Source organism: Agrobacterium larrymoorei (assembly GCF_005145045.1).
GTDB classification, from domain to species: domain Bacteria; phylum Pseudomonadota; class Alphaproteobacteria; order Rhizobiales; family Rhizobiaceae; genus Agrobacterium; species Agrobacterium larrymoorei.
This window is the reverse complement of sequence record NZ_CP039691.1, coordinates 1,311,158-1,423,523: the sequence shown is the minus strand read 5'-3', so window position 1 is coordinate 1,423,523 and position 112,366 is coordinate 1,311,158. Positions and strand designations below refer to the sequence as shown.

Here is a 112,366-nt window from a genome sequence, read left to right as displayed (position 1 = left end):
CATTGCCGGTGCCCTCACCGCAATCATGACCGGCGTTTCCTACGCAACGTCCGCTGAAATGGCTGGCGAACTCGGCCCCTTCCCGGGCTTTGCGCCGAACCGTGACAACATGCTGCGCGTCATCCGCAACCACCGCCGCGCCGCGCAAGGTCTGGCCTATGGTTACGAAGGCCTGTCGGTAAACCCGGTTCCGCTCATCCATGCAGATTGCACGGATCAGGACCTCATCACCCACGCCGTTGCCGCATGGGACAAGGCTCTGGAGCTTGGCGAACAGCACGGCTACCGCAACGCCCAGACCACCGTTATCGCGCCGACAGGCACGATCGGCCTCGTCATGGATTGCGACACCACCGGCATCGAGCCTGACTTCGCTCTGGTGAAGTTCAAGAAGCTCGCTGGCGGCGGCTACTTCAAGATCATCAACCGCGCAGTACCAGAATCGCTCCGCTCGCTCGGTTACTCCGAAAGCCAGATCGCCGAAATCGAAGCTTACGCAGTCGGCCACGGCAATCTCAACCAGGCACCCGGCATCAACCCTGGCTCGCTGAAGGCCAAGGGCTTTACGGATGAGAAGATCGAAGCCGTCAACGGCGCGCTGAAATCCGCCTTCGACATCAAGTTCGTCTTCAACCAGTGGACACTCGGCGCGGACTTCCTGAAGGACACGCTGAAGGTTTCCAACGAGCAGCTCTCCGACATGAGCTTCAATCTGCTGGAGCATCTCGGCTTCGGCAAGAAGGACATCGAAGCGGCGAACGTTCACGTCTGCGGCGCGATGACGCTGGAAGGCGCACCGTTCCTGAAGGAAGAGCATCTGCCAGTCTTCGATTGCGCCAACCCATGCGGCAAGATCGGCAAGCGTTACCTCTCGGTCGAATCCCACATCCGCATGATGGCGGCTGCCCAGCCTTTCATCTCGGGTGCGATTTCCAAGACCATCAACATGCCGAACGATGCGACGGTGGAAGATTGCGGCGCAGCCTACATGCTGTCGTGGAAGCTGGCTCTGAAGGCCAACGCTCTCTACCGCGATGGCTCCAAGCTGTCCCAGCCGCTCAACGCATCGCTGGTGGAAGACGAGGATGACGAAGACGCAATCGAAGAGCTGATCGCTCAGCCACAGGCCGCACAGGCCGTTACGCTGACCGAAAAGATCATCGAGCGTGTGGTCGAACGCGTCAGCCGCGAGCGCGAAAAGCTGCCGAACCGCCGTCAGGGCTACACCCAGAAGGCTGCTGTCGGTGGACACAAGGTCTACCTTCGCACCGGTGAATTCGGTGATGGCCGCCTCGGCGAAATCTTCATCGATATGCACAAGGAAGGCGCTGCTTTCCGTGCGATGATGAACAACTTCGCCATCGCCATCTCGCTCGGCCTGCAATATGGCGTGCCGCTGGAAGAATATGTGGAGGCCTTCACCTTCACCAAGTTCGAGCCTGCCGGCATGGTCATCGGCAACGATGCGATCAAGAATGCCACGTCGATCCTCGACTACGTGTTCCGCGAACTCGCCGTCTCCTACCTCGGCCGTCACGATCTGGCGCATGTCGATACGTCGGATTTCTCCAACACGGCACTCGGCAAGGGCATTCAGGAAGGCAAAACCAACCTGCTCTCCACCGGCTGGACCCGCGGTTACAAGCCAACGCTCGTTTCCAGCACCGCTGGCGAACGCTCCGGCTCCGAGCCAAAAGGTTCCGCAACCGCCGCCCCCGCCCGCGCCTCCGGCAACGTAACCTCGATCTCCGGCAACGCCGCCCGCAAGCTGGAACCGGCCATCGCCGCCTCCACCTCGGAAGTCGTCGCCTTCAAGCGTGACTACGAGGAGCGCGCCAAGGAACTGGCCGAGGAAATCGCAGAAGAGGCCCTCGCCACCGAATCCGAACAGGCCGCGACAGCTCTCTTCTCCGACAAGGCAGCAGCAGACGCCGCCTCTGCCAAGACGGAAGCCAAAAAGGTAGAAAACGAACGCCGCATGCGCTCCATTGCGCAGGGTTACACGGGCAACATGTGCTCCGAGTGCCAGAACTTCACGATGGTTCGGAATGGGACTTGCGAGAAGTGCGATACTTGTGGTGCGACGAGTGGTTGCAGCTGAGTGTAGGCTAAGCGAGTGATGGATCTGTTGCCCTAAGAAAAGAAGCCCGAGGAGAAAAACCTCGGGCTTTTTCGTGCGGGGGAATAGCTGTTGGTTTCCTTGAAGGCAATCCGAAAACACTAAGCAGTGTCTTACACACTCCTCAGTGCAAGAAGCCCACCCCTCACCTGAAAAATCTAAGACTTAGCTGAAGCTAAGATCATGATTTTTCTTCCTCTCCCACAAGGGGAGAGGTAACCCAGTCGTACCGCCGAAATTTTCTTCTACAAAGTTCGCTGGAGATGCACAAACAGCGAGGCTCGCGCCTTATCTCTCCCCTTGTGGGAGAGAAAGCAATTTCAACATCTTAGCTTCAGCTAAGTGTTAGAAATTGCAAGTGAGGGGTCCCGCCCCACGCTCTGACGCCCCCGCAAATAATCCAGAACACAAAGACAAACGAAATCCAGATTTCTCTCGATCTCGTCGTTCCAGAACCGTAGCGTCACAAAACCCTCGCCGCGAAAATATGCATCGCGCCGCGCATCCGCATCGCTGTCCGCATGCTGCGCGCCATCCACCTCGATAATCACCTTCGCATCGAAGCAGACGAAATCGAGAACGTAATTGTGCATCGGCACCTGCCGCCGAAACTTGAATCCTTCCAGCTTCCCACCGCGCAGCACCTGCCACAAAAGATTCTCTGCGCGGGTCGAATCCTTGCGCATCGCTCGTGCACGTGTCCGGTTGATTGGCGGCGGCTCGTGGTTATGGGGCATGGGCGGTTGCCTCAAGTTGTGGTCAGCGCCAGAATGCACCCCTCACCTGAAAAATCTATGACTTAGCTGAAGCTAAGATCATGATTTTTCTTCCTCTCCCACAGGGGGAGAAGTAACCTAGCCCCTCCATTTTCACTCCCTGTTGAACGCTGAGAGGGGCGAGAACGGTGCCGCCCTTTCCTCTCCCCTTGTGGGAGAGGATAGAAAACCTCGACTTCGCAAAGCGAAGTCCTAGGTTTTCTTGGTGAGGGGTCACTGTCTCTCCTCAGTCAAAAAAAATAAAAAAATCCCCTCAACATTTTTCCCCACCCCCAAAACCACCCGTACACTCCCCCTCATCCCGCCCTCGGATACACCGCAAGGCGTTGTGGCGAGGCGGGGTAGGTGCTGGGGGTGAGGAGGTTACGCGGCCTCTCCATCCTCAGGGTCGAGCAGCAATCCCCCCGGCGGCAACGGGTGAGAGGACATGGCGTCGGTTTCGGACCGGCTGGCGCAGTTCTCCCGATGCCCGACCTGGCCGGATCGACAAGCGGCGGTGCGAACAACGGCTGCCGGGTTTCGATCCATCCGTCAGGATTTCGCCGCCGGGCGTACCGACAGCTCATCGTCTCATGGTCGAACGCGATCATGAAGATAGAAGCGAAAGTCAGGCGGTACACAGGAAGACGCTGCATCTGCCCCGTTCATCCTAAAAAGGTGAACGGACGGATCGTAAGGTAACCATCTGGCCAGCACTCGAAACGTGCTGTCGGGTGAGAGCCTTGCGGAGAACGGATCGGGACTGCGGGCTGTACGAGATGTTCGGCTCCCTCACTCCCGAAGGCAGATGTGGCTGAACTGGCAGGGCGATGGCGGGCAACCATCATCGCACCCGGATGGAAAGGGTTGGGCCTTGATCAAGTCCGACCGGTTCTCCGGCAAGGTTTTTAACCCTTGCCATCCGGGTTCTGCCAGCCGTGGCAAGAGGATTGCGGCTCTGCCGAAAGAGCCGAACGGGGCGCTGAGAGGTGCCACATACTAAACTACCCAACGAGGCAGCTTTCTGCGCCCCGTCCGAAATGCCATGGCCTCGCCCTCAAAGGTGAAGCGATGGAGAGAATGAGAAGTTCAAGCCACGGGCAGATACTGCCGCGTGAACGGCGAAGCTTGGCGTAAAGGCTGGCCGGGATTTTTGACAATGATAGGATTTGAAGAACGAGGCTTCGAGCCACAACACAGCAGCCCTCCATCATCATCCTGAGCTTGTCGAAGGAGAGGCGCGCAGGCGAAGCCGGAGCCTCGAAAGGCGGGGGTTGCGGGCGGCAAGCTAAAGTATGCAGTGTGATGCTTTGAGGCCCCTGTGAGGCGCTTGGAGGCCTTATGATAACCCGAAAACATTGACTGGTCCCAAAACCCACGATGTGAAGCAACAGGCGTCCGCCTCGCCTCTGCAACCTTTTCGTCCGCCAGAATCAAAAAAGCCGCCGGATCACTCCGACGGCTTGTGAAGCTCTGCTAAAAAAGATCAGGCGTTGGCCACAGCCAGACGCTTTTCATCGCGGCCGCTCTTCATGCGCTCGGACAGGAGGAAGGCCAGTTCCAGAGCCTGATCGGCGTTGAGGCGTGGGTCGCAATGGGTGTGGTAGCGGTCGGACAGCGAATCCGCCGTCACGGCGCGGGCGCCGCCGGTGCATTCTGTCACGTCCTTGCCGGTCATCTCGATGTGGATGCCGCCTGGATGCGTGCCTTCGGCGCGGTGGATCTGGAAGAAGCTTTCGACTTCCGACAGAATGCGGTCGAACGGACGCGTCTTGTAATGGTTGAGCGTGATCGTGTTGCCATGCATCGGATCGCAGGACCAGACCACCTTGCGGCCTTCCTTCTGAACGGCGCGGATCAGCTTCGGCAGGCTTTCGGCAACCTTATCGTGGCCGAAACGGCAGATCAGCGTCAGGCGACCGGCCTCGTTGGTCGGGTTCAGCGCATCGATCAGCTCGATGAGGTTATCCGGCTGCAGGGACGGACCGCACTTCAGGCCGATCGGGTTCTTGATGCCGCGGAAATATTCCACATGCGCATGGTCCAGCTGGCGGGTACGGTCGCCGATCCACAGCATGTGGCCGGACGTGGCGTACCAATCGCCCGAGGTGGAGTCGACGCGCGTCAGCGCCTCTTCATAACCCAGAAGCAGCGCTTCGTGGCTGGTGAAGAAATCCGTTTCGCGCAGGCTCGGATTGTTTTCCGCAGTGATGCCGATGGCCTTCATGAAGTCCATGGTTTCGGAAATGCGGCTGGCAAGCTTGCGGTAACGATCCGCCTGCGGGCTATCCTTGACGAAGCCGAGCATCCACTGATGCACGTTTTCCAGGTTGGCATAACCACCCATGGCGAAAGCGCGCAGCAGGTTCAGCGTGGCAGCGGACTGACGGTAAGCATCCAGCTGGCGCTCCGGGCTTGGAATGCGCGAGCCTTCGTTGAACTCGATGCCGTTGATGATGTCACCACGGTAGGACGGCAGCTCGACGCCATCCTGCGTTTCGAAATTCGAAGATCGAGGCTTGGCGAACTGACCGGCAATGCGGCCAACCTTGACGACAGGAAGCTGCGCGCCATAGGTCAGAACGACCGCCATCTGCAGGAAGGCGCGGAAGAAGTCGCGGATATTGTCCGCGCCATGCTCGAGGAAGCTCTCGGCGCAATCGCCACCCTGAAGAAGGAAAGCTTCGCCTTCGGCCACGCTTGCCAGCTGCTTTTTCAAACGGCGTGCCTCACCAGCAAAAACCAGCGGTGGGTAGCTCGCAAGCTGAGCTTCCGTCGCTGCCAGCGCAGCGGCGTTAGGGTACTGCGGAACCTGCTGGATCGGCTTGTGTCTCCAGCTACCGGGCGTCCAATTCTGTGCCATTTTACTCACCTGGTTTTCACGCCAACTATATTGGAAGGCGGCGATCTCGAAATTTGCGCGGCTTATACCCCCAAGGATAGGCTTTGCAAAGTCGATCTTAAAGGGGCGCTGGCGTTTAGGCCTATTTTGTCGGTCAAACGCAAAGAAAAACGAATCTAAACGATTTAAAAAGCCACCGCCTCTTTATGGAGAGACGGTGGCTCACTCTGTTCGCTAGCGAGAGGCGTTAGACACGCTCGCCGTTCTTGATGCGATAGCTCGGCGAATACATCGTCACCAGCTCTTCGGCGGCGGTCGGGTGAACGGCCATGGTGGCGTCGAAATCATCCTTGGTGCAGCCAGCCTTCAGCGTGATGCCGAGAAGCTGGGCCATCTCGCCCGCCTCGTGGCCGAGAATATGCGCGCCGACGACCTTGCGGTCTGCCGCATTGACGAGCAGCTTCATGATCGTCTTCTCGCTGCGGCCCGAAAGCGTCGCCTTCATTGGGCGGAACTGTGCGCGGTAGACTTCGACTTCCTCGAACTTCGCCGCCGCCTGCTCTTCGGAAAGACCGACGGTGCCGATTTCCGGCTGGGAGAAGACAGCCGTGGCGATCAGGTGATGATCCGGCTTCGTCGGATTGTTCTTGAACTCGGTTTCGATGAAGCACATCGCCTCGTGGATGGCGACGGGCGTCAACTGTACCCGGTCGGTGACGTCGCCCAGAGCGTAGATATTCGGGACGTTGGTGCGCGAATATTCATCGACGATGATAGCGCCCTTGGCATTGGTCTTTACGCCTGCATTCTCCAACCCGAGACCCTTGGTGTTGGGATCGCGACCGAGTGCGAGCATGACCAGACCGACATGAACGGACGCGCCCTGCTTGGTGCGCGCCATGAAACCGCCAGCGCCGTCTTTGCTGACCTCTTCGATCACATCCTCAAGAATGATGCGGATGCCCTTGGCTTCCATCGCCTCATGCAGACCCTTGCGCATATCACCATCGAAACCGTTGAGGATTTCCTTGCCGCGATAGATCAGGGTCGTCTCGACACCCAGGCCATGAAAGATATTTGCGAACTCGACCGCGATGTAACCACCGCCCGCAATCAGGATAGACTTCGGCAGTTCATCCAGATGGAAGGCTTCATTGGAGGAGATCGTCAGCTCATGGCCCGGCAGCGACGCATGCTCGTTCGGCGTGCCGCCAACGGCAATCACGATGCGCTCGGCAGTCACGGTCTGGCCGGTCTTCACCAGCTTCACGGTATGCGAGTCGATCAACTCCGCACGGCTGTCGAAAATATCGGCCTTCGCGTTTTCCAGACCCTTGCGGTAAAGGCCCTCGAGACGCTCGATTTCCTTGTCCTTGGCAGAAATCAGCTTCTTCCAGTTGAAGGTGCTCGCACCGACATTCCAGCCGAAGCCAGCGGCATCTTCGAAGTGTTCGGGATATTGCGATGCGTAGACGAAAAGCTTCTTCGGCACGCAGCCACGAATGACGCAGGTTCCACCGTAGCGATACTCTTCGGCAATGCCGACGCGCTTGCCGAGCGATGCCGCAACGCGCGCGCTGCGCACGCCGCCGGAGCCGCCACCGATAACGAAAAGATCACAGTCGAAAGATGCCATCGTAAACCCCTGTCCTACGCCGCTGCACATGGGCGTGTTCGCCGTGTGGATTGCGTAAAATCAATATGTTAAGCGCCGAATTGCGTTTCATGCGGCGCGCGGTGCAGATGCACCGTGTTGATGCTCATATAGGTGTCGCAGCGCACAAAAGAAAAGCCCGGAATTGCTTCCGGGCTTTGAAAAAAACTGAACGTCAACAGCCAATCAGGGCTTCGGCGCCGGAGCGGCAGGAGCGCCGCCAACACCGGACTCGTTTGCAGGCAGCGGCTGAAGATCAGCGCCGGCAACCTTCTGAAGTTCCGTCATGCTGGAAGCGTTCAGATCGCGGTTGATGCCAGCGGCCCAGATATCGGCGGCCTTCATCAGTTCGCGCGTGGCAATCGGGCCGTCCTTCAGAAGCTTCTTGCCGGTTTCGCTGCCGTAGAACGCAGAAATGGCCTTCAGCTCTTCCACCGAGAAAGCGCGTGCATAGGTGAGAGCCGCTTCACGCTCCAGATCGGCACGGCGTGGTGCGAGTTCCAGCGCCTTGGCATCGACCGTTGCGGTGATGGCATCCTGAACGTTCGGCGATGCCTGGATGAGCTCGCCCTTCAGACGCTCTGCCAGACCCGGCAGAATATTGTCGAAACGATCAGTCACACCGAGCGCCGCGATTGCCTGCTTTGCAGCAGCAATGTGCTCCGCCGAAATTTCCTGCGCGCGCGCGGCTGTGCCGAACACGAAACCGGAAATAAGGATCGAAGCAGCGGCAGCTTTGCCCAGTCCCGCTAGTTTGATCATGAAATCTCTCGCTCCTGTTATATTTACGCCTGCATTACGCGGGCGCCATCCGGCCCGGCGATAATGGCAAGCGATGCCAAATTGATGAAAAGTCCGTGCTCTACGACGCCCGGAATCGTGTTCAGCTCACGTGCCAGCGCTTCTGCATCAGGAATACGGCCAAATGATGCGTCGAAAATCAGGTGTCCGCCATCCGTTTTGAACGGCCCGTCCTCGGAAGAACGCAGCTTCAATTCGCCGGAAAGACCCATTCTGGACGCCAGCTTTTCGATGGCGATGCGCGTGGCCGAAAGGCCGAAGGCATTGATCTCGATGGGCAGCGGAAACGCGCCAAGGACCTCGACAACCTTGGTCTGATCCGCAATCACGATCATGCGCGACGATGCGGCAGCGACGATTTTCTCGCGCAGCAGCGCGCCGCCACCACCCTTGACCAGCCGCAACGCATGATCCACTTCATCCGCACCATCGATGGTGAGATCGAGCTCAGGCAATTCGTCCAGAGACTTCAGCGGAACGCCGAGTTCCACGCAAAGCCGCGCGGTGCGCTCGGAAGTCGGAACGCCCTGAACTCTCAAACCGTTCGATACTTTTTCAGCCAGCAGGCGAACGAATTCTTCCGCCGTGGAGCCGGTTCCGATGCCCAACCGCATGCCATCTTCGACGTAGGACAACGCCGCCTCGGCAGCCTTGATCTTCATTTGTCGGGCATCCATGCGCCTGCAACTCCACTCAAACTCACGCCCGGCAATGCAGCCACGCGAAGAACGCTTCTACTGGTCAATTGCACTATAGGCATCGAAATAACAACGCCATCCGTGCGACAGGCCTCGTGTTTACACGGGTCGAAACCCAAACGAAAGCCTTTTTGCTGATCCAAAATGAGCCATTCAGGGGTTTCGTTCGAAATGGCGATCTGCCTTACGAATGATATGCGGATTCCGTCGCTCCACTCACTTGCCGAAGCGAAGGATACGAAAATCGATTTCGATTTTCCGCCCGATGCGCTAGCTTTGTTGGATACCCGCACTGACAGACGAGGTTTCCTCTTTGACTTCTCCCCTAGTGATATTCGATCTTGACGGCACGCTCATCGATACCGCACCGGATCTGATCGACAGCCTGAATTACACCATCGCCACTGCCGATCTAGAACCGGTGACGTTCAACGACCTGACCCACCTCGTCGGACAGGGTGCCCGCGTCATGATCAAGCGCGCTTTTGCCCTGAGAAACAGGGAGTTGCCGGAGGCAGAGATCGAGCCGCTCTACGAGCGCTTCATCGCCCATTACATCGAGCACATGCCCGGCGAAAGCACCCCTTACCCCGGCCTAACCGAAGCACTGGACCGCCTGGACGCCGCAGGCTTCACGTTGGCCGTGTGCACCAACAAGACGACGGTGCTGGCAATTCCCCTGCTTGAAAAGCTTGGCTTGAAGGACCGTTTCAAGGCAATCACCTGCGGCGACACCTTCGAATGGCGCAAACCCGATGGCCGTCACATTCTCGGCACTATCGAGAAGGCCGGAGGCGATGCCAGCCGCAGTGTAATGGTGGGCGATAGCGTGAACGATATTCTGGCAGCCAAAAACGCCAACGTCCCATCGATTGGCGTGACATTCGGTTACACGGATGTTCCGATGGCAGAGCTTGAGCCCAGCGTGGTGATAGACAGTTTCGATGCGCTGGATGCGGCGCTGGTGGAGCGGCTTTTGGCGCAACGCGCGGCGGCAGCTTGATATTCTGCTAAGCCACCTCCGCCAGCCATCCCCGCCGCCATTGCTTCGGCCACGGCGTCATCCTCGGGCTTGACCCGAGGATCCACAACCCTTTGATTTCTCTGACGTTTATGGATCCTCGGTCAAGCCCGAGGATGACGCCGTGGGTGTTACTTCTGTCTAGTCTAAATCTTGCGAAGCCAGAAACGTCGGTCCCTCGCCCGCTGAAGCTCAGGGCCGAAATGACAGGAATGCAGCGGCAACGACACCCAAAAACAAAAAAGCCGCCTCGAAGGGCGGCTTTTTCTATTGAAGCTAAACGCAGATTAACGCGAGTAGAATTCGACGACCAGATGCGGTTCCATGATGACGGCGTAAGGAACGTCAGACAGAGCCGGTACGCGAGCGAAGGTCGCAACCATCTTGTTGTGATCGACTTCGATGTAGTCAGGAACGTCACGCTCAGCCAGAGCAACTGCTTCGAGAACGATTGCGAGCTGCTTGGACTTCTGGCGAACTTCGATAACGTCGCCAACCTTGCAACGGTAGGAACCGATGTTGACGCGAACGCCGTTAACCGTGACGTGGCCATGGTTGATGAACTGGCGAGCAGCGAAAACGGTCGGAACGAACTTTGCGCGGTAGACGATTGCGTCCAGACGCGACTCAAGCAGGCCGATCAGGTTTTCGGAGGTGTCACCCTTGCGACGGTTAGCTTCGTCGTAGGTTGCGCGGAACTGCTTTTCACGGATTTCGCCGTAATAGCCCTTCAGCTTCTGCTTGGCGCGCAGCTGCGTACCGAAGTCGGAAAGCTTGCCCTTGCGGCGCTGGCCGTGCTGGCCCGGGCCGTATTCGCGGCGGTTTACTGGAGACTTAGGACGGCCCCAGATGTTTTCGCCCATGCGGCGGTCAATTTTGTACTTGGACGATTCGCGCTTGCTCATCGCATTTCCTTTCAGAACGTTACACCAGCCTGTTGCCAAGCCGGTTTAAGGAAACACGCCCTCCTCTGAAGTCCGATTTAGGACCTCTGACAGGTTTCTCACATTTGCGAATGGAGAAGCCACGGGACATGTCGGTTAAAGTCGATTGCCGAACGACAGTTCAAGCTGCAGGGCAACCAACGAAACACACCGGACATTGCTGCCCGGCGTTGATGGGGCTTCTATGTGCCCTTCATAAAATTGTCAACGAGAAAAAAACTTCTTAGCGGCTCTTGAAACGCCTTTTAGCCACATTATTTCCCCGTTGTGATCAGGACTCGGGCCCCTCTGGCGTATTACCGGACAATACGCGATGTCGAGTCTCTTAAGGTTGGGGCCACGTCTATGTCTATCACGCGTTCCCCAACCATAAAGCCAACCTCGTCCGGACAAGGGTTGACTGATGGACTTCCTGTTTACGGATTTTCTCGGCACGGCTACATGGATGTGGGCCGTCTTCATTATTCTCGTTTTAGGCCTTCTCGCGCTCGATCTGGGCGTGCTTCATAAGAACTCCAAGGAAATCGGCATACGCGAAAGTCTGCTGATGTCCGCCTTCTACATCGTCATCGGTTTGGCCTTCGGCGGCTGGATTTGGTACCAGTCCGGCCAGCAGCCTGCCATGGAATACGTCACCGGCTTCGTGGTGGAAAAAAGCCTGGCGATGGACAATATCTTCATCATCGCCATGATTTTCTCCTACTTCGCGATCCCGCGCCAGTACCAGCACCGCGTGCTGCTCTGGGGTATTCTCGGCGTAATCGTTCTGCGCGGCATCATGATTGCGGCTGGCGCTGCCATTGTCGAAAACTTCGAATGGGTGCTCTACCTCTTTGCGGCCTTCCTCGTGTTCACCGGCGTAAAGATGCTCTTCTCAGCCGACCATGAAGAGCAGGATATCGGCAAAAACCCGATCCTGAAGTTCCTCCGCACCCGCCTGCCCGTTACCGACAGGCTTTATGAGGAACGCTTCTTCATCAAGAAGCACGACGAAAAGACCGGCAAACTGAAGACTTTCGTGACGCCGCTGTTTCTCGCGCTCATCATGGTCGAAATCGCCGACCTGATCTTTGCGGTCGATTCTATCCCGGCGATCTTCGCGATCACCACCGATCCGTTTATCGTCTACACCTCGAACATCTTCGCGATCCTTGGCCTGCGCGCTCTCTACTTTGCGCTCGCCGCCCTAATCCACCGCTTCGCATATCTCAAATATGCTCTGGCTGCGGTTCTGGTATTTGTCGGCTCGAAAATCTTCCTTGCGGACATGCTGGGCATCGCAAAAATCCCTCCGTCCATCTCGCTCGGCATCACGCTGGCGATCCTTGTGACGGGTGTCGTCGGCTCGCTGTTTGCGACGCGCAACGAGAAGAAGGTGATCGACGAGGTTTGATCGGCTTTGCTTTGGCACGGAAAAGGCGGGGAAACCCGCCTTTTTTTTTGTAGATAAGCTCTCGACGTCATCCTCGGCCTTGTGCCACTACTGTCCGGTTTAAATTTCAGTCCCACATCAGCACCATCTGGTTTGGGGATTTGGACGGTTGTGTGGGTGGTTTAAGGAGTTGGTCGGATCGCCTTTTGTGCATGAGGTTGAGGCGTACGAGGGGGGTGAAGGTGAGCGGTTGCGTGATGGCGCTCTGGCAGGCCTGCGCCATGCGCAGCACAAGATAGGCGATGAGGGCGACATAGGTCTGGATGCGCACGGCGTTTTCGGATGCTCCGAAGAAATGGCGTATCCTGAGGTTCTGCTTGACCCATTTAAAGAACAGTTCGATCTGCCAGCGCTGTTTGTAAAGCTCGGCAATCTCTTCGGCTGGCGCATCCAGATCGTTGGTGACGAGCCGGATGGTCCTGCCCGTGTCGATCCGCACCGCGATCTCGCGCAACGGTTCGGAAAAGGGATTGCGTCTCGAGCGCGCCATGCGTTGTGCCAACAGCCCGATCCTGTCGCACAGGATGTGATCGCTCTCGCTTGGAGGCTGTTCGGTGGCGGCCTGAAGATGCGTGTTGGTCTTAAGCCGTGTGACGAAGCGGCAGCCTGCCCGGTCCAGCGCTGCCCACCACGCGAAATCATAGTAAGCCAGATCAAAGACATAGGTCATGCCGGGTTCGATCGGCATGGCCTTTGCGGGCACGATGTCGTTGGTTCTCTGGCCTGTCATGGTCATCGCCATGGGGATGTCGCCATTCGGATCGTAGGCGACATGCAGCTTGGCGGCTCTGCGCCCGCTGACCATATCGGCCCAACCATTGCTCATGGAGGAGACGGCGACGCGGGTGGCGTCGAGCAGGCGCACCGCATCGCGGATATGGCGACGGGTTCTTCGGCTGGCGGCAGCCGCCATATGGGAAAACAGATCGGCAAAGACGTCCGCAGGCCTTGTGGCATTGGCATCGGCAAGGGTGGAGCGCGCCACGCCGTGGGCACCCAGATGATAAAGCTGGTTGCGGTGGCTCGACAGCCCTGCCTCGATCTCGCGCAGGCTTTGCGCGCCGGAAAGTTGAGCAAACAGAAGCGCCAGCAACTGGTCCTTCATCGAAAACCGCCGAACCCTGTGATCGCCCTTGTACTTATCCACAAGCCCTTCGAAGACCTGCCAGGGAACATGCTTCTGTATTTGATGAAAAACGCTATTCTGGTGGCGCATGACGTTGATCTCCTGTTCGTGTCCAGATCGCCGCGAAACGTCTGAAACCGAGTAGAATCAATGTCATGCGCCTTGTCCAGAAATTTAAACCGGACAGCAGTGGCCTTGTGCCGAGGATCCAACCACGTCGAGCGAATTTTAACGTTGCAGATGCTCGGGACAAGCCCACTGCTGTCCGGTTTAAATGTACGGATGCGAGACAAGGCTTTGAATGCATTGCAATTCCATCCTTCAAATCCGGTTGAGACACGCTTTAACCGCGTTCGCTGTATGGTGGCGACGGTGCAACCCCACTTCCGTCATACCGGGCTTGACCCGGTATCCAGTCAGACCAAGTCCTTGGTCTGAAAGACTCTTTCGCCGCGCAGACGCGCGTCTGCTGGACCCCGCATCAAGTGCGGGGTGACGGGTGGGGGAGCTGTTCTCGCCCCAAACTACCCACCCAGTTTAACCGGACAGAAGGGGGACAAGCCCGAGCATGACGGAGAACATAGAGACGCCTTCGCCTCACTCAGCCGCCAGGCTCACATCCCCATCCGCCGCATCCGCATCACCCGGTGCGGTCTTGGCATCGAGGTCCGGGAAGGCAACGATGCGTTTGCCGGAGAAATCGGCATGCACTACCACCAGTTCCTTCTCTTCGAAGTAACCCAGCAAGCGCCTTGCGCGGCGGGCGGAGTGGGTGCCGTAGGCGCGGGCGATACGGGCGTCCGACGGGCATGGTTCTTCTGCCAAAGCGGCTTTGACCAGCAGCAGGAAGACGCCCTGAAGGTCGTCCGAAACGTTTTTTGAAAGCTCCAGCGCCTTCTCCCAGTTTTCGCTGGCAGCCATCTCCACATCCACGCCGGAGCGGGTAATCGCGATCTGGCGGCGGAAATCGGATAGCGACATGGGCGTGCCGGGAATGCGGCGCATACGCGCGCGGACAAGGAAGTCCTGATAGAGCACGGCATCGGTGCGATAGGCAGATTGCGGGTCATCCAGAATTTCGGACAGAACCGTGGCGATCTTTTCCTCGCGCTCTTCCGGCGTCATATCCTGCTGGCTGCTACGCTGCGGCTGGTCGGAAGCAGGCGACACCGCGGCAGGCGTGGAGCGGGAAAGCTCTGCCAGAATATCCGTCGTCGGGCGTGGCGCGGGCGGCGTGCGGCGCACCATTGGACGGTTGAACTCTTCCGGGTCGGGCGTGAAGATCAGATCTTCCACATCCTGCGGGGCATCCGGCAGCGGCATGAGTTTCGGCGAAGACGAGCGGGCGGATGTCTCCACCTTGCCGATGACAATCGGCAGGGGGCGGCGCGATAGAGCCGGGCCGAGGGCGACGAAATTGCCGCGCTGAAGATCACGGAACATTTCCGCCTGACGGCGATCCATGCCGAGAAGATCGGCAGCGCGCGCCATATCGATATCGAGAAAGGTGCGGCCCATCAGGAAGTTGGAGGCTTCCGCCGCCACGTTCTTGGCAAGCTTTGCCAGACGCTGCGTAGCAATCACACCTGCAAGCCCGCGCTTACGGCCACGACACATGAGGTTGGTCATGGCGCCGAGAGAAGCCTTGCGCGCATCTTCGGTCACTTCACCTCCGACGGAAGGCGCAAACATCTGCGCCTCGTCCACCACCACGAGAACCGGATACCAATATTCGCGATCCGCATCGAACATTCCATTGAGGAAAGCGGCAGCGGCGCGCATCTGCTGCTCGATATCGAGTCCCTCCAGCGTCAGAACGCAGGAAACGCGGTGCTGGCGAATGCGGTTGGCAATGCCCGCAAGCTCCGCTTCCGTGCGTTCGCCATCCACCACGATATGCCCGAACTTATCCGCCAGCGTGACGAAATCACCCTCGGGATCGATGATGACCTGCTGCACCCATTGGGCGGATTGTTCCAGCAGGCGGCGCAGAAGATGCGACTTGCCGGAACCGGAATTTCCCTGCACCAGCAGACGCGTGGCGAGCAATTCCTCAATATCGAGCTTGGCAGCCTGCCCGCCCGAAAGCGTTCCCATGTCGATGCCGACCTGCACTTTACACGTCCCTGCGAATTGAATTGGATGATGCGCCGACTCTAAGAGTCTGTTTGGCCAGCGAACACCCTCTTTACCAAAATTTTAAGCAAATGCCCCTGCGCATCGCAACAATGCACAGGGAATTGCTTGCGCCTCATGCCGCGCTGGACCGCTTGCGACCGAAAGACAGGCGGCGGCCAAACACATTGAGCGCCAGACCGGCTACGACCAGCGCGCTGCCGATGATTTCCAGCAGCGTAATATGTTCTGCAAAAGCGAAATAGGCACCGAGGAAGCCGACAATCGGCACCAGCAGCGAGAATGGCGCGACAGTTCCTGCCGGATAACGCAGCAGAAGGAAGCTCCATATCCCTGCCCCGAAGATTGTCGCGCCATAGGCCATGTAGATGACCACCATTGCCGTCAGCATGTTGGCGTTGGCAAGGCCATCGCTGATGGCCTGCGGGCCTTCAAGCACCAGAGACAGGAGAACCAGCGGAAGCACCGGCACGAGGCTCGTCCACGCAACGAAGGAAATGGCGTTGACGCGACCGACCTTGCGATTGACGATATTGCCGATGGCCCAGCTGAAAGCGGCACCGATGCACATCAGCAAAGGCACCAGCGCCGTTATATCGAGGCGCTCCAGACCGATGACCGCAAGGCCGCCAAAAGCCACGGCGGCACCGGCAATGTGGGATTTCAGCGGAATTTCACCTAAGAGCGTAACCGCAAGCGCCATGGTGAAAAAGGCCTGAGACTGCATGACCAGCGAGGCGAGCCCTGCGGGCAGACCCCATTTGATGGCCGTGTAAAGCAGGCCGAACTGCGCGCAGCCCATGACCATGCCGTAAACGATCATATGCTTCCACGGCACCTGCGGCTTTTTCAGAAAGAAGATCAGCGGCACGGCGGCGAAGAGATAACGCAGCGCGGTCAGGAAAAGCGGCGGCATATCCATGACGCCGACTTTGATCACCACGAAATTGAAGCCCCACAAAAACACGGTGATGAGGGCAAGAAGAATGTGCGGCACTGACATGTATTCGATCCAGACTTGCGCCGCACGATTTCGGTAGCGCTCCTTGCTTGGAGCGCCCGTGCAGCTCTTTTATGTGGCGGCTTTTCTCCAGCCCGCAGCCAGCAGACCGGCGCCGATCAGCAGGCTGCCGCCGGTGCGATTGACGAGAAGCTGGACGTTTGGCTTGCGGATGGTGTTGCGCGCAGCACTTGCCAGCAATCCATAAAGAGCCGCATTGCAGGTGGCAAGCACAAGAAAAGTAACTTCGAAAATAACGACCTGCGGCCAGAAGGGCAGCGTTGGCACCAGAAACTGCGGCAGGAAGGCCACGAAGAAGACGATGCTCTTCGGGTTCAGCGCCGTCACAATATAAGTGTGGAGGAATATCTTGAGCGGACGCTCGCGTGCCGTCACATCACCCTCGCCCGCAGCCGCGCTTGCAACGGGCGCGCGCCACAGCTTGATGCCGAGGTAGATCAGATAGGCCGCGCCAACCCATTTCAGCACGGTGAAGAGCGAAGCCGAGGCCGCAAGTAAGGCACCGAGGCCCAGCATGGAAGCGGTCATCGCGGTAAAATCGCCAAGCGCGACGCCCGCAACAGTCGCACTGCTCGCCTTGCGCCCATGGCCCAGCGCATAGGAAATCACCAGAAGGATGGTCGGGCCAGGAATGGCCAGCATGATGGCGGATGCGGCAACGAAAGCCAACCAGTTTTCAATCGGCATTTCAGTATCCCCCTCAAATCAGATTTGAAAAGGAAGTCATTCTTGCGGGCGGATTTCAAGCGGATATTTGAAACGTTGAAACAATAAAAAAGCCGCGCCTCAAAAATGGAGGTACGGCCCTTCGATGGCTTCGTCTCTAAAGATCAGGCGGAGCCGTAAGGCGTTGCAGCGGGAACGCCACGGTCGTTACGACCGCTGGCAGACCAGTAGACCGCAATCGTAGCCAACAAACCGCAGAGACCGGCAAAGGCCATCCACATGCCGGGTGCCGCGTGATTGCCGGTTACCTCGATCAGCCATGTCGAGACCAGCGGCGTGAAGCCGCCGAACAGAGCCGTTGCCAGCGCATAGGCCAGCGAAAAGCCCGTCGTGCGTACATCCTTCGGCACGATCTCGGTCAGGGCCACGACCATCGCGCCGTTGTAGCTGCCATAAAGGAAGGACAACCACAGCAGCGCGGCCAGCATTTTACCGAAAGTCGGTGCTGCGACGAGCCATGCCAGAACTGGATAGGCGGTCAGAAGCGTAAGGCCTGAGAAGAATGCGAGAATCCCGCGCCGCCCAATTCTATCCGACAGCGCACCCATGACCGGCAGCCAGAACAGGTTGGCAAGTGCAACACAGAAGGTGACAATGAGGCTATCGGTTTCAGACAGCTTGAGCACAGTCTTGCCGAAGGTCGGCGTATAGACGGTGATGGTGTAGAAGGACACGGTGGTCATCACAACCATCATCATGCCGAGCAGCACGATCTTCCAGTTTTTGACGACCGTTCTGAATATCTCGTTCGAGGTCGGGCGGTGTGGCCTTTCGATGAATTCCTTCGTTTCCTCCAGCGAACGCCGGATGTAAAACAGGAAAGGCACGATGGCACAGCCGATGAAGAACGGCACGCGCCAGCCCCAGGCCGCGAGTTGCTCTGCCGTGAGCGCGTGGTTGAGATAGTAGCCGAGAACCGCCGCGACCATGACGGCGACCTGCTGACTTCCAGACTGCCAGGAGACATAGAAACCCTTATTTCCGGGCGTTGCCATCTCAGCCAGATAAACGGACACGCCACCCAGTTCCACACCGGCGGAAAAGCCTTGAAGCAGACGCCCGATGAGGACCAGAGCCGGAGCAAGAAGCCCTATGGAAGCGTAACCGGGCACGAAGGCAATCAGGATCGTACCGAAGGCCATGATGCCGAGCGTAACGAGCAGACCCCGACGGCGACCCAGCCGATCCACATAGGCGCCAAGGAAAATCGCACCGAGTGGGCGCATCAGAAAGCCTGCGCCGAAGGTCATGAATGTCAGCATCAGCGATGCGAAATCATCGCCTGCCGGAAAGAACGCTTTTGCAATATAGCTCGCGTAGAATCCGAAGAGAAAGAAGTCGAACATCTCCATGAAATTGCCGCTGGTGACCCGAAGGACCGTGGCAACTTTCGAACTCGATGACGGCTGATAGACGCCAGACATGGTCGTCCCTCCTAGACAAAAGTTGAATAAGCTCCGAATCCCATACGCCTCGCTTTCGCGCCTTGCAATCCATCGATGCTGCACCGCAAAAGGAGGAGAGCGGGCGGATGGCCGAACCTATTCACACCCAGCCTCATGCCGGCACAGAACATTCTGGAGACGCTTGCTGACGTCGAAGTGAATTTCGCTTTGAAAAACAAAGGAAAAGCACCTCAAGCTGTTTTACCAGCCGGAGGTGCTCAATCAGAAACGCGGGAACCATGGAGGCAGCAGTGGCTGGCCCGGCAACGGTTCATTCACCGGAAGCCCCACATCGCGGCGCATACGGTCCGACAGGTGCGAAACGTTGTTCTTCGTTCCCTGACGTCGCAAGAGGCCAAGCAGCATTGCCTTGTAGGTTGCCCAGACACCAAAGCTGCGAAACAGTTCGTCAACGACTTTGGGGAGATCATTTACACGCAAAGATAGTTCTTTAGACATGACTTGTCCCTTCCCGGCGCGGTGAAGCGACCAGGTCCTTTCGTGATGGAAAAGGCGTGCGGGAACGATGAGGCGCAGCAACAAGCTACGACGACGACAAGACTACCGGCACGCTGTGATGTATGTTGAAAAAGCCTGCAAAGGCCCGGAAAAGCTTAGACTGCTGTTCCGCGTCGGATGGATGGCATAATAATTCCGGACATGACCGGAGCCATAAATCGAACCACGCCAGAGAGGCTCAAATGCTGAAATTTATTCATTTTACGCCTCCTGTTGCTTGAGTTGCGGGCCTGATTTTTGTGACACAGCTTCGATTCGTTTTCAAGAGGGTTCAATCTCGAATTGCATCAAACTGTCGCACCCAGTGCAAAAATGTCACAGGCCGTGTAGGTAACGGCAAAAGCCGCTCATCGAGACTCGATCTTTAGGCCAAAGCCCTGCATCAGTCTGCGCGTGGTGAAATCCGGCTGGCCGGAGGTGAAGATGGCAAAATCGAAGCCATCGGGATGCTCCGCGCCATGCACCAACTCCACCTTACGACGGGCCTGCCGGGCGATAGCCTCTGCCGGGTCCAGCCAGTCCACGGGCCATGGAGCGAGCCTGCGGAACACATTGACCATGAAGGGATAATGCGTGCAGGCAAGGACAACGATATCCGTGCGCCTGCCCTGCTCCTCGATGAAGCATGGAGAAATCTCGGCCAAAACCGCCTCATCGGAAATGGGCTCGCCCCTGATCCAGCTTTCCGCCATGCGCGCCAGATTTTCCGAACCCACGAGCCGGACATGGCATTGCGAGGCGAATGACTGGATAAGATCGCGCGTATAGGCACGCTTCACCGTGCCGGGTGTGGCAAGCACCGAAACGAGGCCGGAGCTTGTGCGCTCCGCCGCAGGCTTGATCGCCGGAACGGTGCCGACGAAGGTCATGCCCGGAAACTTCTCCCGCAGATCGGCACCCGCAAGCGTGAATGCGGTGTTGCATGCAATGATGCAGATTTCCGGATCGTACTGGTTCAGTAGCTGTTCGAAGAGCGAAAGGATGCGCTGGCGCAAACCATCCTCTTCCCAGCCACCATAGGGAAAACCGGCATCGTCAGCAACATAGATGAAACCGCGTTCGGGCATCAGCACGCGGGCCTCGCGAAGAACGGTCAGTCCGCCAATCCCGGAATCGAAGACGAGAACAGGCTTCAGTTCTGCGGCATCAGCCTCAATCGCCAGAGCCATTCTCCGGTGTCCCCTCGCCCTCTACGCTCTTTTCCACCTTCTTCGGCCAGCGGCGCGGGAAAACGTCGAGCGACTTGATCACGCCGCGAAACACGCTGATTTCCTGCTCCGTAAAGCCCCGCCGGGAAAGCACTGCGCGCAGATTGTCGACCATTTTGGGCTTTTTTTCAGCCGGATGAAAATATCCGCGCGCATCCAGCGCTTCCTCGATGTGATCGAAGAGACCGAAGACCTGCTCCTTGGTAGAAGGTCGTTGCTGAACGGATTCGAATGCGGTCTCGGACAGGTCTTCCATGCCCGACTTCATCCACTCATAGGACATCAGCAGAACCGCTTGCGCAATATTCAACGATGCAAATGCCGGATTGACCGGAAACGTCACGATCTCATCCGCCAGCGCCACTTCCTCATTGGTCAGGCCCCAACGCTCGCGACCGAACAGAATGCCAGTCTTTTCACCGGCCTTGAATTTGGCGCGCAGAGTTTCGGTTGCGGTGACAGGCGCAAGGACCGGCTTGAAGCCGTAGCGCTCGCGCGCCGTCGTGGCGTAAACGAAGTTCAGATCGCGGATCGCATCTTCCAGCGTCTCGTAAACCTTGGTGGCATCGATAACATGATCGGCCTTGGAAGCGGCAGCACGCGCCTTTTCGCTCGGCCAGCCATCCCGTGGATTGACGAGACGCAGTTCCGCCAAACCGAAGTTCGCCATGGCGCGCGCCACCATGCCGATATTCTCGCCAAGCTGAGGCTCGACCAGAATAATGGCCGGGCCTTCGGCAATGAGTTCGAGCTCGCTATTTGTACCTGCCATAGTCGCCTTCCAATTTTTGGCGCTTCACTGGCATAGATTGGCGGGAAAATCAAAGGAGACGTGGTTTGCGATGGAATAATACAGGGTGCTGATTTTATGCTTATTCTGTCATTTGCATGAGTTTTGGCCCAAGCGGAGGATATGTGGGTACACCGTCGCCACACCCACTGCCGTCATCCTCGGCCTTGAGCCGAGGATCCATCGCTATCAACGAAATCAAACGGTTGTGGATCCTCGGGTCGAGCCCGAGGATGACGCCGAATATGTGGCTGGCTCACCACAGACTCGACGCACAAGTCATCATCACTCACCCTTGATAATATTCGCCATCTCCACAAGCAGAGAATCCCGGCCATCGTCACCCACGCGATGAATGTCGTTGATGACCGGTTTGCCATCCTCCTGGATGACATCGAAATTCACCTGATCGACGGTCGCCTTCATCTCGGCTTCGTCCATGCAGGCCCAGAGCTTGAACTTGACGGTCACATCGCTGACGCCATCCTTGGGCGGTGCGGCGGTGATGTTGATATCCTGCAACGGGCAGCCGTCCTGCGAGTTGGTCACGACGTCATAGCCGAAGGGATCACCCTTCTCGCCCGCTTCGGCCTCATAGGCGGGCTTCTTGGATGCTTCGCGATATTTCGCGGCAAATTCCTTGCTGAACAGCGTCGTCAGCAAATCCTCATCGAAAATGTATTTCCAGTCTTCCGACTCGCCAGACCAGTTCTTAACCGTGATATCCATCACCTTCTTGACCGGCTCCGTCGGCTCGGCAGCGAAAGCGTTGCAGGAGAAGAGAATTGCGGCAGTGGCGAGCAGAATTTTCTGCATGATGACGTCCCGAAACTTCGAGCTTACCCAACGTAAGCGATTCGGCTTAAATCTAATCGGCATTCATGTTTTGGCAATGCGCCACGGGTTGTTTTAGAAACTCCAAAAAAGCGCGCGCATGGCTTTGCGTTCAACGCCTGCGATGCTATAGCGCCACGGGATATTTCCGCATAGGGCGCTTCCCAAGGCGCCATTGTTTATCGAAGGTGAGGAATTCATGACAAAGATCAAGGTAGCCAATCCGGTCGTCGATCTCGACGGCGACGAAATGACCCGTATCATCTGGCAGCTCATCAAGGACAAGCTGATCCTGCCTTACCTCGATCTCGACATCGAGTATTACGATCTTTCGGTTGAAAACCGCGACGCTACCAACGACCAGGTCACGGTCGATGCTGCTCACGCCATCAAGAAGCACGGCGTCGGCATCAAGTGCGCGACGATTACGCCGGACGAAGCCCGCGTCGAGGAATTCAACCTCAAGCAGATGTGGAAGAGCCCGAACGGCACGATCCGCAACATTCTGGGCGGCGTCATCTTCCGCGAGCCGATCATCTGCAAGAACGTCCCGCGCCTCGTTCCGGGCTGGACACAGCCGATCGTTGTCGGCCGTCACGCTTTCGGCGACCAGTACAAGGCAACCGACTTCAAGTTCCCCGGCAAGGGCAAGCTGACGATCAAGTTCGTCGGTGAAGACGGCCAGGTTATCGAGAAGGACGTTTTCGACGCGCCGAGCGCTGGCGTGGCTCTGGCCATGTACAACCTCGACGAATCCATCCGCGAATTCGCCCGCGCATCCATGAACTACGGCTTGATGCGCAAGTGGCCGGTGTACCTGTCCACCAAGAACACCATCCTCAAGGCTTACGACGGTCGCTTCAAGGACATCTTCGAAGAAGTCTACCAGAACGAGTTCAAGGCTCAGTTCGATGAAGCCGGTATCACCTATGAGCACCGCCTGATCGACGACATGGTCGCTTCCGCGCTGAAGTGGTCCGGCGGCTACATCTGGGCGTGCAAGAACTACGACGGCGACGTTCAGTCCGACACGGTTGCGCAGGGCTTCGGCTCGCTCGGCCTGATGACCTCCGTTCTTCTGTCTCCGGATGGCCGCACGGTTGAAGCTGAAGCGGCACACGGCACGGTTACGCGCCACTACCGCCAGCACCAGAAGGGCCAGGAAACCTCCACCAACTCCATCGCGTCTATTTTCGCATGGACCCGTGGCCTCGCACACCGCGCCAAGCTGGACGACAACGCCGAACTGGCGAAGTTCGCCACGACGCTCGAAACAGTCTGCGTCGACACCGTCGAAGCCGGTTACATGACCAAGGACCTCGCGCTCCTCATCGGCCCGGATCAGCCTTGGCTCTCCACAACGGCTTTCCTCGACAAGATCGACGAAAACCTCAAGGCTGCAATGGCTGCCTGATTGGCGACCTGCTTTTTAGACTATCGGGAACCCGGCCTTTGCGCCGGGTTTTCTTTTGGGCGAAAGTCAGTCCTCGGCTTTACGGATTGCCCGTGACAAGAATTTTCTAAAATGATAATGTAGCCTCAATTGAAAGTACCCGCATAAGAATAAACGCTCTTTCCTCGGAGTGATCTCATGGGACTTTTGGATGGCATTGGAAACATCATCAGCGATGCAATGAGCGGCAAGCCGATCAATCTGGCAGCCGTGGCCGGTCAACTGTTTCAGGATGCTGGCGGCCTGCAGGGCATTGTCGATCAACTGAACCGTGCGGGCCTTGGCGAACAGGTCTCATCCTGGATCGGCACTGGCTCCAACCTCCCCGTTTCGGCAGACCAGATCAAAGCCGCACTCTCTTCCGAACAATTGCGAAGCCTGGCCCAGTCTCTGGGCGTCGATATCGACCAGCTTCCCGAAATCCTTGCCGAGCATCTGCCGAAGGCAATCGACAAGGCCAGTCCTCAGGGCGTTCTACCGTCCTGAGTGGCGATTACCCCCGCATGCAGCAACCCCATAGAGGCAATTCACAAGAGAGGCAGTCCAATGTCTACAAAGCTTCTACTCGCAGCCGCTGGTACCCTGATGGCAAGTTTCGCGCTGTCATCCCCGGCCTCTGCGCTGACCATGAAGGAATGCAGCACGAAATATCAGGCCGCCAAAGCAGATGGCAGCGCCAAGGACATGAAGTGGAATGATTTCCGCGCCAAAAACTGCGGCGCTGAAGCGGCTGCGGCAGATGCAGCGGACGAAAAGGACATAGCAGCCACCCCGGCGAAAGAACCGGATAAGCCGATGATGGCAGCACCCAAAGGCGTAACCTTCCCAAAGGCCGTGGATAAGAAATATGCCTCTGAAACGCCCGGCAAAGCCCGCATGAAGACATGCGTGGATTCCTATCACGCCAATAAGGACGCTGGTACGCTGAACGATCTGAAATGGATCCAGAAAGGCGGCGGTTACTGGAGCCTGTGCAGCTCGGCACTCAAGGCTGCCAAGGGTTGAGAGTACGGCGCCTGTTCCAGATCGAACCGATAAACCCGGCCAGAGTGCCGGGTTTTGCTTGGAGCGTCTTGAAACCGTCACCGCCAAAGCGCAGTTTCTGAGGTGGGGCATCGATAAAAAAGGCGCGCGCTGAAACCGGAGGAGAATACCATGAGCGAACTGACGTTTTACACCAACCCGATGTCACGCGGGCGCATCGTTCGGTGGATGCTGGAGGAAGTGGGCGTTCCCTACAAGACGGAGATTCTCGGCTTCGGAAACATGAAGTCAGCCACTTACAAGGCTGTTAACCCCATGGGCAAGGTACCGGCCATCAAGCACGGCGAGATCGTCGTCACCGAATGCGCGGCTATCTGCGCCTATCTGGCGGACGCCTTCCCCGGCGCCAATCTGGCCCCGCCCACCAAGAATCGCGGGCTCTATTACCGCTGGCTCTTTTTTGCGGCGGGCCCACTGGAAATGGGCGTTTCCACCCGCTCCATGGGGCTGGAAATTCCGGCGGACAAGATGCGCATGGCAGGCTGCGGCAGTTATGCCGATGTGATGAACACACTGGAATATGCCGTAAGCGAGAACCGCTTCGTGGCGGGCGATCAGTTTACCGCAGCCGATGTCTATGTCGGCTCACACATCGCCTGGGGTCTGCAATTCGGCTCCATAGAAAAGCGCCAGCACTTCGTGGACTACCTCGCTCATCTCAGCGAACGGCCCGCCTATCAACGCGCCCAGCAGCTCGATGATGCGGCTGCAAAGGAATTGCAGCCAACTGGGTGACGGCTCAAATCTCGGCGCGATGATCCCCGCTTACGCGGCGGGTCATCGCTCTCGACAGAGCGCCTCGCCCGCTTCGTTCTTCGTCTCGCCGAAAATCTCTTCGAAGGATTCGCGCAAGAAAACGTCCACGTCGTTCATCATCACCAGCAGGCCGAGATGGACAAGGCTCGTGACACCGAATTGCGTGATGCCGCAGGGTACGATGCCGGTGAAGTGCGTGAGGTCTGGGTCCACATTGATCGACAGACCGTGAAAGCTAACCCACTTGCGCAGACGGATACCGAGCGCGGCAATCTTGTCCTCGGACACCTCACCATCCGGCAGCAGCGGCTTTTCCGGGCGGCGCACCCAGACGCCGACGCGATCTTCCCGTCGCTCGCCCTTCACATTCATCTTGTCCAGCGTGCGAATGATAACCTCTTCCAGTGCCGCCACGTAGGCGCGCACATCCTGCCGCCTGCGCTTCAGATCCAGCATCACATAGACCACGCGCTGGCCGGGGCCGTGATAGGTATATTCCCCGCCTCGACCCGTGGCAAAAACCGGAAACCGGTTCGGCTCGATCAGGTCTGCAGAATCGGCGCTGGTGCCCGCAGTATAAAGCGGTGGATGCTCCAGAAGCCACACAAGCTCGTCCGCCTCGCCCGCCGCAATTGCCGCAACCTCACGCTCCATCTCCTCAATGGCCTGCTCATACGGCACCAAACCGTCAGAGATTCGCCAGCGCATGGGCGCAGAACCGGCTACGGCATGCATTTTTGTGGTGAGATCGGTACGTGTGAGCATGAAATTGTCCTTTCCACAGCCTTCTCGCAGAATGACCTCAAGGCCGCAACCCCCGCATTTCCGGGCTTCTTTGATATAGGTGTGGGGACAATAATTTTTAATTTCAAAAAACTGTCACGACGCTCTTGTGCACCGAAAATCCTTTTGCTACATGCACCCCCGTCGGCGCAAGTCGACCCTACCACGATGCGGTCGTGGCGGAATTGGTAGACGCGCAGCGTTGAGGTCGCTGTGGGGCAACCCGTGGAAGTTCGAGTCTTCTCGACCGCACCAAAAGATAACCCGCTTCGGCGGGTTTTTCTTTTTCTGCCAATGCAATGGCGGCATTTCTTAAAGCGAAAGCAAAACTCGCAATCTGCCTGTTAGTGAATTGGCAGGTTCTGCTTATCCGCTTCTTCCTTGATGATATCTTCCACTACCTGCCTCTTTAGCGACGGATCACCGAGCAGATAATCATCCGCGATCTCGAAGATGGATTTCGGGCTCTCAGCGCGGCTCAGCGTCTCCAGATCCTGCGCGATCTGCTGGCGAAGTTCTGCATATTGTTCCATGGAAGCCTCCTTTGCAGACTTGAAATATTCTCGGGGAATGCGCTTAGGCCAATGCCGGTTCCGGCTGACAAAAAGAAACCCTCCTGTTCAAGGAGGGTTAGGTGGGGAAGACGGCACGGTGCGGGTAGCACGTTAGCCGTTGCGCTCCTCCAACCACGGTTTGGCAAAGCGGTTCCCGTTTTAAAGGCCACAGGAACGGATTGCTTCGCAAGTGCCGGTATAAAGGTTCACCAGACCTTCCGCGTGACTGCTGCGGCTTCTGTCGCGGAAAATAATGGGGTTGATTTCAGGTATCGGGCTGCATGCAATCTCCTTCGGCAGGCTCCATGCTCATCCGCCGTTACTCCACCCGAAATGTCGCCGCTCTCAATCTCCGAAATATGGACGACGACAGAGCCTACCCCACCTAAGCTGCAAATAAAAAAGCCGCCGAAATGATCGGCGGCTTTGGGACGTTTAGTGTCTAGCCTGTCAGCCAGCAAGGGATGCTGCGACGGCTTCGATGGCCTCGTTGGCCTTGGAGCCATCCGGGCCACCGGCCTGGGCCATATCCGGGCGCCCGCCGCCGCCCTTGCCGCCGAGTGCGGCGGAGGCTGTGCGGACGAGATCGACTGCGCTGAAGCGTGCTGTCAGGTCTTCGGTAACGGCTGCGACAGCGCTCGCCTTACCATCTTCGGAGACGGCGATGAGCAGGACCACGCCGGAGCCGAGGCTGCCCTTGGCGTCGTCCGCAAGGCCCTTCAGGTCCTTGGCATCGATGCCAGCGAGGGACTTGGCCAGGAATTTCACGCCGCCGATGTCCTTGACGTCAACGGCAGAACCTTCCGCCGAATTGCCGCCCATGGCGAGCTTGCGGCGGGCGTCAGCCAATTCACGTTCCAGCTTCTTGCGTTCTTCCAGCAGGCCTTCGACGCGCGACAGGACCTCGCCCGGCTGAACCCTAAGCGAAGAAGCGAGCGACTTCACGCGCTCATCCTGCTCGGCAAGATAGGCCAAGGCGCCCTGCCCGGTCACGGCCTCGACGCGGCGAACGCCAGCGCCGACGGCGCTTTCGCCAAGAACGCGGACAAGGCCGATCTGGCCCGTGGCGGAAACATGCGTGCCGCCGCAAAGCTCGACCGAGTAAGGACGGTTGGCCTTCGAGCCATGGATGCCGGTGCCCATGGAGACCACGCGCACTTCATCACCGTATTTCTCACCGAACAGCGCCATTGCACCTTCGGCAATCGCATCGTCCACGCTCATCAGGCGGGTAACGACCGGCGAATTCTGCAGAATGATTTCATTCGCCATGTCTTCGACGATCTTCAGCTCTTCCGCGCTCATAGGCTTCGGATGCGAAACGTCGAAGCGCAGACGCTCAGGCGCAACCAGCGAGCCCTTCTGAGCAACGTGGGTGCCGAGAACTTCGCGCAGCGCTTCATGCAGCAGGTGCGTGGCGGAGTGGTTGGCGCGCAAACGCGCGCGGCGATCGTGATCGACCGTCAGCTGCACCGCATCGCCAAGCTTTACACCGCCCTCGGCCACGGTGCCGATATGCACGAACAGGCCCTCGCCCTTCTTCTGCGTATCGGTAACCGTGAAGGTGCCATTGTCGGAAGAGATGACGCCAGTATCGCCCATCTGGCCACCGGATTCGCCGTAAAACGGCGTCTGGTTGACGACGAGCTGAACGCTTTCGCCCTCTGCGGCGGAATCGACGGACTTGCCGTCCTTGACGATAGCTTGGATCACGCCTTCGGCGGTCTCTGTGTCGTAGCCGAGGAATTCGGTCGCGCCGTGCTTTTCCTTCAGCTCGAACCAGACGGTTTCGGTTGCCTTATCGCCGGAGCCAGCCCAGTGCGAGCGGGCTTCCGCCTTCTGGCGCTCCATCGCGTCGGTGAAGCCGGCAATATCCACGCCGATTTCGCGGGCGCGCAGAGCATCCTGCGTCAGATCAAGCGGGAAGCCGTAGGTATCGTAAAGCTTGAAAGCAGTCTCGCCATCTAGCATGCCGCCCTTGGAAAGATCGGACGTTGCGTCGGAAAGCAGCGAAAGACCACGCTCCAGCGTCTTGCGGAAACGGGTTTCCTCAAGCTTCAGCGTCTCGGAAATCAGTGCCTCTGCACGGACGAGTTCAGGATAGGCGCGGCCCATCTGCTGAACGAGCGTCGGCAGCAGCTTCCAGATCAGCGGTTCGCGCGAACCGAGAAGCTCGGCATGACGCATGGCGCGGCGCATGATGCGGCGAAGAACGTAACCGCGACCTTCATTCGAAGGCAGCACGCCATCGGCAATGAGGAAGGCGGAGGAGCGCAGGTGGTCCGCGATGACGCGGTGGCTTGCGCGCTTCTCACCTTCAGCCGGAACGCCGGTCGCTTCGACGGATGCGGAAATCAGCGCACGGAACAGGTCGGTATCGTAATTGTCATGCTTGCCCTGAAGCAGTGCGGAGATGCGCTCAAGGCCCATGCCGGTATCGATGGACGGGCGCGGCAGGTCGATGCGCTCTTCCTTCGTCAGCTGCTCATACTGCATGAAGACGAGGTTCCAGATTTCGATGAAACGGTCGCCATCCTCATCCGGCGAGCCGGGAGGGCCGCCCCAGATGTGATCGCCGTGGTCATAGAAGATTTCCGAGCACGGACCGCAAGGACCGGTATCGCCCATCGCCCAGAAATTATCGCTGGTTGGAATGCGAATGATGCGATCGTCGGAGAAACCGGCAATCTTCTTCCAGAGATTAAACGCCTCGTCATCGGTGTGATAAACCGTCACGAGAAGACGGTTCTTGTCGATGCCGAATTCCCCGGTGATCAGGTTCCAGGCGTGCGTGATCGCCTCTTCCTTAAAGTAATCGCCAAAGGAGAAGTTGCCGAGCATTTCGAAGAAAGTGTGATGGCGTGCGGTGTAACCGACATTGTCCAGATCGTTATGCTTGCCACCGGCGCGAACGCATTTCTGCGAGGACGCGGCTGTGGAATATGGGCGGCTTTCAAGACCGGTGAAGACGTTCTTGAACTGAACCATCCCGGCATTGGTGAACATCAGCGTCGGATCGTTGCGCGGCACCAGCGGGCTGGAGGGCACGATTTCGTGGCCGTTTTTCTTGAAGTAGTCGAGAAAGGTCGACCGGATTTCATTCACACCGCTCATACGAAGTCCTTCATTGCCACGCGCTCACGCGGCCATAACATAAAAATCAATGGCTTTTATCGTCCGTCACACTTGCTGTCCAGCCAAAGAGAGCCGAGCTTCGCCACAATTCCGCCCGCGCAGCACAGTGGATGCAATTCAACCACAGAAATGAACAAGGCCGCGAGACATGAGGTCACGCGGCCTTGATGAAAGACAAGACAAGACTAATCCGGCAGGCCGATCAAGCGTCTGGCTCTACGCCATCCGCATCTGCCTCAGGCCCGCCATTTTCAAGGAAGCGATCTGCAATGAGACCTGCATTCTGGCGAAGCGCCATTTCGATCTCGTTGGCAACCGCAGGATTGTCACGCAGGAAGCCCTTGGCGTTTTCACGTCCCTGCCCCAGCCTCTGGCTGTTATAGGAGAACCATGCGCCGGACTTCTCGACGATGCCAGCCTTCACGCCCAGATCGACAAGTTCACCCGTCTTGGAAACGCCTTCGCCATACATGATGTCGAATTCGACCTGCTTGAAGGGAGGCGCCATCTTGTTCTTGACGACCTTGACGCGGGTCTGGTTGCCCACGACCTCTTCACGCTCCTTGACCGAGCCGATGCGGCGAATATCGAGACGCACCGACGCATAGAACTTCAGCGCGTTACCGCCTGTCGTCGTTTCCGGCGAACCGAACATCACACCGATCTTCATACGGATCTGGTTGATGAAGATCACCATCGTCTTCGACTTGGAGATGGAAGCCGTGAGCTTGCGCAGCGCCTGACTCATCAGGCGAGCCTGAAGACCCGGAAGGCTGTCGCCCATCTCGCCTTCGATTTCCGCACGCGGTGTAAGCGCTGCAACGGAGTCAACGACGAGAACATCGACCGCACCCGAACGCACCAGCGTATCGGTGATTTCCAGCGCCTGTTCGCCTGTATCCGGCTGCGAAATCAGCAGGTTCTGCAGATCGACGCCGAGCTTGCGGGCATAGACAGGATCGAGCGCATGCTCGGCATCCACGAAGGCGCAGATACCGCCCTTCTTCTGCGCTTCCGCAATGGTTTGCAGCGCAAGCGTGGTCTTGCCCGAGCTTTCCGGCCCGTAAATTTCAATAATACGCCCCTTCGGCAAACCGCCGATACCGAGCGCGATATCGAGACTGAGAGACCCTGTGGAAACGGTCTCAACCTCGATTACGTTTTCATTGGAACCGAGCTTCATGATCGATCCCTTGCCGAACGAACGTTCGATCTGGGAGAGCGCCGCTTCCAGTGCCTTGCTTTTATCCACCGAATTATCCTCTACAAGACGCAAAGAATTTTGTGCCATCCGAACCACCTTTAGGTTATTGAAGCCGCACAGGCAACGAAGCAGTATTGAAAGTGTATGTACTCTTTTTGTTCTCGTTTCGCAACAGCCCGTCAGCCCGTTGAAAACAAATAGCGTTAAGTCGTTCGTTCTGCTTTTGTTTTTCTTGTGTGCATATTTTTCCACAGGCTGTGGATGAAGAAGATAAAGGCCGTAAATCACCGAATCGGACAGAAAAATCCGCCTCGGAAACAAGGATGGACCAGCGTGAAAAAGATACTCGTTCTGGGCGGCGCGCATATAGACCGGCGCGGCATGATCGAGACGGAAACGGCGCATGGCGCGAGCAATCCCGGCTCATGGATGGAAGAGGCTGGCGGCGGGGGCTTCAACGCGGCGCGCAATCTCTCACGTCTCGGTTTTCAGGTTCGGCTGATTGCGCCGCGCGGCGGCGACGCCAACGGTGAAACGGTCGCGCTCGCTGCAAAAGAGGCAGGCGTCGAGGACACGCCTTTCACCTTTCTGGACCGCTCCACGCCCAGCTATACGGCCATATTGGAGCGCGACGGCGACCTCGTCATCGCCATTGCCGATATGGATCTCTACAAGCTTTTCACGCCGCGCCGCCTGCGCGTTCGCGCCGTTCGTGAAGCGATCATGGCGAGCGACATTATTCTATGCGATGCCAACCTGCCTGAAGACACGCTGAGCGCCATCGGCCTTGCCGCCAGCGTCTGCGAAAAGCAATCGGCGGCCATCGCGATCTCGCCTGCAAAGGTCATCAGGCTGAAACCGGCGCTGGCGGATATCGACGTGCTTTTCATGAACGAAGCCGAAGCCCGCGCTTTGACCGGTGAAGACGTGGCGGATGTGCGCGAGTGGCCGCAGAAGCTGAGAAACGCGGGACTCCGCGGCGGCGTCATCACCAGTGGCGCGCGGCAGGTCGTGGCTTTCGATGCACGCAACGTTGCGATCCTGAAGCCGCCTTTTATCGAGCAGGTGAAAGATGTCACCGGCGCGGGAGATGCCATGGCGTCCGGCTATCTGGCTGCAATTGCTAACGGAAAATCGATTGGCGAGGCGCTGCGCCATGGTGCGGCGGCAGGGGCAATTACGGTCCAGTCACCCTTTGCAACGGCACCGGATATGAGCGCGGAAAGCCTTGCAGAAATGCTGGCGCTTGTGCCGAACGCTGAAATCGTGTGAAGAACTCTAAGAGCCTGTTTGAAAACTCGGACGGGTCGATCCGGCGATGCTTTTCGCGTCCTGCTGCGTCGAAGGATATCGCCTATGATCTTCTCCTTGCAGGACACAAAAATCATTCTTCGGCTCTCCGCCGCCGAGTTTCCAAACAGTCTCTAAAATAAACCCGGAAGAAACAATGACCAAAACCATCCCCCCGCTCCTGCCGATCGCCTATTCGAACGAAGTTGCCGCCGCAAAGCAGCGTGGCGCACCGATTGTCGCGCTGGAATCCACCATCATCACCCATGGCATGCCCTACCCCGGCAACATCCGCATGGCGGAAGGCGTGGAACAGCTGATCCGCGATCAGGGCGCCGTTCCGGCAACCATCGCCGTCATCCACGGCACGCTGCATATCGGTCTTGAGAAGGAACAGCTCGAAGCGCTGGCCCAGACCAAGGATGCAATGAAGGTTTCGCGCGCGGATATCGCATTCGCAATCGCCGAGCGCCGCACGGGCGCCACCACGGTCGCCGCAACCATGATCGCCGCCGAACATGCGGGCATCAAGGTTTTCGCCACCGGCGGCATTGGCGGCGTGCATCGCGGCGCTGAAGAAAGCTTCGACATTTCCGCCGACCTGACCGAACTTGCACGCACCGGCGTAATCGTCGTCTGCGCAGGCGCAAAGGCCATTCTCGATGTTCCGAAAACGCTTGAAGTGCTGGAAACGCAGGGCGTTCCGGTCGTGACCTACGGCTCGACGGAATTCCCGGCCTTCTGGTCGCGCGCCTCCGGCATCACCAGCCCGCTGACGCTGAACAGCCCGGCAGCGATTGCGAATTTCCAGAACACGCGCGAGCAGTTCGGCCTTGAAGGCGGCATGCTGATTGCCAATCCCGTGCCGGAAGAAGACGAAATCTCCCGCGAGGAAATGGAAATCTATATCCAGCGCGCGCTTTCCCACGCCGAGGAGGACGAAATCAGCGGCAAGGCGGTAACGCCCTATCTGCTGGCAAAAATCTTCGAAATCACCGAAGGCCGCAGCCTCGAGACGAACATTGCGCTCGTGCGCAACAATGCGAGGCTTGCTGCTGAGATTGCGGTGGCGTTGGTCTGATCGGCGGGCGGTCAGCAAACAGGCTGGCCGCGTCGACTTCGACGACGTAGTATATAAAGACCAACCTCTGACATTCGCCTCGCACAGGAGACCTTCAGATGGCACCATTCTACGCCGCGCTTGTCGTATTTTTCGCATTGTGGACCATTCAGGTCGCGCTGAAAAAGCTGTTCAACATCAGCTTGAACACGCTGGCATTCGCGCTACTCGCAGGCGCAGTCAGCTTTATAGCTTTCAGCTTCGTGTAAAAAAGGCCCGGAAGCATATACTTCCGGGCCTTTCTTCAAGCAAAGGGTCAAGCCTTAGTTCTGTGCAACCGGGCGCACCAGCGGTGTGATGCGGCGGATGGTGACGCGGCGGTTTTCCTGGTTCGGGCCGAGCGTCTGGACCTTCAGGTAGCGTTCGCCATAGCCCTGCGTCGTGAGGTTTTCCGGCGGGATGCCGTAGACATCGGTCAGCACGTTGGCAACGGAAGCGGCACGCTGGTCGGACAGGACAAGGTTGCTTTCATCGGAACCGACGGCATCCGTGTGGCCTTCGATGAGGAAGGTTTCGGCCGGGTTGTTCTTCAGCACCTTGTTCATTGCGTCTGCGACCTTGCGCAGCGAGGCTGCCTGGCTCATCGGAACTTCCGCGCTGCCGGTTGCGAAGGTGATCGTATCAAGGTCGATACGACGCACCATGTCGCGCACGCGGGCGGAGTAGCGAACTTCATCGAGCGTATAAACGCGCTGGACGGGTTCGACCGGCGGCTGTTCGAGGAAGCGGTAGTAATCGCGATCCTCATCCGAAGACGTGTCGATGATGTACTCATTGACCGGGATGCGCAGACGCAGCGGCGGCAGATCGAGGCCCGGATCGCGGTAGACATATTCGCGATCTGGCTGATCGACCAGTTCCGGTGCGTAGAACAGAACATATTCACGGCCACGCGCATCGATACGCGAACGCTGGATCACGTCGCCGTAACGGTTGCGGATGGTGACGATCTGTGTGCGGTCGGGGCGCTCGATGGTTTCGCGATAGCGGTCATCGGGCAGACGCTCGTAGTAAGGCTTCGCACCGTCGGTGATGAAGCGGTCGTCATCGTTACCGCGAACGACGACGCGGTCGCCGAACTGCAGGAACACGCGGTCGCCCATGTCGCGGTCACGCGGCATGTCACGCGGACGCCATTCACGCACACCATCGGGACGGTCGAAGTCCGGACGGCGGTCGATGCGCTCACCCTGAACATTGGTGATGTTCTGGATGTTGATGGTGGTGTTGCCACCATCGCGGCGGGCCGCAGCCTGTGCTTCCGCATCCGAGGTCGGAACCTTGAAGTCCTGAACCTGCTCGCGTTCACGGCGACGCTGTTCGCGTAGCTGCTCGTTGCCGCTGCGATAGGCTTCCTTGTCGCTATCGAGAACGGCAGCACCCTTGTCTACAGGCAGAACGACGGTATCGGCAGACTTGGATGGATCCTGCGCAATGGCGCGGGCCTTGTCCAGCTGTTCCTTCGTCATCGGCTTTGCTTCGGTCTGCGGTGCGGCTACCTGTGCCGGTACGGGTTCGCCAGCGGGTGCCTGACCCGTGGTTGCGCCATCAGCCGGTGCAGGCGGTGCGCCCGGAACCGGAGCCGGTGCAGGCTCGCCATTCTGGCCGCGTGGCGGACGGGGCTGTTCGGAAGGCTGCTGGCCGGGAGCCGGGTTAGGCTGCTCGGCTGGTGCGGGAGCCTTGCCGGGGGTCGGTGGCTCTGCTGGAACGGGTGCCTTGCCAGCTTCCGGCTCCGGTGCTGCCGGACGCTTTGCAGGCGTTGCGGGCTTTTCTGGAGCGGCGGGCTTTTCCGGCTGCGCTTCATTGGCGGCAGGCTGATTTTCCTGCGTGCGGCGCGGTGTTTCGCCCTGACGCTGCTGCTGTTCGGTGCCTTCAGCGGCTGGCTGCTGGCGACGCGGACGCTCCTGCTGCTGTGGCTGACCTTCAGTTGGTGCCGCATCCGGCTGAGCATCGCGGCGCGGACGTTCCGGGTGCTGCTGGCCTTCGGCATCCGGCTGCTGCTGCTCGCGCTGCGGACGGCGTGGACGCTCCTGCTGTTGTTGCTGTTCAGGCTGAGCCTGCGGCGCGGCCTCAGGTGCGGCTTCGCGGCGCGGGCGCTCCTGCTGAGGTTCTGCCTTGGGTTCGGGCGCGGCTTCACGGCGCGGACGTTCCTGCTGCTGTTGCGGCTGGGCCTCTGGTGCCGCCTCGCGACGAGGGCGCGGCTGCTCTGGCTCACGCTGCGGAGCCTGCTCACGCTGTTGCGGCTCTGCCTGCTGCTGTTCGCGGCGGGGACGTGGGGCCTCTTCCTGACGCTGCTGCTGCTCAGGCTCGGCCTTCGGCTTGCCTTCTTCAGCCTGCTGGCGGCGCTTGCGCAGTTCTTCTTCCGGGTTCGGCGCTTCGGCCTGTGCCAGAATAATGGCACCATTCGCCAATTGGGCAGGCTGCTGCTGTATCGTCTGAGATGGGGCTGCATGGGCTACGGTAGCTGCGAGAACCGGCTCTACCGCAATGGCAATCGACATGAGCGGAAAGACCACCCCCGTCAGCAGTTTGTTTTTATTCAGCATGGCGCTTCCTCATCTGCCGTCCATTATAAATCCGTTGGACCCGCGGCATTCGGGCTCATTCTGCACATATCGGCGCTGAACAACGCAGAGATCACAGTCTTGTTCCAATCATGGACAGGCTGATCTGTACCGGGAATGAACGGAAAGAGGCATTTTCGTGGAGGAATTACGGTGCCTCATCGCTGTGCAAAACATTCAGGTTGCATTTTTTAGGCAACGGTAAGACTATCCGCCAAGCGCAGCTCCAGGCCACTGGCTGAAAAGAGCTCCGCGAAACATTCCCCGCGCGGAAAACATAAACAAACCGTGCGGTCGACTCGCCAAAAGAGAGGATCGAAATGCTTAATCCCACCCGTCTGCTTGCAGCTGCGTCCCTTGCTGCCATGTCGCTTTTTGCCGGCGCCACCATGGCGGCCGACAAGATCGTCATCGGTACCGAAGGCGCCTACCCGCCCTTCAACGTTCTGGAAGCCGACGGAACACTGACCGGCTTCGACGTGGATATCGCCAAGGCTCTCTGCACCGAAATGAAGGCAGAATGCACCTTCGTCACCAATGACTGGGACGGCATGATCCCTGCCCTTCAGGCAAAGAAGTTCGACGCGATCATCGCGTCCATGTCGATCACGCCTGAGCGTCTCGAGAAGGTCGACTTCTCCAAGAAGTACTACAACACGCCGCCAGCAATTGCCGTGCCGAAGGATTCTCCGATCAAGTCGGTGGAAGAACTGAAGGGCAAGACCATCGGCGCGCAGGGCTCCACCACCCACGCCAACTATGCCGAAAAGCATCTCGCCGGCTCCGAGCTGAAGCTCTACCCGACAGCTGACGAGTACAAGCTCGACATTTCCAACGGTCGTATCGATGGCGTCATCGACGATATCGTCGTGCTGACGCAGTGGGTAAAGTCGGATGCTGGCGCCTGCTGCAAGATCCTGGCTGCACTGCCGGTTGATGAACAGATCAACGGTCAGGGCGCAGGTATTGCCGTTCGCAAGGGCGATCCGCTTGCCGAGAAGTTCACGGCTGCCATCGCGGCAATCCGCGCCAATGGCGAGTACAAGAAGATCAACGACAAGTACTTTGACTTCGACGCTTACGGCAAATAAGGCTTTTCCCTGTTAAATATGATGGCGGGAGGGTTGCCCTTCCGCCATTTTTGTTTGAGAACACGATAATAAAACCAGACGCAAGGCGCGGCAAAGACCGCAGGGGAAAATTGGCATGAGCGGAGTGTTTTCCGCCATAGGCTCGTTCTGGGCCTATATTACGAATCTGTTCGACCCCTTTTGCGGACCGGTCGGCATCTTCTCACTCTTCGGCAACGGAACCCTGCTGACCTGCGGCGATGGCTGGGGAGACGAGATTGCGTTCGGCGTGAAGGTGACGGTTTCCGTGGCGCTCGCCACTTTGCCGGTCGGCCTGATCATCGGCTTCCTGATCGCACTCGCCGCCCAGTCTGAAGAAAAATCGCTGCGGCTCGCCGCCGGTATCTACACCACCATCTTTCGCGGACTTCCCGAACTGCTGACGCTGTTCATCGTCTATTACGGCTTGCAGATCCTGCTTCAGACCGTTGGCGGCTATCTTGGTTTCAGCGGTCCAATCGAGATCAATGCCTTCGTCGCTGGCATGATTGCGCTCTCCGTCGTCTTTTCGTCCTATGCTTCGGAAGTGCTGCTCTCCGCATTCCGCGCCATCCCGAAGGGACAATATGAGGCTGGCGATGCGCTCGGTCTTTCGCGCAGCCGCACCATGGTTCTCATTATCATACCGCAGCTCGTGCGCATCGCCCTGCCCGGCATGACCAATTTGTGGATCATTCTCCTGAAGGACACGTCCTATGTCTCGGTCATCGGCCTTGCAGACATCGTGCGCCAGACCGGCATCGCGGCCCGCGTGACCAAGGACGCCTTCCTGTTTTATGGCATCGCCTGTCTGCTGTACCTCATTCTTGCACTCATCTCTTCCGTAGGCATCGGATACATCGACCGTTGGGCGAAACGCTCGGAGGTGCAGAGATGAGCCATATCGACCAGCTTATCGAAGCACGCCCCGCTCCGCCCCCGCAGCCGAAGCCGGTTTCCGCAACAAGAGTGTTCGGTTATGCCGTTGTGGCGCTGTGGGCGTTGCTCGCAATCGGCCTTGTTCTCTCCCTGTTTTTCGACTGGGACCCCGACAAGATCGAGCGCTACGGCTGGCGCTATCTTGATGGCCTCAAAACCACGATAACGCTCGTCGGACTGGCCATCATTCTCGGTGCCGTCCTTTCGCTGCCACTGGCCTTCGCCCGCATGTCTACGAACAGGGTCATCAGCGCATTAGCTTACACCTACGTCTATGTCTTCCGCAGCACGCCGCTTCTGGCGCAGCTCTTTCTCATCTATTACGGACTTGGTAGCTTCCGCCCTCAGTTGGAGGCCGTCGGTCTCTGGTGGTTCTTCCGCGAGGCGTGGTACTGCGGCCTGTTCTCACTGACCCTCAACACCGCCGCTTATCAGGCCGAAATTCTGCGCGGCGCTATCCAGAGCGTGCCGAAAGGCCAGCATGAAGGCGCTGCCTCCCTCGGCCTTTCGAAGCCCGTCACCTTCTGGAAGATCATTCTGCCGCAGGCGCTTATCGTGGCCTTGCGCCCCTATGGCAATGAAATCATCCTGATGATCAAGGGTTCTGCGGTCGTATCCATCGTCACCGTCTTCGACCTGATGGGCCAGACCCGCTACGCTTATTCCCGCACCTTCGATTTCCAGGCCTATCTCTGGGCGGCAATCTTCTATCTCTCCATCGTGGAAATCCTGCGCCACGTCTGGGCAGCGCTCGAAGCACGCCTGACACGGCACCTGAAGCGATAGGCATCCGCTGGCAGCACTCGGCCTATTCGGATGCTAACACATTGAGAAATATAAATATTTTGTGAAAACGACCTATCTTGGCAAGGTTCGCTTAACCATGTCATGCTCCCATTGTCACTGATACCCAAGCGGTATCGGCGACCAACAAGAACGGGAGCAGCCGCAATGAACAAGGACATGGAAATGATGCTGAAGGGCTATGGCATGACCACAGCCGAAATCCTCTACCACATGCCGGATCATCCGGTCGTTCTTCAGACCTATGTCTGGCAGAACTACGATCTTGCGCCGGACTTTCCCGAAATGCGCAGCTTCCTGAAATTCTGGGAAGAGACACTGGATGGCCCGCTGCATTCGGTCCGTTATATCCACCGCAAGCTGATCTCGGCACAAGAATGGCGATCCCTGAAGGGCGAGTTTATTCTTCACTGAGCATTGCACCGACAGGCGTTGCGGCTTAATCAGGCTTCAAATGAAGCAAAGCTGCGGATCCTAAGCAATGAACCAGAAAAACAAGATCGATGAAGAGGCTCTTGCCGAAGCCTATAACCGCGCGCTTGCGCTGGAAAAGGCGGGCGATATCGACGCTGCGGTGAAGGCTTACGAAGAGGTTCTCGCCATCGATCCCGAAGATCACGGCGGCGCGGCAGTGCGCATCGCCTCCATGGGTCGCGGCGAAACGCCGCCCAAGGCACCGGATGCCTATGTGGAAACCCTGTTCGACCAGCACGCGGAAGCCTTCGAGGATATTCTTGTCGAGCAGCTTGGCTATGCCGTTCCGATGATGGTGCGCCAGCGTTTGCAGGCTCTGGAGCTCGGCCCCTTCAAGCGAATGCTCGATCTCGGCTGCGGCAGCGGCCTTACCGGCGAAGCCCTGCGTGATATGGTCGAGGACATCACGGGCATCGACATTTCCGAAAACATGGTCGAAATCGCCCATGAGAAGGATATGTACGAGACGCTCTACGTTGCCGAAGTCGAGGACTTCCTCGAAGACAATGACGACGAGCCCTTCGATCTCATCACCGCAACCGACGTGCTGCCCTATCTCGGCGCTCTGGAACCGCTCTTCTTCGGCGCTGCTGAAAACATGGTAGAAGGCGGCCTCTTCATCTTCTCGTCGGAGACTTTGACCGAAGACGCGCTGGCCGGTCGCCCCTACATCGTCGGCAGGCACCAGCGCTTCGCGCATGCGGAAAGCTATGTGCGCGAACGCCTGACGGCAACGGGCTTCGAGGTAATCGAGGTATCGGACATCAACGTTCGTATGCAGGATGGCGAACCGACGCCGGGGCATTTGGTGATTGCGAAGTTCAAGGGGTAACCTCCCCTACTTCGTCATGCTCGGGCTTGTCCCGGGCATCTGCTACGACGCAGACTACGGAGACGTGGTTGGATCCTCGGGACAAGCCCGAGGATGACGTGGAGGACGGGAGAAAGCCTTCGACAAGCGACCAAGGCCCTCGGCTCACTCTTCCCCAGACTTCGGATTATCCAAAATCATGTAATCAAGCGGAAGCTCGGTCGTGTATTTGATCTGCTCCATGGCGAAGGCAGACGATACGTCGCGGATTTCGATCTTGGCGATCATGCGCTTGTAGAAGGCGTCATAGGCGGCGATATCCGGTACGACGACGCGCAGCAGGTAATCGACATCACCGCTCATGCGGTAGAATTCAACCACTTCCGGGAATTCCGAAACGACTTCGGAGAAGCGCTTCAGCCACTCGATGGAGTGGGAGGCCGTGCGGATGGAGACGAAGACCGTGACTTTGGTGTTGACCTTGGTCGCGTCCAGAATGGCGACGCGGCGGCGGATGACGCCGTCTTCTTCCATCTTCTGGATACGGCGCCAGCAGGGCGTCGTGGAAAGCCCGACCTTCTTTGCAAGGTCGGCAACAGCCAAGGTGGAATCTTCTTGCAGAATGCGCAGGATTTTACGGTCGAGACGGTCCAATCTTCTCTCCTCCGGAATTATTTTCCTCTCTTTACACGAAATAATTCAGAAAAAAAGAAATTTGTTTCATTTCGCCAGCATTTCCACATTCTGGCGCAGAACCGGCAATAATTCCCCCTCAAACCAGGGGTTTTTCTTCAGCCATGCCGTGTTTCGCCAGCTTGGGTGCGGCAACGGCAGCACGGGACGATCAGCATTGGCGTAAAGATAGCTTCGCCAGTTCTGCACCGTTTCCGTCATGGTCTTCCTGCGGCGGGCACCCAGATGCCAGCTTTGAGCATATTGGCCGATGGCAAGTACAAGCTCTATCTGCGGCATCGCCATCATCACCCGGTCTCGCCACTGCGGCGCGCATTCCCGGCGAGGCGGAAGATCGCTGCCGCGTTCATCATAGCCGGGAAAGCAGAACCCCATGGGCACGATGGCAAAGCGATCCGGGTCGTAGAAGGTCTCTCGATCCACATTCAGCCACGCCCGCAGCCTGTCTCCCGAAGCGTCGTTGAACGGCAGTCCGCTCTCATGCACCCTAAGCCCCGGCGCCTGTCCGGCAATCAAAATTCTGGCCGTCTTGGAGATGACGGCGACCGGCCTCGGCTCATGCGGCAGACGATCCGCCTCCCCTTTCAGCCGCGCATCTCGACAGATGCGACAGAGCGCAATGCTGCGGCGCAAATCCTCAATCTCGGCTTCGTCTGTCTTCACATGTCCCTGCAATATAATGTCACCACCCAAGGATATGACGGATAACGGTCAATAGACCAGCCAGCGGCACGTCCATTTCGGCTGCCTTATGTTCCCGGCGCCAATCGCGCGGCTGCTCGAAAGCACCGCTCCACAAGCCTATCTTCTGCTCCCGCGCACGGTCCAGTTCTTCAGCATAGAGAAAATACTCCGTAGTGACGGCCAGTCCTGCCGCAACGACGAGCCCGGCCACATCCTCACCATCCACGGTGCAACGGGAAAGATAACGGGCATATTTATCCTTCTTGTTAGACACACATTTAACCGTGCCGCGCTTCAGCGTATCGCCCAGAAAAGCGCGGGCCGCCTGCCCGCAGGCCCATTCGCCTTCGCTGCCGCCGCATGTCTGGCGAAGCTCCGGCGCATCGATGCCAAGCAGGCGATAACGCATGCGGTCGCTTGCCAGCGTATCGCCATCCACGGCCCTAAAGGTGCTGCTGAACGTCTCCTCGTTCAGCCCATCCAGCTTGGCGGTAATCAGCGTGCCCAGAAACATCAGCAGCAGAAGGATGAAACCATCCTTCAAATAGCGGAATTTTCTGCCCGACTTCGGTCTCATATGACAACAAACCCTTTTCAGAAATGGCAAACAAATCCTTTCGCGGCAGCATCTTCTTAAGATTTTGGCTGTAGTCTGCAAGCCTTCCGTATTGGTTTCGTTGTGTAAATGAGTAAGAGCGCCAGTATCATTGCCGACAAGAATATCGTCGACCGGTCTCGCACGCGGCGCAACAAAGCCGTGTTCGATACCGTCAAGTCGACGCGCGAGCGGCTGCAATACGGTCCGGTCGGCACGACGGCATTCGAGCGGGACATGCTGCAGATGCACGTCGCAGAGACGTTGCAGGGCGCAACCATCATGCCGCTCTTCATCATTCTTGCCACCGGCATCGGCATCTATATCAGCCGCGATGTGCAGATCATCGGCTGGACATTTCTGGCTCTTAGCGCCCATGCGCTCGCCATTTTCTTCGCCCGCAAGGCAAATCGCCAGGAAATGAGCGCCGCCAGCGCGCCTCGCTGGCACAATACCTTTCTAGCCGTGCAGATCATCGTCGGTCTCGTCTGGTCCATATTCGCCGTGCAGCGAATGCCGACGGGCGATCCCTCGCTTCTGATGTTCTACAAGGGCGCGACGCTGCTGATCGCCCTTTCGATCACCGCCATGTCGAACTTCATGCTGCGTCGTGCGACGCTGATGACGTTTCTGCCGGTGCTGGTCGCGCTCAGCGTGACCGCAGCCCTTTCGCACAGCCCTATGGATATCGGCCTTGCGCTGATGTTCTCCATGGCCATGATGTTCTGCCATCATGTCACCAAGCGGCTACATAACTCCAGCATCAAGCTCCTTTCCTACCAGTCCGAAAAGGACGACCTGATCGCCGAGCTGGAAGTAGCGAAGTCCATGTCGGATGAAGCAAGGCGGCGCGCTGAGGAAGCAAACCTCGCCAAGTCCCGCTTTCTGGCCTCCATGTCGCATGAGCTTCGCACGCCGCTAAACGCCATTCTCGGCTTCTCCGAGGTCATGGCATCGGAAGTTCTGGGACCGCTGAACAACCCCTTATATAAAGAGTATTCCGGCGATATTCATCGCTCCGGCCAGCACCTGCTCGATCTGATCAACGAAATCCTCGATCTCTCCCGCATCGAAGCCGGTCGCTATGAGTTGCAGGAGGAGTCGGTCTCGCTGCTCGAGATCGCAGAGGATTGCATCGGCATGATCCAGCTGCGCGCACGCGGCAAGAATATCCGCATTTCGCAGCAGTTCGAAAACAGCCTGCCGCAGGTCTGGGCAGATGAGAAAGCCTTGCGTCAGGTCATTTTGAACCTGCTGTCCAATGCCGTGAAATTCACCCCGCAAGGCGGCGAGATTTCGGTGAAGGCTGGCTGGACCGCACGCGGCGGCCAATATGTGTCGATCAAGGATAACGGTCCGGGCATTCCCGAAGAGGAAATCCCGATCGTGCTGTCCGCCTTCGGTCAGGGCTCCATTGCCATCAAGAGCGCGGAACAGGGCACGGGCCTCGGCCTTCCAATCGTGCAGGCAATTCTTGCCAAGCATGACGGCCAGTTCGTGCTGAAATCAAAACTGCGCGAAGGCACGGAAGTCATCGCCATCCTGCCCGCAAAGCGCATCCTGCAAAGCATTCCCGCCGTGGAAGACGTTCAGCTGGTGCAGCCGCGCAAGCGGTCCTTCGCTTGATTGCTTAGATAGCGGGCGCTGCGAAAAACAGCGTCGAGACCAGCGAATAGAGAACGAAGCCGCCATTGGCCAAAAGCAGACAGAAAACCGCAAAGGAGCCGAGATCCTTTGCGTTGCGCGCCGCACTGGAAAACTCCGGCGATACTCGGTCGACGATTTCTTCGATGGCCGTGTTCAGCGCTTCGATGGAAAACAGAAGCAGCATCAGCAGCGTGAAGATCAGGTAGTGCGCAAGCGGCGCACCCGTCACGCCCAGCAGAGCCATTCCCGCGCCATAGGCCAGAACCTCATGCCGGAAGGCTGCTTCCTTCCACAGTCGCAGCAATCCCTGGAAAGAATAGCGGGCAGCGGCAAAAAGATGCCGCAAGCCGGTTTCCTTGCGAAAGACCGGCTCAGGCGATGGCGTGTTCTGAAGGTTGTCCATGGTTCCCTCAGTGATCGGTGCGGGTCGTGACGCCCGCCTGCTCGAACGTGGCCATGCCGGAGTGGCAGGCAGCAGCAGCCTTGACGATGCCCGCTGCAAGTGCCGCACCGGTGCCCTCGCCCAGCCGCATGCCAAGCGCCAGAAGCGGCGTCTTGCCAAGCTTTTCCACCGCCGCCAAATGCCCCGGCTCACCGGAAACATGACCGATCAGGCAGTGGTCGAGAGCCGCAGGATTGGCAGCTTTCAGAAGTGCGGCGGCAGCGGTTGCCACATAACCGTCGATTAGAACAGGGATTTTCTCCACGCGCGCGGCAAGAATAGCGCCGGCCATCGCCGCAATCTCGCGACCGCCAAGGCGGCGCATGATTTCCAACGGATCGGAAAGATGATCCTTGTGGAATTCGACGGCGGCTTTCACGGCAGCAATCTTGCGCGCCATCACTTCGCCTTCCGAGCCCGTGCCGGGGCCAGTCCAGTCTTCCGCAGAACCGCCGTAAAGCGCCAGATTGATGGCGGCAGCGACCGTGGTGTTGCCAATGCCCATCTCGCCGACGCATAGAAGGTCCGTGCCGCCCGCAATCGCTTCCATGCCGAAGGCCATGGTGGCTGCGCAATCGCGCTCGGAAAGCGCGTCTTCGCAGGTGATATCGCCTGTTGGATAATCCAGCGCCAAGTCGAAAATCTTGAGGCCCAGATCGTGCGTGACGCAAATCTGGTTGATGGCAGCACCACCGGCAGCGAAGTTTTCCACCATCTGCTGGGTGACGGAGGATGGGTATGGCGTAACGCCATTGCGCGTAACGCCATGGTTTCCGGCAAAGATGGCCACCAGCGGACGGTTGACCGCAGGCGCGCGCCCGGACCATGCAGCCAGCCACATGGCGATTTCTTCCAGACGACCCAGCGAACCGGCAGGCTTGGTCAGCTGCGCATTGCGCTCCTTGGCCGCGACAAGCGCGTGCGTGTCCGGTCCCGGCAGGTCGCGCAACAGCGTGCGAAAATCGTCAAAGGGCAAACCGCTCATGCTCATGATATCGATCTTTCTCATCCTGCCGGACGCTTGTGTTTTCCGGCAAATCGGTCTTTGTTGCGCTTCTCATAATGGGCGTTGCGCAAAGCGACAACCTTTAAAGCAATGCGCCTGCGGCTGTGCTGATGTTTTGCTGCTGCAAAGCCCCTGAATTGATGCCGATAAACGAGAAGGACAGAGGATGCAGCCGGATGGTTTCGTGACGAAAGTCATGCGGGCGCTAAGCTTTCTCAGCCGCATTCCTGTGCACGATATCTTCTTCGAAAACCAGCACGGCGACATGGTCAAAACTGTGCGCGTTTTTCCTCTGGCCGGTCTCATCATCGCGCTCGCCCCCGCCTGCCTTGCCGCGATCCTCACCCATTTCCACGCAGATGCGCTTCTTTCTGCCGCCATTATACTTGCCCTTGCCACCGCTATTACCGGCGCTCTGCATGAGGATGGCCTTGCCGATACCGCCGATGGCTTCGGCGGGGGCGCGACCAGAGAAAGAGCGCTGGAGATCATGAAGGATAGCCGCATCGGCAGCTACGGCGTCATCGCGCTCATCCTCTCCTTCCTCATCCGCGCAGCGGCCATCGCCGCTCTAATCCATGCCCTACCGCCGCTCGGCGTCGCAGCATCGCTCTTGGGCACAGCCTGTATCAGCCGCGGGTTGATGGTGTGGCACTGGTCGGCACTTCCCGCAGCAAGAGAAGGCGGTGTCGCGGCCTCCATCGGCCAACCCGGAACATATGAGCGCAACGGCGCGCTGTGTTATGGGGGCGGTATCGCAATCCTTATTGCCCTGCCCTTCTATTGGCCCTCTCTGCTTGTGCTGGCCGCAGGTGCCGCATTCGCCGCCACATATCTCTTCAACCGGAAATGCGAGCGCAAGATACAAGGACATACCGGCGACACTATCGGCGCAACCCAGCAGATCACAGAGATCGTGATGCTCGCGGCACTTGCTCTTGTCGCCTGAAATGCAGATATGAAACCAATGGAAACACCCTGTATCAACGTCTGCTCGCTCAACCCGGAAGGGCTTTGCATCGGCTGCTATCGTACCATCGATGAAATCATCGGCTGGAGTGGCTTCACCGCGGGTGAACGGCGGCGGATCATGGATGAATTGCAGGGGCGTGAAAGCGCCGGAACAACGGCGCAGACATCGGAATCGGAGATTGCGAACGCATGAACAGGCTGACCTTCGTTTTGCTGATCCTGGGCGTCGGCCTCGTATTCCTCATCATCAATAATGACAGCGGCCAGACCTTCGGGATCAATAATGATCAGTTTGCCAATGCGCTTTACCTGATGCCGATTGCCGCACTCCTGTCGGCTGGCATTCTGGCGGGCAGTCGTGGCAGCATGCCCACGGTGCTTCGGCAACTCGCCATCTGGCTCGTCATCATCCTCGGCCTCGTCTCGGTTTATCTTTACCGATATGATCTGCAACGCTTCGGAGACCGCCTGCTGGCCGGTCTGTTGCCGGGACGCGCAGTCGTCGTCACCACGCAGGATGGCGCTCAGGAAGTCATTCTCAACAAATCCATGAGCGGCCATTTCGAAACCAATGCGCTGATCAACGGCGCGCAGGTGCATATGCTGGTGGATACGGGCGCGAGCTCCGTCGTCCTTTCCCATGCGGATGCGCAGGCCGTGGGCATCAATCCTGAAAATTTGAGCTATACAGTTTCGGTGATGACCGCCAATGGGCGAACATCCACGGCGCCCACGCGCCTATCGGAAATCGCCATCGGTCCCATCGTGCGGCGCAACGTGTCCGCTCTGGTGGCGCAGGAGGGCCAGCTCGATCAGAGCCTTCTCGGCATGACCTTCCTGTCCACGCTCGGTTCGCTGCAAATGCAAACGGATGAGCTTAAGCTTCGCGATCGATAAGAGGCGACCGATCAGATTTCGTTGAATTGCTTGGCGCGAGGCCCGGCCAGTACCACTTCCCAGGCAGACTTGTTGTCATAGCGCTGGCGGGCGAGGAAAGTGTAGCCCGTCTTTTCCCATGACTTGATGGAGTTGGTCAGATTGTCCAGCACATAGTCGCCGTCCGCTATGCGGACCAGCAGAACCGCGTGGTTATTTCCTGCACGATCCAGAACCACGGAGATCGACATGCGATTGCCGGGGAAACCGGCATCCAGCAGCGCCCGCGTCTTCGCAATCGCATAATCCTCGCAATCGCCACGACCGTCCTTCGGTAGCGCCCAGTAATTGGCACGGCCATAAACGACCCGGTCTTCAACGGGCTTGATGGTTGCATTGACCTTCTTGTTCACCTTGTCGATCACGGCGAGCGCATCGGCATCGGCCATCTTGCCGCCGGACGCCGTGCACAGCCATGCGTAACGCTGACAGGCAGATGCGAAACCTTCAGGCGCCGTAATGGCGCGCGTGGCATGCAAAGGCGCAGCCGAAACCGTTGCGCCAAAAGACGCCGCGCCCAAAAGCGCGCATGCCAAAAATGATATCTTCATGAATACGTCAGTTCCTTCAAGGAGCCGCAAGACCTGTTGTCTCCGGCTGGTTCACCCTGCCCACTTCATCATTCACACAGGCATCCACAGGTGACCGACTGAACGTCGTACTCGGACTAAACGCACCCAAAACCGCGCCCGGGGCTCACCTAATTGCATGATTAGCCCTAAATATCAAAAAAAAATTAAACTACCCCGTCGGGATGTGTTTCATTTTGGGAAAATGCAGACACGCAATAAACATGTTGCGCAGAGCGAAGCGGACACCACAATCCAATATTCAAGGAGAAAAATAGAAAATAATTCTATTGAAGGATTAATCCCCCGTAGCGAATCGGATTAATCCATAACCAAAACTAAGTATTGTCAATGCACTAATCCGAAATAATCACAGTATATCACGATATTGTGGATAACTATTCATTAAGTTAGCCTCTCCGATGCGGTGTTTAACTGCCAATAAGGGAGGAAACCGATGAGCAGTAAGATAACAACTGTGTGTTCGTGTATTGCAATCTTGCTCTCCACCACGACACTGGCATCCGCGCAGATGCGTCCCGAGCGCTGCGAGCGGATGAGACCAGGTACTCTGGAGTATACGTTGGTCTGCCGTCCCACCGCCTCAATTCCGACGGTGAGCGACGATCAAGGCGATAATGATAGAAACAATGGACCGGTCAGCGACAATCCGGGCGGCGGAACCAATCCCGGTGGTGGCACCAACCCTGGTGGCGGCGGTAATCCCGGCGGCGGCGATCATGGCGGCGGTGGACACCACGGCGGCGGCGGACATCATGGAGGTGGCGGTCACCACGGCGGCGGAGGTCATCACGGTGGCGGCGGCGACTATGGCGGTGGCGGACATCACGGCGGCGGCGGCAACCATGGCGGTGGTGGCGACCACGGCGGTGGCGGTGACCACGGCGGCGGTGGCGGCTGGGGCGGTGGTGGTAACCACGGCGGCGGCGGAAATCACGGCGGCGGTGGCAACCATGGCGGTGGCGGAGACCACGGCGGCGGCGGCAACCATGGCGGTGGCGGTGACCACGGCGGCGGTGGCGGCTGGGGCGGTGGTGGTAACCACGGCGGCGGCAGAGATCACGGCGGCGGCGGCAACCACAGCGGTGGCGGAGACCACGGCGGCGGTGGCGGCTGGGGCGGTGGTGGTAACCACGGCGGCGGCGGAGATCACGGCGGCGGCGGCAACCATGGCGGTGGCGGAGACCACGGCGGTGGTGGTGGCTGGGGCGGTGGTGGTAACCACGGCGGCGGCGGAGATCACGGCGGCGGCGGCAACCATGGCGGTGGCGGTGACCACGGCGGCGGTGGCGGCTATGGCGGTGGTGGTAACCAAGGCGGTGGTGGAGATCACGGCAGCGGCGGTAACCATGGTGGTGGCGGTGACCACGGCGGCGGTGGCGGCTATGGCGGTGGTGGTAACCAAGGCGGTGGTGGAGATCACGGCAGCGGCGGGAACCATGGTGGTGGCGGCAACCAGGGTGGCGGTAATGACCATGCCGGTGGATATGGTGGTGGGAACCACGATGGCGGCAATGGCAACCACGACGGCGGTAACGGCAATCATGAAGGTGGCAATGGCAACCATGGTGGTGGCCACGGAACCTTCGATAACGCCGCCTGATTCATCTCAGTCCCAAAAACAAAACTGGCAGCCCGCGGGCTGCCAGTTTCATTTCTGCTTTCGGTGGCGTGAGCGCTCAGTTTCTCAGCTTGTAGCCGGTCTTGAACATCCAGCCCACCACAGCAAGACACGTCGCAAGAAACACCGTGATCATCACGAGACTGATCAGCGGGTTCACGTCTGCTATCTCATAGAAGCTCCAGCGGAAACCGCTGATGAGATACAGAACCGGATTGAAGTGGCTGACGGTTTGCCAGAACGGCGGCAGCATGTTGATCGAGTAGAAGCTTCCGCCAAGGAATGTCAAAGGCGGAACGACCAGCATCGGAATGAGGTTCAACTGCTCGAAATTCGTTGCCCATATGCCGATGATGAAGCCGAAGAGGCTGAAGCTGACCGCCGTCAGCACGAAGAACAGGATCATCATGAAGGGATGTGCAATCGAGATATCGACGAAGAAGGATGCAGTGATCAGAATGATCGTTCCAATCATCAACCCTTTCGTCGCTGCAGCCCCCACATATCCCGCCAGAATTTCCGTCATAGCCACCGGCGCCGACAGAATTTCATAGACGGTGCCGGTGAACTTCGGGAAGTAGATACCAAAGGAGCCGTTGCCGATGCACTGCGTCAGCAAGGTCAGCATGATCAGGCCGGGCGTTATGAAGGCGCCATAGGAAACGCCTTCCACTTCCTGTATCCGGGAGCCGATGGCCGTGCCGAAGACGATGAAATAAAGCGATGTGGAGATGACCGGCGAAATCACGCTCTGCAAAAGCGTCCGGCGCGTGCGGGCCATTTCGAACAGGTAGATGGACTTGACCGCTTCGAAATTCATTTTTGTCCTCCCACCAGTGCCACGAAAATATCCTCGAGCGAACTCTGGCGCGTCGAAATATCCTTGAAATGGATCCCGGCTGCGGAAAGCGCCGAGAGCAGATCCGCAATGCGGCCCTGCTCGCCATTGCCGTCATATTCATAAGTCACCTCCGCACCGTCCTCGGAAAGTTGCAGGTTGAAGGGCGCCAGGCTTTCCGGAAGTGTGCTGACGGGCGCGGTCAGTTCCAGCGAAAGCTGCTTGCGACCAAGCTTGCGCATCAGCGCCGTCTTTTCTTCCACCAGCAAAAGCTCTCCGCCATTGATGACGCCAACGCGGTCGGCAATCTCTTCGGCCTCTTCGATATAGTGCGTGGTGAGGATGATAGTGACGCCGGTTGCGCGTAACTCCTCAACCACCTTCCACATATCGCGGCGAAGCGCGACATCGACACCGGCGGTCGGCTCATCGAGAAACAGCACCTTCGGCTCATGCGCCAGAGCCTTCGCAATCAACACGCGCCGCTTCATGCCACCGGAAAGCTCGCGCAGCATGTTGTCCTTCTTGCTCCACAGCGAAAGCGATTTCAGCACGCGCTCGATGAGTTCCGGGTTCTTCTTGTAGCCATGCAGGCCACGGGAGAAGGACACGGTGTTCCACACCGTCTCGAACTGGTCTGTCGTCAACTCCTGTGGCACGAGGCCGATCAGGGCGCGCGTCTTGCGAAAGTCCTTCACCACATCGCTGCCGCCGACCAGGACGACACCATCGCCCGGATTCACAAGACCGCAGATGATGGAGATGAGGGTGGTCTTACCGGCACCGTTCGGCCCGAGAAGAGCGAGTATCTCACCCTCATGAATATCGAGCGTGATACCTTTCAGAGCCTGAAAGCCATTGGCATAGGATTTCGTCAGATTGCGAATGGAAACAATCGTTTTTGCTGGGGAATTCATGACTGATCTTTCAACACGATCCTTTGGGAAAGCGATATACGTTTTAGCCTTTCGAAAAACCACCCTTGCAGGGCGAATACTGCGTTCCGTCTGAGTGAACGATCCGCTACCACGCTGTGAAAGAACGGCTTTTCGGCAACGATCATGAGAACGCCCAAGGCCCTTTCCAGTTGCGTCCGCTTTGTGGAATGCATTGATCCGCAAGCTTGACGAACCAGGATCGCGCATATGTGCAACTGTCATGAAGATGTGATGCTGTGAGCGTAAAACGTGCACCATCAAGCCAACGAGTTGCAGATCAAAGTACGGCTTGTTCGGTTTTCAGCACCGACTGACATTTGAAGTCATACGGCAGTCACACTCAAAGAAATTTCATTCGGGCAGAGGCTTCCCCGCGTTCTCTGCCCTTTGTTTTTCACCGGCCTTCAGGCCGGTTCTTTTTTGGAGCATCTTCAATCGCAGTGGCGATAGCCGGATTTGCGGGTGCGCAGATCGAAGTGGAAGTGGTTCCAGTGGTTGGGATCGCTGCCGGGGCCAAGGACGGTAGAGAAATATTTGCAGCTATCGGACCGCACGGCCTTCAGCAGACCCTTTTCGCGGAAAGCGAAGAAGCTTTTCTTGCGAACGTCGATTTCCTTGCCGTTCTTCAGCGTGATCGTGCCAATATCGATGGCGTTGCCGCGTGCATGTTCGGACCACGGGTTGCTCGATCTGGAATTCATCTTGCGGCAGGAATAGCCGCCCATCGGCGTGATACGGCCAACGCCGGAGAGGTATCTGAAGCGTGAGGATGGGACGAGTTCGAACTTCACCCATTTCGCAAAAGCAAGCGTTACCTGGCAGTTCAGCTTGACGGCAGGGCGGATTGCGACGCCGCTATCCAATCCGCTGAGCTCGATGGGGTAATCGATACCGCAGGTCGGGCCGTCGGCGATGCGCGCCACATCGCGGAAGGAAACGCCGAGGCGGCGCAGTTCCGAGCGGCAGGCGATTTCGGATTGCGGCATCATGCCCGGCGGGCGAGACATGCGGTTTTCCTGCATGGGGTTCTGCGGCATCAACATTGCCACTTCTTCCACCGGCTGGCCCTGCCGCTGCTGCCCGGCACCGGGTGGAGGGATGAGACGGGATTGCCCCATCTCCCTGCGCGGCGGCTGCGCCGCAGGCGCCATCACCGAACCGTTCGACGCTGGCGTACCGTAAGAAACATGGCCGGGAGGAGAGGAAATTTCCATATCCTGCTCTTCCGCAAGGCTGCGCCCTTGAGAAACGCCGAGACCCTCATCCATATTAACGCCGCCCTCTCCTTCGGCCATATCGGAAGGCATTTGCTGCGTGCCGGAAAGACGGCTGCGCTGCCCATCCAGCGTAGAATATTGCTGGCCCGGCGCATTCAATAGCGGATCACGCGATGGCGCATCCGGCATGGGCTGGGAAAGCGGGGAATAGTCGTTGAACTGCGTGCTCTGGCTAATCGCCGCAGGCGGCGCGTTATAGTTTTGCTGGCTGGAAGACCGGATGGACGCAACCCGCGCCGTACCATCGACCTCGGCGGGAGGGACAAGCCCCTCCGCCGAGCACGACACGATCACAGTAGAAATTGCCAGCAACGTCGCCAGACGACGCGGAAGGGAGACATACGCCATACCAGAACCCGTACCTTCAGCGGCCGCGACGTGCGGCAATTGAGGTAAATCTTAAAGAAATTTGGTAAACGAACCCTTGTCACCACCGCATGGAATATCATCGGCCAGAGCTTATAAATGAGGAAAGCCAGACAATGCGGAATTGTCTGGCTCCTGAATCGCACCGCTGCGGCTGCCTGTAAAAAGTTTACGGCAGCTCGAATGTAAAGGTCAGCATATATTCGTTCCCCGTCACGCGGTCGCGCGTGCGGGTCACCTTCAGAACCACGCCTTCGAACTTGTGCTGCACGCCTTCGGTGATCCGCCCTCCGGTCGTGGCTTCTCTGGAGATGGACGTTGCCCCATAGCCGAGTTCGTATTTGTCGGTTCTGGCACCTTCCATATAAGTCTTTGCGATAGTGCCGCTCCAGTCGTTGCGGCTGCCCGATAATTCGAAGCCACGCGCATTTAAATCCTGAAACACCGAACCCCTGAACGCCGAATTATCGCGGCGCCAGCTCGTGTTGGCGCTCACCTTGGAAAGCTCATGGCCATTATGCTCCAGCGACAGGCCGCTAGATCTCTCGTAACGCGGCTTCCCGTTGGCACCGTAGTCTCCGGCAATGCTGTTGGTATAATTGAAGATATAGAGATCGCTTTGCGCATTGTATTTGAAGCCGTAGGTGGAGTTGGCGTTGCGCAATTGTACGCCCAGTGCCGGTTCGCTGCCCAGAATGGGAGAAACGTTGCTGGGGTTGGATAGTGGCAGTGTGAGCTTTTCGAACTGGCTCTTGGTCAGTTCGACCGGCTTGCCGCTCTTGTCGAAACCGCCAACCGCAAGGCACGGACGCTGGTCGATCACGCTTTTCAGCGCAAAGATGGTGCACCCATCCGGCGTCGTCGCAGCAATTGCGGCGTGAACGGAATTGCGCAGCGTGTAATTGCCGCAGCAGGAAAATGCGTCGTTATCGATGGCGGCGTCTTTGGTATAGCCAGTGAAGACCACACCACTTGCGCCGCGTGACAGGCTGGCATCGCCAAAGCGCGGTCCGCTTTTCAAGGGAAACAGCTTGAAATCATCGCTATTCGCCATTGCTTTGGGGGTGGATAGCTCAGATAGCGGACTACCAGACATTCCAAATCTCCTCATTACAAAAATCGTGCCGAACGGAAAGACGTAACTATTGCGAGTGAGAATGGGGCAAAATTAAAGCCACAGGGTGAAATTTGGACACAAAAAACGGACGCTGCAAAACAGCGTCCGTGATGCTATCGGGCTAAGGCTGATCAGGCGGCGCGCGAAAAGCCTTGCGCACCCGCAGTGTGACCAAGCTGGAAGCGTGACAGCAGCGCACGCAACTGGCGGCTTTCCTCCGCCAATGTCTGGCTTGCAGCCGTGGTTTCTTCCACCATTGCCGCATTCTGCTGCGTCATTTGGTCCATGTGGTTGACGGAGGTATTGATCTCCTGCAGGCCCGTCGCCTGCTCCCGCGCGGTGGTTGCAATCGTGTTGACGTGGCCATCGACACGGTTGACCAGCGAGACGATCTCTTCCAGCGCATCACCCGTCGAACGAACGAGCGAAACGCCGCCATTGACCTGCTCCGCAGAGCTGTTGATCAGCGCCTTGATCTCTTTTGCAGCATTTGCGGAACGCTGTGCGAGTTCGCGCACCTCCTGCGCAACGACGGCAAAACCACGACCGGCCTCGCCTGCCCGCGCGGCTTCGACACCGGCATTGAGAGCAAGGAGATTGGTCTGGAACGCGATCTCGTCGATCACGCCGATGATCTGGCCGATCTTCTGCGAGGATTCCTCGATGCGGCTCATAGCCTCAACCGCGTTGCGAACGATATCGCCGGAACGTCCGGCGCTGTCCTTCGTCTCCGTCACCATTTGCCGCGCCTCGTTTGCGCGCTCGGAAGCGGTGCGAACGGTTGCGGTGATTTCATCCAGCGCGGCAGCGGTTTCTTCCAAAGCTGCTGCCTGTTGTTCGGTGCGGCGAGACAGGTTGCCGGTTGCCTCGCTGATGTCCGACGCGCTGTCGTTCACCACATGGCTGGTGCGGGCAATGCCTTCGATGACATCGTGAAGAGCGCTGATCGCACTGTTGAAGTCCATGCGCAGCTTTTCATATTCCGAGCCGATCTGACCGATCTGCACCGTGAGGTCTCCATCGGCCAGCTTTTCAAGCGCCCGGCCAAGCTCTCCCATGGCATGCGCCTGCCGGTCAGATGCGGAACGCAGCGCTTCCTCGCCCTCGCGACGTGAATCCTCGAATGCACGCTGCTGTTCGGCTTCACGCCGCTGCAACTGGCTGCGCTCATTGACGGAATCGCGAAGCACGAGCAGCGTCTTCGCCATCGCGCCAATTTCATTGCGACGGTCGGCAAAGGGTACGTCTACATTCGCATCACCGTCTGCAATGCTGATCATGCTGTTCTTCAGGCGACCGATTGGCCGCGTAACGCTTCCAACAACAGCGGCAGCGGCACCCAGAACGACGACTGCGCAAGCCAGACAAAGACCGGCATAAATCATGGCCTCCTTCCAGAAGGCGGCCTTCAGGTCATCCACGTAAACACCGGTGCCGACGATCCAGCCCCAGGGCGCAAAACCTTCCACGAAGGAAAACTTCTCGACCGGATCCGGCGCGCCGGGCTTCGGCCAATAGTAGTCCACGAAGCCCTTGCCGCCAGCCTTGACGGTGTTGACGAACTCTACGAAAAGCTGCTTGCCATTCGTGTCTTTGTTGTTGGTAAGGTCCGTGCCGTTCAGTTCCGGCTTGATTGGGTGCATGACCATTTTCGGGACCATATCGTTGATCCAGAAATAACCGCTGCCCTTGTCATAACGCATTGCCGCAAGCGAGGCCTTGGCCTGCTGCTGCGCCGCCTCCCGCGTCAGAGCGCCGCTCTGCTCCATGCGATAATACTGGTCCAGAATAGCGACAGCCGTATTGGTCATCGCTTCTAGTCCTGCTTTACGTTCCCGCTCCATCCCCCGGTAACTGCCAAACAGACTGGATGTAAGAGCGGCCGCCAATATCGCAAGAAACAACACAACAAGCGTGTAGAGACGCTTGGAAATCGTGAGATGTTTCATATGGTGACCACTTCTATTGTTGTTAAACACAACCATAAATATTCCTGAAGTATTGACGATAGATAAATCAGCAAGGAAATTCGGGCTTAGACTAAAGTTTAATGTTCTGATTTTACTACCAAATACAACCTATGGTTATTCGTGTAGTTTGGCCATCCTCGCTCGTCTCATATGCAACAAAGCGTTAATTGCCGGGGCGTATCATAATGGGCCAGAACCAAAAACGACGAGACGGATGATGAGCAGGCCCAATTTCCGCTACACCCACTATGATCTGAAGGAATTGCGTGCCGGAACGATCATCGAAGTCACGCTGAGCGCGGTCAATAATGTGCGGCTTATGAATGCCGGCAACTTTCAGCGCTTCACCGAAATGCTGGATTTCAAGTATCACGGCGGCATCGCTAAAAAGTCACCGATCCGCATTCCGATCCCGGAATCAGGCCTCTGGCATCTCATCGTGGATGAGGAAGGGCATAATGGCCTGGCGGAATCTTCGGTCAAGATGCTGCCTGCGCATACCGCCCCCGGCACGCTACGCAAGGCATCCTAATAGTAGGTTTTAGCGGCTGCTACGCTCACGCCTCAGCTTCGCCCACCAGTCCAGACGCTTGCGAATATCCCGCTCGAAGCCGCGATCCGGTGGATCGTAAAAGGTCGTGCGGCCCATTTTCTCCGGAAAGTAATCCTGCCCAGAAAAGGCATCGGGCTCGTCATGGTCATAGCGATAGCCATCGCCATACCCCTCGCCCTTCATCAGCTTGGTCGGTGCGTTGAGAATATGCTTCGGTGGCAGCAGCGAGCCGTTTTCCTTGGCCGCGCGCATCGCGCTTTTGTAAGCCGTATAGACGGCATTGGATTTCGGTGCGGTGGCGAGATAAACGCAGGCCTGCGCCAATGCCAGTTCCCCTTCCGGCGAACCAAGATAATCATAGGCATCCTTGGCCGCATTGCAGATGACAAGCGCCTGCGGATCGGCAAGGCCGATATCCTCTACCGCCATGCGCACCAGCCGACGCCCGAGATAGAGCGGGTCTTCACCCGCATCCAGCATGCGCGCCAGATAATATAGCGCCGCATCCGGGTCCGAGCCGCGCACGGACTTATGCAGCGCGGAGATCAGATTGTAATGCCCGTCCTGGCTCTTGTCATAGACCGGCGCACGACGTTGGACGATGCGCGTCAGGCCTTCGGTATCGAACACCTCACCCTCTCGGGCCGCGCGCCACACCTCTTCGGCCAACGTCAGCACCGCACGCCCATCGCCATCCGCCATGCGCAACATGGAAAGCCGCGCACCTTCATCGAGCGGCAGCGGCTTTCCTTCCGTTTCCTCTGCACGCTTCAGAAGCTCCGAAAGGCTTTCCTCGTCATGCGATTTGAAGGTCAGCACGCGCGCGCGAGATAAAAGAGCGGCGTTGAGTTCGAAGGAAGGATTTTCGGTGGTCGCGCCAACGAGAATGATCGTGCCGTCTTCCATGACGGGCAGGAAACTATCCTGCTGGGCGCGGTTGAAGCGATGAATCTCGTCCACGAAAAGCAGCGTCTGCCGCCCGTTCATGCGCCGCGTGCGCGCCGCTTCGAACACCTTCTTGAGATCGGCCACGCCGGAAAAAATTGCTGAAATCTGCTCGAAAGCCAGCCCCGCCTCGCCGGAAAGCAGGCGGGCAACCGTCGTCTTTCCCGTGCCCGGAGGCCCCCAGAATATCATTGAGCCCAGCGAACCGCTCTCGATCATGCGGCGCAGGACGCCCTCTTCACCCGTCAGATGCGATTGGCCGGTAACCTGCGCAAGCGTGGTTGGCCGCAGCCGGTCGGCCAAAGGCCGCCGGTTGGCGACCTCTGCTGGAATCTGCGGTGCGAAAAGGTCTCCGCTCATCGCAGGAATTGCCGGATGCGCTGACCGTCACGAACGATTTCCAGACGCCAGAAGCCTGGATCGTCATGCAGTGCATCCTCCATCTGGGCGCTGGTGGTGATGTCGGCACCGTTCAGCGAAACGATGATATCCTTCGGCTGGAAGCCGACGCGAGACGCGGGCGAACCGCGCTTGACATCGACGATCACAACGCCGGTCGTTGCGGTGGACATGCGAAGCTCATCCGCAAGCTTTGGCGAAAGATTGGCAACCGTTGCACCGGCAAACGGGTTGCGGCCTTCCAGCAAACGCTCGTCACGCGGTGCCGTTTCCGGCGCGGTATCGAGCGAGATGGTGACGGTCTTTTCCGCGCCCTTCTCGATCAGCGTGATCTTGGCAGACTTGCCGATACCCGCCGTCGTCAGGCGGTAGCCCAGCGCATCCGGGTGTTCCACCTCTATGCCATTGACGGCAGTGATGACCTGCCCCGGCTCGATGCCCGCCTTTTCCGCAGGTCCGCCCTTCACCACGCTGACGACGAGCGCGCCGCGGGCGCGCTTGAGGCCCAAGGCTTCCGCCACTTCCGATGTAACCGGGTCGAACGTCGCGCCGACATAGGGACGCTGGAAGCTCTTGTCGCCCTTTTCGGCAGCGGCAAGGAACACTTTCACCAGATTGGCGGGAATGGCAAAGCCGATACCGTTGGACCCGCCGCCGCGCGAGAAGATCGCCGTATTGATGCCGATCAGCTCACCCGCCATATTCATCAGTGCGCCGCCGGAGTTGCCGGGGTTGATCGATGCATCCGTCTGGATGAAGAAGCCGAAATCGCCCTGCGTGACCTGATTGCGTGCCAAAGCGGATACGATACCGCTCGTCACCGTCTGCCCCACGCCGAAGGGGTTGCCGATGGCAAGCACGAGATCACCGACTTCCGCCTTATCTGAATCGCCCAAGGCCAGAACCGGAAACTGTTCCTTCGCATCGATCTGCAGAACCGCGAGATCGAGACGGTCGTCTTTCAGCAGCACCTTGGACGAGAATTCGCGGCCATCTGCGAGCGCGACCTTGATATCGTCGGCGCCTTCGATGACGTGGTTATTTGTAACGACCAGCCCGCTGGCCGTCGCAATGACGCCGGAGCCCAGAGATGACTGCTTTTCCGTGCGGTTGGGCGATTGCTGCCCGAAAAACTGTTCGAAGAAGGGATCACCGGCGAAGGGAGATGCCCGGCGCTGAACGATGCGTTCCGCATAGACATTCACGACAGCGCCGGAAGTGCGCTTGACTAGCGGCGCAAAGGAAAGCTGCATTTCCGCACTGCTGGCGGGCACAGTCTTGGTGTCCTGCGCATGCGCTCCGACGGGCGCGAGAAGCAAAGCCGCAAGAAAGCCGTGGACCGTGAATTTCAACAAGCGCTGCATGTGATTCCTCATCTCCATCAATAGGATGCAGTTATAACGTCTCAGCCTATAAATCAAAGGGCGGCAATATCATGACGCGGCAGTTACGTGGCGCTCGCTTTACTTTCTTTGGAACAAGTTTTGATGGTTCAGAATTTATCACCCAAGAAAATTGATGAAACGAGAAACAAAATGCAGTTCCGAAAGCATGTACTCGCACTTCTGATCGTCTGCGCTTCCTATTCCCACGGCTCGCCTGTAGGTGCCGCCAGCTTCGATTGCGCAAAGACGGACTTGGCAGCCGATGAAAAGGCCATCTGTGAAAACCGCGCCCTGAACGATCAGGACGTGCGCATGGCCACCACCTTCGATATTCTGACCCAGCTGATGGCAATGGGCGCACGCGATACGCTCAAGACCGAGCAGAGCGAGTGGCTGAAACACCGCCAGACCTGCGCCGCAGACGTCGCATGCCTGACCAAAGCCTATGACGAGCGCATGACCAAGCTCGGCGAAGCCTTCCAGAACATAAACCGTCCGCTCTAAACGACGGAGATGATACTGCTCATCAGTCCATGCAACTCGTCTCTGTAACCGGTACGCGCCGATGGCGCGTCCTCACGGGATGTCATCACGACCGATAGTTTCTTCGACGGCACGATATAAAGCATCTGCCCGCCATAGCCCCAGGCATAGAAAACCTTCTCACCCGCCATATCCTTGATGAACCAGCAATAGCCATAACCGTCTCCATTGAAGACGGAATTTGTTCGTCGCATCCACGACTGGTCTATCCAGCTTTGCGAAATCAGCCGCGCGCCATCAGCCGTCACACCGCCACGTCTATACAGCTCCCCGAAGGCCAACAGCGAACGCGCCGTCATGGCCATCTGGTTTCCGCCGAGATAAATGCCCTGCGGATCGCGTTCCCAACTGCCAATGGAAAAGCCATCGAGCGGCTTGAACCAATCCCGCGCCAGCGCCAGCGTCGAGCGGCCCGAGGCTTTCGTCAGTATGGCCGAGAGCAGATGCGTGGAGCCAGTGGAATAAAGCATCCCTCCGCCCGGCTCTCCCGCAAAGCCGGAGCCCAAAGCCGTGCGGACCCAATTGCGGCTCGAAACCCAGCGTCCGTAATTCGGCCCGGACATGCGCTCCAGCCCGGACTGCATGGAAAGCAGGTTGCCGATGGTGACACGCTCCAGCCTCGGATCAGGGTTGGAAGGAAAATCCGCCCGCAAGACGGAAGCAATAGGCTGATCCGCCCCTTCCAAAATCTTGCGATCAATCGCTATGCCGACCAGCGCGGAAATGATGGATTTCGAGGCAGACTTGATGTTGGTGGAGCCGTTCAGTGTAGAGCCATTATAGGCGCGTGAGCCCGCCTCATTTCCATCGACACTGACGATGACGGCCTTCAAACTACCCAGCGATCCGGCCTTCTCAAGAATTGGGCCCAACCGTACATTCGCGGAAGGAGACTGCGCGCGGACAACCGTTGCAAGAGGAAGGGAAGCGATGAGGGCAAGTGCGGTACGACGTTTCATGCTCATCTATTTAAGCAGCTATAGCTCCGGAAAAAGCGCTATCACCGCCTTGTTACCTCCGGTCGCGGACGACAAAAACGAATCCCGAAACAATCTCTTCTCGCTTTTTCCTGAATCGAAATCTCAGCAAGCTGAATCATTTTGTTAAGTCGGGCACGCCTTATTCCTCATAAATCATCTTCTTCGTCATGCCGCCGTCCAGCACCATTACCTGCCCCGTCATGAAACCGGCACCGCTGAGGTAAAGAACCGCATCCGCAATATCCTCCGGCCTTCCGACGCGTCCAACCGGATGTTGGGTCTTGTCTTTCTCCCGCAGATTCGTTTCATTCGTAATCCAGCCAGGCGCTATCGCATTCACGCGGATTTTCGGCCCAAGGCTCACGGCCAACGCGTGCGTCAGCGCCACAAGCCCGCCTTTGGAAGCCGCATAGGCCTCCGTTTCCGGCTCCGACATGAAGGCGCGCGTGGAGGCCATATTGACGATGCTCGCCCCCTCACCCATCAGCGGCACGGCGGATCGCGTCATCAAAAACGCACCCGTCAAATGGCTATCCGTCACTTTGCGCCAATCGGAAAGCGACAGTTTATGGATCGGCCCGTTGACCGGCCCGGCAATGCCCGCATTGTTGACGAGAAGCTCCAGCCCCTTCCAGCCGAGCTGATCGAAGGCGGCAGCGACGGAGGTTTCGTTGCCGACATCGCACAGAATATGCCGCGCCTTCGTGGTGGTTTCCTTTATGTCGAAAGAGGCAACCGTCCACCCGTCATTAAGAAGAGCTTCGATAATCCCCGTCCCGATCAACCCGCCACCGCCGGTAACGATTGCACGCTTCATGATATTGCCTCCTTGCATGTCGTCCGCCAACGCTCTCGCACAGATGCTTGTTCCGGCACAAAAACACGGTTGCAATGAGTGTCCGCACACGCATGATCAGGCACATGAAGAACCCCAGCCAGCGCCCAGCATTCCTGCATTCTAACCGCCTCTGCCTCAGACCGTTCGAAATGAGGGATGCCGAAAGGCTCGCCCGCATCACCAACGACCCACTCGTCACCCGCAATCTTCTAAAAACGACAACACCTTTTACCATTGACGATGCACGGCAACGCATCCTCCGCCTTCGCAAGCGGAACAGCCCCGTCTGGGCCATCGATAACGGCCAACTCATCGGCCTGATCGGCATCGCAGGCGAATTCGGCTACTGGCTCGCCCGTTCGGCGTGGGGAAAAGGCTACGCTACAGAGGCTGCGCGGCTCGTCATCGATCACGCGTTTGAAGGCCTCGGCTTTGAGACACTTCACGCCAACCCCATCGCCGACAATAAGCCATCACGTCGCTTGCTGGAAAAGCTGGGTTTCAAGCAATATGGCCGGGCAATCGCTTTTTGCAGGGAGAGAAGAAAAACGGTCACCCTCGTCAGATACAGATGCGAGGGAAACCAGCATTCAGATGACGAGCACTAAAAATGCTCGCCACTCGGTATTTATGTGCGCGCTTCCTCGCTAGCTGGAAGCGCTTTCGGATCAAAAGAACGCCAGATAAGCCTGTTCATTCAATGTCTCGATTGCCTCTTCGAAGTATGGGTAGAAAATCGGCCCATTGATCCGTATCGTGGCATCGAGAAAATTGTCGCCCCAGAATTCAGGGTTTTCCAAGCTCCACTTGACGGCAAAAAAAGCTCGGCTTTGCCGGTGGTAACGCATGGAGGCCATATGGGACAGATCGCGCCTGTCAAATCCACGCTCCGTTGCCACGATAACATTATCGACGGTCTCAAGCGGATTGTATGACCGCCCATGATAGTGCCCGTCATTTATAGACACTCGGGGACCGTGAAACTTCGCCGCCCTCAGAAAGTAATCCGCTTCCTGAAATCCGATATTACAGAAACGCTCATCCCACAAACCAATGCGCTTGACGGCTTGGGCGTTATAACTGACGCAATTGTCACCAGCACCGTAGGTTACGAGATCATATTTCTCGTGGTTAGAAATAATACCCTCAAGATAATTGGGAGCGAAAATACAGTCGTTCTGGCTAAGTATCAGCAAATCGGCAGCGGGATTTCTCAGGTCGACAAAGCCTGCGATAATTGCCTGATTCCAGTTACGCGAAAGATGACCGGTAGAAAAGTCAGGTCTCGCCTCGTTTCGGATAAAGAAAACCGGATGAGGTCCGTCATATCTATCTTCTGAATGATTTGCGATTACGAATACCTGCCTGTCATGCTCGGTCTCGGTCGCGAATATGCTATCGATTGCCTTATTAAGCATTGGAGTATTTTTATACGTAACAATGTAGTGTTTTATTATCATATTCGACCTCAAGATGTATCTGCCACCATTAACCAACGTAATCTTGTGCAGGACTTGCGTCTGATTACACGCTCTTGAAGTGACTATTCCCGATAATAGCCTCGGCTTATCTGGGAAGATAAAAGACCCTCATGTAACGATCGGGATCACCCTCGTTCTCTTTTTGCCCTAGGCCCGACTGGTGAGCGGCAACGCCGAATTATAAGGTCATGATCGCGGAACCCGCCAGGGTGGATTGAGACGGTTGTCACCCGCATGATAGAGCGTGAGCCGATTGCCCGCCGGATCGAGCAATTCCGCCTGCCGCCACAGCCATCGTTCATCCCGAGGCGGATGCAGGAACTCTATGCCAGCAGCCATCAGCCTTTCGAAAACCGAATCCAGATCATCGCATTCGAAGTAGATCGTCGTACCGTTGCTGACGGTCTCACCCTTGTACAGCGAGAAAGTGCTTCCGCCATCGGGGCAGAGAAATCGAACGTAGTTGGGGCGGGAGTCGACAATCGGCTCAAGGCCAAGCGCACAATAGAAATCCCAACCCTTATCAAGATCGGGCATGGCAACGGAGACTTGATTCAAATTCATGAGAAACTCCGGTAAACTGCTTATTTGAAAACAAAAGCCGTGATTATGCACGGCTTCAGGACATAAAAATTCCACCGTCGTACCGGACTTGATCCGGTATCCAGTCAGCCCAAGTCCTTGGGCTGAAAGAACCTCTTTTCGCCTTGCAGACGCAAGGCGACTGGACCCCGGCTCAAGGCCGGGGTGACGGAGGTAATGGTTCTCCGCGTACCAAATCTCATCCATCAGGATGACGTTGGCGTGTGTGTTTGCCTTACTCCGGCAAAATCCGCACAGCACCCTTATCCGCGCTCGACGCAAACGCCGCATAGGCCTTCAGCGCCGTCGTCACATTACGCTTGCGGAACTCCGCAGGCTTCCAACCGAGCTGGTCCTGTTCGGCGCGGCGGGCGGCGAGTTCGGCGTCGGAAACCTTGAGGTTGATCGTGCGGTTGGGGATATCGATCTCGATAGGATCACCCTGACGCACGAGGCCGATGGCGCCGCCCTGTGCTGCCTCTGGCGAGGCGTGGCCGATGGAAAGGCCGGATGTGCCGCCGGAGAATCGACCGTCGGTGATCAAGGCGCAGGCTTTACCGAGGCCCTTCGACTTCAGATAGCTGGTCGGGTAAAGCATTTCCTGCATGCCCGGGCCACCCTTCGGTCCCTCGTAACGGATGACGACGACGTCGCCTTCCTTGACCTCGTTGGAAAGAATGCCCTTCACGGCAGCGTCCTGGCTTTCGTAAACGACAGCCGTGCCGTTGAATTTCAGAATGGATTCATCCACGCCAGCCGTCTTCACAATGCAGCCATCCAGCGCGATATTGCCGTAAAGCACGGCCAGACCGCCATCCTTGGAGAAAGGCTTTTCGACGGAGCGGATAACGCCATTTTCGCTATCGGTATCCAGATCATCCCAGCGCGAGGACTGGCTGAAGGCCACCTGCGTCGGCACGCCGCCGGGGGCCGCCTTGAAGAATTCGCGCACGGTTTCTGAGTTGGTGCGGGTGATATCCCAGCGGTCGATGGCATCGCCCAGCGTCGTTGCGTGCACCGTCGGGCAATCGCGGTTGATGAGACCGCCGCGATCCAGTTCGCCCAGAATACGCATGATGCCGCCTGCGCGGTGAACGTCTTCCATGTGCACGTCCTGCTTGGCAGGCGCGACCTTGGAGAGGCACGGAACCTTACGAGAAAGGCGGTCGATGTCTTCCATGGTGAAATCAACGCCGCCTTCGTGAGCAGCCGCCAGAATATGCAGAACCGTGTTGGTGGAACCGCCCATGGCAATATCCAGCGACATGGCGTTTTCAAATGCGGCCTTGCTGGCAATGGTGCGCGGCAGAACGGTTTCGTCGTCCTGCTCGTAATAGCGGCGCGCCAGATCGACGATCAGGTGGCCAGCTTCCACGAACAGGCGCTTGCGATCCGAATGCGTGGCCAGCGTGGAGCCGTTGCCGGGCAGCGAAAGCCCCAGCGCTTCGGTCAGACAGTTCATGGAGTTGGCCGTGAACATGCCCGAGCAGGAACCACAGGTCGGGCAAGCCGAACGCTCGATGATCTTCACGTCCTCATCGGAAACCTTGTCATCGGCAGCAGCAACCATGGCATCGACCAGATCGAGCGCAACGGTCTTGCCATGCAGCACGACCTTACCCGCTTCCATCGGCCCACCGGAAACGAAAACGGCGGGAATGTTAAGGCGCATCGCAGCGCTCAGCATGCCGGGCGTGATCTTGTCGCAGTTGGAAATGCAGACCATCGCATCGGCGCAGTGCGCGTTGACCATGTATTCGACGCTATCGGATATGATTTCACGCGAAGGCAGCGAATAGAGCATGCCATCGTGCCCCATGGCGATACCGTCATCAACGGCAATCGTATTGAATTCCTTGGCAACACCGCCCGCCGCCTCAATCTCGCGCGCCACGAGCTGGCCGAGATCTTTCAGGTGAACGTGACCCGGCACGAACTGCGTGAACGAATTGACGACAGCAATGATCGGCTTGCCAAAATCACCGTCCTTCATGCCAGTCGCGCGCCAAAGGCCACGCGCACCGGCCATGTTGCGGCCATGGGTTGTCGTTCTGGAGCGATAGACAGGCATCTGCTTATTCCTCGGTTCTCTCAAGCTCGCGGGTTTTCTCCCAAAGCGCACAAAGCGCCCTACCCGCTTAAAAGTCTGAAGCGTCTTCTACTCCAAACACAAAGCCCTGTCACGGTCACCTTGGGGCAAAACAGTACGGTCCGGTACGGTACGATTATTTCGTCAATACGCATTTAACATCCCATACAACAACAAATTAAGTTCTTGTGGCGAATCGATGCATCTCTTAGCGTTTCTACAGGCACGCCCGAGCCTCCCCCCTCCGAAGGGAAAGCATCTGACATGTAGGGTTTATGTTTAATCATCGAACCACCTGGTCGGGCATCGCATAAGGAGGGATTGCGCCTAAGCTCGTGAGGAGGTCTTGATGAAATTGTCAGCGCCGATTTTCAAACTTAAACACCGGGCAAAAACCATCGCTCGGGATACGAACATACCGCTGAATGAGGCACTCAACCTCGTTGCTCGTAATGAAGGTTTTCCAAGCTGGAGCGCACTTTCTTCACACGTGGCGCGGTTATCATTGTCTGCAAAATTACTGACCACATTGAAAAATGGGGACCTACTTTTGCTCGCTGGACGCCCGGGGGAAGGGAAAACAACCCTCGCCCTTCAACTACTTCTCGAAGCCGCTCGTGAAGGCAGACGAGCCGCGCTCTTCACGTTGGAGTACACTTCAGACGAAGCAAGACGACATTTGCGTGCACTGAGTAAAGAAGACGTAAAAGTTGCTGAGGCTGTAGAGATAGCTACGTCGAATGACATCAGCGCTGATTATATTGTCGCAAATCTATCCAATGCGATGTCAGGCACGGTCGCGGTCATCGACTACCTTCAACTTCTCGATCAGCAAAGAACAAAACCGACCCTTGATCACCAAGTAAAACAACTAGCCGAATTTGCAAAAAAATCAGGCATCACCTTCGGCTTTATCTCCCAAGTTGACAGGACTTTCGATGACACGACAAAAAAAATACCTGACGTTTCTGATATTCGCCTGCCAAACCAATTAGATATCAAACTGTTCAACAAAGCATGTTTTGTACACGATGGAGAAGCACAGCTTCACACATTGACCTGACTTATCTGACTGTTTTCAGGAGGGGCTAACCTCTATTCAGAACACTTCAGGAAACTGGTGGTAACGGGAAGCACTTCCAAACTTCGCCTGTCCAGCTGCGACAACACCTCATCGAAACCCCTTTTCGAGGACCATCCCAGCTGCTCACCCGCCCGGGCATTGCAGTAGATGCGGTCGATAGCGCTGGGCAGGTGCCATCCTCGTTTATTGAACTCAGCAGCAAGAAAAGGGATGCGTGAGGTAATGAGAGCAGCAGCGTCTGTCTCTAAGGCACTGCAGTCCTCCCTTGTGAACGGGCTTGTTGCGGAAATGATATATCGCTGAAAATGTGCACCTGAATTTGTCAACGCGAGCAGATGGGCGTCTGCGACATCACGAATGTCAACGCCGCGATTTAGCCGATGAACAGCCATCGCATCGGCAGGCTCCGGAAAACTGCGAGACATGCGCAGGATACGGACATTAAAAATAGGACTTGCAATCTCCTCAAGCAATTGCTCCGCAGCCAACTTCGTCGTGTGATAAATGCTCTTCGGCTGAGGCAGCGTGTCCTCATCTATCCATGTGCAGCGATGATTTGAGATCGCATATCCATAGAGGGCTGTCGTACTGGTAAAGACTATTCGTTTTAAGCCTTCTGCTATAGCAGCCTCAGCAACAAGGCGGGTGCCATCAACATTGATGCGATAGAATTCACTGTCCGCAACTGCGCCCACATGTGGAGCGTGAAGCGCCGCAGTATGGATGACGGCATCTGCATTTCGAAAAGCAGACCTCAGCCTTTTTTCGTCAGCAAAGTCACCCACAACATGAGTCGTTGAAAAAGGTGTTCGATCAATTCCCAAGACATCGTGTTTACCTGCAATCGCATTAAAGATTGCCCGACCGACGCGGCCTGAACTGCCCGTGATTACAACTCGCATATCGCTTCCTAAAAAATATTCACACTGATATCTTAATTGCCTCGGCTCTCTACTGGCATTCTGATCAGCGTAGAAAAGCTCTGGCAAGCCGGTGCTGAAAGCCAGCAAAACCTAATAATGCATTTCCTTCACATTCACGCGATTACATGAACTGAAGCCTGTTGTTTGCCGTAAAGCAGAGACATATCATATGCCAGCCAGCTCGTGACGCGTGCCCTATGCGTCGCTGGTGCCTCAGGAGGTCTTCATGCCAGCCTATCGCCCGCCCCGTATCGCTTCCAGCGAAATCACACCTCGTGACATCTACTTTTCCAGACGAAGCTTTCTTGGCACCGCGGCGGGTTTTGCGGCCATTGGGCTGACCGGGCGTGAAGCATTGGCAGCGACTTTGGTGGCCAAGCCGGGCGCGTATAAGCTGGATGAGAAAATGACGCCGCTCGATGCCGTGACCAGCTACAATAATTTTTACGAATTCGGCGTCGGCAAGTCTGATCCGAAGGAAAACTCTGGCAAGTTCAAGCCTACGCCGTGGACGGTCAAGGTCGATGGTCTCGTAGGCAAGCCGAAGGAATTCGGGCTCGAGGAGTTGATGAAGTTTCCGCTTGAGGAGCGGCCTTACCGCATGCGCTGCGTCGAAGGCTGGTCGATGGCCATTCCGTGGATCGGCTTTCCGCTCGCGGCCCTGCTCGACAAGGTAGAGCCGCAGGGCAGCGCGAAATTCGTGTCGTTCGAAACCGTCGTCCGTCCTGATGAAATGCCGGGCCAAAGCGGGCTCTTCCAGCCGCTGGACTGGCCCTATGTCGAGGGCCTGCGTCTGGATGAGGCACGCCATCCGCTGACCATCCTCGCCGTTGGCCTTTATGGCGAAACCCTTCCGAACCAGAACGGCGCGCCGATCCGCCTCGTCGTGCCATGGAAATACGGCTTCAAGGGCATCAAATCCATCGTGCGCATTTCGCTGGTAGAAAAGCAGCCGGAAACGACATGGAAGAACTCCAACGCGCGCGAATACGGCTTCTATTCCAACGTCAACCCGCATGTGGACCATCCGCGCTGGAGCCAGGCAACGGAGCAGCGCATAGGCGAAGGCGGCTTCTTCGGCACGCAGAACCGCCCGACGCTGATGTTCAACGGATATGACGACGTTGCCAGCCTCTATACCGGCATGGACCTGAAGGCGAATTACTGACAATGGCCGCCTTCTCGTTGCCGTCTCTGCCCAAGCGCTACCAGCCTGCCGCAATCTGGGCTCTCTATATTTTGGGGCTCTGTCCGGGCGTCTGGTATTTCTACCTCGCCGCAACCGGCGGGCTCGGCTTCAATCCGGTGAAGGATTTCGAGCATCTGCTGGGCATCTGGGCGCTACGCTTCCTCTGCCTTGGCCTCATCGTCACCCCGCTACGCGATCTGTTTAACATAAACCTCATCGCCTATCGCCGCGCGTTAGGCCTCATTGCCTTCTATTATGTGCTTGCCCATTTCGCCGTCTATCTGACGCTGGATCGCGGCCTAGTCTTCAGCTCCATCATAGGCGACATCCTGAAGCGCCCCTATATCATGCTCGGCATGGCGGGCCTCGTCATGCTGATACCGCTTGCAGCAACATCCAACCGGTGGTCCATCCGCAAGCTCGGCCCCCGCTGGAACTCACTGCACAAACTCGCCTACCCCATCCTCATCGTTGGCGTGCTGCACTTTGTGCTGGCCCGAAAAAGCCTCACACTCGAACCCGTCTTCTACATTACGGTCATGACCCTGCTTCTCGGTTACCGACTTATTCGGCCAAGCTTGATGGCGCGGAGAAGAAAGGCCCGCGCTGGATCTCAGCCTTTACGGCAACAACACAATAGCTGATGCAGTGATAAGCTCCCAAGGAATCACTTCCGGAGTTAGACAGCATGCTGAAGATCGCAGCAGCGCAGAGTATCGTATCTGCCGACATCCGCGAGAATGGAAAGACGATCCGCAGCCTCATCCAAGAAGCCGCGGAGCAAGGCGTTCGCCTTATTAATTTTTGCGAAGGCGCTCTGTCGGGATACTCAAAAGCTCAAGTTACCTCGCCTGAAGACTGGCAGAAACTCGACTGGACGCTCCTTGAGCAAGAACTGGACGAAATCTCTGACTGCTGCAAAACCCACAGCATATTTGCGGTCGTAGGTTCAGCATATCCTCTATTACCTCACCGCGCTCCTCTCAACAGCCAGCTCATCTTTAATGACAACGGAGAATTAATAGGAAGATACGACAAGCGATACTTGTCCAACTCCGAATTGAATGGCTGGTTCACGCCGGGCAAAGACGCAATGACGTTCGAGGTGGATGAGTTTCGCTTCGGCTGCTTGACCTGTATCGAAGTCCAGTTTCCCGAGCTTTTCATGGAATATGAGCGAGAAAACGTGGACGCGATCCTGTTCTCATCATACGGAATCAGAAACTTTTTTCAGATCGCCTTACGTGCCCATGCAGGCTTCAACTGCCTATGGATCAGTGGCGCGACTCCAGCACAGACAGCAAACGAAGGCCCTGCCGGTATCATAGGACCTAACGGCAAACTTGTATCCCACTGCGCTACTCAACAAGTGAATGCGCTTGCTACTGCCACACTAGATCGAAACGATCCCGCCTTCCATGAGGCGCTTCACCTCGCTCGCCCTTGGAGAAGAAAGGCGCGAGAAGGTGCAATTTACAACATCTCCGAAGCACGATAACCTTCCACAAAAATGCTGGGGAATGAACGGCGGGACCACCACCGTCTTCCCTAACTGAGACCTCCAGTTTCCATCTGAAAGGAACCGGCTTTGCGTCACGGCATGCTCTTGGCTCTGGCAAGCACACTCGCATTTCCGGCTCATGCGGCCAGCATCAAGCCCGGCCCGTCCGCCACCGATTATATGTTTCAGTGCGGCGCCACCTTCATCATCAAGGCTCACACGCTGAAGAGCGAAGCCAAGCCGACGAAGGCACAGCAGCAGCAAGCGGTTCAATATACGGAAAAATTCAACGATCTAGCAGCCAAAGCCGAAGCGTCCTTCGTTAAGTTTAACCGCACGGCAAAGGATGCGCGAAACTACATGCAGCAGCATGTAGACGAGATGAACGTGATTTTCGCGCAGGACCCGGCAACCGCGCGACGGTTCCTGCGCCTGTGTGACGCGCGTTTCCCCGATTGAAGCAACGGCTTACCTATTCTGCCCGCATCAGGATTTAGGCGGTTCTGGAAGCCCAAGCTCGATGAGCTTGCGCGCGATGACCTGCCGGGCTTGAAGATAGACGTTGCTGGCATTGCGCGCCGATAGCGAGATGTTGCGCGTATCCGAGCCGGGGCGAAGCGCCATGGCCTTGGCGAAAGCCTCTTCCGCATCCTTCTGCCGACCGGCATTGCTATAGGCCGCCGCCAGCATGAAAAAGCTGCGCCCGGACGCTGGCGTGATCGCGATTGCACGCTCCAGCCAGCGGATTGCCTCCTCGTTGCGGCCCATCATCAACGTGGTCCAGCCAGCGCCAAGCATCCATGTCCAGCGCGAAACGGCTGGCGTATCGAAAGCATCCGCGCGTGTGAACGTCGCAAGCGCATCATCGAAACGACCAAGCTGTACCTGCGTCATTCCCAGATGATACAGCGCCATTCCGTCCCACGGATTGTAATCGAGTATATTTGCGCAGGCGACGAGGCTTTCCGCAAAGGCATTGGTCAACGTCAAAAGCCGACAATAAGCGTTCATGGCATCCAGCGACTCGGGATGCGCGCTCAACGCGCTTTCGATGAGAGACCTTGCCTCCGCCTCCGCTTTCTGGCTCTCCTCCGGCGTATACCATGTCATCTGCACACCGCGCAGATGCATGGCCGCAAGCGCGATCTGAAGTTCGATGTTGCCGGGCCTGGCGGCAAGGCTCTTTTCGAGAATGGAGCGCGCCACCTCGAAACGTTCCTGCGTGGTCTGGGCAATCGACGCATCCGCTTGCTGAAGCACAACATTGTCTCGCGCCTCGAGAGATGCAGTGCCTTCCCGCAGATTACCAAGCCGGACCGCTAAAGGATAACCAACACCAGCCGCAAGCCGCGTCTCGATCAAATCTGGATTTGCTTCATCGCCAGAAACTCTCGCCTCGAGAACACCAGCCACCTTGCCGTCCGCAGCCTCGATCAATGTTACCCTGTAAACCCAGCCGCTCTGGCTTTTGCTGAGCTCACCCCGTATCTCGGTGGCGGACATTTGCCATGGAAACATCGCCTTGGCGTCCGCAGGCTGAACCAGTTGAACGCCGTCTATCCTGGAAAGCCCGCCGACCAGTTCACTGTAAATACCCTGCGCGATGCCTGCGCCTCTTTCATCCCTGCTCAAATCAACCGTTCTGGGCACGACCAGCAAAATGGTGGACGATGAGGCCAGATAGCTCGTCATAAAAGTCGAGACCGCGGCAACCACTAAAGCCAGACAGCAAAAGATTGTTACTGCGCGCTTCCCGAAACGCGGCTTCATAGACGACATCGGCAACGCAGTGCGCTCCTCCGACAGCTCCGTTTCCGTTGTTACGTCGAGCGTGAAAATATAGCCCCGGCCCGAAACCAGCTTTATCGCCTGCCGATCATTGTCACCAAGGGCAGTACGGATTTCGCGAATAGCCTGAAACAGACTGTCTTCGCCCACATTCGTATCCGGCCAGACCGCTTCCATCAATTCGGCCTTGGAAAGCAGGGTCGACTGGTGGCTGACGAGAAGACGAAGAACCTCGAAGGCACGCGCGCCCAAACGCACCTGCTCGCCATCAGCCTTGAACAGCTCACGACGCTCCGGGTCTAAAACGAATCCCGCAAAACAGAACACGCGTTCCCCCGGCAAGTCCACGATAATGGGCTTGGCACTATAGGCAGGCCCGTATCCCCGTCAACGCTGGCAGAGAGCGAGAGCGTTTCAAACCTCTTCCTAAACACCCATAGACCGGCCTTTTCAGAAAAAATCAGAAATCTTCAAGGGAAAGCAGGCGGGCCTTCAGGACCGGAATCTGCGCGCGGATTAATTTCAAGTCACGCATGCAAACCGAAAGGGCGGCAAATCGTGAGCGAAATTGTTTGGTTGCCGAGGGAACGACGCGGTTGGGAAGAGATAGGTTCGACGGCGTTATCCGATGCGAAGGTGGATGCAACATGCCTGAGGCGTATTAATACCGGGCGGTTGGCACAAACTAGCGTCGATGAGACATTGATCTTCGGCGCCGTCACTTATCTCGCCAACAGCTTTATCGCGCTCCACGAAAAGGCACCCAGAACAGCTGCCCTTTTTGCCTCGCAACAGCGCTGGCTCTTGTGCCATGCAGCTCTCGCCCAACATTTCGGCAAAGCATGTGAAGGTTCACCGGGCTTGACAAGACGGTCGCTTGGCAAGCTCGCCGTCCATCATCAAATTGCCAGCCGCAACACCGCATTCGCTTTTTTCGATGAGATTCTGAAATACGGGATCATCGAACAAACTGATCGGAGGGACATTGCGATCCCCTCACGCGAAACTCTGGCTCTGCTAAAACGCTGGTATGAATTCCATTTTTGCGCACTCGATATGATGGACGGCGGGCAACGGTGCGGTTGGTTCCTTGCCCGTTCAGAGCAACTGGTGGCAAAGCTGTCACCCATCGTCGGCAAAAAACTTCTGGAGCAAACAGAGGTAAGATCGCCTGGACATTATTGTGCAATCTTCACGGACGGAGACGCAGGTGGTCTGATCATGGATCGTCTGGCAGCAACCGCGGACTGGCCCGGAACCCCAGAACAGAAACACTACCTCACCGAAATTACCGCAATAGCGGAACTCGCCCGGCTTACCGGCCTGTCCCGCGCCCATACCAGCCGCAAACTGGCAGCATCCGAACGCCTGGGCGGAACCGGCTGGTCCGGCGCCCGCGGCCGCTCTCGCTTATGGATTTCAAGAGAATTCCTCATCCAGTACGCCGAAACCCAATTGCAGAAGCTGACGATTTTGAACGAGGCGCTGGAAGAGGTGGGCGCAGATGACGACACCATGGAAGCTGAAAGCGGCAAAGCACGCAGTGCCTAGCGCAAAAATACGTGATCGATATTTTAATGGTTGATGACAGGCCTCAGAGACCGGAACATTTTTGTGTAGCTTTCCCCATCACACGACAATTCTACGCTTATAGCGTCGGCAAGTTCTCGTTTGCTGAAAGGCTTGCCCTTGGCAGCACGTGCGCGGTGATCTCGGATGGCAAGGTCTTCGAGGACACTGAGCAGATGCCGTCAGGTTCACGCCAAAGCAAGATTCATCTCGCTGAAACGCACGAACGCTTGCTTGTCGCCCAAAAGTCGAAGTGCACTGCTCGTCGGGCCATCAGGCGACACATCATCGTTATCGCAAACGCAGGGCTCAAAGAATATGAAAATGCTGAGATGCGACTCACATTATAAGAACAGCGATGCGACCGAATCAACAGCGCTGCCTAAAGCATGTCGCGTCTAATTGCCCTCAATGCAACGATAACGTACACGCGGGAAAATTAGAAATTAAGCAGGTCTCGGTTAATCCCACTCAACGCGACCTGCTTTAGCGCTCTGTGGCATTCCACAATTTCGATGTCGCCAAGCTGACGCCTGCTTTGACAAACCTACATCAGCCCCAACTATTTCCATCAGAAAACAAAAAAGCCGAGCGATCTCTCACCCGGCTTTTTTTAAAAATCTCAACGCTTTTCAGCGTCTCAACTTATGCAGCTTCAGCAGCAGCAGCTTCTGCAGCAACGCGAGCCTTGTCGGCTGCGCCCTTGGCGTCTACGTCGCGCTCAACGAACTCAACGACTGCGAGAGCAGCGTTGTCGCCCTGGCGGAAGCCAGCCTTCATGATGCGGATGTAGCCGCCGTTACGGTTTGCGTAACGAGCTGCAATCGCGTCGAAGAGCTTGCGGACAGCGTCCTGATCCTTGATCTGCGAGATAGCCTGACGACGAGCGTGCAGGTCGCCGCGCTTGCCGAGGGTCACCAGCTTTTCTACGATCGGGCGGATTTCCTTCGCCTTCGGCAGAGTGGTTACGATCTGCTCATGGGTGATGAGCGAAGCAGCCATGTTGGCAAACATTGCCTTGCGGTGGCTGGCGGTTCTATTGAGCTTGCGGCCTGAATTTCCGTGGCGCATTGCTATTCTCCTTTAGCGCAGGTTCCCTATCCGGGCCTGCCGTTTCCTGGCACATGCAGATGACTTATCTGCTGTTTGACGGGGAAAGGCAGTCTTTCAAGGGCCTGCCTTTTCTTTGTTAGTACTGGTCTTCGTAACGCTTGGCGAGATCTTCGATGTTCTCTGGCGGCCATGCTGGCACTTCCATGCCGAGGTGCAGACCCATGGAAGCGAGAACTTCCTTGATTTCGTTGAGCGACTTGCGACCAAAGTTCGGCGTGCGAAGCATTTCGGCTTCGGTCTTCTGAATGAGGTCGCCGATGTAGACGATGTTGTCGTTCTTCAGGCAGTTTGCCGAACGAACGGACAGCTCGAGTTCATCAACCTTCTTGAGAAGTGCCGGGTTGAACGCCAGTTCAGTCACCGATTCTTCTTCTGCTTCCTTCTGTGGCTCGTCGAAGTTGACGAACACGCCAAGCTGGTCCTGAAGAATGCGAGCGGCAAAGGCAACGGCATCTTCGCCGGAAACCGAACCGTTGGTCTCGATCGTCATGATAAGCTTGTCATAGTCCAGAACCTGGCCTTCACGGGTGTTTTCCACCTTGTAGGACACTTTCTTGACCGGAGAATAAAGGCTGTCCACAGGGATGAGGCCGATTGGGGCATCTTCCGCGCGGTTACGCTCTGCAGGCACGTAGCCCTTGCCGTTGTTGACGGTGAATTCCATGCGGATTTCAGCGCCATCATCGAGCGTGCAGATAACGTGATCAGGGTTCAGGATCTCGATGTCGCCAACCGTCTGGATGTCACCAGCGGTTACGGCACCAGGGCCCTGCTTGCGCACGACCATGCGCTTGGAATCATCGCCGTCCATCTTGATGGCGATTTCCTTGATGTTGAGCACGATGTCCGTCACATCTTCCCGAACGCCGGGGATGGAGGAGAATTCATGCAGAACGCCGTCGATCTGCACCGCGGTTACAGCCGCGCCACGCAGAGACGACAGGAGCACGCGACGAAGCGCGTTACCGAGCGTCAGACCGAAACCACGCTCCAGCGGCTCGGCAACAAGCGTTGCCTTGGTGCGGCTGGAGGAAGTGAACTCGACCTTGTTCGGCTTGATCAGTTCCTGCCAATTCTTTTGAATCATCTTTAAACCTTCCGTTCGCCGCCACCATCCAATCGTGGCGGACCGAGCATGATCACCGAGAGGAACCGCTGGGGTTCATCGGCGGGTTTCAAGCGTAAGCACACCGGCCACGCCGGCAACCACACGCCGATTACGCGAAAATTCCGCCAAACCGAAGGAGAGGCGGAACTTCCAGACAGAAACGCGTTAGACGCGGCGCTTCTTGCGAGGACGGCAACCGTTGTGCGGGATCGGCGTCACGTCGCGGATGGACGTGATGAGGAAGCCGGCAGCCTGCAGAGCGCGAAGTGCGGATTCACGACCAGAACCTGGACCGCAAACCTCTACCTCAAGCGACTTCATGCCGTGTTCCTGAGCCTTCTTGGCGCAATCTTCAGCAGCGATCTGGGCAGCGAACGGCGTAGACTTACGCGAGCCCTTGAAGCCCTTTGCACCAGCAGACGACCAGGCAATAGCGTTGCCCTGTGCGTCGGTGATGGTGATCATCGTGTTGTTGAAGGTCGAGTTGACGTGCGCTACGCCCGACGTGATGTTTTTACGTTCGCGGCGTTTAACGCGAGTGGCTTCCTTGGCCATGATATACCTTTCGTTGATCTCTTCACCGCCGTAACACCAGCGGCTACACCGGCACTTCACCTAAAGGCAGGCTCCATGCCAAACTCAGAAAGGCTGGCGCGGTTCGCACCAGCCTCCCCTTCCGATTAAACGGAAAATTACTTCTTCTTACCAGCGATAGCCTTCGCCGGACCCTTGCGGGTGCGGGCGTTGGTGTGGGTGCGCTGACCGCGGACCGGAAGGCCACGGCGATGGCGCAGGCCACGGTAGCAACCGAGGTCCATCAGGCGCTTGATGTTCATCGCGGTTTCGCGACGAAGATCGCCTTCGACCTGGTAGTCGCGGTCGATGGTTTCGCGGATCTGAAGGACTTCAGCATCCGTCAGCTGATGAACGCGCTTGTCAGCGGCAAGGCCGACCTTGTCCATGATTTCCTGCGCGAATTTCGGACCAATCCCGTGAATATAGGTCAAAGCGATAACAACGCGCTTAGCCGTCGGGATGTTGACGCCAGCGATACGTGCCACGTCTATTCTCCTTGCGTTCCAGTTGCCATCCGGCAAGTGGTGCTTCCATTTGAGCGGCACGATCTGCCGCCAGTTCAAATTCCTGTTCGTCACAAGTCAAAACGACCGAACCCGGACTTTCCTTCCCTTGAGGAAAATCCGCGCCAGTCGCTTGGGTTGTCGCGAGTTGGCGCGGTGTTTAACGGAATCAGTTCAAAAAAGCAACCGGCCCCGCCAAGATTCTTTATACGCGGGCAGCAGAAGCCACGCTGGCATCCTTTTCCAGAACGCCGATGATGGAAGCTGTGACCGCATCCACATGCGCCATGCCATCCAGCACCACCAGCTCGCCCTGCTGCTGATAGTATTCAGACAGAGGCGCGGTCTTTTCGCGGTACTCGGACAGACGCTTGCGGAAAGCTTCCGGATTGTCGTCCGAACGCACGGCTCCACCAGCCGCGATGGTTTCGGCCACGCGGTTTTCGATTCGGCGCACCAGCGCCTCCTCGTCCACCTTCAGCTCGATGACGGCATCCAGCTGGATGTTCTTCTGCTGCAGGTTCTCGGCCAGAGCCTTGGCCTGCGGCACGGTGCGCGGATATCCATCGAGGATGAAGCCCTTCGCACAGTCTTCCTGCTCGATGCGCTCGGAAACGATCTGGTTGACGATATCGTCCGACACGAGACCACCGGCATCCATCACCGCCTTGGCGCGCTTGCCGATTTCCGTTCCAGCGCTCACAGCCGCACGCAGCATATCGCCGGTGGAAAGCTGCGGAATGCCGTACTTGTCCGTCACGCGCTTGGCCTGTGTTCCCTTGCCTGCACCTGGCGGTCCCAAAAATATCAGTCTCATCGTCCCCTCTTTCCTCCACGCAATTTCGATTTCTTGATCAGCCCCTCATACTGCTGCGCAATCAGGTGGCCCTGGATCTGAGCAACAGTGTCCAGAGTTACACTGACAACGATCAAAAGCGAAGTACCACCAAGGGCTAATGGTATGCCGGTACGGGCGATAAGTGTCTCAGGAAGGATACACACGAAGACGAGATAGATCGCGCCGACGACGGTGATACGGGTCAGGACGTAGTCGATATACTCAGCCGTGCGCTCGCCTGGGCGAATGCCGGGAATGAAGCCGCCATGCTTCTTGAGGTTATCTGCCGTATCCTTCGGATTGAACACGATCGCCGTGTAGAAGAAAGCGAAGAATGCGATCAGCATACCGTAGAACAGCATGAACAGCGGCTGCCCGTGCTGAAGCGATGCGATGATCGACGTCGCCCAGGTCGGCAGGTTCGTGCTGTTGGTGAAACCTGCAGCCGTTGCAGGAAGCAGCAGCAGCGACGACGCGAAGATCGCAGGGATAACACCGGCAGTGTTGAGCTTCAGCGGCAGGTGCGAAGTATCGCCCTGGAACATGCGGTTGCCAACCTGACGCTTCGGATACTGGATCAGAAGACGGCGCTGCGCACGTTCAACGAAGACGATGAGCGCGATGACACCAATAGCAACGACCACGACCGTCAGGATCAAAGTTGTGGACAATGCGCCTGTACGGCCAAGTTCAAGCGTACCAGCCAGAGCCTTCGGAAGACCGGCGGCAATACCTGCGAAGATAATCAGCGAGATACCGTTACCGATACCGCGAGACGTGATCTGCTCACCGAGCCACATCAGGAACATCGTGCCGCCAAGCAGCGTGATGACCGTGGAAATCTTGAAGAACCAGCCCGGATCGACAACGAGCCCTGCCCCGCTTTCGAGACCGACGGCAATGCCGTAAGCCTGAAGCGTGCCGAGCAGCACCGTGCCGTAGCGCGTGTACTGATTGATGATCTTGCGGCCTGCTTCGCCTTCCTTCTTCAACGCTTCGAGCGAGGGCACGACTGAGGTCATGAGCTGCACGATGATCGAAGCGGAGATGTAAGGCATGATGCCGAGGGCGAAAATCGCCATACGCTCGACAGCGCCACCCGCAAACATGTTGAAAAGACCGAGAATGCCATTCGCCTGGCCGCGAAACGCCTGCGCATAGGCTTCCGGGTTCAGACCGGGAAGCGGAATATGCGTGCCGAGGCGATAAACGAGAAGTGCGGCTAGAGTAAACCAGAGGCGCTTTTTCAGATCTTCAGCCTTGGCGAAGGTCGAAAAATTCAGGTTTGAGGCCAGTTGTTCCGCTGCTGAAGCCATAAAATTCCCCGCATGACCCTTGTCCAACAGCACGGCAACCGGCGTTTCCGGCAAAGGTCTATAAAGATACTGGTTCAAAAACCGGGCTTCTGACGGATAGCGGCTGTCTCGCCGCAATCATGCCTCACCCTGTTTTCGTATGTCCTATCCCCTCCCCTCAGGGAGTTCAAGGACTGTGAGGCTCTCTCCTGCGCTGCAAGCTGCGGCATTTTCAGCGCGAGACATGCGAGAACACAGTGAGTCGCTGCGCAGATCCGTCAAATCGATTAGATTTTCAAAGACTTACGTAGCGTAAAGAGAAACGCCCGGAGTGAAACACCCCGGGCGTTCGAGACATTATATATTACTCGGAAGCTTCCGGTGCAACAACGAGAAGCTTGATAGAGCTACCAGCCTTCTCGATTTTTTCGATAGCAGGCTTGGAAGCGCCAGCAACTTCGAAAGCAACCTTCGTCGTCAGCTCGCCATCGGCCAGGATGCGAACGCCGTCCTTTGGACGACGGATCACACCAGCTGCCTTGAGAGCAGCGGCATCGACAGTTGCCTTTGCGTCCAGCTTGCCAGCATCGATAGCAGCCTGAACACGACCGAGCGAAACGGTCACGTATTCGGAAGCGAAGATGTTGTTGAAGCCGCGCTTCGGCAGGCGACGGTAGATTGGCATCTGACCGCCTTCGAAGCCGTTGATGGCAACGCCCGAACGAGCCTTCTGACCCTTGACGCCGCGACCACCGGTCTTGCCCTTGCCGGAGCCGATACCGCGACCTACGCGGATACGGTCCTTGGTGGCGCCTTCGTTGTCTCTGATTTCATTGAGTTTCATGATAGGTTCCTCACTTCTCGTCTACGACGCGAACGAGATGCTGGACCGCACGGATCATGCCGCGAACAGATGGAGTATCCTCCAGTGTACGCTGACGGTGCATCTTGTTGAGACCCAGGCCGATCAGCGTCTGGCGCTGAATAGCTGGGCGGCGATTTGGGCTGCCGATCTGTTCGACCGTTACAGTCTGCTTGGCTTCAGTAGTCTTCTTGGCCATGATCCAGATCCTTACTCTTCAGAAGCAACGCCGGAAGCGACGCGACGAGCCTGAAGGGTTGCATACTTGAGACCACGCTGTGCAGCGATGTCCTTCGGATGAACCTGATGCTTCAGAGCGTCGAACGTAGCGCGAACCATGTTGTAAGGGTTCGAGGAACCGGTCGACTTGGCAACAACGTCGTGAACGCCGAGCGTTTCGAAAACAGCGCGCATCGGACCACCGGCGATGATACCGGTACCAGCCTTTGCAGAGCGCAGAAGAACCTTGCCAGCGCCGTGACGACCGTTGACGTCGTGGTGCAGCGTGCGGCCATCGCGCAGCGGAACGAAGATCAGATCGCGCTTGGCAGCTTCAGTTGCCTTGCGGATAGCTTCCGGAACTTCACGAGCCTTGCCGTGACCGAAGCCAACGCGGCCCTTCTGGTCGCCAACGACGACGAGAGCGGCGAAGCCGAAGCGACGGCCACCCTTAACAACCTTAGCAACGCGGTTAATCGCGACCAGCTTGTCGACGAATTCGCTATCGCGCTCTTCACGGTTCTGGCGGTCGTCGCGAGAACCTCTTTTTTCCTGTGCCATTGTCCTTGTCCTTTTTCTTTTGCGGGTAGAACGGCAAACGAGAGAAGGCCCACCGGCTTCATTGCTGAAGTCCCGTGGACCGGTGAAAATCCGCCCGAGAAATACCCGGGCGGAAAAGATTAGAAGTTCAGACCGCCTTCACGGGCAGCATCCGCCAGGGCCTTTACGCGGCCGTGATAGATGAATGCGCCGCGGTCGAATACGACATCCTTGACGCCAGCCTTGCCAGCGCGCTCTGCAACCAGCTTGCCGATGACGGCAGCAGCCGCAACGTCAGCGCCGGTCTTCAGCGACGAGCGCAGATCAGCTTCGAGCGTGGAGGCAGACGCAAGCGTCTTGCCAGCAACGTCATCGATGACCTGAGCGTAGATGTTCTTCGACGAGCGATGAACCGACAGGCGCGGGCGACCGTTTGCAACCGACTTGAGTTGGCGGCGTACACGGTTCGCGCGACGTGCAAGTGCTTCTTTCCTGCTAGCCATTTCGCGAGTTCCTTACTTCTTCTTGCCTTCTTTGCGGACGATCCGTTCTTCAGCGTACTTGACGCCTTTGCCCTTGTAGGGCTCGGGACCACGGTATTCGCGGATTTCCGCGGCAACCTGACCGACCTGCTGCTTGTTAATACCCGAAACGATGATTTCCGTTGGCTTCGGAACGGCAATGGTGATGCCTTCCGGAGTCTGGTAAACCACGTCGTGGCTGAAACCGAGAGCCAGCTGCAGGTTCTTGCCCTGCATGGCTGCACGATAACCAACGCCGTTGATTTCGAGCTTGCGTTCGTAGCCGTCCTTGACACCCTTGAAGATGTTCTCGACCATCGTGCGGGACATGCCCCACTTGGAACGAGCTTCCTTCGTGTCGTTGGAAGGCGTAACCGAAACCGCGTTATCTTCCAGCTTTACCTGAACTTCGTCGTTAGCGACGAAGAACAGTTCACCCTTAGGGCCCTTGGCAGTAATCTTCTGGCCGTCAACCGTGGCCGTCACACCTGCAGGAACCTGAACGGGCTTTTTACCGATACGAGACATATTTCTATCCTGTCTGTCCGTTAAGGAGATCCTTGCTCGGGTCTTAGAAGACCGAGCAAAGAACCTCGCCACCAACGTTCTGTTCGCGAGCCTGGTGATCGGCCATCACGCCCTTCGGGGTCGAAAGGATGGTGATGCCGAGGCCGTTCGCGACCTGCGGAATGGACTTTACCGAGACATAAACCCGGCGGCCCGGCTTGGATACGCGGCCGATCTCACGGATCACCGACGCACCTTCGTAGTACTTCAGTTCGATTGTGAATTCGGACTTGCCGTTTTCGAAATCGACCTTGGAATAACCGCGAATGTAGCCTTCAGACTGCAGCACGTCGAGAACGCGTGCGCGCAGGCTGGAAGCAGGCGTGCTAACCGAAGACTTGCGACGGGAAGCACCATTGCGGATGCGGGTGAGCATATCACCCAAAGGATCAGTCATGGTCATGTGCCCGTCTCCTTACCAGCTCGACTTGACAACGCCCGGCACCTTGCCGGAATTGCCCAGCTCACGAAGCGCGATACGCGACATCTTGAGCTTGCGATAGAACGCGCGCGGACGGCCCGTTACTTCGCAGCGGTTGCGGATACGCGTCTTCGAGCCGTCACGCGGCAGCGAAGCGAGCTTCAGAGTTGCCTGGAACCGCTCGTCGATCGGAAGAGACTGGTTCATGACGATGGCCTTGAGGGCGGCACGCTTGCCGGCCTGGGAGGCAACTGTCTTGCGGCGGCGCTTGTTCTTTTCAACTGCGCTTGTTTTCGCCATATCGGAGTTCCTTTTCTACGCTCGTCGTTACGGTTAGTGACGGAACGGGAAGTTGAACTCTGTCAGAAGAGCCCGTGCTTCGTCGTCCGAAGTCGCCGTCGTGCAAACGATGATGTCCATGCCCCACATCTGATCAACCTTATCGTAGTTGATTTCTGGGAACACAATGTGCTCCTTGATGCCCATGGCGAAGTTGCCACGGCCGTCAAAGCTCTTCGGGTTCAAGCCCCGGAAGTCGCGAACGCGCGGAAGCGCGATGTTGATCAGACGGTCAAGGAATTCATACATGCGAACGCCACGAAGGGTAACCTTCGCACCGATCGGCATGCCTTCACGTACCTTGAAGCCAGCAATCGAGTTGCGAGCCTTGGTTACGACCGGCTTCTGACCTGCGATAGCAGCCAGATCGCCAGCGGCAACCGTGGGCTTCTTGGAGTCGGCAGTCGCCTCGCCCACACCCATGTTGATGACGATCTTGTCCAGCTTGGGGATCATCATAACGTTAGCGTAGGAGAACTTCTCCTGCATGGCGCCGCGGATACGGGATACGTATTCCGTCTTGAGACGCGGTTCGTACTTGGTCTCAGCCATCGATGACTTCTCCCGAACGCTTGGCCACACGGACCTTCTTGCCATCTTCAATCTTGAAGCCAACGCGGGTCGGCTTGCCATCCTTATCGGCGATGGCAATGTTGGAGATGTGCAAGGATGCTTCCTTGTTGATGATGCCGGCTTCCTGGCTCTGGGTCTGGCGCTGGTGACGCTTCACCATGTTTACGCCACGCACGATAGCCCGATCTTCCTTCGGCATCACCTGGATTACTTCGCCGGTACGGCCCTTGTCCTTACCGGTCAATACGACAACCTTGTCGCCTTTACGAATCTTCTGCATCGCAATCGCTCCTTACAGTACTTCTGGAGCCAGCGAGATGATCTTCATGTGGTTCTTGCCGCGAAGCTCGCGAGGAACCGGTCCGAAGATACGGGTGCCGATCGGCTCTTTCTTGTTGTCGATAAGAACAGCTGCGTTGTTATCGAAACGGATGACGCTGCCGTCGGCGCGGCGGATGTCCTTGGCAGTACGAACGACTACCGCCTTCATCACGTCGCCCTTCTTGACGCGGCCGCGCGGAATAGCTTCCTTGATGGAAACGACGATAATGTCGCCAACGGAAGCGTACTTGCGCTTGGAGCCGCCCAGCACCTTGATGCACATGACACGACGTGCGCCGGAATTATCCGCCACGTCGAGGTTTGTTTGCATCTGAATCATGTCAGGTCGCCTTCTTGTTGTTACCAGAGCGGTTGGGCAGACATCATGGATGAAGCCCCCTGTTCCAGCTTATGAAATCTCTGTTTTTGCGCGGAAGAAATCTTGCCAGGGTGGTTTCCCAGAGGGACCTTCCGTGCGCATCAAAGCAAAAGACGCTCGGGTCACGAGCGTCCTTGCGGTGCTTCATACAGATTTTCGCGCCGAATACAAGTGAGTCGGCGCGATTCCGTTGAAATTAAGCGTGGGCGGCAACAACCGTCCAGCGCTTGTCCTTCGAGATCGGTGCGCATTCCTCGATGGAAACCACATCGCCGACCTTGTACTGGTTGTTTTCGTCGTGCGCCTTGTACTTCTTGGAACGACGAACTGTCTTCTGCAGCAGCGGGTGAGCGAAACGGCGCTCAACGCGTACTACGACGGTCTTTTCGTTCTTGTCGGATACAACGACGCCCTGGAGAATGCGTTTAGGCATAGTATTCTTCCTTAGGCCTTGGCTTCTGCGGCCTTTTGGGCAGCAATGGTTTTGATCCGGGCGATGTCCTTACGGACTTCGTTGATGCGCGAGGACTTTTCCAGCTGGCCGGTGGCCTTCTGGAAACGCAAGTTGAACTGTTCCTTTTTCAGGTCAGCCAGCTTGTCCTTGAGCTGATCGGCGCTGAGGCCGCGAATATCTTCGGCTTTCATGTGCCTTGCTCCTTACTCTGCGATGCGCTGTACGAAGCGCGTCTTGACCGAGAGCTTGGCTGCGCCGAGACGAAGCGCCTCGCGGGCGATCTCCTCGGAAACACCGTCGATCTCGAACATCATACGACCGGGCTTGACCTTGCATGCCCAGTAATCAACCGAACCCTTGCCCTTACCCATACGAACTTCGGTCGGCTTCGCCGTGACCGGAGTATCGGGGAATACACGGATCCAAACGCGACCTGCGCGCTTCATGTAACGCGTGATCGCGCGGCGGGCCGCTTCGATCTCGCGTGCATTCACGCGGTTCGGTTCCTGCGACTTCAAGCCGAATTCACCGAATGCCAGGTCAAAGCCGCCCTTGGCGACGCCCTTGATGCGTCCCTTGAACTGCTTACGGTACTTAGTACGCTTTGGCTGCAACATTTTATTACTTCTCCGAGCTTATCTTTCGCCAGCGTCAATCAAGCGTTTTCACGACGGCGATCGCCACGATCGCCACGCTCACGGCTTGCAGGACCCTGAGCATCGTTTTCGAGCGTACGACGCTCGGAAGCCATCGGATCGTGTTCAAGGATTTCGCCCTTGAAGATCCAGACCTTGATGCCGCAAATACCGAAAGCGGTTTCGGCTTCAGCCGTACCGTAGTCGATGTCGGCACGCAGCGTGTGAAGCGGAACGCGGCCTTCGCGGTACCATTCGGTACGAGCGATTTCCGCGCCGCCGAGACGGCCTGCGCAGGTGATCTTGATGCCTTCTGCGCCGAGGCGCAGAGCGGACTGTACGGCGCGCTTCATGGCGCGACGGAAAGCCACGCGGCGTTCCAGCTGCTGGGCAATCGACTGGGCAACGAGCGTTGCGTCGACTTCCGGCTTGCGCACTTCAACGATGTTGAGGTGCGTTTCGGAGCTGGTCATCTCGGAGATCTTCTTGCGAAGCTTCTCGATGTCAGCGCCCTTCTTGCCGATGATGAGGCCCGGACGAGCGGAATGGATAGTCACGCGGCACTTCTTGTGCGGGCGCTCGATAACGACCTTCGCAATACCGGCCTGCTTCAGTTCCTTCACGAGGTAGGCGCGGATAGCAAGGTCTTCATGCAGCAGGTTGCCGTATTCGTTGGTGTCTGCATACCAGCGGCTGTCCCACGTACGGTTGATGCCGAGGCGGAAGCCGATTGGATTGATTTTCTGACCCATTATGCGGCCTCCCCTTTTTCCTCGACTTCACGAACAACGATCGTGAGGTGAGAGAACGGCTTTTCGATGCGCGATGCACGGCCACGACCACGAGCATGGAAACGCTTCATGGTGATGGACTTGCCAACATAGGCCTCGGCGACGACGAGAGCGTCGACGTCGAGGTCATGGTTGTTTTCAGCGTTTGCGATAGCCGATTCCAGCGTCTTCTTGACGGTGGAAGCGATACGCTTGCGCGAGAACTCGAGCTCGGCGAGAGCGCGATCAACCTTCTTGCCACGGATAAGAGCGGCAACCAGGTTCAGTTTCTGGGGGCTGACGCGGAGCGTACGGGCAATGGCCTGAGCCTCATTGTCCTTCAGCCGGCGTTCGGTCTTAGCCTTCGCCATGATTACTTCCTCTTTGCCTTCTTGTCCGCGCCATGACCGTAATAGGTCCGGGTCGGAGAGAATTCACCGAACTTGTGACCGACCATGTCTTCGTTGACAGAGACGGGCACATGCTTGCTGCCGTTGTAAACGCCGAAGGTCAGACCTACGAACTGCGGCAGGATCGTGGAGCGACGGCTCCAGATCTTGATTACTTCACTTCTTCCGCCAGCGCGTACCTTCTCAGCCTTAGCGAGAAGATAACCGTCAACAAACGGACCTTTCCATACTGAACGAGCCACTTGAGACTTCCTCTCTTACTTCTTGCGCTGATGGCGCGAACGCATGATGAACTTGTCGGTCGACTTGTTCGAGCGGGTGCGCTTGCCCTTTGTGGGCTTGCCCCATGGCGTCACTGGGTGACGACCACCGGACGTGCGACCTTCACCACCACCATGTGGGTGGTCGACCGGGTTCATAACAACGCCGCGAACATGCGGACGCTTGCCGCGCCAGCGCGAACGACCGGCCTTGCCGTCGTTGATGTTGCCGTGGTCTGCGTTGGAAACAGCACCGATGGATGCGAGGCAGGAGCCGTGCACCAGACGCTGTTCACCGGAGTTGAGACGCAGGATCGCCATGCCGGCATCGCGGCCAACGAGCTGTGCATAGGTACCGGCGGAGCGAGCGATCTGACCGCCCTTGCCCGGCTTCATCTCGACGTTATGGATGATCGAGCCGACCGGAATGTACTGAAGCGGCATGGTGTTGCCTGGCTTCACGTCCACTGCCTTGTCGGAGGCGATCACCTTGTCACCGGCAGCGAGACGCTGTGGCGCGAGAATGTAAGCCTGTTCGCCGTCCGTGTATGTCACGAGCGCGATGAATGCGGTGCGGTTAGGGTCATATTCCAGACGTTCAACCGTACCTTCAACGTCGAACTTGCGACGCTTGAAGTCTACCAGACGGTAGGTCCGCTTGTGACCGCCGCCCTGGAAACGAACGGTGATCCGGCCCTGGTTGTTACGGCCACCCTTCGAAGAGAGGCCCTGGGTAAGAGCCTTTACCGGCTTGCCCTTGTAGAGCGAAGCGCGGTCCACAATAACCAGCTGGCGCTGGCTAGGTGTGGTCGGATTGAAACTTTTCAATGCCATTGTATTTGTTCCCTTTTGGGTCTTTGCCCGCTTGGGCCTAACCTTTAGAGTCCGGTGGACACGTCGATGGATTGACCTTCAGCAAGTGTGACGATCGCCTTCTTGACGTCCTTCTGCTTGCCAGCGAATCCACGGAAACGGCGCGTCTTACCCTTGCGGATAAGCGTGTTCACACCCGTGACCTTGACGCCGAAGAGAGCTTCCACGGCAGCCTTGATTTCAGGCTTGGAAGCATCCTTGGCGACGTTGAATACGACCTGGTTCTGTTCGGAGACCAGCGTCGACTTTTCGGTGATCGAAGGAGATACGATCACATCGTAGTGGCGAAGATCCGTCATTTGAACCGCTCCTCGAGGGCTTCAACTGCAGCCTTGGAAAGCACCAGCTTGCCACGACGCAGGATGTCGTAAACGTTGATGCCCTGAACCGGCAGAACGTCCACGTTCGGGATGTTCTGAGCTGCGAGCTTGAAGTTGCCATCAAGTTCAGCGCCGCCGATTACGAGAGCGTTGGTCAGGCCGAGCGAAGCGAAGTTGCCCAGCAGAGCCTTGGTCTTTGCGTCCGATGCGATGAGCTGATCGACGATGATCAGTTCTTCAGCCTTTGCCTTTGCAGACAGGGCGAGACGCAGGCCGAGCGCGCGAACCTTCTTGGGAAGATCATGTGCGTGGCTGCGAACGACTGGGCCGTGGGCCTTGCCGCCGCCGCGGAACTGCGGTGCGCGAGCCGAATGGTGACGAGCGCGGCCCGTACCCTTCTGCTTGTACATCTTGGCACCCGTGCGGGAAACTTCCGAACGGTTCTTGGACTTGTGCGTTCCCTGCTGCTTCTTAGCAAGCTGCCAGCGAACGACGCGGGCCAGAATGTCCTGGCGTGGATCGAGGCCGAAAATTTCGTCCGACAGGGCTACCTTGCCGGCGTCTTTTCCCTCGAGGGTCTTGACGTTCAATTCCATGATAAGGCTCCCTTACTTCGCAGCCGACTTAACGGCATCGCGGACGATGATCCAGGAACCCTTGGAACCGGGAACGGCGCCCTTCACGAGGATCAAACCGCGATCCTCATCGGTCGAGACGACCTCCAGATTCTGGGTCGTGACGCGCGTCTGGCCCATATGACCAGCCATGCGCTTGCCCTTCCAGACCTTGCCCGGATCCTGGTTCGAACCAGTCGAACCATGTGCACGGTGCGAGATGGAGTTACCGTGCGAAGCGCGGCCACCACCGAAGTTGTGACGCTTCATTGCACCGGCAAAACCCTTACCGATCGTGGTTCCAGTGACGTCGACCAGCTGGCCGGCTTGAAAATGATTTGCGGTCAGTGTTGCACCGACGTCGATCAGGTTCTCAGCGGAGACCCGGAATTCGACGAGCTTTGCTTTCGGCTCGACATTGGCAGCAGCGAAATGGCCGCGGAGCGCCTTTGTCGTGTTCTTGACCTTGGACTGGCCGGCACCGAGCTGAACTGCGATGTAGCCATTCTTGTCTTCCGTGCGCTGGGCAACGACTTGTACGTTATCCATACGCAATACTGTTACCGGAATATGTTCCCCGGCGTCGTTGTAGACGCGGGTCATACCCAGTTTTTGTGCAATCACACCTGAACGCATTGGTTCAATCCTCTTGCGAGCCTTGAAGGGAAAACCCTTATCGGCCTTTGTTAAGGAGTTCCCTTCGACATCTCACGATGTTTCCGGTCTCCGGATTGGAAGACGTTGGATTACTCCACGTACCTTCCTTGTTATGGCCCTCACCCAGAGGTGAGTTCCGGCCTTGTTACATCAGCCCTTACTTTCGCAAGGTCGGGCCGAGGTCTTAGAGCTTGATTTCCACGTCAACGCCAGCAGCGAGATCGAGCTTCATCAGCGCGTCTACGGTCTGCGGGGTGGGGTCAACGATGTCGAGAAGACGCTTGTGCGTCCGCATTTCGAACTGCTCACGGCTCTTCTTGTCCACGTGGGGAGAACGGTTAACAGTGAATTTTTCAATGCGGGTAGGCAGCGGAACCGGGCCGCGAACGCTGGCGCCGGTGCGCTTGGCGGTCGACACGATTTCACGGGTAGAGGCATCGAGGATCCGGTGGTCAAACGCCTTGAGGCGGATACGGATATTCTGGCCGTTCATTCGTCTTGTCCTTGTTCTTTATTATTGATTTCCGCACGCGGAAATACATGAACCTAGTTGATCGTGGCGCCGCAGATTTTCAAAAATCGAGAGGAATGCGTGATCGCACCCCAATCATTTCGTTAGTCTGTATTGCTAAATCACCCGAATCCGCAATCGCTTGCGACTCCATTGGTGAATGTGAGTGCGCGTTTACGCGCTTTCACCGAAATTTTCAAGCACTAAAAGTGCAGCGCCGATAAGCTTTTTTATCAAAAGTCCGGCGGCGGTGTTTTCGCACCGCCGCCGGCCAGAATTACAGTCGTTCGAGATTACTCGACGATCGAGGCAACGATGCCAGCGCCGACGGTACGGCCGCCTTCGCGGATAGCGAAGCGCAGCTTTTCTTCCATCGCGATCGGAACGATCAGCTCGACGTCAACCGTGACGTTGTCGCCAGGCATAACCATTTCCGTGCCTTCAGGGAGCGTCACGATACCGGTCACGTCCGTCGTACGGAAGTAGAACTGCGGACGGTAGTTCGTGAAGAACGGCGTATGACGGCCGCCTTCTTCCTTCGTCAGGATGTAGGCTTCTGCCTTGAACTTCTTGTGCGGCTTGACAGAACCTGGCTTGCACAGGATCTGACCACGCTCGACGCCGTCACGGTTAACACCGCGAACCAGTGCACCGATGTTGTCGCCAGCCTGGCCCTGATCGAGCAGCTTGCGGAACATTTCAACGCCGGTAACGGTCGTCTTCGATGTTGGCTTGATGCCGACGATTTCGACTTCTTCACCGACCTTGACGATACCGCGCTCAACGCGACCGGTCACAACCGTACCACGACCGGAGATCGAGAACACGTCTTCGATCGGCATCAGGAACGGCTGGTCGATCGGACGCTCAGGCGTCGGGATGTAGGCGTCAACCTGAGCCATCAGCTCGCGGATTGCGTCTTCACCGATCGTCTTGTTGCTGTCTTCCAGAGCTGCAAGTGCAGAACCCTTGACGACAGGAACGTCATCGCCCGGGAAGTCGTAGGACGACAGAAGTTCGCGAACTTCGAGTTCGACGAGCTCGAGAAGTTCTGCGTCGTCAACCTGGTCGACCTTGTTGAGGAACACGACCAGAGCCGGAACGCCAACCTGACGGGCAAGCAGGATGTGCTCGCGGGTCTGCGGCATTGGGCCGTCAGCAGCCGAGCAAACCAGGATCGCGCCGTCCATCTGGGCAGCACCGGTGATCATGTTCTTCACGTAGTCGGCGTGGCCGGGGCAGTCAACGTGCGCATAGTGACGGTTCGGCGTCTCATACTCAACGTGGGCCGTCGAAATCGTGATACCACGAGCCTTTTCTTCAGGAGCGGCGTCGATTTGGTCATACGCCTTGAACTCGCCGAAGAACTTCGTGATCGCTGCAGTCAACGACGTCTTGCCGTGGTCAACGTGACCGATCGTGCCGATGTTGACGTGCGGCTTATTGCGCTCAAACTTGCTCTTTGCCATTAGTGGCTCTCCATTCTGGTCCCTAAGCGGGAATAAACTTTAAATCTCGTTTGGGGCGTACCCCGATCACTTCTGACCGGAGTACTTTGCCTGGATGTCCGCAGCAACGTTGCTCGGAACCGGTGCGTAATGATCGAAAGTCATCGAGTACTGTGCACGGCCCTGAGACATGGAGCGCAGGTTATCGACATACTTGAACATGTTCGCGAGCGGAACGTGTGCGCTGATTACGATCGTAATACCGCGCGATTCCTGACCCTGGATCTGACCGCGACGCGAGTTCAGATCGCCGATCACGTCACCGACGTAATCTTCAGGGGTTACGACTTCGACCTTCATCATCGGCTCGAGAAGCTGTGCACCAGCCTTCTTCGCTGCTTCACGGAAGCAGGCACGCGATGCGATTTCGAACGCCAGTACCGAGGAGTCGACGTCGTGGTATGCGCCATCGAACAGGGTAGCCTTGACGCCGAGCATCGGGAAGCCAGCCAGAGGACCGGAAGACAGAACGCTTTCGATACCCTTCTGAACGCCCGGGATGTATTCCTTCGGAACAGCACCACCGACGATCTTGGACTCGAACTTGAAGTCTTCGCCTTCTGGGTTCGGTTCGAAGAGGATCTTGACGCGCGCGAACTGACCGGTACCACCGGACTGCTTCTTGTGCGTGTAGTCTTCTTCGTGCGACTTGGTGATCGTTTCGCGGTAAGCAACCTGCGGAGCACCGACGGTTGCTTCAACCTTGAACTCGCGACGCATACGGTCAACGAGAATGTCGAGGTGAAGTTCGCCCATGCCAGCGATGATCGTCTGACCGGATTCTTCATCCGTCTTGACGCGGAACGAAGGATCTTCAGCTGCCAGACGGTTGAGCGCAAGGCCCATCTTTTCCTGGTCGCCCTTGGTCTTCGGCTCGATAGCGATCTGGATAACCGGCTCAGGGAATTCCATGCGCTCGAGGATAACCGGCTTCAGAGGATCGCAGAGCGTATCACCCGTTGTCGTCTCCTTGAGGCCAGCCAGAGCAACGATGTCGCCAGCGAAGGCTTCTTCGATGTCTTCACGCGAGTTGGAGTGCATCTGCAACATACGACCGACGCGCTCACGCTTGTCCTTGACCGTGTTGATGACAGAGGTACCCTTTTCGAGCTTGCCCGAGTAGATGCGTGCGAAGGTGAGCGAACCGACGAAGGGGTCGTTCATGATCTTGAACGCGAGCATGGAAAGCGGCTCGGCGTCGTCAGCGTGACGCTCGATTTCGGCTTCCGTCTTGAAGTCGATGCCCTTGATCGCAGGAATGTCCAGCGGAGAAGGCAGGTAATCGACAACGGCGTCGAGAAGAGGCTGAACGCCCTTGTTCTTGAACGCGGTACCGCAGAACATCGGGTGGAACTTCACGTCGATGGTGCCGCGACGAACGAGTTCGCGGATCTTGTCGTTGTCCGGCATGTCGCCGTTCAGGTAGGCTTCCATCGCTTCTTCGTCGATCTCGACAACGGTCTCGATCAGCTTTTCGCGATATTCGTCAGCCTTGGCCTTCATGTCTTCCGGAATTTCGACGACGTCCCACTGAGCGCCGAGCGATTCGTCGCGCCAGATGAGTGCATTCATCTCGATCAGGTCGATAACGCCCTTGAACTCTGTTTCCGCACCGATTGGCAGCTGCATGACGACAGCGGTGGCGCCGAGACGGGTCTTGATCATTTCTACCGAGCGGTAGAAGTCAGCACCGGTCTTGTCCATCTTGTTGCAGAAGATCATACGCGGAACGTTGTACTTCTCTGCCTGACGCCAGACGGTTTCCGTCTGCGGCTCAACACCGGCGTTGGCGTCGAGAAGTGCGATAGCACCGTCGAGAACGCGCAGCGAACGCTCGACTTCAATCGTGAAGTCAACGTGGCCGGGGGTGTCGATGATGTTGAAACGGCGCATTTTGCCATCGCGACCCTTCCAGAAGGTCGTGGTAGCAGCGGAGGTGATCGTGATGCCACGCTCCTGCTCCTGTTCCATCCAGTCCATGGTGGCTGCGCCATCGTGAACTTCGCCGATCTTGTGCGACTTACCGGTGTAGTAGAGAATACGCTCGGTGGTGGTCGTCTTGCCGGCGTCGATATGCGCCATGATACCGAAATTGCGGTAGTCTTCGATTTTATATTCGCGAGCCATAACGGACTGCCTTTCGGATCGGTTAGATTACCAGCGGTAATGCGAGAATGCGCGGTTGGCGTCGGCCATCTTGTGCGTGTCTTCGCGCTTCTTGACGGCAGAACCACGGTTGTTCGCAGCGTCCATGAGTTCGCCGGAGAGGCGATCGATCATGGTCGTTTCGTTGCGCTTGCGCGCAGCGGCGATCAGCCAGCGGATGGCGAGAGCCTGACGGCGCTCCGGGCGAACATCGACTGGAACCTGGTAGGTTGCACCACCAACACGACGCGAACGAACTTCGACGTGCGGAGCAACGTTGTCGAGCGCGGAGTGGAACACGCCGAGCGGCTCAGACTTCGTCTTGCCCTGAACGACGTCGAATGCGCCGTAAACGATGCTTTCTGCAACGGACTTCTTGCCATGAAGCATGATGGCATTCATGAACTTGGTGACGACCAGATCACCGAACTTTGGATCCGGGTTGATCTCACGCTTTTCTGCACTATGGCGACGGGACATACTATTTGTCTCTCAACTTTGAATGACGCTTTACCACGCGGAGAACCTCGCGCAGCGCCGGAATTTGTTAAACCCGAAATTACTTCGGACGCTTTGCACCGTACTTCGAACGACGCTGCTTACGGTTCTTGACGCCCTGCGTATCGAGAACACCACGGATGATGTGGTAACGAACGCCCGGCAAGTCCTTTACGCGGCCGCCGCGGATCATGACGACAGAGTGTTCCTGAAGGTTGTGACCTTCACCAGGAATGTAGCCGATGACTTCGAAGCCGTTGGTCAGGCGGATCTTGGCAACCTTACGAAGAGCCGAGTTAGGCTTCTTAGGGGTCGTCGTGTAAACGCGCGTGCAAACGCCGCGCTTCTGTGGGTTTTCCTGCAGAGCAGGAACCTTGTTACGCTTAACCTGTGCCTGACGTGGCTTACGGATCAGCTGGTTTACGGTAGGCATATAACCATCCCTTGCAAAAACTACTTTAGCCACTCTTTACGAGTGGCGGTTATACCGTTTCCGGCAACGATGCACGCATAGCCTCATGCGCAAAACGTGGCCCGATCCGGTTTTCACGGATGGACCACTCAATGCAGAGGACGTAAATTCATACGTCGTGCGTGCAACATTCGTGTCTCGTACGTGTTTTGGACCCCTGTTTGAAGTGAACTCCGGAACGAGTCGTCCCAGATGGCCAGACTTCACATCGGCTCCGATGGCGGGCGTACTACTGTTTTAGCCCGCTTTCGTCAAGGGTGAATCCGCATTTTGTACCCGGGCGGCAGGCGCTTGAACCTTGCGGTACAGGATTTTGAAAGGCTTTTACCATAAAGCCCCTACCCTCTCCATTGTTTTTGTCTTTCCGGCCTTTGGCTTTTCATAAAAGCCGTCTATTGATTCCCTCGAAGGCATCCGGCGACAGACCACTCTCGGGGCTTCACGGATGCAACACGTGGCGGGCAGAAGCGTTAGATCAATGAAGCGCCCTACTCTCCACCACGACATAAAGGAATCGCGTCATGATCACAGAACCCGACAACGACAATGGACGCGACGAGGCAATGGTCTTCGTCATCATCGGCAAGGCCTATGAGCGCGAAGGCGAAGACGGCATCGACATCCACGTCATCCTCCAGGCCCCGGACGACGACACCGCCGTTCGCGAGGCTCTCAACGCGCTTTCCGAAGAAGGCTTCCTTGAGGCCGACCTCGACCAGATCGGCATGATCACCGAAATCCCCGACGAAGAACCCCACGCCTCCGCCTATCAGGGCGCACTCGAAGGCGAAGTCGCGATCATCCGGTTCGCGTGATATGTGGGGCGCGCGGAATACCGCGCGCCATTTCCTCTTTAGGGCTATCGGCCTACCATACGCCCCGCAACATCATCTCCGCGCCGAGGGCTGCGAGCGCAAGCAGAAAGCTGCGTTTGAACGTGGCCGGACTGACCGCTCTCCTCACATACTGCCCCGCCCACATGCCGATCAGCGCCGGAATGACGGCGAGAGCGGACAGCCATGCGCCTTCAAAATGAAATGCACCGTTGGTCGTGAGCCCCATGGCGAGGGCGAGCGTCGAGATGGTAAAGGACAGGCCAAGGGCCTGCACCAGATCATCCTTTTCCAAATCTAGCGACTGCAGATAGGGTACAGCCGGAATAACGAAGACGCCCGTAGCACCGGCGATAAGCCCCGTTACCAGTCCCACCAGTGGCGAAAGCCAGCGCTCATGTTTCGGCTCTACACGAAAGGGCTTCGCCAGCAGTGTATAGATCGCGTAAAGGCAGAGCGTCGCTCCCAGGGCGAAACTAACTAGCGCCGTATCGCCGCTCGTGAGCATCGAGGCGCTGAACATCGTGCCGATGAAAACACCTGCAATCATAGTCCACAAACGACGCAGGATGCCGATAAAGTTCGGACCGGCCAGTAATTGCCATAGATTGGTAACGGTGGACGGGATGATTAGAAGGGACGCCGCAGCAAGCGGTGACAGGAGCCCACCCAACACACCCATTGCGACCGTCGGTAAGCCCATGCCGGTCACGCCCTTCACGATACCTGCGCCGAAGAAGGTGACGATGATGATAAACAGGATGGAGAATGAGTATTCGTTCATACGCTACTCATAGAGCTCCACCGTTATTCCACAATGCGCATATACCGTATGATGCCTTCGGCTAGACCGAAGGCTGACCTGTGGGTAAGCTATGTTGATGCGTTACGATCTCACTGACCTCCGTCTCTTTCTTGCCGTTGCAGATGCGGGCAGCATCACGCATGGCGCCTCCGAAGTAGGACTGTCGCTGGCTGCGGCAAGTGATCGACTGAAAGAGATGGAAGCGCTCGGCAGTGTTCGCCTGCTGGTAAGAGGCCGCAGAGGTGTCACTCCAACCGAAGCCGGAGAGACGCTCTGCCAGCACGCCCGAAAAATCCTTTCGCAAGTGGCAGCGATGCGCGCTGATCTCGGGCAGTTTGCCAAGGGTTTGCGAACGGAGATCCGCGTGCATGCCAATACCGCCGCCATTGTCGAAACGCTCCCGCTGCGCCTCACGCCATGGCTCGCGGCCAACCCACAGGTGGATGTCGATCTACGCGAACGTCAGAGCCAGGAAATCGCCCGCAGCGTCGTGGCCGGTTGTGCCGATATCGGTATTCTCTCGGATGCCGCAGCCCATGAGGGACTGGTCCTCCAGCCATTTACCGTCAGCCAACTCGCCCTCGTGACCGCTCCGGACCATGCGCTTGCGAAAGAGAAGCAGGTCCGTTTCAACACGCTTATGGATGAATATTTCATCGGGCTGGAAGACGGCGCATTACAGGCGCACATACAGGGGCAGGCGGAAAAGATCGGGGCAAGGCTGCGCCATCGCATCAGGCTGCGCACCTTCGAAAGCATATGTAATGCGGCAAGCACCGGTCTTGGCATCGCCATCGTCCCGCTGACGATTGCCCGTCAGTGCAAGCGAACGTGCCAAATCTCAATCACCCCGCTAACGGACACATGGGCCCGAAGAAACCTCGCCGTCTGCCTGGCAAAAGATACCGAGCCAAGCCCTGTTATTCGCGCACTTTTCGATCATTTGGCGGATGGTCCCCCGCAGGGTGTAGGAGCGGATCGATAGTCACAGGAGGTTCGCAAATCCTGATTATGGTGGTTGAAGCAAGATACTATTGATGATCGCCCCCACCCCAGATGCCACGCCCCTCACCTGCTCTCTTTGCCGTTGCGGCCTTATCGGTCACCCAGCTGATTGGCTGGGGCGCCACGTTCTGGCTGCCCGCGGTCGCAGGTTCTCTCTTTGCGACAGACCTCGGCCTTCCGCTGCCCGTCATCATGGCGGGCCCAACAGCCATGCTGGTGATGATGGCGCTGATGTCCTGGCCACTGCGCACTCTCTTCGAGCGCCATGGTGCGCGGGTGATCATGGTGGTGGGATCACCGATTGGTGCCCTCGGCCTTCTGGCGCTGAGCGCAGCGGCCCCATCTCATATTTTCTCGCCTGGATCATTATCGGCATAGCTGGCGCTTGCATGTTGACGACCGCAGCGCAAATCGCGCTGACGGAAGTTGCGGGCAATCATGCGAAGAAAGCACTCAGCTTCCTCGTTCTGGCTGGCGGCTTAACCTCGACGATTACCTGGCCCATTACCAGCATCCTGATGAATGAATGGGGCTGGCGCGCGACGACACTACTCTACGCCGTCCTGCTTTTGGTCATCTGCACCCCATTGCACTGGAAAGCATTGGCCTCGCACCGCAACAAGGCGGAAAAGGCCGAGAGCGCGAAAGGCGCAACGGTCAACCGCGCGAAATTCATGCTGTTGGCCACCAGTTTTGCAGCAAACGGCTTCTTCACATGGGGCTTCGCCCTGACGATCATTATCCTTTTCGAGGCCAGAGGTCTCGATCACGCCCACGCCATCACAGCCGCCGCCTTCATCGGCATCGCGCAATGGGCCGGGCGAATGGTGGAGGTTGTCGCTGGCAATCGGGTATCCGGCTTGCTCATCAGCATAGCGGGCGCCGCGCTGTTTCCCTTCAGCTTCATAATCCTATTACAGGCAGACGGTTTCGCTGGCGCAATTCTTTTTGCAACACTCTACGGAGTTGCGAGTGGTGTGACTGCCGTGGCCCGCGCCACTCTTCCGCTGGAACTGTTTCCACCGGCGGCCTATGCCCGCGCTTCATCACAGATGGCAGTTCCGCTCAACCTCGCCTTCGCCACCGCGCCGCCGCTCTTTTCGCTGATCATGACGTCGGCCAGCCCGGAGGCTGCGCTTTGGACCGCGCTTCTCATCTCCATCTTTGCCTTTTCATGCCTGCTTGGCCTCGCGCTGATGAAACGCGCCGACTTTGAAACCGCGGAAACGGACGTTCCGTTACCGCCGCCGCTTCAGTAATTCACCAGCAAGACAGGGCTTTCCGGCGTGCCAAATCGCGGTGTGACGCCAAGCAACGGAGCGGTGCGGCTGATGATTTCCTTGACCATGGGGGCGGCGGTGGATGCTGCGGTTCGCCCGCCATTTTCACCCGCAACGGGGGCGTCAATGATGGTAAGAACGATGTATTTCGGCTTGTCCATCGGGAAAGCCGCCACAAAGGCATTGAAATTGATATCGCTGGCGTAACGGCCATTGATCACCTTGTCCGCCGTGCCGGTTTTGCCGCCAACGTGAAAACCTTCCACCTGCGCGCTTCGGCCCGATCCCTTCACGCCGTTCCAGTTATAAAGAAAGCGCATATCGGCGCTGGTCTTCTCCTTCACCACCCTCTTTGCCACGAGCTGCGCCTCTTCGCGCGTGCGCGGCAGGAAGGTGGGCTGGATCAGATGGCCGCCATTGACCAGCGCCGCCGCAGCAACCGCCGTCTGCAACGGCGTGGTCGCGACGCCGTGGCCGAAGGAGATCGTCACCGAGTTGATTTTCTTCCACGTTCTGGGCTGCGTCGGCGTCGCGACACCCGGCATTTCCGTTTCCATCTTCGACAGCAGCCCGAGCCGCGTCAAAAACTCCTGATGCCCTTCAATTCCTACCCTGTCCGCAACAGCCGCAGTGCCGATATTGGAGGAATATTGAAACACTTCGGGGATGGTAAGCGGCTTGTTCTTTCCCCTGAAATCCCGAATGGTGAAGCCGCCCATACGGATCGGGCGCGTCGCATCGACCACCGTGTTGAGCGTAATCTTCTGCGCATCCAGCCCCATGGCAAGAGTGAAACTCTTGAACGTCGAGCCCATCTCGAAGGTGGCATTGCTCATGCGGTTGAACCAGCCCTTCTCATATTCCTTGTCCACGCTGCCATTGGGAAGTGTGCGCGATGGTTGATTGGGATCGTAATCCGGCACGGAAGCCATGGCGATGACTTCGCCGGTATGAACATCAAGGATGACCGCGCCAGCAGCCTCGGCCCGATAGTTGATCATCGACTCGTGGACGATGTTGCGCACGATGCTTTGCGCGCGAAGATCGATGGACAGCTGCACCGGCGCCAGAGACGCCTCTCCGGTCATCCCAAGCGCGCGCAGTTCGGACAGACCCTGCTGATCGAGATAGCGTTCCATCCCGGCAAGACCCTGATTATCGACATTGACATGGCCGATGACATGAGACGCCGCGACGCCACCGGGATAGAAACGGCTCTTTTCAGGCCGAAAACCAATGCCCGGAATGCCAAGCGCAAGAATATCCGCCTGCTGCTTCGGCGTCAGCTGCCGCCTCAGCCACTGAAATGCAGAATCCGAGCGAAGCTTCGCATGCGTGCCCTTCCAGTCAAGGCCGGGTATCACGGTCGCAAGCTTCTCCACCACCTCGTCTGGATCGACAATACGCCGCGGATCGGCATAGAGCGACACCATATTCAAATCCGTCGCCAGCAACTCACCGTTTCTATCGGTAATGTTGGGGCGGGATGCCACGCGAGAAACTGGACCGAGGCTCCCGGTTACGACCGGCTCCACCATCGCATACTGAACCAACCGTCCACCCATGATCGTAAAGGCTATCGCGCAGCCAATGCCCATCAGCGCAATGCGCTGCCTGGCCTGCAAAAGACGCTGCGGCTTGACGCTGGCCCCCGGACCACCACGCCCACGACGGCCTCCCCGCCCTAAAACAAAATGAGCCCGACTTCTGAGATTAGCGATTTGCGCCAGCAGCGACATGATTACGATCCGAGATAAACGCCAGGTAGTGAAATGCCGAATACATTATAAAGGAATGGCATCTGCACACATTTGAAGTTGCATTCATCTCTGCTCGGCCAGTGTTAACAACCTCTTAACGGCAGGATCACGATCTCTTTAATCGATATCCATCGGCGTTCGGAACCTCACTCAACTCGCTTACTATCGATACGACCAGCGCTCCTCCTGGCTACGAACAGATTTTCGGCCATAAAATCCACGAACACTCGGATCTTGGGCGATAAATAGCGACTCGTCGGCCAGAGAACTCGAAAAACTCCCGCCTCTGCCGTGAAGCAGTCGAGCAGCGAGATCAGGTTGCCATCTTCGATCTGCTTAGCGACCGCAAAGTCGGGCAAACAGGATATGCCGAAGCCATTTTCGGCAAGGTGGATAAGCGGTTCAAGCGTACTGGCAATCGTCGTGGTTGGCAGCGCAAGGCGCAAGTCTTTACCGTCCCTCACAAGCGGCCATGGTTCCAGTTTTCCGGAATTGGCGTATCGGTGATGCATACACCGATGACGCATCAAATCTTCAGGGACCTGCGGCACACCTTCCCGCGTTAGATAGTCAGGCGAAGCGACGAGGCGGTGTTTGAATGAGCCAAGCTTCCTATTCATCAACCGCGTGTCACGTACTTCGCCGGTGCGGACGACAGCATCGAACCCCTCTTCAATGACGTCAACGAGACGGTCGGTGAAATCCAGATCCAGATCGATTTCGGGATAGGCCTTCATGAAAGCCGATATGGCCGGCATCAACAGCATTCCCGTCAACGGGAAGCTCACACGCAGTAGACCACGAGGTTTGCTCTGGGATTTCGAGAGTTGTGCTTCCGCCGAGTCCAGTTCGGAAAGAACCCTTCGGCAAGTATCGAGAAAGAAACTGCCTTCCTCCGTCAATGTCATGCTTCGTGTCGAACGATGGAAAAGGCGTACGCCCATTTCCTGCTCGAGCCGCGCGATTGCCTTGCCGACAGCCGAACTGGAAAGCCCCAAGCGTTGAGAAGCCGCAACGAAGCTTCCACCCTCAGCCGTGTGAACGAAAATCGTCAGCGCACCGAGCTTGTCCATCCCACTCCTATTACGGAAATAAGTTCCGCTCTTATTGGAATACGCGACTGTTTATCGCTTATCCCGAGATGGATATCTAGCTGGGCGCGGCGGTAAACGCCGATTTTCGTGAAAGGAAACACAATGAATACCAGCTTCATCGCCGGATTTAGCAATGCTCCAAAACCAACCACTTTCATCGTCAATGTCATTCATGTTCACCCGGGTAAACAGGATGAAGCATTCGAAATCATTCAGGACGTCGTTCACTATGTGGCGGAAAGAAAGCAAGGGTTTCTCTGGAGCAACCTCGCCAAAAGCACGGACGGACTAACCGTCGTCAACATCGAGGCAATCGAAAACGCGGGCAACGTGGACGAGTTCTTCTCCGACCCAGTATTCGTTGAAAAATTTCGGCGGCTTGAAACGGTCTCGAAGAGTGAGTTCCATGCGTATAATGTCGGCGATCTGGTTTTGCCGAAATTTGCACAGGCCAGCTGAGAACCTCTCTATATAAATGACCGTCAGCAAAGCTTCAAAAACAAAAAACGCCCGGATCACTCCGGGCGTTTCTATTTCTACCAGAAGGAACCTCCCTAGGAGGCCCCTGCTCTAACTGCCTTATTCGGCAGCAGGAGCCTTGTCCGTCATGTCCTGCAGCATCTGGTTGGCGGAAGCAGAGCCGGTGCTCTTCTTGCGCTCCTCGATGATGAGGTCGTCGCGGGTCGTCGCGATGCGGCGGATCTGCGTCATGGTGCCGCCGGTACCAGCCGGGATGAGGCGGCCGACGATGACGTTTTCCTTGAGGCCCTGCAACGTGTCCATCTTGCCGGCAATTGCAGCTTCGGTCAGGACCTTGGTGGTTTCCTGGAACGAAGCAGCCGAGATGAAGGACGGCGTCTGGAGCGATGCCTTGGTGATACCGAGCAGAACCGGTTCGCCATAGGCAGGCTTCTTGCCTTCTTCGATCAGACGGTCGTTGTTGTCTTCCATCTCGATGCGATCGACGCTGTCGCCGACGATGTAATGGCTGTCGCCTGCGTCGGTGATTTCCACCTTCTGCAACATCTGACGAACGATAACTTCGATGTGCTTGTCGTTGATGATAACGCCCTGCAGACGGTAAACTTCCTGGATTTCGTTCACGAGGTAGGAAGCGAGTGCCTCCACGCCCTTGATCGCCAGAATGTCGTGCGGTGCCGGGTTGCCGTCGAGAATGTATTCACCCTTCTCGATGTAGTCGCCTTCCTGAAGGTGGAAGGGCTTGCCCTTCGGGATCAGGTATTCGACCGGCTCGACGCCATCTTCCGCAGGCTCGATCATCACGCGGCGCTTGTTCTTGTAGTCGCGGCCCAGACGGATCGTACCATCGATTTCGGCGATGATAGCGTGATCCTTCGGACGACGCGCTTCGAAGAGTTCGGCAACGCGCGGCAGACCACCGGTGATGTCCTTGGTCTTGGCGCTTTCCAGCGGCGAACGTGCAAGAACGTCACCCTGGAAGACCTTTTGACCGGGCTCGACCGACAGAATTGCATCCACCGACAGCTGGAAGCGAGCTTCGCCGCCACGGGACAGCTTGGCAACAGCGCCGGAAGCATCCTTGATGACGATTGCAGGCTTCAGGTCCGAACCACGCGGTGTCGAACGCCAGTCGATAACCTGACGCTTGGTGATACCGGTGGATTCGTCGGTCGCTTCGAGAACGGAGAGACCATCGACCAGATCTTCGAAGTGAACCGTACCTTCCACTTCCGTCATCATTGGACGGGTGTAAGGGTCCCACTCTGCAAGACGCTGACCGCGCTTCACCTTGTCGCCATCGTCCACGAACAGCTTGGAGCCGTAAGCGACACGCTGCGAGGAACGCTCTACGCCGCGCTCATCGAGAATGGTGACCGACATGTTACGGCCCATCGCGATGAGAACGCCTTCGGAATTCCGCAGGCTGTTGCGGTTCTTGATCTGAATCGTACCTTCATACGATGCTTCAAGGAACGACTGGTCAACCACGTTGGCCGTGCCGCCAAGGTGGAACGTGCGCATGGTCAGCTGCGTGCCCGGCTCACCGATGGACTGAGCGGCGATAACGCCGACAGCTTCACCCATGTTGACAGGCGTACCGCGTGCAAGGTCACGACCGTAGCAGACGCCGCAGACACCGACCTGGATTTCGCAGGTCAGAGCCGAACGGATGCGAACGGACTGAATGCCAGCCTTTTCGATGATCGCGACTTCGGCTTCATCGATCAGCTTGCCAGCCTTGACGATGTTCTCGCCAGTGACCGGGTTGTCGATGTCGTCCAGAGCCGTACGACCGAGAATACGTGCGCCGAGCGAAGCAACGACCTGACCGGCATCGACGATGGCAGTCATGGTGAGGCCCTTGTCGGTGCCGCAATCACGAGAATTGACGATGCAGTCCTGTGCCACGTCAACGAGACGACGCGTCAGGTAACCGGAGTTAGCCGTCTTCAAGGCGGTGTCTGCAAGACCCTTACGGGCACCGTGGGTCGAGTTGAAGTACTCGTTAACGGTCAGGCCTTCCTTGAAGTTCGAGATGATCGGCGTCTCGATGATTTCGCCCGATGGCTTGGCCATGAGGCCGCGCATACCACCCAGCTGACGCATCTGGTTCGGAGAACCACGCGCGCCGGAGTGGGACATCATGTAGATGGCGTTCATCGGCTTCTGACGACCGGTCTCAGCGTCGAACTCGACAGCCTTAATGCGGGCCATCATGTCTTCAGCGACCTTCTCGGTTGCCTTGCCCCAGGCGTCAACGACCTTGTTGTACTTTTCGCCCTGAGTGATCAGGCCGTCATTGTACTGCTGCTCGTATTCCTTGACCAGCGTTTCGGTGTCGCCAACGATCTTCACCTTGGTTTCAGGAATGATCATGTCGTCCTTGCCGAACGAAATGCCGGCGCGGCAGGCATGCGTGAAGCCAAGCTGCATGATGCGGTCACAGAAAATGACCGTGTCCTTCTGGCCGCAATGACGGTAGACCGTGTCGATCATCTTGGAGATGTTCTTCTTGGTCATTTCCTGGTTGCAGGTCTCGAACGGCACGTTGACATTCTTCGGCAGAAGCTCGCCGATGATCATACGACCGGGGGTCGTTTCATAGATCTTCGAAACAGGCTTGCCATCGGCATCGACGGTCTTGAAGCGGCCACGAATTTTCGCGTGCAGCGTCACGACCTTGTTTTCCAGAGCATGATGCAGCTCGCCCATGTCGGAGAAAGCCATGCCTTCGCCGGGCTCGCGCTCGTTCATGATCGAGAGGTAGTAAAGACCGAGAACCATGTCCTGCGAAGGAACGATGATCGGCTGGCCGTTTGCAGGGTGCAGGATGTTGTTGGTCGACATCATCAGCACGCGTGCTTCCAGCTGCGCTTCCAGCGACAGCGGAACGTGAACAGCCATCTGGTCACCGTCGAAGTCGGCATTGAAGGCCGTGCAGACGAGCGGATGCAGCTGGATAGCCTTGCCTTCGACCAGCGTAGGTTCGAAAGCCTGGATGCCCAGACGGTGCAGCGTCGGCGCGCGGTTCAAAAGAACCGGATGCTCGCGGATGACCTCGTCGAGGATATCCCAGACTTCCGGCTTTTCCTTTTCAACCAGCTTCTTGGCCTGCTTGACGGTGGAGGAGTAACCCTTCGCGTCGAGGCGGGCATAGATGAACGGCTTGAACAGTTCGAGCGCCATCTTCTTCGGAAGGCCACACTGGTGCAGCTTCAGCTCAGGACCCGTCACGATAACCGAACGACCGGAATAGTCGACGCGCTTGCCGAGAAGGTTCTGACGGAAGCGGCCCTGCTTGCCCTTGAGCATATCGGAGAGCGACTTCAGCGGACGCTTGTTCGCACCCGTGATGACGCGACCGCGACGGCCGTTGTCGAACAGCGCGTCAACGGATTCCTGCAACATACGCTTTTCGTTGCGGATGATGATGCCCGGTGCGCGAAGCTCGATCAGGCGCTTCAGACGGTTGTTACGGTTGATGACGCGGCGATAGAGATCGTTCAGGTCGGACGTCGCGAAACGACCGCCATCCAGCGGAACCAGCGGACGCAGGTCCGGCGGGATCACTGGAACGACCTTCATGATCATCCATTCCGGGCGGTTGCCGGATTCCATGAAGTTCTCAACGATCTTCAGGCGCTTCATCAGCTTCTTCTGCTTGAGGTCCGAGGTGGTCTCGGCCAGATCGGAGCGCAGGTCGCCCGCAATCTTCTCAAGATTCATGGAAGCAAGCATTTCATAGATCGCTTCGGCGCCGATCATGGCGGTGAACTGGTCTTCACCGAATTCATCCACAGCGATCATGTACTCTTCTTCGGACAGAAGCTGGTTCTGCTTCAGGGAAGTCAGGCCAGGCTCGGTCACGATGTAGTTTTCAAAGTAGAGAACGCGCTCTACATCCTTCAGCGTCATGTCGAGCAGGGTCGAGATACGCGAAGGCAGCGACTTCAGGAACCAGATGTGGGCAACGGGTGCTGCGAGCTCGATGTGGCCCATGCGCTCACGGCGAACGCGCGACAGCGTGACTTCAACGCCGCACTTTTCGCAGATGATGCCCTTGTACTTCATGCGCTTGTACTTGCCGCACAGGCACTCATAGTCCTTGATAGGTCCGAAAATGCGCGCGCAGAACAGGCCGTCACGTTCGGGCTTGAACGTGCGGTAGTTGATGGTTTCCGGCTTCTTGATCTCGCCGTAGGACCACGACAGGATTTTTTCCGGCGAAGCGATCGAAATCCGGATGGAATCGAAATGCTGCGCGGGCACCTGCGGGTTGAAAAGATTCATGACCTCTTGGTTCATGCCTTGTCTCCTTAAGGGGTGGAGCCCCTTGCTTGCATCTGGCGGTCTTTCCCGGGCGGACCGGCCAGTGCCTCAAACATGGATCTATCCGCAAAATGCGGCGAAAGTGTCCACACACGAACACGCATCCGTGAGCGAACTGGCAGGCGCCCTTGTGAAGCGCCTGCCCTTTTTGATCTTATTCCGCCGCGTCGGGCAGCTGATCGGCGCCCTGCTGCTCTTCGAGCTTGGAGTTCTCCAGCTCGACGGAAAGGCCCAGAGACCGCATTTCCTTGACGAGAACGTTGAAGCTCTCCGGAATACCGGCTTCGAAGGTATCGTCGCCACGGACGATTGCTTCGTAAACCTTGGTGCGGCCCGCCACGTCGTCCGACTTGACGGTGAGCATTTCCTGCAGCGTGTAGGCTGCGCCGTAAGCTTCCAGAGCCCAGACTTCCATTTCCCCGAAGCGCTGTCCGCCGAACTGCGCCTTACCACCAAGCGGCTGCTGGGTGACGAGCGAGTAAGGACCGATCGAGCGAGCGTGGATCTTGTCGTCGACAAGGTGGTTCAGCTTGATCATGTACATGTAGCCGACGGTGACCTTGCGGTCGAACGGCTCACCGGTACGTCCATCGTAAAGAACGGACTGACCGGATTCATTCAGACCCGCACGCTTCAGCATCGAAGCAACGTCTGGCTCATGCGCACCGTCGAAGACCGGCGTTGCGATGGAGACGCCCTTGCGGGACTGTTCGGCAAGCTTCACCAGAGCATCGTCGTCGAAGGAGGAAACTTCGTCCTTCGCCTCGGAGGCGTAGACTTCCGTCAGCTCGTTCTTCAGGTCGGTGATGTCCATCGTCTTGCGATACTCGTCGAGCAGCTCGCCGATCTTCTTGCCCATACCGGCGCAAGCCCATGCGAGGTGCGTTTCGAGAATCTGACCGACGTTCATGCGCGAAGGCACGCCCAGCGGGTTCAAGCAGATGTCGACATGCGTGCCGTCTTCCAGGAACGGCATGTCTTCGACAGGCACGATACGCGAGACGACGCCCTTGTTACCGTGACGGCCAGCCATCTTGTCGCCCGGCTGGATCTTGCGCTTAACAGCAACGAAGACCTTGACCATCTTCATGACGCCCGGAGGCATTTCGTCGCCGCGCTGTACCTTCTCGACCTTGTCCATGAAACGCTGTTCGAGGCGCGACTTGGATTCGTCGTACTGGCCGCGAAGCGCTTCGAGTTCGGCCTGAACCTTCTCGTCTTCGACCGCGAACATCCACCACTGCGAGCGAGGATATTCGGAGACGACGGCGTTGGAAAGCTCTACGCCCTTCTTGAAGCCCTTCGGACCGGCAATCGAAACCTGACCGCGCAGCATGTCGACCAGACGGCCATAGACGTTGCGGTCAAGAATTGCCTGTTCGTCGTCGCGGTCCTTGGCCAGACGCTCGATTTCCTCGCGCTCGATAGCCATCGCACGTTCGTCCTTTTCGACGCCGTGACGGTTGAACACGCGAACTTCAACGACCGTGCCGAACGTGCCCGGAGGCATGCGCATGGAGGTGTCGCGAACGTCGGAAGCCTTTTCACCGAAGATGGCGCGCAGAAGCTTTTCTTCCGGCGTCATCGGGCTTTCACCCTTCGGCGTGATCTTGCCGACGAGGATATCGCCCGGCTGAACTTCCGCACCGATGTACACGATACCGGCTTCGTCGAGGTTCTTCAGCGCTTCTTCCGAAACGTTCGGAATGTCGCGCGTGATTTCTTCCGGACCAAGCTTGGTGTCGCGGGCCATCACTTCGAATTCTTCGATATGGATGGAGGTGAACACGTCGTCGGAGACGATGCGCTCGGACATCAGGATCGAGTCTTCGTAGTTGTAACCGTTCCAGGGCATGAACGCGACGAGCGCGTTGCGGCCAAGTGCCAGGTCACCGAGGTCGGTCGAAGGACCGTCAGCGATGATGTCGCCCTTGTTCAGAATATCGCCGACGGCGACCAGCGGACGCTGGTTGACGCAGGTGTTCTGGTTGGAACGCTGGAACTTCTGCAGACGATAGATGTCAACGCCGGACTTGCCAGCATCGAGGTCTTCCGTAGCGCGGATAACGATACGGGTCGCATCCACCTGATCGACCACACCGCCACGACGGGCTGCAATTGCAGCGCCCGAGTCACGGGCAACGATCGGCTCCATGCCGGTTCCGACGAACGGAGCCTCGGCACGCAGAAGCGGAACGGCCTGACGCTGCATGTTCGAGCCCATGAGAGCGCGGTTGGCGTCATCGTTTTCCAGGAACGGAATGAGAGCCGCAGCGACCGAAACCAGCTGCTTCGGCGAAACGTCCATCAGGTTGATGTTGTCACGCGGAGCCAGCATAACTTCGCCGGAGTGACGGCAAACAACGAATTCTTCCGTGAATGCACCATCAGCGTCCAGCTCGGCATTGGCCTGAGCAACGTAATACTTCGCCTCTTCCATGGCGGAGAGGTAGATCACGTCCGTCGTAACCTTGCCGTCCACGATCTTGCGGTACGGGCTTTCGATGAAGCCGTACTTGTTGACACGGGCAAAGGTTGCGAGCGAGTTGATCAGACCGATGTTCGGGCCTTCCGGCGTTTCGATCGGGCAAATACGGCCATAGTGGGTCGGGTGAACGTCGCGGACTTCGAAGCCTGCGCGCTCGCGGGTCAGACCACCCGGTCCAAGAGCCGAAAGACGGCGCTTGTGGGTGATTTCCGAAAGCGGGTTCACCTGGTCCATGAACTGCGACAGCTGCGAGGAACCGAAGAATTCACGAACGGCAGCAGCTGCCGGCTTCGCGTTGATCAGGTCCTGCGGCATCACGGTGTCGATTTCGATCGAGGACATACGTTCCTTGATCGCGCGTTCCATGCGCAGCAGACCCAGACGATACTGGTTCTCCATCAACTCACCGACGGAACGGACACGGCGGTTGCCGAGGTTGTCGATGTCGTCGATTTCGCCCTTGCCGTCACGCAGTTCGACCAGCATCTTGACCACGGCCAGGATGTCTTCCTTGCGCAGCGTGCGCACGGTGTCTTCCGCGTCGAGGTCCAGACGCATGTTCATCTTCACGCGGCCAACAGCCGAGAGATCGTAACGCTCCGCGTCGAAGAACAGCGAGTTGAACATGGCTTCTGCAGAATCCATGGTCGGCGGCTCACCCGGACGCATCACGCGGTAGATGTCGAACAGGGCGTCCTGACGGTTCTCGTTCTTATCGGCAGCAAGCGTGCTGCGGATATAGGCACCGACATTGATATGGTCGATGTTGAGAACAGGAATCTCGTCGAAGCCGTGACCGAGAATGACGGTCAGCGTCTTGTCGTCGATTTCGTCACCAGCTTCGAGATAGATTTCACCCGTCTCGTAGTTGACGATGTCTTCGGCAAGATAGTTGCCGTAGAGATCTTCGTCGCTCGCCTTGAGAGCCTTGAGGCCCTTGTCGGTCAACTGACGGAGCAGACGCGGGGTCAGCTTCTTGCCGGCTTCGACAACGACTTCGCCAGTGTCGGCGTCAACCATTTCGGTGACGACCTTGGCGTTCTTCAGTGTCTCAGGCTGGAACGGAATCCGCCAGCCGTCGCCTTCACGAACGTAGGTTGCCTTGGTGTAGAAGGTCGACAGGATTTCTTCGCCGTCCATGCCGAGCGCCATCAGCAGCGACGTGACAGGAATCTTGCGGCGACGGTCGATACGGGCGAACACGATGTCCTTGGCGTCGAATTCGATATCGAGCCAGGAACCGCGATAAGGAATGACGCGGGCAGCAAACAGAAGCTTGCCGGAAGAGTGGCTCTTGCCCTTGTCGTGGTCGAAGAATACGCCCGGCGAACGGTGCATCTGAGACACGATAACGCGCTCGGTGCCGTTGACGATGAACGTACCGTTGTTCGTCATGAGCGGCATGTCGCCCATGTAGACGGACTGTTCCTTGATGTCCTTGATGGACTTCGCGCCTGTATCTTCATCGATATCGAACACGATGAGGCGCAGCGTCACCTTGAGCGGCGCTGCGTAGGTCAGATCGCGCTGACGGCATTCCTCGACGTCGAACTTCGGCGCTTCGAATTCGTAAGATACGAATTCCAGCATGGATGCGCCGGAAAAGTCGGTGATCGGGAATACGGATTTGAATACGGCATTCAATCCCTCGTCGGGACGACCGCCCTTGGGCTCGTCAACCATGAGGAATTGGTCATACGAAGCCTTCTGAACCTCGATGAGGTTCGGCATTTCCGCTACTTCTGGAATTTTGCCGAAAAACTTGCGTACGCGCCTGCGACCGTTAAACGAAAGGGTCTGAGCCATCGTCGCTCCTTTAAAATTGCATCCGGGCCTGCAACGGACGGGAACCGATGGCCAGTCGACCCCGTCGAACAATGGGTAAAATCAATCTCGTTCCACATCCCGGATCGATCAGGCCGGATTGCCTGATGAGCCGGTTCGGAACCATTCTCTTGAAGAACCCATTACCCAAGAACCGTTTTCACGCGGTTCTTGGGTAATCGGTTTCAGCAAAGCGACGAATGGGAGAAGGATTTCCTTCTCCCACCCGGTAATCAGAAGATTACTTAACGTCGACCTTAGCGCCGGCGTCTTCGAGCTTCTTCTTGAGGTCAGCAGCTTCAGCCTTGGAAACAGCTTCCTTAACAGGCTTCGGAGCGCCTTCAACGAGGTCCTTGGCTTCCTTCAGGCCGAGACCCGTGATGCCGCGAACTTCCTTGATGACGTTGATCTTGTTGGCGCCAGCGTCAACAAGGATAACGTCGAATTCAGTCTTTTCTTCTTCCGGTGCAGCAGCGGCAGCAGCGCCACCAGCAGCAGCAACTGCTACAGGAGCAGCAGCGGAAACGCCCCACTTTTCTTCGAGAAGCTTGGAAAGCTCAGCAGCTTCCAGAACTGTCAGAGCGGAGAGGTCTTCAACGATCTTTGCGAGATCAGCCATGATATAGTTCCTTTAATTCGGTTCGAACCGGTTTGAATATTTACAGCGAAAAACCGCCTTAAGCGGCTTCGTCCTTCTTGGAGTAAGCCGAGAACACACGAGCAAGCTGGCTTGCCGGTGCTGCCACAACCGTTGCGACGCGGGTTGCCGGGGCATTGAGAAGGCCCAGCAGCTTCGCACGCAGCTCGTCCAGCGAAGGCAGGGTCGCGAGCGACTTGACTGCTTCGGCGTTGAGCGTGGTTGCGCCCATGGCGCCGCCGAGTACAACGACCTTGTCGTTGCTCTTGGCGAAATCCATGACGACTTTCGGAGCAATCATAGGGTCAGTGCTGTATGCAATCAGCGTCTGTCCCTTGAAGAGATCTGACATCCCTTCCGACTCCGTACCCTGAAGAGCGATCTTGGCCAGGCGGTTCTTCGCGACCTTGACGGTGCCGCCAGCAGCACGCATTTTCGAACGAAAATCGTTCATCTGCGCAACTGTGACACCAGCATAGTGGGCCACGACAACTGAACCGGAAGCCTTGAAGACTTCGTTCAGCTCCGTGACGAATTCGCGTTTTTCCGCTCTTTCCACTGTCTGTCTCCAGTAGATGAGAACACTGAATGTGCACCCATCGGGTTTGCCTTTGCCTCAAGGAATTTCGTTGCCGAAATCCCAAGCGACGCTTGAGGATCCTGTCCCCCGCTCTGTCGCCGCAAACGGCTTCAGGCACAGGCACATCAGGTTCGAACCGGATTATTAAGCACCGTTCGGTGCGAAAATCCGGGCTCTTACCCGTCTCATGCAGGCTAAGTGATTAAGGACTTAACCACCTGCAATCTCGGACAGGAATTCCAGGTTTCCCTGGAAATTCCCGGCCCTTGCGAGCCGGAAATCTTGATTGCCGCGCCTCAAAAAGAGACGCGGCGAATTGATTAGGCCGTAACCGACGAAGGGTCGATCTTGAAGCCCGGCCCCATGGTGGAGGAGATGGCTACGCGCTTGACGTAGTTGCCCTTTGCACCCGTAGGCTTGGCCTTGATGACGGCATCAGCAAAAGCCTTGATGTTTTCTTCCAGCGCCTTGGCATCGAACGAAGCCTTGCCAACGCCAGCGTGAACGATACCGGCCTTTTCGACGCGGAACTCCACAGCGCCACCCTTGGAAGCCTTGACGGCGCCCGTTACGTCCATCGTAACCGTACCGACCTTCGGGTTCGGCATCATGCCGCGTGGGCCGAGAACCTTGCCGAGACGACCGACGAGCGGCATCATGTCAGGGGTCGCGATAACGCGGTCGAAATCGATCTTGCCGCCCTGGACGATTTCCAGCAGGTCTTCTGCGCCAACGATGTCTGCACCGGCAGCCTTGGCTTCATCGGCCTTGGCGCCACGGGCAAAAACAGCAACGCGAACGTCGCGGCCTGTGCCGTTCGGCAGGTTGACAACGCCACGAACCATCTGGTCGGCGTGACGCGGGTCAACGCCGAGGTTCATTGCGACTTCGATGGTTTCGTCGAACTTGGCGACGGCCCGTTCCTTAACCATCGAAATGGCGTCGGTCAGGACGTAGAGCTTGTTCGGGTCAACGCCTTCGCGGGTCTTCTGTACGCGCTTTGCAAGCTTAGCCATAATCAACCTACCACTTCCAGGCCCATGGCGCGGGCAGAGCCCTCAACCATTGCCATTGCGCCTTCGATGTCGGCTGCGTTCAGATCCTTCATCTTGGCTTCTGCGATCGTCTTGACCTGAGCCTTGGTGATGGAGCCGACCTTGGCGCCCTTGCCAGGCGTCTTGGAACCGGAGGTGATCTTGGCTTCCTTCTTCAGCCAGTACGTCATCGGCGGCTGCTTCATGACGAAGGTGAAGGACTTGTCCTGGTAATAGGTGATGACGACCGGGATCGGCAT

The 112,366-nt window shown here is 57.4% G+C and carries 115 protein-coding genes and 1 tRNA gene (2 of these 116 cut by a window edge); 36 read left to right on the top strand and 80 right to left on the bottom strand.

What is annotated here, in order from left to right; translation table 11 throughout:
* Positions 1 to 2,101, top strand: the 3' portion of a protein-coding gene (locus tag CFBP5473_RS06745; protein WP_027673426.1) for a vitamin B12-dependent ribonucleotide reductase. Its footprint begins 1,709 nt before the window's first position; 2,101 of the gene's 3,810 nt are visible here — the last part of the coding sequence; its start codon lies off the left edge, out of view; it ends in the stop codon at positions 2,099 to 2,101.
* Between the two features lie 356 nt (positions 2,102 to 2,457).
* Here the strand turns inward: CFBP5473_RS06745 and CFBP5473_RS06740 are convergent, their stop codons facing one another.
* The 5 genes from CFBP5473_RS06740 to rpiA form a co-directional block, all read right to left on the bottom strand.
* Positions 2,458 to 2,856, bottom strand: a complete 399-nt coding sequence (locus tag CFBP5473_RS06740; RefSeq protein ID WP_051441116.1) for an endonuclease domain-containing protein — start codon at positions 2,854 to 2,856, stop codon at positions 2,458 to 2,460.
* Positions 2,857 to 4,360: 1,504 nt separating this feature from the next.
* Positions 4,361 to 5,737 (bottom strand): class II 3-deoxy-7-phosphoheptulonate synthase, encoded by a 1,377-nt coding sequence (locus CFBP5473_RS06735; protein WP_027673428.1) that lies wholly within the window; start codon positions 5,735 to 5,737, stop codon positions 4,361 to 4,363.
* Positions 5,738 to 5,963: 226 nt separating this feature from the next.
* Positions 5,964 to 7,352: a glutathione-disulfide reductase gene (gene gor, locus CFBP5473_RS06730; RefSeq protein WP_027673429.1), complete on the bottom strand. Its 1,389-nt coding sequence runs from the start codon at positions 7,350 to 7,352 to the stop codon at positions 5,964 to 5,966.
* 204 nt (positions 7,353 to 7,556) lie between these two features.
* Positions 7,557 to 8,132 carry a DUF2059 domain-containing protein gene (locus tag CFBP5473_RS06725; protein WP_027673430.1) on the bottom strand — a complete coding sequence of 192 codons (576 nt, stop codon included), beginning with the start codon at positions 8,130 to 8,132 and terminating at the stop codon, positions 7,557 to 7,559.
* 23 nt (positions 8,133 to 8,155) lie between these two features.
* Positions 8,156 to 8,848 (bottom strand): ribose-5-phosphate isomerase RpiA, encoded by a 693-nt coding sequence (rpiA, locus tag CFBP5473_RS06720; protein WP_027673431.1) that lies wholly within the window; start codon positions 8,846 to 8,848, stop codon positions 8,156 to 8,158.
* Between the two features lie 334 nt (positions 8,849 to 9,182).
* On the opposite strand from rpiA, the gene CFBP5473_RS06715 reads away from it, so the two are divergent.
* Complete coding sequence (locus CFBP5473_RS06715) at positions 9,183 to 9,872, top strand: HAD family hydrolase (RefSeq protein ID WP_027673432.1); 690 nt, start codon at positions 9,183 to 9,185, stop codon at positions 9,870 to 9,872.
* Between the two features lie 305 nt (positions 9,873 to 10,177).
* On the opposite strand, the gene rpsD is transcribed toward CFBP5473_RS06715, so the two are convergent.
* A complete protein-coding gene (gene rpsD, locus CFBP5473_RS06710) occupies positions 10,178 to 10,795 on the bottom strand; it encodes a 30S ribosomal protein S4 (protein WP_027673433.1) in 618 nt (205 codons plus the stop codon).
* A gap of 442 nt (positions 10,796 to 11,237) precedes the next feature.
* Between rpsD and CFBP5473_RS06705 the strand changes: the two genes are divergently transcribed.
* Positions 11,238 to 12,227, top strand: a complete 990-nt coding sequence (locus CFBP5473_RS06705; RefSeq protein ID WP_027673434.1) for a TerC family protein — start codon at positions 11,238 to 11,240, stop codon at positions 12,225 to 12,227.
* 106 nt (positions 12,228 to 12,333) lie between these two features.
* Here the strand turns inward: CFBP5473_RS06705 and CFBP5473_RS06700 are convergent, their stop codons facing one another.
* The 9 genes from CFBP5473_RS06700 to CFBP5473_RS06655 form a co-directional block, all read right to left on the bottom strand.
* Positions 12,334 to 13,482 carry an IS4 family transposase gene (locus CFBP5473_RS06700; protein WP_136954329.1) on the bottom strand — a complete coding sequence of 383 codons (1,149 nt, stop codon included), beginning with the start codon at positions 13,480 to 13,482 and terminating at the stop codon, positions 12,334 to 12,336.
* Between the two features lie 507 nt (positions 13,483 to 13,989).
* A complete protein-coding gene (locus CFBP5473_RS06690) occupies positions 13,990 to 15,507 on the bottom strand; it encodes a helicase HerA domain-containing protein (protein ID WP_027677351.1) in 1,518 nt (505 codons plus the stop codon).
* A gap of 136 nt (positions 15,508 to 15,643) precedes the next feature.
* Positions 15,644 to 16,531 carry an EamA family transporter gene (locus CFBP5473_RS06685; RefSeq protein ID WP_027677352.1) on the bottom strand — a complete coding sequence of 296 codons (888 nt, stop codon included), beginning with the start codon at positions 16,529 to 16,531 and terminating at the stop codon, positions 15,644 to 15,646.
* Positions 16,532 to 16,600: 69 nt separating this feature from the next.
* Positions 16,601 to 17,236 (bottom strand): LysE family translocator, encoded by a 636-nt coding sequence (locus tag CFBP5473_RS06680; RefSeq protein WP_027677353.1) that lies wholly within the window; start codon positions 17,234 to 17,236, stop codon positions 16,601 to 16,603.
* Positions 17,237 to 17,379: 143 nt separating this feature from the next.
* A complete protein-coding gene (tcuC, locus tag CFBP5473_RS06675; RefSeq protein ID WP_051441466.1) occupies positions 17,380 to 18,699 on the bottom strand; it encodes an MFS transporter in 1,320 nt (439 codons plus the stop codon).
* Between the two features lie 243 nt (positions 18,700 to 18,942).
* Complete coding sequence (locus CFBP5473_RS06670; protein ID WP_051441467.1) at positions 18,943 to 19,179, bottom strand: hypothetical protein; 237 nt, start codon at positions 19,177 to 19,179, stop codon at positions 18,943 to 18,945.
* Between the two features lie 407 nt (positions 19,180 to 19,586).
* Positions 19,587 to 20,408, bottom strand: coding sequence for a glutamate racemase (murI, locus tag CFBP5473_RS06665; protein WP_027677354.1), 822 nt, complete (start codon positions 20,406 to 20,408; stop codon positions 19,587 to 19,589).
* A complete protein-coding gene (locus tag CFBP5473_RS06660; protein ID WP_027677355.1) occupies positions 20,392 to 21,219 on the bottom strand; it encodes an RNA methyltransferase in 828 nt (275 codons plus the stop codon). The genes murI and CFBP5473_RS06660 overlap by 17 nt, the downstream gene beginning before the upstream one ends.
* A 303-nt stretch (positions 21,220 to 21,522) precedes the next feature.
* Positions 21,523 to 22,053, bottom strand: a complete 531-nt coding sequence (locus CFBP5473_RS06655; protein ID WP_027677356.1) for a hypothetical protein — start codon at positions 22,051 to 22,053, stop codon at positions 21,523 to 21,525.
* Between the two features lie 217 nt (positions 22,054 to 22,270).
* On the opposite strand from CFBP5473_RS06655, the gene CFBP5473_RS06650 reads away from it, so the two are divergent.
* From CFBP5473_RS06650 to CFBP5473_RS06635, 4 genes are all read left to right on the top strand, one after another.
* A complete protein-coding gene (locus CFBP5473_RS06650) occupies positions 22,271 to 23,485 on the top strand; it encodes an NADP-dependent isocitrate dehydrogenase (RefSeq protein WP_027677357.1) in 1,215 nt (404 codons plus the stop codon).
* Positions 23,486 to 23,662: 177 nt separating this feature from the next.
* Positions 23,663 to 24,010, top strand: coding sequence for a YidB family protein (locus tag CFBP5473_RS06645; RefSeq protein ID WP_027677358.1), 348 nt, complete (start codon positions 23,663 to 23,665; stop codon positions 24,008 to 24,010).
* Positions 24,011 to 24,070: 60 nt separating this feature from the next.
* Positions 24,071 to 24,529: a hypothetical protein gene (locus CFBP5473_RS06640; protein ID WP_027677359.1), complete on the top strand. Its 459-nt coding sequence runs from the start codon at positions 24,071 to 24,073 to the stop codon at positions 24,527 to 24,529.
* Between the two features lie 150 nt (positions 24,530 to 24,679).
* Positions 24,680 to 25,303 carry a glutathione S-transferase family protein gene (locus CFBP5473_RS06635; protein WP_027677360.1) on the top strand — a complete coding sequence of 208 codons (624 nt, stop codon included), beginning with the start codon at positions 24,680 to 24,682 and terminating at the stop codon, positions 25,301 to 25,303.
* Positions 25,304 to 25,345: 42 nt separating this feature from the next.
* On the opposite strand, the gene lipB is transcribed toward CFBP5473_RS06635, so the two are convergent.
* On the bottom strand, positions 25,346 to 26,089 hold the full coding sequence (gene lipB / locus CFBP5473_RS06630; RefSeq protein ID WP_027677361.1) for a lipoyl(octanoyl) transferase LipB: 744 nt from the start codon (positions 26,087 to 26,089) through the stop codon (positions 25,346 to 25,348).
* A gap of 188 nt (positions 26,090 to 26,277) precedes the next feature.
* On the opposite strand from lipB, the gene CFBP5473_RS06625 reads away from it, so the two are divergent.
* Positions 26,278 to 26,362, top strand: a tRNA-Leu gene (locus CFBP5473_RS06625).
* An 89-nt stretch (positions 26,363 to 26,451) separates the two neighbouring features.
* Here CFBP5473_RS06625 and CFBP5473_RS06620 read toward each other — a convergent pair.
* The 3 genes from CFBP5473_RS06620 to recA form a co-directional block, all read right to left on the bottom strand.
* Positions 26,452 to 26,640, bottom strand: a complete 189-nt coding sequence (locus CFBP5473_RS06620; RefSeq protein ID WP_027677362.1) for a hypothetical protein — start codon at positions 26,638 to 26,640, stop codon at positions 26,452 to 26,454.
* Positions 26,641 to 27,111: 471 nt separating this feature from the next.
* Positions 27,112 to 29,775 carry an alanine--tRNA ligase gene (gene alaS / locus CFBP5473_RS06615; protein WP_027677363.1) on the bottom strand — a complete coding sequence of 888 codons (2,664 nt, stop codon included), beginning with the start codon at positions 29,773 to 29,775 and terminating at the stop codon, positions 27,112 to 27,114.
* A gap of 223 nt (positions 29,776 to 29,998) precedes the next feature.
* The gene (gene recA / locus CFBP5473_RS06610) at positions 29,999 to 31,087 is read right to left on the bottom strand and encodes a recombinase RecA (protein ID WP_027677364.1); all 1,089 of its coding nucleotides are present in this window, start codon (positions 31,085 to 31,087) and stop codon (positions 29,999 to 30,001) included.
* A 246-nt stretch (positions 31,088 to 31,333) separates the two neighbouring features.
* Here recA and CFBP5473_RS06605 point away from each other — a divergent pair, with 246 nt between their 5' ends.
* The 3 genes from CFBP5473_RS06605 to CFBP5473_RS25010 all read left to right on the top strand — a co-directional run bounded on the left by CFBP5473_RS06605 (position 31,334) and on the right by CFBP5473_RS25010 (position 33,619).
* Entirely contained in the window at positions 31,334 to 32,272 is a 939-nt protein-coding gene (locus CFBP5473_RS06605) for a carbohydrate kinase family protein (protein ID WP_027677365.1), read from the top strand.
* Between the two features lie 175 nt (positions 32,273 to 32,447).
* The gene (locus tag CFBP5473_RS06600) at positions 32,448 to 33,371 is read left to right on the top strand and encodes a pseudouridine-5'-phosphate glycosidase (protein WP_027677366.1); all 924 of its coding nucleotides are present in this window, start codon (positions 32,448 to 32,450) and stop codon (positions 33,369 to 33,371) included.
* A 98-nt stretch (positions 33,372 to 33,469) separates the two neighbouring features.
* A complete protein-coding gene (locus CFBP5473_RS25010; RefSeq protein ID WP_157835829.1) occupies positions 33,470 to 33,619 on the top strand; it encodes a hypothetical protein in 150 nt (49 codons plus the stop codon).
* Between the two features lie 54 nt (positions 33,620 to 33,673).
* On the opposite strand, the gene CFBP5473_RS06595 is transcribed toward CFBP5473_RS25010, so the two are convergent.
* The gene (locus CFBP5473_RS06595) at positions 33,674 to 35,956 is read right to left on the bottom strand and encodes an OmpA family protein (protein ID WP_027677367.1); all 2,283 of its coding nucleotides are present in this window, start codon (positions 35,954 to 35,956) and stop codon (positions 33,674 to 33,676) included.
* A 338-nt stretch (positions 35,957 to 36,294) separates the two neighbouring features.
* On the opposite strand from CFBP5473_RS06595, the gene CFBP5473_RS06590 reads away from it, so the two are divergent.
* The 5 genes from CFBP5473_RS06590 (at position 36,295) to CFBP5473_RS06570 (ending at position 40,132) form a co-directional block, all read left to right on the top strand.
* A complete protein-coding gene (locus CFBP5473_RS06590) occupies positions 36,295 to 37,065 on the top strand; it encodes an ABC transporter substrate-binding protein (RefSeq protein WP_027677368.1) in 771 nt (256 codons plus the stop codon).
* Positions 37,066 to 37,180: 115 nt separating this feature from the next.
* On the top strand, positions 37,181 to 37,981 hold the full coding sequence (locus CFBP5473_RS06585; RefSeq protein ID WP_027677369.1) for an ABC transporter permease: 801 nt from the start codon (positions 37,181 to 37,183) through the stop codon (positions 37,979 to 37,981).
* Complete coding sequence (locus tag CFBP5473_RS06580; RefSeq protein ID WP_027677370.1) at positions 37,978 to 38,808, top strand: ABC transporter permease; 831 nt, start codon at positions 37,978 to 37,980, stop codon at positions 38,806 to 38,808. Before CFBP5473_RS06585 ends, CFBP5473_RS06580 begins: the two co-directional genes overlap by 4 nt.
* A gap of 165 nt (positions 38,809 to 38,973) precedes the next feature.
* Positions 38,974 to 39,240 carry an usg protein gene (locus CFBP5473_RS06575; RefSeq protein WP_027677371.1) on the top strand — a complete coding sequence of 89 codons (267 nt, stop codon included), beginning with the start codon at positions 38,974 to 38,976 and terminating at the stop codon, positions 39,238 to 39,240.
* A gap of 67 nt (positions 39,241 to 39,307) precedes the next feature.
* Complete coding sequence (locus tag CFBP5473_RS06570) at positions 39,308 to 40,132, top strand: class I SAM-dependent methyltransferase (RefSeq protein WP_027677372.1); 825 nt, start codon at positions 39,308 to 39,310, stop codon at positions 40,130 to 40,132.
* Between the two features lie 144 nt (positions 40,133 to 40,276).
* Here CFBP5473_RS06570 and CFBP5473_RS06565 read toward each other — a convergent pair whose 3' ends face one another.
* From CFBP5473_RS06565 to CFBP5473_RS06555, 3 genes are all read right to left on the bottom strand, one after another.
* Positions 40,277 to 40,765, bottom strand: a complete 489-nt coding sequence (locus CFBP5473_RS06565; protein ID WP_027677373.1) for an Lrp/AsnC family transcriptional regulator — start codon at positions 40,763 to 40,765, stop codon at positions 40,277 to 40,279.
* A 66-nt stretch (positions 40,766 to 40,831) separates the two neighbouring features.
* On the bottom strand, positions 40,832 to 41,467 hold the full coding sequence (locus CFBP5473_RS06560) for a uracil-DNA glycosylase family protein (protein ID WP_037172062.1): 636 nt from the start codon (positions 41,465 to 41,467) through the stop codon (positions 40,832 to 40,834).
* A gap of 19 nt (positions 41,468 to 41,486) precedes the next feature.
* The gene (locus tag CFBP5473_RS06555; protein ID WP_027677375.1) at positions 41,487 to 42,065 is read right to left on the bottom strand and encodes a thermonuclease family protein; all 579 of its coding nucleotides are present in this window, start codon (positions 42,063 to 42,065) and stop codon (positions 41,487 to 41,489) included.
* Positions 42,066 to 42,173: 108 nt separating this feature from the next.
* On the opposite strand from CFBP5473_RS06555, the gene CFBP5473_RS06550 reads away from it, so the two are divergent.
* Entirely contained in the window at positions 42,174 to 43,709 is a 1,536-nt protein-coding gene (locus tag CFBP5473_RS06550) for a sensor histidine kinase (RefSeq protein ID WP_027677376.1), read from the top strand.
* A gap of 4 nt (positions 43,710 to 43,713) precedes the next feature.
* Here CFBP5473_RS06550 and CFBP5473_RS06545 read toward each other — a convergent pair whose 3' ends face one another.
* Both CFBP5473_RS06545 and cobT read right to left on the bottom strand, forming a co-directional pair.
* Entirely contained in the window at positions 43,714 to 44,133 is a 420-nt protein-coding gene (locus tag CFBP5473_RS06545) for a diacylglycerol kinase (RefSeq protein WP_027677377.1), read from the bottom strand.
* Positions 44,134 to 44,140: 7 nt separating this feature from the next.
* Complete coding sequence (cobT, locus tag CFBP5473_RS06540) at positions 44,141 to 45,163, bottom strand: nicotinate-nucleotide--dimethylbenzimidazole phosphoribosyltransferase (RefSeq protein WP_027677378.1); 1,023 nt, start codon at positions 45,161 to 45,163, stop codon at positions 44,141 to 44,143.
* A gap of 181 nt (positions 45,164 to 45,344) precedes the next feature.
* Here cobT and cobS point away from each other — a divergent pair, with 181 nt between their 5' ends.
* Genes cobS through CFBP5473_RS06525 form a run of 3 tightly spaced genes read left to right on the top strand, consistent with a single transcriptional unit; the run spans position 45,345 to position 47,047 of the window.
* Complete coding sequence (gene cobS / locus CFBP5473_RS06535) at positions 45,345 to 46,127, top strand: adenosylcobinamide-GDP ribazoletransferase (protein ID WP_027677379.1); 783 nt, start codon at positions 45,345 to 45,347, stop codon at positions 46,125 to 46,127.
* A gap of 18 nt (positions 46,128 to 46,145) precedes the next feature.
* The gene (locus CFBP5473_RS06530; RefSeq protein WP_037172094.1) at positions 46,146 to 46,343 is read left to right on the top strand and encodes a DUF1289 domain-containing protein; all 198 of its coding nucleotides are present in this window, start codon (positions 46,146 to 46,148) and stop codon (positions 46,341 to 46,343) included.
* Complete coding sequence (locus CFBP5473_RS06525; protein ID WP_027677380.1) at positions 46,340 to 47,047, top strand: TIGR02281 family clan AA aspartic protease; 708 nt, start codon at positions 46,340 to 46,342, stop codon at positions 47,045 to 47,047. Before CFBP5473_RS06530 ends, CFBP5473_RS06525 begins: the two co-directional genes overlap by 4 nt.
* Positions 47,048 to 47,058: 11 nt before the next feature.
* On the opposite strand, the gene CFBP5473_RS06520 is transcribed toward CFBP5473_RS06525, so the two are convergent.
* Positions 47,059 to 47,637: a transglutaminase-like cysteine peptidase gene (locus CFBP5473_RS06520; RefSeq protein ID WP_027677381.1), complete on the bottom strand. Its 579-nt coding sequence runs from the start codon at positions 47,635 to 47,637 to the stop codon at positions 47,059 to 47,061.
* A 634-nt stretch (positions 47,638 to 48,271) separates the two neighbouring features.
* Here CFBP5473_RS06520 and CFBP5473_RS25565 point away from each other — a divergent pair.
* Positions 48,272 to 49,279 carry a hypothetical protein gene (locus CFBP5473_RS25565; protein WP_210239300.1) on the top strand — a complete coding sequence of 336 codons (1,008 nt, stop codon included), beginning with the start codon at positions 48,272 to 48,274 and terminating at the stop codon, positions 49,277 to 49,279.
* A 76-nt stretch (positions 49,280 to 49,355) separates the two neighbouring features.
* Here the strand turns inward: CFBP5473_RS25565 and CFBP5473_RS06500 are convergent, their stop codons facing one another.
* The 5 genes from CFBP5473_RS06500 to CFBP5473_RS06480 form a co-directional block, all read right to left on the bottom strand.
* Entirely contained in the window at positions 49,356 to 50,117 is a 762-nt protein-coding gene (locus tag CFBP5473_RS06500; RefSeq protein ID WP_027677383.1) for an ABC transporter permease, read from the bottom strand.
* A complete protein-coding gene (locus CFBP5473_RS06495) occupies positions 50,114 to 51,052 on the bottom strand; it encodes an ABC transporter ATP-binding protein (protein ID WP_027677384.1) in 939 nt (312 codons plus the stop codon). Before CFBP5473_RS06495 ends, CFBP5473_RS06500 begins: the two co-directional genes overlap by 4 nt.
* A gap of 452 nt (positions 51,053 to 51,504) precedes the next feature.
* Positions 51,505 to 52,698: an extensin-like domain-containing protein gene (locus CFBP5473_RS06490; RefSeq protein WP_027677386.1), complete on the bottom strand. Its 1,194-nt coding sequence runs from the start codon at positions 52,696 to 52,698 to the stop codon at positions 51,505 to 51,507.
* Between the two features lie 187 nt (positions 52,699 to 52,885).
* Positions 52,886 to 53,812, bottom strand: coding sequence for a hypothetical protein (locus CFBP5473_RS06485; protein WP_037172069.1), 927 nt, complete (start codon positions 53,810 to 53,812; stop codon positions 52,886 to 52,888).
* Positions 53,813 to 53,964: 152 nt separating this feature from the next.
* A complete protein-coding gene (locus CFBP5473_RS06480) occupies positions 53,965 to 55,782 on the bottom strand; it encodes a methyl-accepting chemotaxis protein (protein WP_027677388.1) in 1,818 nt (605 codons plus the stop codon).
* Positions 55,783 to 56,020: 238 nt separating this feature from the next.
* On the opposite strand from CFBP5473_RS06480, the gene CFBP5473_RS06475 reads away from it, so the two are divergent.
* On the top strand, positions 56,021 to 56,335 hold the full coding sequence (locus tag CFBP5473_RS06475) for a DUF1883 domain-containing protein (RefSeq protein WP_027677389.1): 315 nt from the start codon (positions 56,021 to 56,023) through the stop codon (positions 56,333 to 56,335).
* Positions 56,336 to 56,344: 9 nt separating this feature from the next.
* Here the strand turns inward: CFBP5473_RS06475 and CFBP5473_RS06470 are convergent, their stop codons facing one another.
* A complete protein-coding gene (locus tag CFBP5473_RS06470) occupies positions 56,345 to 57,661 on the bottom strand; it encodes a replication-associated recombination protein A (protein ID WP_027677390.1) in 1,317 nt (438 codons plus the stop codon).
* Complete coding sequence (locus tag CFBP5473_RS06465; protein ID WP_027677391.1) at positions 57,658 to 59,064, bottom strand: DegQ family serine endoprotease; 1,407 nt, start codon at positions 59,062 to 59,064, stop codon at positions 57,658 to 57,660. The genes CFBP5473_RS06470 and CFBP5473_RS06465 overlap by 4 nt, the downstream gene beginning before the upstream one ends.
* Positions 59,065 to 59,235: 171 nt before the next feature.
* On the opposite strand from CFBP5473_RS06465, the gene CFBP5473_RS06460 reads away from it, so the two are divergent.
* Positions 59,236 to 59,589, top strand: a complete 354-nt coding sequence (locus CFBP5473_RS06460) for a lysozyme inhibitor LprI family protein (protein ID WP_027677392.1) — start codon at positions 59,236 to 59,238, stop codon at positions 59,587 to 59,589.
* Here the strand turns inward: CFBP5473_RS06460 and CFBP5473_RS06455 are convergent.
* Positions 59,586 to 60,587, bottom strand: coding sequence for a serine hydrolase domain-containing protein (locus CFBP5473_RS06455; RefSeq protein ID WP_027677393.1), 1,002 nt, complete (start codon positions 60,585 to 60,587; stop codon positions 59,586 to 59,588). The two genes, CFBP5473_RS06460 and CFBP5473_RS06455, sit on opposite strands and share 4 nt — an antisense overlap.
* A 160-nt stretch (positions 60,588 to 60,747) precedes the next feature.
* Entirely contained in the window at positions 60,748 to 61,425 is a 678-nt protein-coding gene (locus tag CFBP5473_RS06450) for an SDR family oxidoreductase (protein ID WP_027677394.1), read from the bottom strand.
* Positions 61,426 to 61,529: 104 nt separating this feature from the next.
* Here CFBP5473_RS06450 and CFBP5473_RS06445 point away from each other — a divergent pair, with 104 nt between their 5' ends.
* Positions 61,530 to 62,054 (top strand): GNAT family N-acetyltransferase, encoded by a 525-nt coding sequence (locus tag CFBP5473_RS06445; RefSeq protein WP_157835831.1) that lies wholly within the window; start codon positions 61,530 to 61,532, stop codon positions 62,052 to 62,054.
* A 60-nt stretch (positions 62,055 to 62,114) separates the two neighbouring features.
* Here CFBP5473_RS06445 and CFBP5473_RS06440 read toward each other — a convergent pair whose 3' ends face one another.
* The 3 genes from CFBP5473_RS06440 to ilvD all read right to left on the bottom strand — a co-directional run bounded on the left by CFBP5473_RS06440 (position 62,115) and on the right by ilvD (position 65,580).
* On the bottom strand, positions 62,115 to 62,864 hold the full coding sequence (locus CFBP5473_RS06440; protein WP_136954327.1) for a glycosyltransferase family 2 protein: 750 nt from the start codon (positions 62,862 to 62,864) through the stop codon (positions 62,115 to 62,117).
* A gap of 249 nt (positions 62,865 to 63,113) precedes the next feature.
* Positions 63,114 to 63,491, bottom strand: a complete 378-nt coding sequence (locus CFBP5473_RS06435) for a VOC family protein (protein WP_027677396.1) — start codon at positions 63,489 to 63,491, stop codon at positions 63,114 to 63,116.
* Positions 63,492 to 63,744: 253 nt separating this feature from the next.
* Positions 63,745 to 65,580, bottom strand: coding sequence for a dihydroxy-acid dehydratase (gene ilvD, locus CFBP5473_RS06430; protein WP_027677397.1), 1,836 nt, complete (start codon positions 65,578 to 65,580; stop codon positions 63,745 to 63,747).
* A gap of 367 nt (positions 65,581 to 65,947) precedes the next feature.
* Between ilvD and CFBP5473_RS06425 the strand changes: the two genes are divergently transcribed.
* The gene (locus CFBP5473_RS06425) at positions 65,948 to 66,661 is read left to right on the top strand and encodes a DNA helicase (RefSeq protein ID WP_027677398.1); all 714 of its coding nucleotides are present in this window, start codon (positions 65,948 to 65,950) and stop codon (positions 66,659 to 66,661) included.
* Between the two features lie 32 nt (positions 66,662 to 66,693).
* Here CFBP5473_RS06425 and CFBP5473_RS06420 read toward each other — a convergent pair whose 3' ends face one another.
* Positions 66,694 to 67,584, bottom strand: a complete 891-nt coding sequence (locus CFBP5473_RS06420) for an NAD-dependent epimerase/dehydratase family protein (RefSeq protein ID WP_027677399.1) — start codon at positions 67,582 to 67,584, stop codon at positions 66,694 to 66,696.
* 247 nt (positions 67,585 to 67,831) lie between these two features.
* Between CFBP5473_RS06420 and msrP the strand changes: the two genes are divergently transcribed.
* From msrP to CFBP5473_RS06400, 4 genes are all read left to right on the top strand, one after another.
* Positions 67,832 to 68,773 (top strand): protein-methionine-sulfoxide reductase catalytic subunit MsrP, encoded by a 942-nt coding sequence (gene msrP, locus CFBP5473_RS06415; RefSeq protein WP_027677400.1) that lies wholly within the window; start codon positions 67,832 to 67,834, stop codon positions 68,771 to 68,773.
* Positions 68,774 to 68,775: 2 nt separating this feature from the next.
* The gene (gene msrQ / locus CFBP5473_RS06410) at positions 68,776 to 69,438 is read left to right on the top strand and encodes a protein-methionine-sulfoxide reductase heme-binding subunit MsrQ (protein ID WP_027677401.1); all 663 of its coding nucleotides are present in this window, start codon (positions 68,776 to 68,778) and stop codon (positions 69,436 to 69,438) included.
* A gap of 44 nt (positions 69,439 to 69,482) precedes the next feature.
* Positions 69,483 to 70,292 (top strand): carbon-nitrogen hydrolase family protein, encoded by an 810-nt coding sequence (locus CFBP5473_RS06405; RefSeq protein WP_234881787.1) that lies wholly within the window; start codon positions 69,483 to 69,485, stop codon positions 70,290 to 70,292.
* Between the two features lie 90 nt (positions 70,293 to 70,382).
* Positions 70,383 to 70,754: a hypothetical protein gene (locus CFBP5473_RS06400; RefSeq protein WP_136954326.1), complete on the top strand. Its 372-nt coding sequence runs from the start codon at positions 70,383 to 70,385 to the stop codon at positions 70,752 to 70,754.
* Between the two features lie 27 nt (positions 70,755 to 70,781).
* Here the strand turns inward: CFBP5473_RS06400 and CFBP5473_RS06395 are convergent, their stop codons facing one another.
* Positions 70,782 to 72,410 (bottom strand): winged helix-turn-helix domain-containing protein, encoded by a 1,629-nt coding sequence (locus CFBP5473_RS06395; protein ID WP_037172073.1) that lies wholly within the window; start codon positions 72,408 to 72,410, stop codon positions 70,782 to 70,784.
* A 231-nt stretch (positions 72,411 to 72,641) separates the two neighbouring features.
* Between CFBP5473_RS06395 and CFBP5473_RS06390 the strand changes: the two genes are divergently transcribed.
* Together CFBP5473_RS06390 and CFBP5473_RS06385 are read left to right on the top strand one after the other, a co-directional pair.
* Positions 72,642 to 73,634 carry a hypothetical protein gene (locus tag CFBP5473_RS06390; protein WP_136954325.1) on the top strand — a complete coding sequence of 331 codons (993 nt, stop codon included), beginning with the start codon at positions 72,642 to 72,644 and terminating at the stop codon, positions 73,632 to 73,634.
* An 11-nt stretch (positions 73,635 to 73,645) separates the two neighbouring features.
* Complete coding sequence (locus tag CFBP5473_RS06385) at positions 73,646 to 74,002, top strand: hypothetical protein (RefSeq protein WP_027677404.1); 357 nt, start codon at positions 73,646 to 73,648, stop codon at positions 74,000 to 74,002.
* Between the two features lie 295 nt (positions 74,003 to 74,297).
* Here CFBP5473_RS06385 and rplQ read toward each other — a convergent pair whose 3' ends face one another.
* From rplQ to rpsL, 31 genes are all read right to left on the bottom strand, one after another.
* The gene (rplQ, locus tag CFBP5473_RS06380; RefSeq protein WP_027677405.1) at positions 74,298 to 74,723 is read right to left on the bottom strand and encodes a 50S ribosomal protein L17; all 426 of its coding nucleotides are present in this window, start codon (positions 74,721 to 74,723) and stop codon (positions 74,298 to 74,300) included.
* 118 nt (positions 74,724 to 74,841) lie between these two features.
* On the bottom strand, positions 74,842 to 75,852 hold the full coding sequence (locus tag CFBP5473_RS06375) for a DNA-directed RNA polymerase subunit alpha (RefSeq protein ID WP_003495228.1): 1,011 nt from the start codon (positions 75,850 to 75,852) through the stop codon (positions 74,842 to 74,844).
* 186 nt (positions 75,853 to 76,038) lie between these two features.
* Positions 76,039 to 76,428 (bottom strand): 30S ribosomal protein S11, encoded by a 390-nt coding sequence (rpsK, locus tag CFBP5473_RS06370; RefSeq protein WP_027677406.1) that lies wholly within the window; start codon positions 76,426 to 76,428, stop codon positions 76,039 to 76,041.
* Between the two features lie 137 nt (positions 76,429 to 76,565).
* Complete coding sequence (gene rpsM / locus CFBP5473_RS06365) at positions 76,566 to 76,934, bottom strand: 30S ribosomal protein S13 (RefSeq protein ID WP_027677407.1); 369 nt, start codon at positions 76,932 to 76,934, stop codon at positions 76,566 to 76,568.
* 223 nt (positions 76,935 to 77,157) lie between these two features.
* Entirely contained in the window at positions 77,158 to 77,769 is a 612-nt protein-coding gene (locus CFBP5473_RS06360) for an adenylate kinase (protein ID WP_027677408.1), read from the bottom strand.
* Positions 77,766 to 79,106, bottom strand: coding sequence for a preprotein translocase subunit SecY (secY, locus tag CFBP5473_RS06355; protein ID WP_027677409.1), 1,341 nt, complete (start codon positions 79,104 to 79,106; stop codon positions 77,766 to 77,768). The genes CFBP5473_RS06360 and secY overlap by 4 nt, the downstream gene beginning before the upstream one ends.
* Before the next feature lie 343 nt (positions 79,107 to 79,449).
* The gene (gene rplO, locus CFBP5473_RS06350) at positions 79,450 to 79,929 is read right to left on the bottom strand and encodes a 50S ribosomal protein L15 (protein ID WP_027677410.1); all 480 of its coding nucleotides are present in this window, start codon (positions 79,927 to 79,929) and stop codon (positions 79,450 to 79,452) included.
* Positions 79,930 to 79,939: 10 nt separating this feature from the next.
* Positions 79,940 to 80,146: a 50S ribosomal protein L30 gene (gene rpmD, locus CFBP5473_RS06345; protein ID WP_027677411.1), complete on the bottom strand. Its 207-nt coding sequence runs from the start codon at positions 80,144 to 80,146 to the stop codon at positions 79,940 to 79,942.
* Between the two features lie 11 nt (positions 80,147 to 80,157).
* Positions 80,158 to 80,727: a 30S ribosomal protein S5 gene (gene rpsE, locus CFBP5473_RS06340; RefSeq protein WP_027677412.1), complete on the bottom strand. Its 570-nt coding sequence runs from the start codon at positions 80,725 to 80,727 to the stop codon at positions 80,158 to 80,160.
* A gap of 119 nt (positions 80,728 to 80,846) precedes the next feature.
* On the bottom strand, positions 80,847 to 81,209 hold the full coding sequence (gene rplR, locus CFBP5473_RS06335; RefSeq protein WP_027677413.1) for a 50S ribosomal protein L18: 363 nt from the start codon (positions 81,207 to 81,209) through the stop codon (positions 80,847 to 80,849).
* Positions 81,210 to 81,221: 12 nt separating this feature from the next.
* Positions 81,222 to 81,755: a 50S ribosomal protein L6 gene (gene rplF / locus CFBP5473_RS06330; protein ID WP_027677414.1), complete on the bottom strand. Its 534-nt coding sequence runs from the start codon at positions 81,753 to 81,755 to the stop codon at positions 81,222 to 81,224.
* 43 nt (positions 81,756 to 81,798) lie between these two features.
* Positions 81,799 to 82,197: a 30S ribosomal protein S8 gene (gene rpsH / locus CFBP5473_RS06325; RefSeq protein ID WP_027677415.1), complete on the bottom strand. Its 399-nt coding sequence runs from the start codon at positions 82,195 to 82,197 to the stop codon at positions 81,799 to 81,801.
* A gap of 12 nt (positions 82,198 to 82,209) precedes the next feature.
* Positions 82,210 to 82,515, bottom strand: a complete 306-nt coding sequence (gene rpsN, locus CFBP5473_RS06320) for a 30S ribosomal protein S14 (protein ID WP_027677416.1) — start codon at positions 82,513 to 82,515, stop codon at positions 82,210 to 82,212.
* 33 nt (positions 82,516 to 82,548) lie between these two features.
* The gene (rplE, locus tag CFBP5473_RS06315) at positions 82,549 to 83,106 is read right to left on the bottom strand and encodes a 50S ribosomal protein L5 (protein ID WP_037172080.1); all 558 of its coding nucleotides are present in this window, start codon (positions 83,104 to 83,106) and stop codon (positions 82,549 to 82,551) included.
* A complete protein-coding gene (rplX, locus tag CFBP5473_RS06310; RefSeq protein WP_027677418.1) occupies positions 83,099 to 83,407 on the bottom strand; it encodes a 50S ribosomal protein L24 in 309 nt (102 codons plus the stop codon). Before rplX ends, rplE begins: the two co-directional genes overlap by 8 nt.
* Before the next feature lie 12 nt (positions 83,408 to 83,419).
* Positions 83,420 to 83,788, bottom strand: a complete 369-nt coding sequence (gene rplN / locus CFBP5473_RS06305) for a 50S ribosomal protein L14 (protein ID WP_027677419.1) — start codon at positions 83,786 to 83,788, stop codon at positions 83,420 to 83,422.
* Positions 83,789 to 84,023: 235 nt separating this feature from the next.
* Positions 84,024 to 84,260 carry a 30S ribosomal protein S17 gene (rpsQ, locus tag CFBP5473_RS06300; protein WP_027677420.1) on the bottom strand — a complete coding sequence of 79 codons (237 nt, stop codon included), beginning with the start codon at positions 84,258 to 84,260 and terminating at the stop codon, positions 84,024 to 84,026.
* Between the two features lie 11 nt (positions 84,261 to 84,271).
* Complete coding sequence (gene rpmC / locus CFBP5473_RS06295; protein WP_027677421.1) at positions 84,272 to 84,472, bottom strand: 50S ribosomal protein L29; 201 nt, start codon at positions 84,470 to 84,472, stop codon at positions 84,272 to 84,274.
* A 12-nt stretch (positions 84,473 to 84,484) separates the two neighbouring features.
* Positions 84,485 to 84,898: a 50S ribosomal protein L16 gene (gene rplP / locus CFBP5473_RS06290; protein WP_027677422.1), complete on the bottom strand. Its 414-nt coding sequence runs from the start codon at positions 84,896 to 84,898 to the stop codon at positions 84,485 to 84,487.
* Positions 84,899 to 84,936: 38 nt separating this feature from the next.
* Entirely contained in the window at positions 84,937 to 85,668 is a 732-nt protein-coding gene (gene rpsC / locus CFBP5473_RS06285; RefSeq protein ID WP_027677423.1) for a 30S ribosomal protein S3, read from the bottom strand.
* Positions 85,668 to 86,057 carry a 50S ribosomal protein L22 gene (gene rplV, locus CFBP5473_RS06280; RefSeq protein ID WP_037172087.1) on the bottom strand — a complete coding sequence of 130 codons (390 nt, stop codon included), beginning with the start codon at positions 86,055 to 86,057 and terminating at the stop codon, positions 85,668 to 85,670. Before rplV ends, rpsC begins: the two co-directional genes overlap by 1 nt.
* A 2-nt stretch (positions 86,058 to 86,059) precedes the next feature.
* Positions 86,060 to 86,338, bottom strand: coding sequence for a 30S ribosomal protein S19 (rpsS, locus tag CFBP5473_RS06275; protein ID WP_027677425.1), 279 nt, complete (start codon positions 86,336 to 86,338; stop codon positions 86,060 to 86,062).
* A gap of 15 nt (positions 86,339 to 86,353) precedes the next feature.
* Complete coding sequence (rplB, locus tag CFBP5473_RS06270) at positions 86,354 to 87,190, bottom strand: 50S ribosomal protein L2 (RefSeq protein ID WP_027677426.1); 837 nt, start codon at positions 87,188 to 87,190, stop codon at positions 86,354 to 86,356.
* Between the two features lie 44 nt (positions 87,191 to 87,234).
* Positions 87,235 to 87,528 carry a 50S ribosomal protein L23 gene (locus tag CFBP5473_RS06265; protein ID WP_027677427.1) on the bottom strand — a complete coding sequence of 98 codons (294 nt, stop codon included), beginning with the start codon at positions 87,526 to 87,528 and terminating at the stop codon, positions 87,235 to 87,237.
* A complete protein-coding gene (gene rplD, locus CFBP5473_RS06260) occupies positions 87,525 to 88,145 on the bottom strand; it encodes a 50S ribosomal protein L4 (RefSeq protein WP_027677428.1) in 621 nt (206 codons plus the stop codon). Before rplD ends, CFBP5473_RS06265 begins: the two co-directional genes overlap by 4 nt.
* A gap of 12 nt (positions 88,146 to 88,157) precedes the next feature.
* Positions 88,158 to 88,799: a 50S ribosomal protein L3 gene (gene rplC, locus CFBP5473_RS06255; RefSeq protein WP_027677429.1), complete on the bottom strand. Its 642-nt coding sequence runs from the start codon at positions 88,797 to 88,799 to the stop codon at positions 88,158 to 88,160.
* A 205-nt stretch (positions 88,800 to 89,004) separates the two neighbouring features.
* Positions 89,005 to 89,313, bottom strand: a complete 309-nt coding sequence (gene rpsJ, locus CFBP5473_RS06250; RefSeq protein ID WP_003507767.1) for a 30S ribosomal protein S10 — start codon at positions 89,311 to 89,313, stop codon at positions 89,005 to 89,007.
* 311 nt (positions 89,314 to 89,624) lie between these two features.
* On the bottom strand, positions 89,625 to 90,800 hold the full coding sequence (gene tuf / locus CFBP5473_RS06245; protein ID WP_136954323.1) for an elongation factor Tu: 1,176 nt from the start codon (positions 90,798 to 90,800) through the stop codon (positions 89,625 to 89,627).
* 66 nt (positions 90,801 to 90,866) lie between these two features.
* The gene (gene fusA, locus CFBP5473_RS06240; RefSeq protein ID WP_027677140.1) at positions 90,867 to 92,966 is read right to left on the bottom strand and encodes an elongation factor G; all 2,100 of its coding nucleotides are present in this window, start codon (positions 92,964 to 92,966) and stop codon (positions 90,867 to 90,869) included.
* A 27-nt stretch (positions 92,967 to 92,993) separates the two neighbouring features.
* Entirely contained in the window at positions 92,994 to 93,464 is a 471-nt protein-coding gene (rpsG, locus tag CFBP5473_RS06235) for a 30S ribosomal protein S7 (RefSeq protein WP_027677141.1), read from the bottom strand.
* Positions 93,465 to 93,543: 79 nt separating this feature from the next.
* Positions 93,544 to 93,915, bottom strand: coding sequence for a 30S ribosomal protein S12 (rpsL, locus tag CFBP5473_RS06230; RefSeq protein WP_003507760.1), 372 nt, complete (start codon positions 93,913 to 93,915; stop codon positions 93,544 to 93,546).
* Between the two features lie 560 nt (positions 93,916 to 94,475).
* On the opposite strand from rpsL, the gene CFBP5473_RS06225 reads away from it, so the two are divergent.
* Complete coding sequence (locus CFBP5473_RS06225) at positions 94,476 to 94,769, top strand: hypothetical protein (RefSeq protein ID WP_027677142.1); 294 nt, start codon at positions 94,476 to 94,478, stop codon at positions 94,767 to 94,769.
* A gap of 52 nt (positions 94,770 to 94,821) precedes the next feature.
* Here CFBP5473_RS06225 and CFBP5473_RS06220 read toward each other — a convergent pair whose 3' ends face one another.
* Positions 94,822 to 95,571, bottom strand: coding sequence for a sulfite exporter TauE/SafE family protein (locus CFBP5473_RS06220; protein ID WP_027677143.1), 750 nt, complete (start codon positions 95,569 to 95,571; stop codon positions 94,822 to 94,824).
* A gap of 91 nt (positions 95,572 to 95,662) precedes the next feature.
* Between CFBP5473_RS06220 and CFBP5473_RS06215 the strand changes: the two genes are divergently transcribed.
* The 3 genes from CFBP5473_RS06215 (at position 95,663) to CFBP5473_RS06210 (ending at position 97,856) form a co-directional block, all read left to right on the top strand.
* A complete protein-coding gene (locus CFBP5473_RS06215; RefSeq protein ID WP_337678384.1) occupies positions 95,663 to 96,577 on the top strand; it encodes a LysR substrate-binding domain-containing protein in 915 nt (304 codons plus the stop codon).
* A 71-nt stretch (positions 96,578 to 96,648) separates the two neighbouring features.
* Entirely contained in the window at positions 96,649 to 96,975 is a 327-nt protein-coding gene (locus tag CFBP5473_RS25320) for a hypothetical protein (protein ID WP_234881786.1), read from the top strand.
* Between the two features lie 11 nt (positions 96,976 to 96,986).
* Positions 96,987 to 97,856 carry an MFS transporter gene (locus CFBP5473_RS06210; RefSeq protein ID WP_234881785.1) on the top strand — a complete coding sequence of 290 codons (870 nt, stop codon included), beginning with the start codon at positions 96,987 to 96,989 and terminating at the stop codon, positions 97,854 to 97,856.
* Here the strand turns inward: CFBP5473_RS06210 and CFBP5473_RS06205 are convergent.
* Positions 97,850 to 99,616 (bottom strand): peptidoglycan D,D-transpeptidase FtsI family protein, encoded by a 1,767-nt coding sequence (locus CFBP5473_RS06205; RefSeq protein WP_027677145.1) that lies wholly within the window; start codon positions 99,614 to 99,616, stop codon positions 97,850 to 97,852. The two genes, CFBP5473_RS06210 and CFBP5473_RS06205, sit on opposite strands and share 7 nt — an antisense overlap.
* A 167-nt stretch (positions 99,617 to 99,783) precedes the next feature.
* Positions 99,784 to 100,710 (bottom strand): LysR family transcriptional regulator, encoded by a 927-nt coding sequence (locus CFBP5473_RS06200; RefSeq protein ID WP_027677146.1) that lies wholly within the window; start codon positions 100,708 to 100,710, stop codon positions 99,784 to 99,786.
* Positions 100,711 to 100,833: 123 nt separating this feature from the next.
* Here CFBP5473_RS06200 and CFBP5473_RS06195 point away from each other — a divergent pair, with 123 nt between their 5' ends.
* Positions 100,834 to 101,190: an antibiotic biosynthesis monooxygenase gene (locus tag CFBP5473_RS06195; RefSeq protein WP_027677147.1), complete on the top strand. Its 357-nt coding sequence runs from the start codon at positions 100,834 to 100,836 to the stop codon at positions 101,188 to 101,190.
* A gap of 120 nt (positions 101,191 to 101,310) precedes the next feature.
* Here CFBP5473_RS06195 and rpoC read toward each other — a convergent pair whose 3' ends face one another.
* The 6 genes from rpoC to rplK form a co-directional block, all read right to left on the bottom strand.
* Positions 101,311 to 105,519, bottom strand: coding sequence for a DNA-directed RNA polymerase subunit beta' (rpoC, locus tag CFBP5473_RS06190; protein ID WP_027677148.1), 4,209 nt, complete (start codon positions 105,517 to 105,519; stop codon positions 101,311 to 101,313).
* Between the two features lie 178 nt (positions 105,520 to 105,697).
* On the bottom strand, positions 105,698 to 109,837 hold the full coding sequence (rpoB, locus tag CFBP5473_RS06185) for a DNA-directed RNA polymerase subunit beta (RefSeq protein ID WP_027677149.1): 4,140 nt from the start codon (positions 109,835 to 109,837) through the stop codon (positions 105,698 to 105,700).
* Positions 109,838 to 110,096: 259 nt separating this feature from the next.
* Positions 110,097 to 110,474 (bottom strand): 50S ribosomal protein L7/L12, encoded by a 378-nt coding sequence (gene rplL, locus CFBP5473_RS06180; protein WP_027677150.1) that lies wholly within the window; start codon positions 110,472 to 110,474, stop codon positions 110,097 to 110,099.
* Positions 110,475 to 110,532: 58 nt separating this feature from the next.
* Positions 110,533 to 111,051, bottom strand: coding sequence for a 50S ribosomal protein L10 (gene rplJ, locus CFBP5473_RS06175; protein ID WP_027677151.1), 519 nt, complete (start codon positions 111,049 to 111,051; stop codon positions 110,533 to 110,535).
* A gap of 341 nt (positions 111,052 to 111,392) precedes the next feature.
* Entirely contained in the window at positions 111,393 to 112,088 is a 696-nt protein-coding gene (gene rplA / locus CFBP5473_RS06170) for a 50S ribosomal protein L1 (protein ID WP_027677152.1), read from the bottom strand.
* A gap of 2 nt (positions 112,089 to 112,090) precedes the next feature.
* Positions 112,091 to 112,366, bottom strand: the 3' portion of a protein-coding gene (rplK, locus tag CFBP5473_RS06165) for a 50S ribosomal protein L11 (protein ID WP_027677153.1). It continues 156 nt past the right edge of the window; 276 of the gene's 432 nt are visible here — the last part of the coding sequence; the start codon falls outside the window, past its right edge — the gene reads right to left on this strand; the stop codon is at positions 112,091 to 112,093.

Bases quoted from the DNA above. Each gene is read 5' to 3' on its own strand.
- rplX (WP_027677418.1), bottom strand. From the start codon at position 83,407: ATGCAGAAGATTCGTAAAGGCGACAAGGTTGTCGTATTGACCGGTAAG.
- CFBP5473_RS06520 (WP_027677381.1), bottom strand. From the start codon at position 47,637: ATGAAGATATCATTTTTGGCATGCGCGCTTTTGGGCGCGGCGTCTTTT.
- CFBP5473_RS06485 (WP_037172069.1), bottom strand. From the start codon at position 53,812: ATGTCTGGTAGTCCGCTATCTGAGCTATCCACCCCCAAAGCAATGGCG.
- cobS (WP_027677379.1), top strand. From the start codon at position 45,345: ATGCAGCCGGATGGTTTCGTGACGAAAGTCATGCGGGCGCTAAGCTTT.
- rpoB (WP_027677149.1), bottom strand. From the start codon at position 109,837: ATGGCTCAGACCCTTTCGTTTAACGGTCGCAGGCGCGTACGCAAGTTT.
- CFBP5473_RS06585 (WP_027677369.1), top strand. From the start codon at position 37,181: ATGAGCGGAGTGTTTTCCGCCATAGGCTCGTTCTGGGCCTATATTACG.
- CFBP5473_RS06475 (WP_027677389.1), top strand. From the start codon at position 56,021: ATGAGCAGGCCCAATTTCCGCTACACCCACTATGATCTGAAGGAATTG.
- rplP (WP_027677422.1), bottom strand. From the start codon at position 84,898: ATGTTGCAGCCAAAGCGTACTAAGTACCGTAAGCAGTTCAAGGGACGC.
- rpsG (WP_027677141.1), bottom strand. From the start codon at position 93,464: ATGTCCCGTCGCCATAGTGCAGAAAAGCGTGAGATCAACCCGGATCCA.
- CFBP5473_RS06220 (WP_027677143.1), bottom strand. From the start codon at position 95,571: ATGAACGAATACTCATTCTCCATCCTGTTTATCATCATCGTCACCTTC.
- CFBP5473_RS06660 (WP_027677355.1), bottom strand. From the start codon at position 21,219: ATGGCAGGTACAAATAGCGAGCTCGAACTCATTGCCGAAGGCCCGGCC.
- rpsC (WP_027677423.1), bottom strand. From the start codon at position 85,668: ATGGGTCAGAAAATCAATCCAATCGGCTTCCGCCTCGGCATCAACCGT.
- tuf (WP_136954323.1), bottom strand. From the start codon at position 90,800: ATGGCAAAGAGCAAGTTTGAGCGCAATAAGCCGCACGTCAACATCGGC.
- CFBP5473_RS06620 (WP_027677362.1), bottom strand. From the start codon at position 26,640: ATGGAACAATATGCAGAACTTCGCCAGCAGATCGCGCAGGATCTGGAG.
- rplA (WP_027677152.1), bottom strand. From the start codon at position 112,088: ATGGCTAAGCTTGCAAAGCGCGTACAGAAGACCCGCGAAGGCGTTGAC.
- CFBP5473_RS06205 (WP_027677145.1), bottom strand. From the start codon at position 99,616: ATGTCGCTGCTGGCGCAAATCGCTAATCTCAGAAGTCGGGCTCATTTT.
- CFBP5473_RS06405 (WP_234881787.1), top strand. From the start codon at position 69,483: ATGCTGAAGATCGCAGCAGCGCAGAGTATCGTATCTGCCGACATCCGC.
- CFBP5473_RS06440 (WP_136954327.1), bottom strand. From the start codon at position 62,864: ATGCTTAATAAGGCAATCGATAGCATATTCGCGACCGAGACCGAGCAT.
- CFBP5473_RS06740 (WP_051441116.1), bottom strand. From the start codon at position 2,856: ATGCCCCATAACCACGAGCCGCCGCCAATCAACCGGACACGTGCACGA.
- CFBP5473_RS06200 (WP_027677146.1), bottom strand. From the start codon at position 100,710: ATGGACAAGCTCGGTGCGCTGACGATTTTCGTTCACACGGCTGAGGGT.
- CFBP5473_RS06265 (WP_027677427.1), bottom strand. From the start codon at position 87,528: ATGACGGATCTTCGCCACTACGATGTGATCGTATCTCCTTCGATCACC.
- CFBP5473_RS06590 (WP_027677368.1), top strand. From the start codon at position 36,295: ATGCTTAATCCCACCCGTCTGCTTGCAGCTGCGTCCCTTGCTGCCATG.
- alaS (WP_027677363.1), bottom strand. From the start codon at position 29,775: ATGAGCGGTGTGAATGAAATCCGGTCGACCTTTCTCGACTACTTCAAG.
- CFBP5473_RS06435 (WP_027677396.1), bottom strand. From the start codon at position 63,491: ATGAATTTGAATCAAGTCTCCGTTGCCATGCCCGATCTTGATAAGGGT.
- fusA (WP_027677140.1), bottom strand. From the start codon at position 92,966: ATGGCTCGCGAATATAAAATCGAAGACTACCGCAATTTCGGTATCATG.
- CFBP5473_RS06645 (WP_027677358.1), top strand. From the start codon at position 23,663: ATGGGACTTTTGGATGGCATTGGAAACATCATCAGCGATGCAATGAGC.
- gor (WP_027673429.1), bottom strand. From the start codon at position 7,352: ATGGCATCTTTCGACTGTGATCTTTTCGTTATCGGTGGCGGCTCCGGC.
- recA (WP_027677364.1), bottom strand. From the start codon at position 31,087: ATGGCACAAAATTCTTTGCGTCTTGTAGAGGATAATTCGGTGGATAAA.
- CFBP5473_RS25320 (WP_234881786.1), top strand. From the start codon at position 96,649: ATGCCACGCCCCTCACCTGCTCTCTTTGCCGTTGCGGCCTTATCGGTC.
- rplQ (WP_027677405.1), bottom strand. From the start codon at position 74,723: ATGCGCCACGGAAATTCAGGCCGCAAGCTCAATAGAACCGCCAGCCAC.
- CFBP5473_RS06545 (WP_027677377.1), bottom strand. From the start codon at position 44,133: ATGGACAACCTTCAGAACACGCCATCGCCTGAGCCGGTCTTTCGCAAG.
- CFBP5473_RS06650 (WP_027677357.1), top strand. From the start codon at position 22,271: ATGACAAAGATCAAGGTAGCCAATCCGGTCGTCGATCTCGACGGCGAC.
- CFBP5473_RS06495 (WP_027677384.1), bottom strand. From the start codon at position 51,052: ATGAATTCCCCAGCAAAAACGATTGTTTCCATTCGCAATCTGACGAAA.
- CFBP5473_RS06470 (WP_027677390.1), bottom strand. From the start codon at position 57,661: ATGAGCGGAGACCTTTTCGCACCGCAGATTCCAGCAGAGGTCGCCAAC.
- rplV (WP_037172087.1), bottom strand. From the start codon at position 86,057: ATGGCGAAGGCTAAGACCGAACGCCGGCTGAAGGACAATGAGGCTCAG.
- CFBP5473_RS06195 (WP_027677147.1), top strand. From the start codon at position 100,834: ATGAATACCAGCTTCATCGCCGGATTTAGCAATGCTCCAAAACCAACC.
- CFBP5473_RS06725 (WP_027673430.1), bottom strand. From the start codon at position 8,132: ATGATCAAACTAGCGGGACTGGGCAAAGCTGCCGCTGCTTCGATCCTT.
- rplR (WP_027677413.1), bottom strand. From the start codon at position 81,209: ATGGCTAGCAGGAAAGAAGCACTTGCACGTCGCGCGAACCGTGTACGC.
- CFBP5473_RS06360 (WP_027677408.1), bottom strand. From the start codon at position 77,769: ATGAGACTGATATTTTTGGGACCGCCAGGTGCAGGCAAGGGAACACAG.
- CFBP5473_RS06600 (WP_027677366.1), top strand. From the start codon at position 32,448: ATGACCAAAACCATCCCCCCGCTCCTGCCGATCGCCTATTCGAACGAA.
- CFBP5473_RS06655 (WP_027677356.1), bottom strand. From the start codon at position 22,053: ATGCAGAAAATTCTGCTCGCCACTGCCGCAATTCTCTTCTCCTGCAAC.
- CFBP5473_RS06460 (WP_027677392.1), top strand. From the start codon at position 59,236: ATGCAGTTCCGAAAGCATGTACTCGCACTTCTGATCGTCTGCGCTTCC.
- rpsN (WP_027677416.1), bottom strand. From the start codon at position 82,515: ATGGCGAAAACAAGCGCAGTTGAAAAGAACAAGCGCCGCCGCAAGACA.
- lipB (WP_027677361.1), bottom strand. From the start codon at position 26,089: ATGCTCACACGTACCGATCTCACCACAAAAATGCATGCCGTAGCCGGT.
- rpsJ (WP_003507767.1), bottom strand. From the start codon at position 89,313: ATGAACGGCCAGAATATCCGTATCCGCCTCAAGGCGTTTGACCACCGG.
- CFBP5473_RS06595 (WP_027677367.1), bottom strand. From the start codon at position 35,956: ATGCTGAATAAAAACAAACTGCTGACGGGGGTGGTCTTTCCGCTCATG.
- CFBP5473_RS06680 (WP_027677353.1), bottom strand. From the start codon at position 17,236: ATGCCGATTGAAAACTGGTTGGCTTTCGTTGCCGCATCCGCCATCATG.
- CFBP5473_RS06480 (WP_027677388.1), bottom strand. From the start codon at position 55,782: ATGAAACATCTCACGATTTCCAAGCGTCTCTACACGCTTGTTGTGTTG.
- rpmD (WP_027677411.1), bottom strand. From the start codon at position 80,146: ATGGCCAAGAAGACTACTGAAGCCAAGCAGACTGTAACGGTCGAACAG.
- secY (WP_027677409.1), bottom strand. From the start codon at position 79,106: ATGGCTTCAGCAGCGGAACAACTGGCCTCAAACCTGAATTTTTCGACC.
- CFBP5473_RS06225 (WP_027677142.1), top strand. From the start codon at position 94,476: ATGATCACAGAACCCGACAACGACAATGGACGCGACGAGGCAATGGTC.
- CFBP5473_RS06375 (WP_003495228.1), bottom strand. From the start codon at position 75,852: ATGATTCAAAAGAATTGGCAGGAACTGATCAAGCCGAACAAGGTCGAG.
- CFBP5473_RS06455 (WP_027677393.1), bottom strand. From the start codon at position 60,587: ATGAAACGTCGTACCGCACTTGCCCTCATCGCTTCCCTTCCTCTTGCA.
- rpsK (WP_027677406.1), bottom strand. From the start codon at position 76,428: ATGGCCAAGGAAGCCACTCGCGTTAAACGCCGCGAACGTAAAAACATC.
- rplL (WP_027677150.1), bottom strand. From the start codon at position 110,474: ATGGCTGATCTCGCAAAGATCGTTGAAGACCTCTCCGCTCTGACAGTT.
- rplD (WP_027677428.1), bottom strand. From the start codon at position 88,145: ATGGAATTGAACGTCAAGACCCTCGAGGGAAAAGACGCCGGCAAGGTA.
- CFBP5473_RS06210 (WP_234881785.1), top strand. From the start codon at position 96,987: ATGTTGACGACCGCAGCGCAAATCGCGCTGACGGAAGTTGCGGGCAAT.
- CFBP5473_RS06445 (WP_157835831.1), top strand. From the start codon at position 61,530: ATGAAGAACCCCAGCCAGCGCCCAGCATTCCTGCATTCTAACCGCCTC.
- rpsD (WP_027673433.1), bottom strand. From the start codon at position 10,795: ATGAGCAAGCGCGAATCGTCCAAGTACAAAATTGACCGCCGCATGGGC.
- rpoC (WP_027677148.1), bottom strand. From the start codon at position 105,519: ATGAACCAAGAGGTCATGAATCTTTTCAACCCGCAGGTGCCCGCGCAG.
- rplC (WP_027677429.1), bottom strand. From the start codon at position 88,799: ATGCGTTCAGGTGTGATTGCACAAAAACTGGGTATGACCCGCGTCTAC.
- CFBP5473_RS06635 (WP_027677360.1), top strand. From the start codon at position 24,680: ATGAGCGAACTGACGTTTTACACCAACCCGATGTCACGCGGGCGCATC.
- rpiA (WP_027673431.1), bottom strand. From the start codon at position 8,848: ATGGATGCCCGACAAATGAAGATCAAGGCTGCCGAGGCGGCGTTGTCC.
- CFBP5473_RS06490 (WP_027677386.1), bottom strand. From the start codon at position 52,698: ATGGCGTATGTCTCCCTTCCGCGTCGTCTGGCGACGTTGCTGGCAATT.
- CFBP5473_RS06425 (WP_027677398.1), top strand. From the start codon at position 65,948: ATGAAATTGTCAGCGCCGATTTTCAAACTTAAACACCGGGCAAAAACC.
- rplN (WP_027677419.1), bottom strand. From the start codon at position 83,788: ATGATTCAGATGCAAACAAACCTCGACGTGGCGGATAATTCCGGCGCA.
- CFBP5473_RS25010 (WP_157835829.1), top strand. From the start codon at position 33,470: ATGGCACCATTCTACGCCGCGCTTGTCGTATTTTTCGCATTGTGGACC.
- rpmC (WP_027677421.1), bottom strand. From the start codon at position 84,472: ATGAAAGCCGAAGATATTCGCGGCCTCAGCGCCGATCAGCTCAAGGAC.
- CFBP5473_RS06700 (WP_136954329.1), bottom strand. From the start codon at position 13,482: ATGCGCCACCAGAATAGCGTTTTTCATCAAATACAGAAGCATGTTCCC.
- CFBP5473_RS06550 (WP_027677376.1), top strand. From the start codon at position 42,174: ATGAGTAAGAGCGCCAGTATCATTGCCGACAAGAATATCGTCGACCGG.
- rpsL (WP_003507760.1), bottom strand. From the start codon at position 93,915: ATGCCTACCGTAAACCAGCTGATCCGTAAGCCACGTCAGGCACAGGTT.
- CFBP5473_RS06450 (WP_027677394.1), bottom strand. From the start codon at position 61,425: ATGAAGCGTGCAATCGTTACCGGCGGTGGCGGGTTGATCGGGACGGGG.
- CFBP5473_RS06685 (WP_027677352.1), bottom strand. From the start codon at position 16,531: ATGTCAGTGCCGCACATTCTTCTTGCCCTCATCACCGTGTTTTTGTGG.
- murI (WP_027677354.1), bottom strand. From the start codon at position 20,408: ATGGCTCTGGCGATTGAGGCTGATGCCGCAGAACTGAAGCCTGTTCTC.
- CFBP5473_RS06640 (WP_027677359.1), top strand. From the start codon at position 24,071: ATGTCTACAAAGCTTCTACTCGCAGCCGCTGGTACCCTGATGGCAAGT.
- rpsQ (WP_027677420.1), bottom strand. From the start codon at position 84,260: ATGCCTAAACGCATTCTCCAGGGCGTCGTTGTATCCGACAAGAACGAA.
- cobT (WP_027677378.1), bottom strand. From the start codon at position 45,163: ATGAGCATGAGCGGTTTGCCCTTTGACGATTTTCGCACGCTGTTGCGC.
- rplE (WP_037172080.1), bottom strand. From the start codon at position 83,106: ATGGCTGAGACCAAGTACGAACCGCGTCTCAAGACGGAATACGTATCC.
- CFBP5473_RS06735 (WP_027673428.1), bottom strand. From the start codon at position 5,737: ATGGCACAGAATTGGACGCCCGGTAGCTGGAGACACAAGCCGATCCAG.
- CFBP5473_RS06420 (WP_027677399.1), bottom strand. From the start codon at position 67,584: ATGCGAGTTGTAATCACGGGCAGTTCAGGCCGCGTCGGTCGGGCAATC.
- rplB (WP_027677426.1), bottom strand. From the start codon at position 87,190: ATGGCATTGAAAAGTTTCAATCCGACCACACCTAGCCAGCGCCAGCTG.
- CFBP5473_RS06530 (WP_037172094.1), top strand. From the start codon at position 46,146: ATGGAAACACCCTGTATCAACGTCTGCTCGCTCAACCCGGAAGGGCTT.
- CFBP5473_RS06570 (WP_027677372.1), top strand. From the start codon at position 39,308: ATGAACCAGAAAAACAAGATCGATGAAGAGGCTCTTGCCGAAGCCTAT.
- rpsE (WP_027677412.1), bottom strand. From the start codon at position 80,727: ATGGCACAGGAAAAAAGAGGTTCTCGCGACGACCGCCAGAACCGTGAA.
- CFBP5473_RS06465 (WP_027677391.1), bottom strand. From the start codon at position 59,064: ATGCAGCGCTTGTTGAAATTCACGGTCCACGGCTTTCTTGCGGCTTTG.
- msrP (WP_027677400.1), top strand. From the start codon at position 67,832: ATGCCAGCCTATCGCCCGCCCCGTATCGCTTCCAGCGAAATCACACCT.
- CFBP5473_RS06670 (WP_051441467.1), bottom strand. From the start codon at position 19,179: ATGTCTAAAGAACTATCTTTGCGTGTAAATGATCTCCCCAAAGTCGTT.
- tcuC (WP_051441466.1), bottom strand. From the start codon at position 18,699: ATGTCTGGCGTCTATCAGCCGTCATCGAGTTCGAAAGTTGCCACGGTC.
- CFBP5473_RS06705 (WP_027673434.1), top strand. From the start codon at position 11,238: ATGGACTTCCTGTTTACGGATTTTCTCGGCACGGCTACATGGATGTGG.
- CFBP5473_RS06575 (WP_027677371.1), top strand. From the start codon at position 38,974: ATGAACAAGGACATGGAAATGATGCTGAAGGGCTATGGCATGACCACA.
- rpsH (WP_027677415.1), bottom strand. From the start codon at position 82,197: ATGACCATGACTGATCCTTTGGGTGATATGCTCACCCGCATCCGCAAT.
- rplO (WP_027677410.1), bottom strand. From the start codon at position 79,929: ATGAAACTCAATGAAATCAGAGACAACGAAGGCGCCACCAAGGACCGT.
- ilvD (WP_027677397.1), bottom strand. From the start codon at position 65,580: ATGCCTGTCTATCGCTCCAGAACGACAACCCATGGCCGCAACATGGCC.
- rplF (WP_027677414.1), bottom strand. From the start codon at position 81,755: ATGTCTCGTATCGGTAAAAAGCCCGTTCAGGTTCCTGCAGGTGTGACG.
- msrQ (WP_027677401.1), top strand. From the start codon at position 68,776: ATGGCCGCCTTCTCGTTGCCGTCTCTGCCCAAGCGCTACCAGCCTGCC.
- CFBP5473_RS06525 (WP_027677380.1), top strand. From the start codon at position 46,340: ATGAACAGGCTGACCTTCGTTTTGCTGATCCTGGGCGTCGGCCTCGTA.
- CFBP5473_RS06555 (WP_027677375.1), bottom strand. From the start codon at position 42,065: ATGAGACCGAAGTCGGGCAGAAAATTCCGCTATTTGAAGGATGGTTTC.
- CFBP5473_RS06500 (WP_027677383.1), bottom strand. From the start codon at position 50,117: ATGAATTTCGAAGCGGTCAAGTCCATCTACCTGTTCGAAATGGCCCGC.
- CFBP5473_RS06580 (WP_027677370.1), top strand. From the start codon at position 37,978: ATGAGCCATATCGACCAGCTTATCGAAGCACGCCCCGCTCCGCCCCCG.
- CFBP5473_RS06215 (WP_337678384.1), top strand. From the start codon at position 95,663: ATGTTGATGCGTTACGATCTCACTGACCTCCGTCTCTTTCTTGCCGTT.